General features: G+C 42.3%; 103 protein-coding genes, 1 tRNA gene and 1 pseudogene (2 of these 105 cut by a window edge). 57 read left to right on the forward strand and 48 right to left on the reverse strand.

Features of this window, described 5'->3' with window-relative positions; genetic code table 11:
- Both ES754_RS09415 and ES754_RS09420 read left to right on the forward strand, forming a co-directional pair.
- Positions 1-245, forward strand: the final stretch of a protein-coding gene (locus ES754_RS09415) for a valine--tRNA ligase (protein WP_147223945.1). It extends 2722 nt beyond the left edge of the window; only the last 245 of its 2967 coding nucleotides appear in the window; the start codon falls outside the window, past its left edge; its stop codon occupies positions 243-245.
- Positions 246-375: 130 nt separating this feature from the next.
- Positions 376-1368 (forward strand): hypothetical protein, encoded by a 993-nt coding sequence (locus tag ES754_RS09420; protein WP_147223946.1) that lies wholly within the window; start codon positions 376-378, stop codon positions 1366-1368.
- A 292-nt stretch (positions 1369-1660) separates the two neighbouring features.
- Here ES754_RS09420 and ES754_RS09425 read toward each other — a convergent pair whose 3' ends face one another.
- Complete coding sequence (locus tag ES754_RS09425; RefSeq protein WP_147223947.1) at positions 1661-2128, reverse strand: PIN domain-containing protein; 468 nt, start codon at positions 2126-2128, stop codon at positions 1661-1663.
- 5 nt (positions 2129-2133) lie between these two features.
- Positions 2134-2895 carry a hypothetical protein gene (locus ES754_RS09430; RefSeq protein WP_147223948.1) on the reverse strand — a complete coding sequence of 254 codons (762 nt, stop codon included), beginning with the start codon at positions 2893-2895 and terminating at the stop codon, positions 2134-2136.
- A gap of 158 nt (positions 2896-3053) precedes the next feature.
- Here ES754_RS09430 and ES754_RS12095 point away from each other — a divergent pair, with 158 nt between their 5' ends.
- From ES754_RS12095 to ES754_RS09450, 5 genes are all read left to right on the forward strand, one after another.
- The gene (locus tag ES754_RS12095) at positions 3054-3218 is read left to right on the forward strand and encodes a hypothetical protein (RefSeq protein ID WP_170231103.1); all 165 of its coding nucleotides are present in this window, start codon (positions 3054-3056) and stop codon (positions 3216-3218) included.
- Positions 3202-3591 carry a hypothetical protein gene (locus ES754_RS09435; protein WP_227677830.1) on the forward strand — a complete coding sequence of 130 codons (390 nt, stop codon included), beginning with the start codon at positions 3202-3204 and terminating at the stop codon, positions 3589-3591. Before ES754_RS12095 ends, ES754_RS09435 begins: the two co-directional genes overlap by 17 nt.
- A 446-nt stretch (positions 3592-4037) precedes the next feature.
- The gene (locus ES754_RS09440; protein WP_147223950.1) at positions 4038-4433 is read left to right on the forward strand and encodes a hypothetical protein; all 396 of its coding nucleotides are present in this window, start codon (positions 4038-4040) and stop codon (positions 4431-4433) included.
- A gap of 440 nt (positions 4434-4873) precedes the next feature.
- Entirely contained in the window at positions 4874-5296 is a 423-nt protein-coding gene (locus tag ES754_RS09445; RefSeq protein ID WP_147223951.1) for a YbaN family protein, read from the forward strand.
- Between the two features lie 395 nt (positions 5297-5691).
- Positions 5692-5901, forward strand: a complete 210-nt coding sequence (locus ES754_RS09450; protein WP_062533834.1) for a cold-shock protein — start codon at positions 5692-5694, stop codon at positions 5899-5901.
- A gap of 265 nt (positions 5902-6166) precedes the next feature.
- On the opposite strand, the gene ES754_RS09455 is transcribed toward ES754_RS09450, so the two are convergent.
- Positions 6167-7249 (reverse strand): YeiH family protein, encoded by a 1083-nt coding sequence (locus tag ES754_RS09455; RefSeq protein WP_147223952.1) that lies wholly within the window; start codon positions 7247-7249, stop codon positions 6167-6169.
- A 257-nt stretch (positions 7250-7506) separates the two neighbouring features.
- Here ES754_RS09455 and ES754_RS09460 point away from each other — a divergent pair, with 257 nt between their 5' ends.
- A complete protein-coding gene (locus ES754_RS09460) occupies positions 7507-8454 on the forward strand; it encodes a LysR substrate-binding domain-containing protein (RefSeq protein WP_147223953.1) in 948 nt (315 codons plus the stop codon).
- Positions 8455-8560: 106 nt separating this feature from the next.
- On the opposite strand, the gene ES754_RS09465 is transcribed toward ES754_RS09460, so the two are convergent.
- On the reverse strand, positions 8561-9028 hold the full coding sequence (locus tag ES754_RS09465; protein WP_147223954.1) for a universal stress protein: 468 nt from the start codon (positions 9026-9028) through the stop codon (positions 8561-8563).
- A gap of 327 nt (positions 9029-9355) precedes the next feature.
- Here ES754_RS09465 and ES754_RS09470 point away from each other — a divergent pair, with 327 nt between their 5' ends.
- The gene (locus ES754_RS09470; RefSeq protein ID WP_147223955.1) at positions 9356-12433 is read left to right on the forward strand and encodes an insulinase family protein; all 3078 of its coding nucleotides are present in this window, start codon (positions 9356-9358) and stop codon (positions 12431-12433) included.
- A 128-nt stretch (positions 12434-12561) separates the two neighbouring features.
- Here the strand turns inward: ES754_RS09470 and ES754_RS09475 are convergent, their stop codons facing one another.
- The 3 genes from ES754_RS09475 to ES754_RS12290 all read right to left on the reverse strand — a co-directional run bounded on the left by ES754_RS09475 (position 12562) and on the right by ES754_RS12290 (position 15050).
- Complete coding sequence (locus ES754_RS09475; RefSeq protein ID WP_147223956.1) at positions 12562-13884, reverse strand: serine hydrolase domain-containing protein; 1323 nt, start codon at positions 13882-13884, stop codon at positions 12562-12564.
- A gap of 158 nt (positions 13885-14042) precedes the next feature.
- Entirely contained in the window at positions 14043-14606 is a 564-nt protein-coding gene (locus ES754_RS09480; protein ID WP_147223957.1) for an NUDIX hydrolase, read from the reverse strand.
- A gap of 267 nt (positions 14607-14873) precedes the next feature.
- Positions 14874-15050: a hypothetical protein gene (locus ES754_RS12290; RefSeq protein ID WP_227677828.1), complete on the reverse strand. Its 177-nt coding sequence runs from the start codon at positions 15048-15050 to the stop codon at positions 14874-14876.
- Positions 15051-15431: 381 nt separating this feature from the next.
- Here ES754_RS12290 and ES754_RS09490 point away from each other — a divergent pair, with 381 nt between their 5' ends.
- A complete protein-coding gene (locus tag ES754_RS09490) occupies positions 15432-16196 on the forward strand; it encodes an NUDIX hydrolase (protein ID WP_147223958.1) in 765 nt (254 codons plus the stop codon).
- Positions 16197-16364: 168 nt separating this feature from the next.
- On the opposite strand, the gene ES754_RS09495 is transcribed toward ES754_RS09490, so the two are convergent.
- Entirely contained in the window at positions 16365-17660 is a 1296-nt protein-coding gene (locus tag ES754_RS09495; RefSeq protein WP_147223959.1) for an oxygenase MpaB family protein, read from the reverse strand.
- A 34-nt stretch (positions 17661-17694) separates the two neighbouring features.
- The gene (gene nhaA, locus ES754_RS09500) at positions 17695-18894 is read right to left on the reverse strand and encodes a Na+/H+ antiporter NhaA (protein WP_147223960.1); all 1200 of its coding nucleotides are present in this window, start codon (positions 18892-18894) and stop codon (positions 17695-17697) included.
- Positions 18895-19346: 452 nt separating this feature from the next.
- Between nhaA and ES754_RS09505 the strand changes: the two genes are divergently transcribed.
- Entirely contained in the window at positions 19347-20102 is a 756-nt protein-coding gene (locus ES754_RS09505) for a TSUP family transporter (protein WP_147223961.1), read from the forward strand.
- Positions 20103-20246: 144 nt separating this feature from the next.
- Here ES754_RS09505 and ES754_RS09510 read toward each other — a convergent pair whose 3' ends face one another.
- The 3 genes from ES754_RS09510 to radC form a co-directional block, all read right to left on the reverse strand.
- Positions 20247-21623 (reverse strand): dicarboxylate/amino acid:cation symporter, encoded by a 1377-nt coding sequence (locus ES754_RS09510; protein WP_147223962.1) that lies wholly within the window; start codon positions 21621-21623, stop codon positions 20247-20249.
- A gap of 384 nt (positions 21624-22007) precedes the next feature.
- Positions 22008-24848 (reverse strand): acyl-CoA dehydrogenase, encoded by a 2841-nt coding sequence (locus ES754_RS09515; RefSeq protein WP_147223963.1) that lies wholly within the window; start codon positions 24846-24848, stop codon positions 22008-22010.
- Positions 24849-25298: 450 nt separating this feature from the next.
- A complete protein-coding gene (gene radC / locus ES754_RS09520; protein WP_147223964.1) occupies positions 25299-25982 on the reverse strand; it encodes a RadC family protein in 684 nt (227 codons plus the stop codon).
- 135 nt (positions 25983-26117) lie between these two features.
- Here radC and coaBC point away from each other — a divergent pair, with 135 nt between their 5' ends.
- On the forward strand, positions 26118-27476 hold the full coding sequence (gene coaBC, locus ES754_RS09525; protein WP_147223965.1) for a bifunctional phosphopantothenoylcysteine decarboxylase/phosphopantothenate--cysteine ligase CoaBC: 1359 nt from the start codon (positions 26118-26120) through the stop codon (positions 27474-27476).
- 70 nt (positions 27477-27546) lie between these two features.
- Positions 27547-28323, forward strand: coding sequence for a sulfite exporter TauE/SafE family protein (locus ES754_RS09530; protein WP_147223966.1), 777 nt, complete (start codon positions 27547-27549; stop codon positions 28321-28323).
- 53 nt (positions 28324-28376) lie between these two features.
- On the opposite strand, the gene ES754_RS09535 is transcribed toward ES754_RS09530, so the two are convergent.
- From ES754_RS09535 to ES754_RS09545, 3 genes are all read right to left on the reverse strand, one after another.
- A complete protein-coding gene (locus tag ES754_RS09535) occupies positions 28377-29303 on the reverse strand; it encodes a histone deacetylase family protein (protein WP_147223967.1) in 927 nt (308 codons plus the stop codon).
- A gap of 85 nt (positions 29304-29388) precedes the next feature.
- On the reverse strand, positions 29389-30213 hold the full coding sequence (locus ES754_RS09540) for a type III secretion system chaperone family protein (RefSeq protein ID WP_147223968.1): 825 nt from the start codon (positions 30211-30213) through the stop codon (positions 29389-29391).
- Positions 30214-30295: 82 nt separating this feature from the next.
- A complete protein-coding gene (locus tag ES754_RS09545) occupies positions 30296-31360 on the reverse strand; it encodes a hypothetical protein (protein ID WP_147223969.1) in 1065 nt (354 codons plus the stop codon).
- Positions 31361-31599: 239 nt separating this feature from the next.
- Here ES754_RS09545 and ccmA point away from each other — a divergent pair, with 239 nt between their 5' ends.
- From ccmA to ccmE, 5 genes are all read left to right on the forward strand, one after another.
- Complete coding sequence (gene ccmA, locus ES754_RS09550) at positions 31600-32229, forward strand: heme ABC exporter ATP-binding protein CcmA (protein WP_147223970.1); 630 nt, start codon at positions 31600-31602, stop codon at positions 32227-32229.
- 79 nt (positions 32230-32308) lie between these two features.
- Positions 32309-32998 carry a heme exporter protein CcmB gene (locus ES754_RS09555; protein WP_147224187.1) on the forward strand — a complete coding sequence of 230 codons (690 nt, stop codon included), beginning with the start codon at positions 32309-32311 and terminating at the stop codon, positions 32996-32998.
- 216 nt (positions 32999-33214) lie between these two features.
- Positions 33215-34003, forward strand: a complete 789-nt coding sequence (locus ES754_RS09560) for a heme ABC transporter permease (protein ID WP_147223971.1) — start codon at positions 33215-33217, stop codon at positions 34001-34003.
- A 36-nt stretch (positions 34004-34039) separates the two neighbouring features.
- On the forward strand, positions 34040-34252 hold the full coding sequence (gene ccmD, locus ES754_RS09565) for a heme exporter protein CcmD (protein ID WP_147223972.1): 213 nt from the start codon (positions 34040-34042) through the stop codon (positions 34250-34252).
- Positions 34253-34474: 222 nt separating this feature from the next.
- Positions 34475-34975: a cytochrome c maturation protein CcmE gene (gene ccmE, locus ES754_RS09570; protein ID WP_147223973.1), complete on the forward strand. Its 501-nt coding sequence runs from the start codon at positions 34475-34477 to the stop codon at positions 34973-34975.
- Positions 34976-35158: 183 nt separating this feature from the next.
- Here the strand turns inward: ccmE and ES754_RS09575 are convergent, their stop codons facing one another.
- The 7 genes from ES754_RS09575 to ES754_RS09605 form a co-directional block, all read right to left on the reverse strand.
- Positions 35159-36007, reverse strand: a complete 849-nt coding sequence (locus tag ES754_RS09575) for an aldo/keto reductase (protein WP_147223974.1) — start codon at positions 36005-36007, stop codon at positions 35159-35161.
- A 291-nt stretch (positions 36008-36298) separates the two neighbouring features.
- On the reverse strand, positions 36299-37285 hold the full coding sequence (locus ES754_RS09580) for a MetQ/NlpA family ABC transporter substrate-binding protein (protein ID WP_147223975.1): 987 nt from the start codon (positions 37283-37285) through the stop codon (positions 36299-36301).
- Positions 37286-37451: 166 nt separating this feature from the next.
- Complete coding sequence (locus ES754_RS09585) at positions 37452-38138, reverse strand: methionine ABC transporter permease (protein ID WP_147223976.1); 687 nt, start codon at positions 38136-38138, stop codon at positions 37452-37454.
- Between the two features lie 19 nt (positions 38139-38157).
- Complete coding sequence (locus ES754_RS09590; protein ID WP_147223977.1) at positions 38158-38928, reverse strand: methionine ABC transporter ATP-binding protein; 771 nt, start codon at positions 38926-38928, stop codon at positions 38158-38160.
- Between the two features lie 319 nt (positions 38929-39247).
- Positions 39248-41431: a sensor histidine kinase gene (locus tag ES754_RS09595; protein ID WP_147223978.1), complete on the reverse strand. Its 2184-nt coding sequence runs from the start codon at positions 41429-41431 to the stop codon at positions 39248-39250.
- 87 nt (positions 41432-41518) lie between these two features.
- A complete protein-coding gene (locus ES754_RS09600; RefSeq protein ID WP_147223979.1) occupies positions 41519-42241 on the reverse strand; it encodes a response regulator transcription factor in 723 nt (240 codons plus the stop codon).
- A gap of 222 nt (positions 42242-42463) precedes the next feature.
- A complete protein-coding gene (locus ES754_RS09605; RefSeq protein WP_227677826.1) occupies positions 42464-43633 on the reverse strand; it encodes an efflux RND transporter periplasmic adaptor subunit in 1170 nt (389 codons plus the stop codon).
- 752 nt (positions 43634-44385) lie between these two features.
- Here ES754_RS09605 and pilG point away from each other — a divergent pair.
- From pilG to ES754_RS09650, 9 genes and pseudogenes are all read left to right on the forward strand, one after another.
- Positions 44386-44766 carry a twitching motility response regulator PilG gene (pilG, locus tag ES754_RS09610; protein ID WP_147223980.1) on the forward strand — a complete coding sequence of 127 codons (381 nt, stop codon included), beginning with the start codon at positions 44386-44388 and terminating at the stop codon, positions 44764-44766.
- 164 nt (positions 44767-44930) lie between these two features.
- Entirely contained in the window at positions 44931-45293 is a 363-nt protein-coding gene (locus ES754_RS09615) for a response regulator (RefSeq protein WP_147223981.1), read from the forward strand.
- A gap of 3 nt (positions 45294-45296) precedes the next feature.
- Entirely contained in the window at positions 45297-45827 is a 531-nt protein-coding gene (locus tag ES754_RS09620; protein WP_147223982.1) for a chemotaxis protein CheW, read from the forward strand.
- A gap of 1223 nt (positions 45828-47050) precedes the next feature.
- A pseudogene (locus ES754_RS12505) lies at positions 47051-48136 on the forward strand (methyl-accepting chemotaxis protein); the annotation flags it as partial.
- Between the two features lie 76 nt (positions 48137-48212).
- Entirely contained in the window at positions 48213-49181 is a 969-nt protein-coding gene (locus ES754_RS09630) for a CheR family methyltransferase (RefSeq protein WP_227677822.1), read from the forward strand.
- 217 nt (positions 49182-49398) lie between these two features.
- The gene (locus ES754_RS09635; RefSeq protein ID WP_147223984.1) at positions 49399-56616 is read left to right on the forward strand and encodes an Hpt domain-containing protein; all 7218 of its coding nucleotides are present in this window, start codon (positions 49399-49401) and stop codon (positions 56614-56616) included.
- Entirely contained in the window at positions 56606-57598 is a 993-nt protein-coding gene (locus tag ES754_RS09640; protein ID WP_147223985.1) for a chemotaxis protein CheB, read from the forward strand. The genes ES754_RS09635 and ES754_RS09640 overlap by 11 nt, the downstream gene beginning before the upstream one ends.
- 62 nt (positions 57599-57660) lie before the next feature.
- A complete protein-coding gene (locus tag ES754_RS09645; protein WP_147223986.1) occupies positions 57661-58251 on the forward strand; it encodes a hypothetical protein in 591 nt (196 codons plus the stop codon).
- A gap of 136 nt (positions 58252-58387) precedes the next feature.
- The gene (locus ES754_RS09650) at positions 58388-58912 is read left to right on the forward strand and encodes a cytochrome b (RefSeq protein WP_147223987.1); all 525 of its coding nucleotides are present in this window, start codon (positions 58388-58390) and stop codon (positions 58910-58912) included.
- Between the two features lie 132 nt (positions 58913-59044).
- Here the strand turns inward: ES754_RS09650 and minE are convergent, their stop codons facing one another.
- The 5 genes from minE to ES754_RS09675 form a co-directional block, all read right to left on the reverse strand.
- The gene (gene minE / locus ES754_RS09655) at positions 59045-59335 is read right to left on the reverse strand and encodes a cell division topological specificity factor MinE (protein ID WP_147223988.1); all 291 of its coding nucleotides are present in this window, start codon (positions 59333-59335) and stop codon (positions 59045-59047) included.
- A 2-nt stretch (positions 59336-59337) separates the two neighbouring features.
- Positions 59338-60150 carry a septum site-determining protein MinD gene (gene minD, locus ES754_RS09660; RefSeq protein ID WP_147223989.1) on the reverse strand — a complete coding sequence of 271 codons (813 nt, stop codon included), beginning with the start codon at positions 60148-60150 and terminating at the stop codon, positions 59338-59340.
- A 223-nt stretch (positions 60151-60373) separates the two neighbouring features.
- Complete coding sequence (gene minC, locus ES754_RS09665) at positions 60374-61201, reverse strand: septum site-determining protein MinC (protein WP_147223990.1); 828 nt, start codon at positions 61199-61201, stop codon at positions 60374-60376.
- A gap of 327 nt (positions 61202-61528) precedes the next feature.
- Positions 61529-62635 carry a hypothetical protein gene (locus ES754_RS09670; protein ID WP_147223991.1) on the reverse strand — a complete coding sequence of 369 codons (1107 nt, stop codon included), beginning with the start codon at positions 62633-62635 and terminating at the stop codon, positions 61529-61531.
- 238 nt (positions 62636-62873) lie between these two features.
- On the reverse strand, positions 62874-63815 hold the full coding sequence (locus tag ES754_RS09675; protein ID WP_147223992.1) for an acyltransferase: 942 nt from the start codon (positions 63813-63815) through the stop codon (positions 62874-62876).
- A gap of 450 nt (positions 63816-64265) precedes the next feature.
- Between ES754_RS09675 and ES754_RS09680 the strand changes: the two genes are divergently transcribed.
- From ES754_RS09680 to ES754_RS09710, 7 genes are all read left to right on the forward strand, one after another.
- Positions 64266-64919 (forward strand): YiaD family glycine zipper/OmpA-like lipoprotein, encoded by a 654-nt coding sequence (locus tag ES754_RS09680; RefSeq protein WP_147223993.1) that lies wholly within the window; start codon positions 64266-64268, stop codon positions 64917-64919.
- Between the two features lie 280 nt (positions 64920-65199).
- Positions 65200-66651, forward strand: a complete 1452-nt coding sequence (locus tag ES754_RS09685) for an imelysin family protein (protein WP_147223994.1) — start codon at positions 65200-65202, stop codon at positions 66649-66651.
- 313 nt (positions 66652-66964) lie between these two features.
- Positions 66965-68629: a di-heme oxidoreductase family protein gene (locus ES754_RS09690; protein ID WP_147223995.1), complete on the forward strand. Its 1665-nt coding sequence runs from the start codon at positions 66965-66967 to the stop codon at positions 68627-68629.
- Between the two features lie 77 nt (positions 68630-68706).
- Positions 68707-69873, forward strand: a complete 1167-nt coding sequence (locus ES754_RS09695) for an imelysin family protein (RefSeq protein WP_147223996.1) — start codon at positions 68707-68709, stop codon at positions 69871-69873.
- Positions 69874-69979: 106 nt separating this feature from the next.
- Positions 69980-71503: a DUF1513 domain-containing protein gene (locus tag ES754_RS09700; RefSeq protein ID WP_147223997.1), complete on the forward strand. Its 1524-nt coding sequence runs from the start codon at positions 69980-69982 to the stop codon at positions 71501-71503.
- A gap of 21 nt (positions 71504-71524) precedes the next feature.
- Positions 71525-72205 carry a M48 family metallopeptidase gene (locus tag ES754_RS09705; protein ID WP_147223998.1) on the forward strand — a complete coding sequence of 227 codons (681 nt, stop codon included), beginning with the start codon at positions 71525-71527 and terminating at the stop codon, positions 72203-72205.
- A 135-nt stretch (positions 72206-72340) separates the two neighbouring features.
- Positions 72341-72946 (forward strand): methyltransferase domain-containing protein, encoded by a 606-nt coding sequence (locus tag ES754_RS09710; RefSeq protein WP_147223999.1) that lies wholly within the window; start codon positions 72341-72343, stop codon positions 72944-72946.
- A gap of 74 nt (positions 72947-73020) precedes the next feature.
- On the opposite strand, the gene ES754_RS09715 is transcribed toward ES754_RS09710, so the two are convergent.
- Positions 73021-73932 carry a hydrogen peroxide-inducible genes activator gene (locus ES754_RS09715; protein ID WP_147224000.1) on the reverse strand — a complete coding sequence of 304 codons (912 nt, stop codon included), beginning with the start codon at positions 73930-73932 and terminating at the stop codon, positions 73021-73023.
- Positions 73933-74287: 355 nt separating this feature from the next.
- Here ES754_RS09715 and ahpC point away from each other — a divergent pair, with 355 nt between their 5' ends.
- Complete coding sequence (gene ahpC, locus ES754_RS09720; protein WP_147224001.1) at positions 74288-74854, forward strand: alkyl hydroperoxide reductase subunit C; 567 nt, start codon at positions 74288-74290, stop codon at positions 74852-74854.
- Between the two features lie 150 nt (positions 74855-75004).
- On the opposite strand, the gene ES754_RS09725 is transcribed toward ahpC, so the two are convergent.
- Complete coding sequence (locus ES754_RS09725) at positions 75005-75253, reverse strand: HP1242/YdcH family protein (protein WP_147224002.1); 249 nt, start codon at positions 75251-75253, stop codon at positions 75005-75007.
- 489 nt (positions 75254-75742) lie between these two features.
- Here ES754_RS09725 and ahpF point away from each other — a divergent pair, with 489 nt between their 5' ends.
- Positions 75743-77323 (forward strand): alkyl hydroperoxide reductase subunit F, encoded by a 1581-nt coding sequence (ahpF, locus tag ES754_RS09730; RefSeq protein WP_147224003.1) that lies wholly within the window; start codon positions 75743-75745, stop codon positions 77321-77323.
- Positions 77324-77441: 118 nt separating this feature from the next.
- Here ahpF and ES754_RS09735 read toward each other — a convergent pair whose 3' ends face one another.
- From ES754_RS09735 to ES754_RS12510, 4 genes are all read right to left on the reverse strand, one after another.
- Positions 77442-77774 carry a protein tyrosine phosphatase family protein gene (locus tag ES754_RS09735; RefSeq protein WP_147224004.1) on the reverse strand — a complete coding sequence of 111 codons (333 nt, stop codon included), beginning with the start codon at positions 77772-77774 and terminating at the stop codon, positions 77442-77444.
- A 130-nt stretch (positions 77775-77904) separates the two neighbouring features.
- Positions 77905-78231, reverse strand: coding sequence for a protein tyrosine phosphatase family protein (locus ES754_RS09740; protein WP_147224005.1), 327 nt, complete (start codon positions 78229-78231; stop codon positions 77905-77907).
- 188 nt (positions 78232-78419) lie between these two features.
- Positions 78420-80129: a SulP family inorganic anion transporter gene (locus tag ES754_RS09745; RefSeq protein WP_147224006.1), complete on the reverse strand. Its 1710-nt coding sequence runs from the start codon at positions 80127-80129 to the stop codon at positions 78420-78422.
- Positions 80130-80202: 73 nt separating this feature from the next.
- Positions 80203-80649, reverse strand: a complete 447-nt coding sequence (locus ES754_RS12510) for an ArsR/SmtB family transcription factor (protein ID WP_420825332.1) — start codon at positions 80647-80649, stop codon at positions 80203-80205.
- A 239-nt stretch (positions 80650-80888) separates the two neighbouring features.
- Here ES754_RS12510 and ES754_RS09755 point away from each other — a divergent pair, with 239 nt between their 5' ends.
- From ES754_RS09755 to trxC, 3 genes are all read left to right on the forward strand, one after another.
- Entirely contained in the window at positions 80889-81761 is an 873-nt protein-coding gene (locus tag ES754_RS09755) for an MBL fold metallo-hydrolase (RefSeq protein WP_147224007.1), read from the forward strand.
- A gap of 250 nt (positions 81762-82011) precedes the next feature.
- Positions 82012-82194 carry a YgaP family membrane protein gene (locus ES754_RS09760; protein ID WP_147224008.1) on the forward strand — a complete coding sequence of 61 codons (183 nt, stop codon included), beginning with the start codon at positions 82012-82014 and terminating at the stop codon, positions 82192-82194.
- 63 nt (positions 82195-82257) lie between these two features.
- Positions 82258-82695 carry a thioredoxin TrxC gene (gene trxC, locus ES754_RS09765; protein WP_147224009.1) on the forward strand — a complete coding sequence of 146 codons (438 nt, stop codon included), beginning with the start codon at positions 82258-82260 and terminating at the stop codon, positions 82693-82695.
- Positions 82696-82831: 136 nt separating this feature from the next.
- Here trxC and ES754_RS09770 read toward each other — a convergent pair whose 3' ends face one another.
- The 4 genes from ES754_RS09770 to ES754_RS09785 form a co-directional block, all read right to left on the reverse strand.
- The gene (locus tag ES754_RS09770; protein ID WP_147224010.1) at positions 82832-83233 is read right to left on the reverse strand and encodes a hypothetical protein; all 402 of its coding nucleotides are present in this window, start codon (positions 83231-83233) and stop codon (positions 82832-82834) included.
- An 80-nt stretch (positions 83234-83313) separates the two neighbouring features.
- Positions 83314-83673, reverse strand: a complete 360-nt coding sequence (locus ES754_RS09775; RefSeq protein WP_147224011.1) for a SirB2 family protein — start codon at positions 83671-83673, stop codon at positions 83314-83316.
- Positions 83674-83740: 67 nt separating this feature from the next.
- Positions 83741-84097 carry a BolA family protein gene (locus ES754_RS09780; protein WP_147224012.1) on the reverse strand — a complete coding sequence of 119 codons (357 nt, stop codon included), beginning with the start codon at positions 84095-84097 and terminating at the stop codon, positions 83741-83743.
- A 169-nt stretch (positions 84098-84266) separates the two neighbouring features.
- Entirely contained in the window at positions 84267-85079 is an 813-nt protein-coding gene (locus ES754_RS09785; protein WP_147224013.1) for a M48 family metallopeptidase, read from the reverse strand.
- A gap of 598 nt (positions 85080-85677) precedes the next feature.
- On the opposite strand from ES754_RS09785, the gene ES754_RS09790 reads away from it, so the two are divergent.
- Positions 85678-85752, forward strand: a tRNA-Gly gene (locus tag ES754_RS09790).
- Positions 85753-86180: 428 nt separating this feature from the next.
- Complete coding sequence (locus ES754_RS09795) at positions 86181-86975, forward strand: glucose 1-dehydrogenase (protein ID WP_147224014.1); 795 nt, start codon at positions 86181-86183, stop codon at positions 86973-86975.
- A 167-nt stretch (positions 86976-87142) separates the two neighbouring features.
- Here ES754_RS09795 and ES754_RS09800 read toward each other — a convergent pair whose 3' ends face one another.
- From ES754_RS09800 to nadR, 3 genes are all read right to left on the reverse strand, one after another.
- Positions 87143-87595: an Mpo1 family 2-hydroxy fatty acid dioxygenase gene (locus ES754_RS09800; protein WP_147224015.1), complete on the reverse strand. Its 453-nt coding sequence runs from the start codon at positions 87593-87595 to the stop codon at positions 87143-87145.
- Positions 87596-87720: 125 nt separating this feature from the next.
- Positions 87721-88473, reverse strand: coding sequence for a nicotinamide riboside transporter PnuC (pnuC, locus tag ES754_RS09805; RefSeq protein WP_147224016.1), 753 nt, complete (start codon positions 88471-88473; stop codon positions 87721-87723).
- 156 nt (positions 88474-88629) lie between these two features.
- Positions 88630-89697: a multifunctional transcriptional regulator/nicotinamide-nucleotide adenylyltransferase/ribosylnicotinamide kinase NadR gene (nadR, locus tag ES754_RS09810; protein WP_265090718.1), complete on the reverse strand. Its 1068-nt coding sequence runs from the start codon at positions 89695-89697 to the stop codon at positions 88630-88632.
- 371 nt (positions 89698-90068) lie between these two features.
- On the opposite strand from nadR, the gene ES754_RS09815 reads away from it, so the two are divergent.
- The 4 genes from ES754_RS09815 (at position 90069) to ES754_RS09830 (ending at position 94363) form a co-directional block, all read left to right on the forward strand.
- Entirely contained in the window at positions 90069-90281 is a 213-nt protein-coding gene (locus tag ES754_RS09815) for a PspC domain-containing protein (RefSeq protein ID WP_147224018.1), read from the forward strand.
- Between the two features lie 332 nt (positions 90282-90613).
- Positions 90614-91618 carry a glycine--tRNA ligase subunit alpha gene (gene glyQ / locus ES754_RS09820; protein WP_170231104.1) on the forward strand — a complete coding sequence of 335 codons (1005 nt, stop codon included), beginning with the start codon at positions 90614-90616 and terminating at the stop codon, positions 91616-91618.
- Positions 91619-91627: 9 nt separating this feature from the next.
- Positions 91628-93721, forward strand: a complete 2094-nt coding sequence (gene glyS / locus ES754_RS09825) for a glycine--tRNA ligase subunit beta (protein ID WP_147224019.1) — start codon at positions 91628-91630, stop codon at positions 93719-93721.
- Between the two features lie 312 nt (positions 93722-94033).
- Complete coding sequence (locus ES754_RS09830) at positions 94034-94363, forward strand: hypothetical protein (RefSeq protein ID WP_227677819.1); 330 nt, start codon at positions 94034-94036, stop codon at positions 94361-94363.
- Positions 94364-94387: 24 nt separating this feature from the next.
- On the opposite strand, the gene ES754_RS09835 is transcribed toward ES754_RS09830, so the two are convergent.
- Both ES754_RS09835 and ES754_RS09840 read right to left on the reverse strand, forming a co-directional pair.
- The gene (locus tag ES754_RS09835; protein ID WP_147224020.1) at positions 94388-94846 is read right to left on the reverse strand and encodes a cell division protein ZapA; all 459 of its coding nucleotides are present in this window, start codon (positions 94844-94846) and stop codon (positions 94388-94390) included.
- 133 nt (positions 94847-94979) lie between these two features.
- Positions 94980-95399, reverse strand: coding sequence for a hypothetical protein (locus ES754_RS09840; RefSeq protein WP_147224021.1), 420 nt, complete (start codon positions 95397-95399; stop codon positions 94980-94982).
- Between the two features lie 229 nt (positions 95400-95628).
- Here ES754_RS09840 and ES754_RS09845 point away from each other — a divergent pair, with 229 nt between their 5' ends.
- The 6 genes from ES754_RS09845 (at position 95629) to ES754_RS09870 (ending at position 101579) form a co-directional block, all read left to right on the forward strand.
- Positions 95629-96282, forward strand: coding sequence for a UPF0149 family protein (locus ES754_RS09845; protein ID WP_147224022.1), 654 nt, complete (start codon positions 95629-95631; stop codon positions 96280-96282).
- Between the two features lie 281 nt (positions 96283-96563).
- A complete protein-coding gene (locus ES754_RS09850; protein WP_147224023.1) occupies positions 96564-97046 on the forward strand; it encodes a nucleoside deaminase in 483 nt (160 codons plus the stop codon).
- 101 nt (positions 97047-97147) lie between these two features.
- The gene (gene argE / locus ES754_RS09855; RefSeq protein ID WP_147224193.1) at positions 97148-98374 is read left to right on the forward strand and encodes an acetylornithine deacetylase; all 1227 of its coding nucleotides are present in this window, start codon (positions 97148-97150) and stop codon (positions 98372-98374) included.
- A 194-nt stretch (positions 98375-98568) separates the two neighbouring features.
- The gene (locus ES754_RS09860) at positions 98569-99303 is read left to right on the forward strand and encodes a LysE family translocator (RefSeq protein WP_147224024.1); all 735 of its coding nucleotides are present in this window, start codon (positions 98569-98571) and stop codon (positions 99301-99303) included.
- A 701-nt stretch (positions 99304-100004) separates the two neighbouring features.
- On the forward strand, positions 100005-101219 hold the full coding sequence (locus ES754_RS09865; RefSeq protein ID WP_147224025.1) for an RtcB family protein: 1215 nt from the start codon (positions 100005-100007) through the stop codon (positions 101217-101219).
- Positions 101220-101363: 144 nt separating this feature from the next.
- Positions 101364-101579 carry a hypothetical protein gene (locus tag ES754_RS09870; protein ID WP_147224026.1) on the forward strand — a complete coding sequence of 72 codons (216 nt, stop codon included), beginning with the start codon at positions 101364-101366 and terminating at the stop codon, positions 101577-101579.
- A 108-nt stretch (positions 101580-101687) separates the two neighbouring features.
- Here the strand turns inward: ES754_RS09870 and miaB are convergent, their stop codons facing one another.
- The gene (gene miaB / locus ES754_RS09875) at positions 101688-103169 is read right to left on the reverse strand and encodes a tRNA (N6-isopentenyl adenosine(37)-C2)-methylthiotransferase MiaB (protein ID WP_147224027.1); all 1482 of its coding nucleotides are present in this window, start codon (positions 103167-103169) and stop codon (positions 101688-101690) included.
- 545 nt (positions 103170-103714) lie between these two features.
- Here miaB and ES754_RS09880 point away from each other — a divergent pair.
- The 4 genes from ES754_RS09880 to ES754_RS09895 all read left to right on the forward strand — a co-directional run bounded on the left by ES754_RS09880 (position 103715) and on the right by ES754_RS09895 (position 108562).
- Complete coding sequence (locus ES754_RS09880; RefSeq protein WP_170231108.1) at positions 103715-105745, forward strand: lytic transglycosylase domain-containing protein; 2031 nt, start codon at positions 103715-103717, stop codon at positions 105743-105745.
- Between the two features lie 419 nt (positions 105746-106164).
- Positions 106165-106920, forward strand: a complete 756-nt coding sequence (locus ES754_RS09885) for a T2 family ribonuclease (RefSeq protein WP_227677817.1) — start codon at positions 106165-106167, stop codon at positions 106918-106920.
- 201 nt (positions 106921-107121) lie between these two features.
- Positions 107122-108105, forward strand: a complete 984-nt coding sequence (locus ES754_RS09890) for a malate dehydrogenase (RefSeq protein WP_147224028.1) — start codon at positions 107122-107124, stop codon at positions 108103-108105.
- Positions 108106-108322: 217 nt separating this feature from the next.
- A complete protein-coding gene (locus ES754_RS09895; protein WP_147224029.1) occupies positions 108323-108562 on the forward strand; it encodes a DUF2789 domain-containing protein in 240 nt (79 codons plus the stop codon).
- A gap of 103 nt (positions 108563-108665) precedes the next feature.
- Here ES754_RS09895 and ribF read toward each other — a convergent pair whose 3' ends face one another.
- Positions 108666-109739: a riboflavin biosynthesis protein RibF gene (gene ribF, locus ES754_RS09900; RefSeq protein ID WP_147224030.1), complete on the reverse strand. Its 1074-nt coding sequence runs from the start codon at positions 109737-109739 to the stop codon at positions 108666-108668.
- A gap of 195 nt (positions 109740-109934) precedes the next feature.
- On the opposite strand from ribF, the gene ES754_RS09905 reads away from it, so the two are divergent.
- Positions 109935-110558 (forward strand): GNAT family N-acetyltransferase, encoded by a 624-nt coding sequence (locus ES754_RS09905; RefSeq protein WP_147224031.1) that lies wholly within the window; start codon positions 109935-109937, stop codon positions 110556-110558.
- 33 nt (positions 110559-110591) lie between these two features.
- Here the strand turns inward: ES754_RS09905 and ES754_RS09910 are convergent, their stop codons facing one another.
- From ES754_RS09910 to ampD, 4 genes are all read right to left on the reverse strand, one after another.
- Complete coding sequence (locus ES754_RS09910) at positions 110592-111227, reverse strand: hypothetical protein (protein WP_147224032.1); 636 nt, start codon at positions 111225-111227, stop codon at positions 110592-110594.
- A 126-nt stretch (positions 111228-111353) separates the two neighbouring features.
- On the reverse strand, positions 111354-112904 hold the full coding sequence (gene murJ, locus ES754_RS09915) for a murein biosynthesis integral membrane protein MurJ (RefSeq protein ID WP_147224033.1): 1551 nt from the start codon (positions 112902-112904) through the stop codon (positions 111354-111356).
- 117 nt (positions 112905-113021) lie between these two features.
- On the reverse strand, positions 113022-113540 hold the full coding sequence (locus ES754_RS09920; protein WP_147224034.1) for a hypothetical protein: 519 nt from the start codon (positions 113538-113540) through the stop codon (positions 113022-113024).
- Positions 113541-113569: 29 nt separating this feature from the next.
- On the reverse strand, positions 113570-114199 hold the full coding sequence (gene ampD / locus ES754_RS09925) for a 1,6-anhydro-N-acetylmuramyl-L-alanine amidase AmpD (protein ID WP_420825331.1): 630 nt from the start codon (positions 114197-114199) through the stop codon (positions 113570-113572).
- 228 nt (positions 114200-114427) lie between these two features.
- On the opposite strand from ampD, the gene ES754_RS09930 reads away from it, so the two are divergent.
- Positions 114428-115343, forward strand: partial view of an Lnb N-terminal periplasmic domain-containing protein gene (locus ES754_RS09930; protein ID WP_227677815.1) — the 5' portion only. It continues 1340 nt past the right edge of the window; only the first 916 of its 2256 coding nucleotides appear in the window; it begins with the start codon at positions 114428-114430; its stop codon lies beyond the right edge, outside the window.

A 115343-nucleotide genomic window follows, 5' to 3' on the forward strand; every position in this document is an offset into this window, starting at 1 on the left:
GACAGCTGCGCGTACTCGTCCCGATGAAAGGGCTCATTGATCCGACTGCTGAATTAACTCGTTTGGGTAAAGCCCATGAGAAGCTACAAAAACAAGCCGAAGGTATCGCCCGTAAATTAGGCAATGAAGGCTTTGTTAGTAAAGCGCCTGCGGAAGTAGTAGAGGCTGAAAAAGCAAAACTGACTGAGTTAGAAGGGCAGTTGACCGCAATGACAGCGCAGATGGATCAGTTAAAAGCGCTGTAACAGGGTAAAGCGGTAAGCATTACTAACTATCTATAAAAACATGGCTTATGATGAGCGTTATCATAAGCCATGTTTTTTAGTAGTGACCTATAAACGTTATTTATAAATTTATTAAAACTGGAATACGCTTATGGATAACATCTTTTTTAAGCTTATGATTGTAGTTTTGCTACTGGCTATTCCTATATTTTTCTTATATCGAAAAACACAACAAGACGCTCCAAAGTATAGACAGTTAAAAACTTACTCTAATATATCCTTCGCTAGAGAAGAGCATTATGAAAGCCAGTTTAAAAGCACGGTTCTGTTGTTATTGACTTGTGGTAGTCATGAACAGTCAATAAAAAGCAGAAGCTCCTATGATAATACCTATGAGCAATACAGCTTTATCTTTAATAAAGTTACTGAATTACAAGAGCAGGTCAACGCCAGCATTGCGAAGCTAGAAGTTAATATCTCACTTATTATAAAAGAGCTCAAAACGAGCAGCCGCTTAGTAGAATATACTGAAAATATAAGAATATTAATAGAAGAAATAAAGTCTACCGACAAGATAGATATTGAAGTCGAGATGATCGATAGTCTTGGCTTTACTAAAATAGATAGATTGAGGGAGTGGCTGCCGTCTATCTCGATATTTCACATCATTATGGCAGGGCTACTAACGATATTGGTCATTTGGTTCTTAATACTAGCCTTGGGCGGTGCGGGTACAACACTCCTGACTTACTTGATGAGTATCGTCATGCTAATGATACCTATAGTTACCCTCTCTGCATTGCAATCTCGCGCTAATAACAGAACCTTTGAAGGACAAGACAAGTTGATAATAGAGAATATAAAATCTATCTTAGATAATTCGCAAAAACTAGAAGATATAACCGTATCTCTTACTGCTAGCAATCATAAATTGGAGTCTTACCTTAATAAGATAGCTGTTATCAATAAAGAGCTTACTGAGATTCTATATAAAAACAGTGCTTATATTAAGGCTGCTAGGAAGTCGAAGGCTTTGTTTAAAAAAGAGGCTTATACGGAGATAGAGCAGCAATTATCAAAAAGGATAAGTGTGTTGGTATATGATTTAAGAGGAGAGGTGGCGGCTAGTTCTTTGTTGGGTTGAGCGCAACTCATTGTTAGACAGCTCTTACTATTCAAGTTAGTTTAATGTTAGTTATGAAGTCTAAATTAAATTTAAATTCACATATACAAATTGAATGTAATTAAATATTTATATGATGTTATAAGGAAAGGTTCTTAGATTTTATGAGGCGAACTTATTTCTTGTCGTGTAGGTAACAAAATAACTTGACTGAGTAGGGCTAGTGGTAATTGTCTTAGCGTTGGTTGGATTTAGATGATTTTTTTATACATTAAAAGTCAGCTTAGTGAGAATTTAAGAAATAAGGTATGTACTAAGCGTCTAAATCTTGAAAAAGAGGTAAACCAAAAAATTCATTATCTCTTTCAATATTAACGACTTCTATTGGCAGTTTTAAAAGAGTAATAATGTCATTGATTTCTTTATCACCTGTGAATATCTTAGGTATTTGGTTGGCTAAAGTCATACCTATAATTTGTATATCAACTTTCACCTTTTGTCTATTATCTTTATTTTGCTTAAAAAATCCATCTTTTAATAAGTCACTAAATATTCTAGCAGCTACTCGAGCTGACTTTATATCAAAATTAAAAGTTCGACAGAAGTTATTGGAGATTGTTAAAAAGTCTGAACGTTGGTAGTTATCATCCATTACTAAAAACTCTGTAATAGCAGGGGTAGGTAAAGCTAAAACTGAGGTATGCTTTTCAAAATATTGAGAAAATATTCGATAGTCTCTTTTATTTTCAACTAGATTAATGAGTAAATTAGCATCTGCCATAATAATCATAAATGACGTTCCTCAAGCCAAATTCTGATAGGCTCTTCCTCTTTTTGCCAACCACTCTCACCCATAGCTATAAACTCTTTCATCCATAAGTTTGCTGTTGTAGTATTTGGAATTACTCTAAAAGATAATGCATTAAAACCATTTAGTTTCACCTGATAATTATCTTGATATTCGTACTTCGCGATACCTGAAAACTCTATTAAACTTTCATGTCGCCATAACGCTTCCAAAAATGGAGCAATCTGAAAAGATAAGTTTTTATCTAGTTCTACAGAAATTTTATTTTCATTTGCTAATAGAATCGTAAAATGATCAGTTTCATCGTTACCTTGTGCTGGTTTTAGCAATTTACCAATAAATGTCTCATTCTGTTCAAAAGTATGCGATATAGCTTTTTGATAATCAATGTTATAAACCTGTTCAAGTTCATCATCATTAACTGCTGTTCTGCTCGCTAAAATATTAGCCTCGATTTGAGAAAAGTTTTTTGCGTAACGACGTATGACAGATTGTATGCCATTTAGGGCTGAATGATTATTTGCAATATTTTTATTTAGTTTCTCGAGCTTTGGTATATAAAGATCTCTATCTGTATATATTTTCGTGACAGCAGAACCTGAGTAAATACTGTCTAAATATAGCTCATCGTTACCCAATAGTTTACAGAAGTCGGATAGCATACGCGCCATATCACCTGCTGTAACATCGCTAAGATCTATACCAGATAACTTTAGGACGAATGTCGATTTATCAGTCATATCGCCCTCCTGTTATTAAGCGAAATAGGTTTATACTGGTATAAATGCGTACCAATATATAAGTGTATCTATATTATCAAAAAATACTGCCTAGTAGGTAAAATTATGCATTATGCATAGAATATTCGTTCATCGAGCAAGACACATTAAGGAACATCATGAACCAACTTGCTATCGGACAACGCCTACCACTAAGCAATCTCGACATTGATGAGACTTCGCCAATAACCTTAAAATTTACTCGTCAAAGTCCGATTGAGATGAGTATCAGCTGCTTCGCGTTAAATAACAATGGACACGATGCCCATGACTGCAAACATTAAAGTCTTTATTATAAGTATGCTATTTATTGGCTTAAATGCTTGCGTCAGTCCACCCACCAATGAAGATACCATGACAGACGCTGATCTCATTCGAGCTGCTGAACAAATAGAGCCGGCACCAGCAGAAGGCGACCAACAATGGGTCATTGGCTATCATCATGGTACTGAGGTGATCAAATCGTTTCAGTGCTCAGACTTGTGTCCTGAGAATACCTTACGAATTATTTATTATAATGTTCCGACAGATACGACATGTGAGAGTATCGGCGGCGTGACCAAATCCATATTAGTACCAATCGCCATTACCGTCATGCCAAAAGACTATTGCTTCCCTAAAGCGATTGCGAAGTACTGGGGCAGTGATTCACGATAGCGAAGGTGTTAATAGCCTATAAGTTACCTTGAGTGTTTACGTTTCAGTTTTTAGATTTATAATAAAAAACCGCTCTGGCCTAGATTGTAAGCGGTTTTTTTATGCCAAAAACTAAATATTAAGTGCAAAAAATCATTAGATACAGTAGCAGCATGTCCAGTATGGCCAAAGCCGCTACAATAAAGTGGTAGATTAGAGTAATTTCTTACAAATCAAAATTATATGACTGGTAATATAAGTATAAGAAAGTTGACTATTACAGAAGTTGAGATTAGACAGAAAAAGTATTATGTTTTAATTTATTGGTACACAAAATATTTTTAAATCATGTTTCCATAGATTTAGGAGTAATTATTATCGTAAATATACATGTAGTCTTTTGGGTCGCCCTGACGTTTTTTATATTTCTTATTACTAGGAGTAATATAAAGGGTCATAAATTAATCATGGATAGAGAGACTGTTCCAAGAGCACTGACTAGTGATAAGCTCAATATTGAGCATAGCTTCTATAAAGCGGATGCCACGCTGCACGATATTATCTTTTTTCATGCCTCTGCGTCAGGTGTGGCGGTCGTTCTACTGGTTTTAATTATTAAAGGTGAAATTTTATTCCCTGGGACTGTTGTATTTTTTGGTGTCGTTTCTTCTGTTGCGATATTTGCTATTAGGACAGTTCTTCTCTTATTTGCATTTTACTTTTATACCATCTCGATTTTAAAACTTGGCGATACGTTAGCTAGAATGAAGATTAATGGTAAAGGCATTAAGACTGCGTACGCTATTTTAGCTGTCTTCGGTTATTTTTTGATATTTCCAATACTGGCATTGATACTGGTTTAAAGCAGGTCAATCGAAAGTGCTTTATACCGTAAGCAAAAACCGCTTATAGCCTAGACTGTGAGCGGTTTTTTATACACTTAAATTTATCAAACAATAAATTTGCTCTGAATCAATATACTCTTTATTTAGCATATAAAGGATCAAGCACTTCTAGTAGGGTATAGCGGTTATCGACTGGGATCTTAAAAGCATTGCCTTTTATAGCAGCTTATTTGACCCATTCAGTCTGATTGGCCTCTAAATTGTTTAGACTATTTGAGTTGTTTTTTTAACGATTTCCTATAATTATCTCGTGTAATCAAAGTGCTCATAGCGTTAAGGATAATGAAACAAAGACGCAAAACTCATCTTGTACCTATTTATTGCTTATTGCATGATTAGCCTTCTATATAGGTAACGCTCGTTACTTAGCTTTTATCTACAGATAATGACATCACCTCATGATTGACAAGAAAAACGCTTTTTACTATCGTCCTAAGACCAACCAATCGACTAATCCTACAGTGCGCTGGACGTTTCTAATTTTAGGATGGTTGTTTTTTACACTGGGAATTATTGGCGCAGTGTTACCAGTGATGCCAACGGCACCTTTTATTTTGCTTGCGGCAGGATGCTGGGCACGAAGTTCACGGCGTTTTCATTTTTGGCTGATTAATCATCGGTTTTTTGGTAAGTTTGTACGGGATTGGGAAGATCGTCATGCGGTGCCGCGTTATGCTAAATGGCTAGCGATGGTGATGATGACCCTATCGACCAGTATGTTATTCTATCGGCTACCAGCTGATACGTTGTGGGCAGCGTGGGTAGTGGCCGCACTATGTAGTGCAGCGGTAGTGGTTTTATTTCGCTTGCCTAATGCTTAATGTCTGGCAAACGAAGGCTCAATAGTTAAGAATAAGTATCCAGTGCTTAATCATAAATGCTTAATGATAAAGGCTAATTAATGAAAGAATTAATACTTATTCGTTCCCTACGCATTGAGTGCTATTATAGATTATTGGATAAAAACAAGAACAAACGCTTAAAAAACAAGCAATTAGCACTATATTTGTATCTAGTTACGCTAAATGTTAGATAAAGCTTGCGATAGTGCAATAGGCCACTTATAATACACCCAAGCTTAAGAGCAGTTCTGCACCAAATCATTACCTCGTAGTATTATTATAATCCTTCGTTTTAATATTTATCGTTCAGTAGCTATTTGCAAGCGTTGCCGGTCATTAGACCATTAATAAATTAGAAAATTAGGATTATCAATATGTCAGATACTATGAAAGGTACAGTTAAGTGGTTTAACGAAGCTAAAGGCTTTGGTTTTATCGCTCCAGAAAGCGGCGCAGACGTTTTTGCTCATTACAGCGAAATCACTGGTTCAGGCTTCAAAACTTTAGCTGAAGGCCAAGAAGTTGAGTTCACTGTAACTCAAGGTCAAAAAGGTCCACAAGCTCATAACATCGTTGCTATCTAATTAGTACATCATTGTTATCACTTACTTTAACAAGTAAACAATAACAATACGATGAATAAAGAACGAACCTTCGGGTTCGTTTTTTTTCGTCTGCCGTTTTTGGTTTAGAATATGTTGTTAAATAAATAATTCAAAACAGGGTTTTAAAACCTAATATAAGCTTTTAAAAATAATCAATTCTTAATCCAAAACGCCTACGTTATCATCGAGATAGACGTAGGCGTTTTCTTGAGAGGTACTAATGAAAAGATTGAACGCACACAGATTAAATAAAACTAATCCCGATATTAATAAGACCGCCACCAATGATGAGCCAACCAAACATAATTGCACCTAAGATGAGTGGTTTTACTCCAGCTTGTTTGATCGCGCTTAGGTGGGTGGTTAAACCTAAAGCGAACATGGCCATGGTCAATAAAACATCGTCTATCATAATCATAGTCTGCTCAAAACCCTCAGACATTGTCAGCCACGTGTGTAGTACTACGATGAGAATAAATATAAAGGCAAACCAAGGTACTTTAACTTGTTGAACTCGATTCATGAATGATGGTTTCTCACCGTTCTCGCTATCGCCTTTGGTCAAAGCAAACGATAACACTAATAAGAAGGGCGCGAGCATCATCACTCGAATCATTTTAGTAACTACTGCGGTATCACCCACCTCAGGACTAATAGTATTACCAGCGACCACCACTTGCGCGACTTCGTGAATGGTTGAGCCTGTATAGATGCCATAGTCCTGCGCACTCAGCCACGGTTGCAGCCAGCCCAGATGATATAAGAAGGGATAAAGTATCATAGATATCGTACCGAATACCACGACAGTTGCCACTGCAATAGTGACTTTATGCGCTTCCGCTTTGACGATTGGGTCAGCCGCTATAACCGCTGCTGCACCGCAAATACTTGCCCCTGAGCCAATCAAAATAGTCGTTTGTTTATCAACTTTCAGCCATTTAGTGCCCAGCCAATAGGTTAATAAAAACGTCGAGGTTAATACTAGAGCATCACTCATAACTGCAGGCAGGCCGACACTGGCAACTTCCGTTAATGTCAATTTAAAGCCGTAGAACATAATGGCTAAGCGTAAAATTTGACCTTTAGCGAAGTCAACCCCATCCCCTAAAGGCTCAGAAAATTTTGGATAAATTGTATTGCCGAGTACCATACCAATTAAAATAGCTAGCGTTAATGAGGACAGCCCAACGATACGCCCATTCGACCAGATATCTAAACTGCTATTTAGCCATAAACAAAATAAGCTTCCGATAAATACGACGATAAGTCCGGTAAGGTGGCGCGCGCGCGGGATATAACTGGCGACTGATTGGGTAAAGGCATTCATGACTCACGATCCTATTGATGCGTCTATTTATTATTAGTTGCTTATGCTTGAGGTTGCCGCACTAAAAGAAGCAATGGCTGACAACTCATGCCTTTTTTTTAATCCAAATCAGCATAAGCTTATGATTAGACATTATAAAGCAAGCTATTCTATAATAAAAACAGATTGATAAGATATAAACTATCGGTTTTTTAGGTTAATGTGTACTTTAAAGTTTGATATTGCACACGAACAGAAAAGAGGAAGCCACATAGATAATGAAAAAAGCCGTCCAGAACCTACCCAAGATTACTCTGAAACAGCTGGCGGTATTTGTCAGTATTTATCAAACGGGAAGCACCAGTCGTGCGAGTGAACAGCTGCATTTATCACAATCAGCGGTTAGTAGTGCACTTACGGAGCTTGAGTCGCGCCTGCAAATGCTACTGTTTGAAAGGATTGGGCGCAGGCTGAACCATCACCCTAATGCGCATCCTGTCTACGTGCAGGCGCAAGCAATCTTGGGGCAGTCATTAGCGCTTGAGCATTATCATAAGAATCAAGCAGGGCAGATACATATTGGTGCCAGTACGACCATTGGCAATTATGTGTTGCCACCGCTGCTGGCTAAGTTGTATGACAAGCTCCCTGACGGCATTATTGGGGTAAATGTTGATATGTATATCGCCAATACCCAAGAGGTGGTAATGGAGGTTGAGCAACTGAATATTGATATTGCGCTAGTGGAGGGCATGCCGCGCCCGATAGATATGAAAGTCATTGAACAGCGAGCGTGGCGGACGGATACCTTGATGGTATTTGCGAAGTGTGATAGTAAATGGTTGGTGGGTTTGGCTGATTATAACGAAGAGGAGAATTGCTATCGGTTAACCACAGCGCAGTTGGCAACCCTACCGTTGTTAGTACGTGAGGCCGGTTCGGGTACAAGGCAAATTATTGATGAACAATTACTACAGCATATGCCTGATGCCGAGGTTATTATGGCTATTCAACAGTCAGAGGCCATCAAAAATATGGTCAGCGCCGACATTGGGCTAGGTTGTCTATCGCAACATGTTATTCAGGCAGAACTGGCAACAAGGAGCTTGGTACAGGTAAAAGTAGCGGGAATTGATTTGTCGCGTACCTGGTGGCTGGTGTGGCATAAAGCGCGCCATCAAAGCCCAATTTGGCAAACCTTTATTGATATTATTCAAGAAAGTTAAGTTTAAAAGTCGCATTAAAAAATAACCTGCATTAGTCGCATCAAAAAAGCGCTCTGTAATGAAAATATACAGAGCGCTTTTTATCAGTTTTAAATAAGTAAAAAAACTAACTGTTTTTTGACACGGGTTTATCGAGTCTAACGACGAGACTGTCACAGGGTACGTTGGGTAAGATATTATCCGCAGTAGCACCGCTCAGCCAAGCTGCAATACCGTGGCGCTCATGACGTCCAATCACTAGTAAGTCAACATTGTTTTTTTCACAATAATTGACGATACCTTCACTATTAGAGATAGCGGTAGTCACCTCAGAATTTACCACATTTAATTCATTACGTTCCAAAAACTGTGCCAGCTTTGCACGTGCTTCTTGGCAGCGTTCATCATCAATCTCATCATACAAGCTGGACGCAGGCACCAACTCATAGCCAAAGCCGACCATCGTATCTTTGACAATATGTAATACCGATAATTTAGACTCAGGGCGGTTCGAGACGATATGTTTGGCTTTTTGAGCGACTATATCGGCGTCGGATAATAAGTCCGTCACTAATAAAACATGTTGGTAAATCATGAGCGTAATCCTCGTAGCAGATAGTCTAACTATAACACTTCTTATCTTTAACCACTACCTTGACTTCTCAACATAAAAGCCCCATCTATTCTCGTTAGGTAAATTCCTTTTAGATGCTCTTTTTCAGAAATCGAACTTGCTATTAAATATGAAGATTACCCACGATTACAAAGACTGGCGATAAAGACCAAGACTACTCAAAATGCTTTTATATAAAAGCAATTCATATAAAAACTTAAGTGAATTTGATATAAAAACGCTTTGAGTCCCATTTTAATATTTAACTGTTGTTTACCCCGATACTAAGGGTGAATTATAAGGATAATTATGACTGACACGCTATTTACCGCTGATTTAACCCTGCATCCTGCCTTTGAGCTCATTGAACATCGCCATATTGAAGCCTTATCCATGGATGTGCTCATCAGTCAGCATGTGCAAACGGGCGCAATGCATTATCACTTGGCACACGCCAGTGATGAAAATGCCTTTTTGGTGGGCTTTCGCACCCAACCAATGGATTCAAAGGGTGAGGCGCATATCTTAGAGCATGTTGCCTTATGTGGCTCTAAGAAGTTTCCGGTACGGGATCCGTTCTTTTCGATGATTAAGCGTTCGCTTAATACCTTTATGAATGCGATGACTGCTGCCGATTGGACAGCATATCCGTATGCCACCCAAAATAAAAATGACTACTTTAATTTATTGGCCGTTTATCTTGACGCATCATTCTTTCCGAATATTCATCCGCTCGATTTTGCCCAAGAAGGCATTCGGGTTGAGTTAGATACTGACGATAAGCCGCAGTTTAAAGGCATCGTGTTTAATGAGATGAAAGGCGCGATGAGCGGTGAGATTGATCAGCTATATCATGCGGTTGCCCATCATTTATTTCCGACCACTACTTATCATTATAATTCAGGTGGCGATCCTGCCGACATTCCAGATTTGACCCATACGGAACTGGTTGAATTCCATCAAAGCCATTACCATCCATCGAACAGTGTGATTATGAGCTTTGGTAATATTCCAGTCGCTGAAATCCAAGCAAAAATCCATGACGATGCACTGATACAGTTTGAAACGGGCAAAAAACACGTCTCGCGTCCTGAGGTGCGCCTTGCCGCGCCTATTAGTGCAACGGATACTTATACTGCTGATGAAGAAGGTCCGGATCAAACTCATCACGTCGTTGCTTGGTTATTGCCAACGATTACCGATCCAAAACAACGCTTGGCACTGCGTCTACTTGAAGGCGTATTAATTGAACATGCTGGCTCGCCATTACGCGCGTATTTAGACAGCCATCCGCTAGGCAAAGCGCCAAGCCCATTATTGGGACTCGATGACAGCCACTATGAGATGGTGTTTTATACCGGTCTGCGCGGCTCAAATCCTGAACATGCTGAAGCCGTTGAACAAGGTATTATGGATTTATTGGCTCAAGTTGCAAGCCAACCAATAAATGAAGAAACGATCGAAACGATTTTGCATCAAATCGAAGTGGATCAACGTCATATTGGTGGCGATAGTATGCCTTACGGTCTTAACTTAATGTTAGAAGGTTTTAGTACCGCGATTCATGATGGCAATCCAATTGATATTTGGGAAGTTGATGAACATTTATTATGGCTCCGTGAACAGGTAAAAGATGAGCAATGGTTGCCTAATTTAATTAAGCATCATCTGCTCGAGAATCAGCACCGTGTACGGTTAACACTCACCCCCGATAGCGAAAAATCAGCCCGCATTGCCGCCGCTGAACAGACGCGCCTTGATACGATTGCAATGGATCTCACCGTCCATGATAAAGGTATTTTAAAACAACAAGCACTAGATTTGGCAGCGCGCCAAGCTGCCCCTGATGATTTAAGCTTATTACCAAAAGTTGGCTTAGAAGATGTGCCGACTGATATCAGCTTTAAGCAAGGTACGCAAAAACAAGTACAGTTAAGTGGCAAAGAAAGTACTTTGTTTGAATATGAAGCGGGCACTAATGGCTTATATTATTATCAAGTTATTGTCCCGTTAACGGATGCAATTGGTGATACAAGCTCAAGTGATCTACCAGCCAATGAGGTGATTAATCATCCGCTATTGCCAATTTATTTAAGCTTATTATCAGAATTGGGTACGGATTCAATGGATGCCTACCAGCTGCAAGCCAAGCAGGCTGCGCATTCATCAGGGGTGACCGCACGGGTTAGCCAACGCACGAATATTGATGATAGCCAATCGATAAGCAGCTATTTTGTGATGGCAACGCGCGCGCTCAATCGTAAGCCTGAAGCCATTGATTTGGTCAAAGAAGTGATGGAGCACAGCGTCTTTACGGAACACGCCCGTATCAAAGAAATCTTGCAGCAGCGTCAGTCGGGATGGCAGTCCAATCTTGCAGGCTCAGGTCATGCTTATGCGATGCAAACCGCCAGTCGCGGTATGAGCCGCCAGTCGCAGTTAGAATATGTGCGTAGTGGTTTGCCAGCGCTGAATGCCCTCAAAGACTTCTTAACGCACGCCTCAGCGGATGATGCCCTCTGGGATCAATTGGCAACCAGTTTGATGGCTTTACATCAACGCATTATCAGCTTACCTAAGCATACCCTTATTATTTGTGAGGCTGAGCAAACGGAACGCTTGAGTGACTTGATTGTGAACAGCTGGAAAGACAGTCGTGCAGAAGAGTTAGCAGAAAAAGATATTAATACTGAGAGTAATGTCCCAAGCGAGTTTGCTAACTTAACTCTAAATCCTGCCTTAGACGGTGAACAGAATACGGCTAAAGTTATTGAAGGTAGTGTGCCGGTTAACGTTGAAGACGACTTTAAAGATTTGGCATGGTTGGTTGCGACCAACGTTTATCATAATGCCAGTGCTTACACCGTACCCGCTGCTGACCATCCTGACACGGCAGCATTGATGGTGTTAGCGCCTTATTTACGTAATGGCTACTTGCATAGTGCGATTCGTGAGCGTGGCGGAGCGTATGGTGGTGGAGCAGGCTACGATGCCAATGCCTGCGCCTTTAAATTCTTCAGTTACCGCGATCCGCATTGTGCCGAGACTTATGCCCATTTTGATGCCAGCATTGAATGGCTATTAAATGAACCACAAACGGCTGAGCAGCTAGAGGAAGCTATCTTGGGTATCATCTCAGGGATGGACAAACCAGGCTCTCCAGCAGGCGAGGCAGTCAAAGCGTGCTTTGCCGATCTGCATCATCGTGGCATAGATTGGCAACGTAAAATGCGCGCGGAAATTTTAGAAGTGACGGTTCCTGATTTGCAGCGCGTAGCCAAGCAGTACTTGCAAGGTCAGAAGCATGTACGGGCAGTACTCGCGCCGTATGATAAAGAAGAGAACGTTAAAAACTTAGGCTTTACAGTGTGTAAAGTGAAAAGCTAAGTTTAAGCTTTATTGAAACAACTTAAATAATTAGCATTGTTTTCCATATACAAAAAACCACCGCTTTGACTCAAAGTGGTGGTTTTTATTGCTTATAGATAAATTGCGAACAGTTACGTTTTACACCGCTACTTTCGAATTAAATAATTTGCAAGGGCACTATAGGCAGGAAGTGAGGTCGGGTCAATTTTAGGATTGGATGACTCAGGATGCGAGGCAAAGCGCACGATAACCATATCGGCTGCTGGATCGACATAAATAGTCTGACCATGAACCCCGCGCGCTGCATAGACTGGCGTTGGATTATTAAACAACCACCAGAAGCTTTTATAATCGCCATTTTTTAGCTCGTCATATCCTGATTTGGCAAATATATCTTTAATACCGCCCGCTTGAATATGATCGACGACGGCAGATGGGAATAAACGTTTGCCGTTAATTTGTCCTTTATTCAGCATCAAGTCACCAATACGCGCCATGTCGTGCAGACCAGCACTCACACCGCCACCAGCGAAAGGCGTACCTTTACTATCAACTGTCATATACGCGCTTTGTTCAGCGCCCATTTTTTGCCAGATGCGCTCTGAGAGTAATTCATCAACCGATTTACCAGTGGTACGCGCGATAACCCAGCCGATAGCATCACTATTAATAGTGCGATAGTTAAATTCTGCACCATGGGTGCCTTTCTTTTTTACCGTTTGTAGATATTCGAAATAACCCTCTGGACCGTCGTAATCATCAGGCTTTGGCAACGGGTTAGACGCTTTGGCATACTTCCAGATATCGGAATCAGGGTCATCATACTCTTCGCTATAATCTAGCGCAGTCGTCATATCCATTACTTGCCGTACCGTTGCATCACCGAAGCCACTGTCTTTTAGCTCAGGAATAATGGAGCCGACCAGTGCGCTATCATCCAGCTTGCCTTCAGTAACTAACGTTTCAGCAAGTAGGCCCGTTAAGGACTTGGTCATTGACATCGCTGCATGATTGCCCAACTCATTCAGGCAACCGTTTTGACGCTCATACACGACTTTACCATGATGCATGACCATAATCCCATCGGTGTAATTAGCATCTAATGACTGCTGCCACGTCATTGATTTTTTGCTGCCTGTTGGGATAAAGGTTAAAGCATCGATATTTTTATCAAGGGCATAGTCAAGGCTTGACGGTGCACCGATACCGCGACTGACCTCAGTAGTGGGCAGTAATTCTCGCATATGGCATACCGACCAGCGCAGTTTTGGGAAGCTAAAAAAGTCAGACGACGGTTGAGATATCAGCTTGTCATCAGATGGTGGAAAGCCCTGCATCCAGCCCATCACTTGCGGATCGGATTCTTTAGCTGTTGAAGGGGTGTCGTCAGCGTGAGCACTCATACCTGATAGTCCAATAGCTAAGGTTAGCGGCAGTAAAATAAATGAGCGTTGTAGTAAGGTCAGCATATTATCCTTGAAAACTGGATGAGTGGATTAAATGATATCGTTCAATGAGCTTTTTAAATTATTGACAATAAAAAGCCGCTTATGAGAATTTAGAATAATTCTTATAAACGGCGGTTACCATCTGTTTTTGTAAGGTGCTTGCCCTAAACAGTTTGTATTTAGTAACGCTTAATACTTTGATCTTTACTGATATAGTCCTGATGAACCGGGAAGTCAGCATGATTATCGAACTGTTTACGGTCAGCGAAAAAATTGGTCAAGGTACGGCGTACCGCCTCAAACGCAATCTTATCCCACGGAATGTCTTCTTCAGTAAATAAGGCACAATCTAGGCTTTCAGAGCCAATACCATATGCGCCGTCTTTGAGGTCATTGAGGTAAATCATATAAATTTGACCAATATCTGGTAGGTCGTAAATACAGTATAAATGTGGATTGGTCACGACCGCATCCGCTTCCTCAAAGCTCTCACGTGCTGCACCTTCAGCGATGGTTTCGCCATTTTCCATAAAGCCTGCAGGCACCGTCCATAAACCATATTGTGGCTCAATTGCCCGTCTACATAGCAGCACTCTACCTTTATGTACCACCAATGAGCCGCAAATTACTTTTGGATTTTCATAATGAATATAATGACAATTTGGGCATACCAAACGCGGTATATTATCAGTGGGGGGAATTTTTTTTTCCGCTTCATGACCGCATTCTAAACAATAGCGCATATTAACTGCCTTTTATTAATGAGAGGAGGTATAAAATATTTTTAGACATTTTTGAATATTATTTTTATTATGTTATGACCATATTCGATGAAAGTAATTTTAGTTATCAGCCGTTATAAGATAGCACAAATTTTCCCAGCGCTTAGTAGTGATAATGAGTGGTGACAATCGGAAGGTGTTATTTGTAAGTGAGAAAGCAGCTATCATTACTATTGAAAAATGTCGGCACGAGCATCATTAAAATAGTTAATGCTTCATTGCTAAATTTTAATTAGCACTATCTAGAATAGTGCCTGCCTCTACCGATATTGTATAAATTAAAACGATGACAATCAAGCCACTGGCGCCGACGAGCGTCGGGATAATTAAAAAACTCCGTGGCGCGCCACCGAGTATGACATGAGCAAGCAACTTGTTATCAAATGAGCCTAGAATCATCGCCACATTTTGCCAATTAATAATAAGTGCCAGTCCTACTGTTGTTAATGTACCGCCAATTCAAGCAACTAAAATGATTAATAACGGCAGTCTTTCGGGGTAAGTATCGATTTTTCCTTGCATGTTGTTTGATGAAATAATCTTATTCTCTATCGATTTCTAACTATTAATTCCTAACTATACTATTAGTTTTAAATATTGTTTCTTAAATCTTATAATAGTGACAGTGCTAAAGGTTCGATTCATGCTAACTGTCTTTTTATATTGATAGTATTCTTTACTAATAGCTGATCGTAACAACGTTGAATACTTACTAAAATACAGAGTTAATAGAAATATAGAATTGAGTAAAAACAGTTCTGGCCATAATATAGGACGAACATTGTAATGATTATACCGCAGTATTCGGCACGTTTTGATGATTTAGCAGTTGCTCTGCCGGCTTATATTCGTCAGCCAGTTCTCAGGCAGCTGGCAGAACGCATGCAGGGTGAGTTATTAGGCACGGCAATTCCATCGCCACTGCGATTTGATGTGACCGATGCGAACAATATGATTGCTCATAGTACGCGTATTTTAGATAAACTATATCAGACCCCAATCGCAGACGCCTCGGTATTGGTAGCGATTACTCATGAAGCGCGCCCCAAATTATTATTGACGCGCCGTGCCATACACATGACCAGTCATGCCGGTGAAGTATCTTGTGCGGGCGGTAAATATGAACATGGCGACGGCAATAATGTGGTTACAGCTTTACGTGAAGCCTGTGAGGAAATCGCGCTACCACCAAATAAGGTTCAGCTACTGGGCCAGTTGCCCATTCAAACCTCAAAAAGCGGCATGAGCGTGCGCCCAATTGTGGCGCTAATTGCGCCAGATTTAGTATTAGTACCTGAGCTTGGGGAGATATCCCGTATCTTTTGGGCGGACTTTGAGTTACTCATCGACCAACCTACCGTAGAGTATTCGGTGGAGTATGCTATGCAGAGCCATTTACCACAGCAGACCGCTACTTTACTGACTCCCAGTTGGCAAATTGACGGCGAAACCGTTTGGGGGTTAACTGGAAAAGTCATTGCCAGCTTACTTGAAACTGGCTTTGATCGGCAGCTAGAATGGTACTATCATATAAAAAACGCGCGGGGATAAAACTTGGCGCGTTAATAATGAATATAAGCAAACCGCTTGTATAGCTTTTATTATAAAGATTTCTAGCTTTTTTTATCTCCTACAATATTCCATTTGTTACTTATGGCAGTCGTTATTCATCACTTTATAATAATCGATACTTATTACGAGCGTGACTGATAACAGCGACTACTTATAATAATCATCGTTTTTCTTTAGCCACCAGTTCATATTATCTTGACGCTTGGCGCGAAATTGCTCTAACTTATCAGCGACAGTGCTATTGTGCTGGCGTGCCGTATCGAGGGCAAATAAAATTGGTACGGAAGATAATACCCCAAAGCGGATTTTTGACTTAGGCAACTCTAACCCATCACCGATATCATCGCCGACTAAGGTGCGGGTGACACTGGCATTGACCATCTCAACAAAGCGTCCACGGCGATTGTCCTCACCCATCAGCTGGCGTGGCAAGTCGTGTAACGCTTTTGCCAATGGTTGTCCCATCTTAAAATCGAGCTGCTGAATGGATAAATAAGTATACAGCCACTCCCAACAAGCCGTCTCATCTTTGGGTAAGCGCTGCAAATCTACGCCCATCCAATAGCTGGCTAGATTCCATAAATGCAAGATACCTTCGGCTTCCTCGCGACTGATACGCGCGCCTAACAGTCGCAGCCCGCGCATAATCAATAATGAAAACTGCAAGTGAGTGGCGACCATGTCTGTCTGATTAATGGGTACACCCCAATAGTCGGTATTCCAGCTGCCATCGGCATTATGATGCTGTGCGGTATCGTCTATCACGCCATTCGCCGCATTCAGTTTGCCTTTCAGTAAGTTTTGGCGAACAAGAGTATGAATTTGGCGTACTTTAATAGATTGCTTCCAGCCTTCAGAACCAATCTCTAGCACTTGGGCACTGCTGTTATTAACACTTGTTAAAGGCGCATGCTCAGATACCGCCAAAATATAAGCGTAAGTACGCATCAAACGCGGTAGAGCATCGTGCATCAATGCACCGGTTTGGATCAGCGGTAAAGATAGGGCAGGAATACTATAGCCAGCCATTAGTGCGACATTACGTAATAACCAAATCAGCATTAACGGATAACGGCGATAGGCAATAGCACCAATTTGCGCAAGCTTAGGATCGAACCAATCTGGATGGCTGCTAAATTGTGACGTTAATGCCATAAATTCAGCATTATTGCTAAGCTCAGGATTTATATCATCATCAAGAATAGCTTGTTGCAACGGCTTAGCAAAGCGCACGCCATCCAGTGCCAGTCTATCGGCTAGCGGATCACCAATGTCATAGCCTGCGACCATCTCTTTTAATAAAATAGGAGAAATGGTAAAGTCTTTTGGTAGCAAGTAACGTTTAATACGCTTTAAAACTTGTAAATCACTGTGGTCAGAGATGTCAGTCGTGCGTCCGTGACGCTGATAACTTGCAGTATCATTATTAATGTCCATAGCCATTATGCAACCTCTACTCAATCTACTATGAATAAGTTTAGTGACGGGTTAAATCTACTGACTGGCCACTAACATTGTCTTTTAGCGCGACTTTCAACATGAGATAACCGGCAATACCTGACACGATAGAACCCATAATGATACCCAGACGCTCATCAAACAGTGGGGTTGCGCCACCAAATGCTAAGCCACCGATAAATAAGCTCATGGTGAAGCCGACACCACATAATAAGGCAGCACCGTAGATTTGTTTAAAATTCATACCCTTTGGCATCGTTGAGATACCAAGCTTAAAGATAATCCAGCACATAATCATCACGCCCAATTGCTTACCGATAAATAGACCGGCAGCAATGCCAAGGGGTACGGAATGGAACAGCTCAGTAATGCCTGCACCTTTGAGCGAAATACCAGCATTGGCAAAAGCAAATAGAGGCAGAATACCATAGGAGACAGTATTTTGTAGGTCGTGTTCCAATTCTTCTAATGGCGAATGCTCAGGGTCAGTGCGGTCGAACAGGGGAATAAACAACGCCAATACAACCCCTGCTAACGTCGCATGAATGCCAGATTTCAGCACGAAAATCCACATGATGACACCGATAAGCAAATACGGCGTAATGCTCGTTACGTTTCGGCGGTTAAGTAGATATAAAAACGGTAAACATAAGCCAGCGAGGGCAAGTGAGCCTAAAGATAAGTCACTAGTATAAAATAAAGCAATAATTAAAATGGCGCCAATATCATCAAAAATGGCAATCGATACCAAGAATACTTTTAAGGAATTTGGGACACGGTTGCCGAGTAAGCTTAAAATACCCAGCGCGAAGGCAATATCGGTTGCGGTGGGAATCGCCCACCCTTTTAAAAACTCAGGTTCGTGATAGTTAAAAGCCACATAGACGATGGCAGGGAAAATCATCCCACCCAATGCTGCCCCAGCGGGTAAAACAATCTGCTTGAGATTAGACAGCTCACCGATGAGTACTTCGCGTTTGAGCTCAAGTCCTACCAAGAAAAAGAAAACAGCCATGAGACCATCGTTAATCCAATGATGCGCGTCTTTAGCAATGGCAAAACTACCAACTTGAATGGCAACGGGTGCATGAATAAAGGATTCATACCACGTATTGAGAGAAGTGTTGGCAATAATCATCGCAGCAATAGCAGCCAGTGCTAGTACAATGCCGCCCGATGCGTCGAGATCAAAAAACGCTTTAATTCTTCTTATTGCCATGTCGTCCTCATTGGTTAAATAGATACCGTAAACTCAGGTAATCCTTGGCTGGCGTCTTACCGCGTCACCGAAGATTTGCCTTAGTCTCTCATAGTTTTATCATTATAAACAACAAAATGCGTTAAACAATCCATAGTTGCGCCATTACTGTCAGTTATGAGTCATTATTATAGGTGAGCAGTTGTCATATGCTTGACTACTCACTGTGATGACATAGTGCCATATGTTGATAATATCAGACGCAGTAACGCTTACACTTCTCACAAATATAGAAAAATTTATGACGTTTCAGCTTTTTTTACGCTTTTAACCTTATAATAAGTCGCTTTTATCTTACTCTGACTATAACTTTCTAGTCCCACCAATAAATTTATCACATCAGCCGTATTCTTAACCCTAACGTTTAGAGTTAGTCTCTCTTCGTATTACAAATTTTTGCTAAGGTCAGTTTTATGGACGTCTCGCTCACTCTAGAAGTTATTCTCATGCTTACAGCAGTAGCAGCGCTCGCCGGATTTATTGACGCGATTGCGGGCGGCGGTGGTCTGCTAACCATTCCTGCGATGCTGCTTGCTAATATTCCGCCTATATTGACCTTGGGAACGAATAAACTGCAAGCCGCATCGGGAGCGTTGGCGGCGTCTATCACTATGATTAGAAATCGTGTGGTTCAGCCGAGACAAATCAAGACGGCTATAATTGCCGCGTTTCTTGGATCAATTATTGGGTCGATTGCGGTACAGTTATCGCCACCTGACATATTAGAAAAGCTGATTCCATTTCTGATTGCGGCGATTGGTATTTATACTTTATTTGCGCCAAAACTGGGGGCGGTAGAGACTAAGCCGCGTATCAGTGAAGGTAAGTGGCAAAAAGTAGCTGCGCCAATAATAGGTTTTTATGATGGCTATATGGGACCGGGAACGGGGATGTTTTTTGCACTGGGCAATGTGGCATTGCGTGGTCGGCGCATTGTTGAAGCTACCGGTGCGGCAAAGGTGTTAAATTTATCTACCAATATTGGCTCGTTGATATTCTTTATATTGGGCGGCAACGTGTTGTGGAAAGTAGGATTAGCGATGATGGTTGGCCAAACCATTGGCGCGTATTTTGGCTCACATATGGTAATGAAAGGCGGTAGCAAACTGATTCGTCCGATGATTGTCTTAGTATGCCTTGCGATGGTGACCAAATATGTCTTGGGCTAATCGGATAAATGTCTTATCTTTTAAATAAAAATGCACTAAATAAAATAAACCGTTATCAGCAATAATAAAAACCCCAGTCATATCAGCTGGAGTTTTTTATTTAGCAAATGAATCATGAATACTGAATCAACCATTGATAAACAATTATGAACGGCGTTTGATATCGTCGTATTCACTACCCATAATCCCATCGCTAAACACCTCGGAGAGTTCACGCTCGCTGTCTGCATCGATATGACCGTCGAACATCTCTTTTGCACCCGCATCAGGATCATTGTATATTGCTAAGTCCATCTCACCCTCTGATTTTGCAACGATGACCGTGACCGCGGCATCGCCACCGACGTTCACTGCCGTGCGCAACATATCGAGAATACGGTCAACGCCTAAAATCAGACCAATACCTTCAACAGGTAGCCCGACTTGGGCAAATACCATTGATAGCATAATCAGACCTACACCCGGAACACCTGCGGTACCGATAGAGGCTAGCACTGACATCAAGATGACGGTTAGATATCCTGTGATTCCTAATTGAACGCCATACAGATTGGCGATAAAGATAGTCGCCGTTCCTTGCATGATTGCCGTGCCATCCATATTGATGGTCGCGCCAAATGGAATGGTAAAGGAAGCCACTGAGTTATTAACGCCCATACGCTTGGTGACCGTGCGTAAAGTAATAGGAATCGTCGCATTTGAGCTTGAGGTACTAAAGGCAAAGATTTGTACTTCGCGCATTTTTGCCAAAAAAGTTCTAATCGATAAACCTGAAGTCAGTTTGAGTATCACCATCATTGTCACAAAAAAGTGGAAGAAAAGTGCACCGACTAATACCGCGACATAACCCAATAACGACCAAATAAGATCAAAGCCAAGCTCAGCCATTGCTTTTGTAAGCAGTGCAAACACACCGTACGGCGCGAGATTCATAATGATAGTCACCATTTTTAGAATGACTTCATTAATCAGCTCTAAGCTTTGTACCAAACCTTTTGCAGGTTTACCCACCATTAAAATACTGATACCGATTAACATCGCAAAAAAGATAATCGACAGCATATCGCCATTTGCCATCGCGCTGATGGGGTTGGAGGGGATAATGTTAGAGAAAACATCAAGGAGTGGTGGCGCTGACTCGGCTTCGAATACCGCTTTGGTTTCGATTTGCATGCCTTTACCAATACCAAATAGTGAACCAAGCCCAATAGCGGTGGTAATCGCCAGCGCTGTGGTTACCATATAGATAAAAAATGTCTTGCCACCAATACGTCCTAATAGACGAATATCACCAATACCGCACACCCCACAAATTAGCGAAATAAGTACTAAGGGCACGACCAGCATTTTCAGAGAGTTGACAAATAACTTACCTACGATGGCAAAAAAACCATTGGTCACATAGGTATTAACAAAGCTGCCTTCACCATTTAACCTCAAATAGTTGATGAGTAAACCCAGTAAGATGCCAAGTATCATGGCAACGATAATCTTGCCAGTCAATCCCATATTTTTCCACATAACCCTATCCTTTGTGTCCGTAATACGTGGCAGTCGATACCAGCATGACACCAATGCGATGATCATGATTACCGTTACTGCACTCGTTATTACGTCTATAAATGTATTGTCAGTCGTCCGCTTACAGACTTTCGGGAGACAATATAAAATAATAGTTAGGGGTACTGCAAGATTTTTTTATGAGTCGGCAAATTTTGTGCTCTAATTGTACAGTCTAAATAAGACAAAATAATCGTTAAAAAAAATATTGAGGAAAATGAGCCATAAAAAAGCAAGGCTGCCTACTATAGGCAGCCTTGCTTTTTATCTTTAACTTGTCATATGTATATTAATGGAATACTAACAGGTGAGGGTTTGATAAAAGGGTAAGCTCAATATAGAGCCTTATGCTTTATCATCGTTTTCGCGGTGCAGACCGTCTTTCCATTTGGTATTGTCACTGCTGTGATTGTCACTCATACGGTGGCTTAGCGTTGCCTCAGCATCACGGCTACGATGACTGAGCGCTTCTGCTTTAGGATGCGCTTTATTAAAGTTAGTTTGCCCCTTAATCTCTTGAGCAGTGTTTTGCTCATTTATCGTTTTAACATCACCGTCAGACTCGTAACCATGGTCTGGATTGGTATCTCCAGTTTGCGAATCGTTAGTTTCCTTGGTGCTATCCATTGCTGAGTCATTATTTACCTGCGTACCGTTTTTTAATTGTGCCGCGTTTTTTATTTGCGCATAGTCAGTAAGCTTGTCTACCGCATTTTCTAAACTGTGCGGATTGGTACGCACGTGTACTTGCTCTAGATGGGCATCAAAGGTGTCGGTTAAGAGGGAGTCAAAACGTAGCGCGTTATAGTTGATGAGTGTTTCTGCTTCTTCTTCGCTAATATCACCATTTTGACTGGCATACACCACATAATCTTCAAAGGTTAAGCCTTCAAAGCTGCCCTTATGTTCGGCTTTTTTAAACTTTTGCCATAACGGTTCAATCTCAAGCAAGGTCTGATAGGCGTGTTCCATACGACCGGTAACATCATCTGGCTCGGTATTGTAATATACCATCGTTTTTAAATAATCACGGAACGGGTTGGCTTCGAAATCATCCATAAAAATGTCGCCAAGTTGCCTTTTTAGCTCGTCACTGGCAGGCGTAAAGATGCGTCCGCTTGGAAAGGTGACAAAGCTGACCACGCCCGCTGCCAACTGATTGGGGAAGTTGGCAAAGAAGGAGACAAAGGCTTCTTGAATGGTGTATAGGCTGTCCTGTAACGCCACTTCAGCATGCAAGCGTTCAGCTTCTGATTGGCTGCCATTTTGATAAAACTGCAATATGGCACTAGCAATAAATAAATGACCATGAATGTCTGCTAAGCGACCAGAAAGCATCTCTTTACGCTTCAAATCGCCCGCAAGTAAGCCCAATGCCATATCTGCGGTAAGCGCAAAGCTAGCACTTAAGCGGTTAATATGTTTGTAATAAGGACGGGTAAAGCTATCGGCAAAAAGGGGTGCATCATTACTGCCACCCATGTAACCAGCAACAAAAGCCTTAGCACCGCGATTAAAGGTATAGCCTAAATGCTTGAAGAATAATTTATCAAAGGGCTTAAGGGCAGCTTTTTTATCGTCACTTTGTAAAAGCTGTAGCTCATCGAATAGATAAGGATGGCAGCGCATCGCTCCTTGACCAAATATCATCAGTGAGCGCGTCAAAATATTTGCGCCCTCAACGGTTATAGAGACTGGAATGGCTTGATAAGGAATGGCTAAAAAGTTACGCGGGCCCATTTGAATGGCACGGCCACCGACCACATCCATACCGTCATTGACGACGCCACGCATGGTTTCGGTGGCGTAATATTTCGCCATAGCCGTCATAACCGAGGGTGTGCCCCCTTCGTTAAGCCCGCAAGTGACGAGATGACGAAAGGCCTCTAACATATAGGTTTGGCTCGCAATACGGCTGGTAGCATCTTGCACGCCTTCGAACTTGCCGACTGAGATTTTGAACTGTTCACGTACTTTGGCAAATGCGCCAACTGATAAATAAGTCATGCCACCCGCTGAGGTCGACAAAGCAGGTAGTGAGATGCCGCGACCAACGCCCAGACATTCCATCAGCATCCGCCAACCACGTCCCGCATTTTCGACGCCGCCAATAATATAATCGAGTGGAATAAAGACATCGGTGCCATCAACCGTACCATTCATAAATGGCGAGCCGCTCGGATAGTGACGCGGACCGATAATAACGCCTTCATGGTTGGCAGGCACTAGAGCACAAGTAATACCATAATCGGTCTTATTAATATCCCCTAATAACGCTTCAGGGTCATACATTTTAAAGGCGAGTCCGACTACTGTAGCAATTGGCGCCAGCGTGATCCAGCGCTTAGAGAAGTTCATCCGTAGACCTAGCGTATGCTCGCCGTCATGCATACCATAACAAACTACCCCTGTATCAGGAATCGCACCCGCATCGGAGCCTGCTTCAGGGCCCGTGAGACCAAAGCACGGAATCTCATCGCCTTTAGCTAAGCCCGGTAGCCAGCGCCGTTTTTGTGCTTCCGTACCATAATGCATCAGTAATTCACCAGGCCCCAGAGAATTGGGCACCATGCAGCTAACGGCTGCCGTCGGTGAGCGTGAGGCAATTTTACTCATTACGCGGCTTTGGGCGTAAGAGGTAAATGCCAAGCCACCATATTTTTTAGGGATAATCAGACCTAAAAAGCCATTGTCTTTAATAAATTGCCACGCTTCGGGCGACAACTCTTTATCTTCATGTTGAATTTTCCATTCATCAAGCATCGCGCACAGCACTTCAACTTCATTATCAATAAAACTTTGTTCTTCAGTTGATAATTGCGGATAAGGGTAATTGGCAAACGTTCTCCAGTTTGGCTTCCCCATAAACAGCTCTTTTTCCCACCAGCTGGTACCCGCATCAAGCGCCTCACGTTCAGTATCGCTCATACTCGGCATTGCACCGCCCAAAGCTTTATACACCGGTTTTGTAATCAGTATTTTTCGGATTGGTGGAATGAGTAATACTAAGCATAATAGTGCGATTGGCGCGCCCAAAATCAGGGACCACGGACTGATAAAAGCGGTCACCAATACCGTGATAATGGCAACGATACTGCCCGTGATGCGCGACAATGACTGTAAAAAGATGGCCAAAACGACGGCTAACTGTATGAGTACTGCCAAAATAAATAAGCCAATCGCCATGACTGTCTCCTTAGCAAAGAGTGAATGAACAATATGAAGGTTTTCAAATAATACAATTTGATTAATAAAGATGAGTTAATAATAAGGTTTAAAGCCCAGTTAATAGTAAGTTTTTATTAACAATAGCAGTCAACTACTCATAAGTGTCAATGATAACGCTTAATAAAACATAAAGAACGCTATTCGCTCAAAAAACAGTAAGAAAAAGTAAATATATTTTAACCCATGCTATAGATGACGGACACAAATTTAGGCATCAATATGAAATGCCTCTTGCCTCTTGCCTCTTGCCTCTTGCCTCTTGCCTCTTGGTTCTTGCCAATTATCAATAAAGAAACAGCAGTGCTGTGTCAATTATCTATAGCAGTAGTCACAGCACAGGTTCAGATGAAAAATGATTATTAATTAACTTAGCCTTCCAATAGGAATAGCTAACTGAAAAGCTACTTGCTAGCTGAAAGGTGCCAAGCCGTTTTCAGCATAAGATAGCGTATCATTGCGCCCGACAATAATATGATCAATGAGAGATAAGTCTATTAAGTCACAAGCTTTTTTTAGCTCATAAGTTAAAAGGTTATCTGCTGTTGAAGGCTTGGCATCGGTATGAGGGTGATTATGCGCGACAATTAATTGGCTGGCAGCGTGGGTCAACGCATGACGGAGTACGTGCTTGATACAGACCGAGCAGGATGAGATACCGCCCGTAAATAGGATCTCATAGTTGAGTAAGTTGAGCGCATTGTCCAAGCACAGTACTGCAAAAACCTCGCGGTGCTCTCCACGCAATTGGGTGCTGATATAGTCTTTGACCACTTGTGAGCGCCCAAGCGCTTGCCCGGTTTTCAGCTGACTGTCTAGATAGCGGGTACCCATCTCAAGCGAAGCAAGGATTTGCGCATATTTGGCAGGGCCGATACCATGGCAGGCAAGCACCTCTTCTTTTGGTGCGGATAGTAGTTCGGCAAGACTGCCAAAATGGGTAATCAGATACCGCGCAAGCTCAATAGCGGATTGCGCTTGGGTGCCTGTGCGTAAAAATATGGCTAATATTTCGGCATCAGATAAGTGTGCTGCCCCAAACTTTAATAGCTTTTCACGTGGTCGGTCGTCTTCGTGCCAATCTTTGATAGCCATTAATATTCCTTGAGAATGAGGTGCTTACGGAACGAGTAGAGATAAGCATGGAAAATATTACCCAATTTAACGCATAATTGTTACTATAAGCGCAATCATATCCTTCAACCTCATTCTGTTAAAAATGCCACGCTTATGACAAACGTTCTGCTTGCTATTACTGGCGGTATCGCCGCTTATAAATCTGCTGTATTTGCTCGTCTTTTAATGAAAGCGGGATATGAGGTGCGCGTCATTATGACGGTGGGCGCGCAAGCTTTTATTACCCCGCTGACTTTACAAGCCTTAACAGGTAATGAGGTACATACCTCCTTACTTGATGAACATGCTGAAGCAGGTATGGGTCATATCGAGCTAGCAAAATGGGCTGATCTCGTTATCATTGCGCCTGCTTCAGCCAACACCTTAGCAAGGCTCGCGATGGGTATGGCTGATGACTTATTGACCACCGTATGTTTAGCAACCACGGCACCCGTCATCATTGCGCCTGCCATGAATCAGCAAATGTGGGCGCATCCGGCGGTCACTCTTAATGTCATGACGCTACGCGATATGAATTATCATATCATTATGCCAGAAAGTGGTGAGCAAGCGTGTGGCGATGTGGGCGCGGGGCGGTTACCTGAGCCTGAGCAGTTATTGGCTGAGATACGCATGTTTAGCGCCCAACAAATTATTCCGCAACGTCTGTTAGGTAAAACGGTGGTTATTACCGCGGGACCTACGGTCGAAGCTATTGATCCGGTACGCTATTTATCCAATCACTCTTCAGGAAAGATGGGCTTTGCTTTAGCGCGCGCTTGCGTTGAAGCAGGCGCTGAGGTAATTTTAATCGCTGGCGGTAAAGTCGCATTGCCAACACCGCTTGGCGTTACGCGTATCGATGTGTTGTCAGCGCAAGAAATGCTCATTGTTGCCCAGCAATGTGTTGCCGGAACGCACAACGTACTTCAGTTTAAAGAAGAAGCGCACGATCATAATCACCATCATGAGCACGACCATGGCGACTGCGGTTGTAATGACGACAACCATGATGACCACGCTAAAGTCTCTACGGAAGATGGTAGCCTAGTCGCAGATATATTCATCTCGACCGCCGCCGTTGCTGATTACCGTACTGAAGAGGCCGCGCCGCAAAAGATTAAAAAAACCCAAGATATAATGACGCTTAATCTGATCAAAAATCCTGATATATTAGCAACTATTTCTCATGCGCATCCAGAATTATTTGTGGTGGGCTTCGCCGCCGAAACTCAAGACGTGGAACACTATGCCCGTGGTAAACTGGTCGCTAAAGACTTAGACATGATTGCCTGTAATGATGTCTCACGCGCGGATATTGGTTTTGCAAGTGACAACAATGCGATGCAAGTATTTTTCGCTGAGTATTATCAGCAAGATATGGTCACTCTTGATAAAGCCAGTAAAGATGATATTGCCAAGCAACTGACCGCTATTATTGGTGAAACTCTGTTGCAGCGTCAACATGGTTAATAGCATTAGTCATTCTAACAGTAAAAAATAGTATGTATGAAGCATCCAATATTAAGCTGCAAATAACATAATGGACAGTGATCCTATTCAGACGCTGATGCTTATAGCAATCTTCGCACTGGCATCAATACTGCATGGCATTAGCGGTATTGGTTTAACCTTAATAGCGACCACTGCTTTAGCAAGCCTATATCCATTACCTCATGCTATTGTGCTAGTCATTTTTCCGTCTTTATTACTCAATGCGATGACGTGGCTCATCGGCGGCGGACGTAGTATCTGGCAAAACTTCATCCATTATGGCAGGCGCTATTGGTTATTGGCCCTAACCAGTTTGCTTGGTAGCCTGTTAGGTGCCCAGTTATTACTATGGGTCAACAGCGCTTATATTTTGCTGATACTTGCGGCTGTGATTGGCTTTTATGTCTTAAGTACGCTACTTGGCAAACAAATTCGGCTGCCAAATACCAAGCCAGTACTAATCATCGTTGGCTTAAGCGCAGGTATTATTGGCGGTGCGACCAATGCCATGTCAACAATCTTGATGATGTATTTGCTTTCAGCGAGTGAAGATAAAAACACCATCGCTAAAGTCGGTAATATGTGTTATTTTTTAGGAAAAGTAGCACAAATTATCGTTCTGCGGGAGCCTATTTTGGCACTTAGTAGTAACGAATGGCAGTTGATTGCTTTACTCAGTATACTTTCTCTTGGCGCATTATTCATCGGCATTCGACTGCGTCGCCACGTACCGCAAGCGCGTTTTCGTCAACTTATTCTATTGATTTTAACGGTACTTGGGGTACGTATTGGTTGGCAAGGAATGTCGGCATTGTTGACGTTATAAATTGTGCAACACTAAATATAAAGCATTAGTTATAGAGAGCTAATGATAAAGAGTTAGTTGCTGTTAGAACTTGCTTCATCAAAAAAAATCTGTTGGGCCAAGCGAAAGGTATTACAGTGCGCCTCAACCACATCTTCAATATCTTCTGAATAGCCGCCGCCCATTACGATGGCGACCGGTATGTTTGCCGCTTTTGCATGCCGTAAGACATATTCATCGCGCGCTTTGCAGCCTTCCTGCGACAATGCTAGTTTGCCTAATTTATCCGTGGCAAGCACGTCTACCGCAGACTGATAAAAAATTATATCCGGCGCAAATTCTGTGATTAAACGCGGCAAAGTATCCGCCAAAATCTGTAAGTATTCAGTGTCTTCCATATCCGTTGCCAGCTCAATATCAAGGTCAGAGATTTGCTTACGAAATGGATAGTTTTTGGCGCCATGCATACTAAACACAAAGACGCGCGGCTCATCCGCCATAATACTGGCGTTGCCGTTGCCTTGGTGTACATCTAAATCGACGACCAAAATTTTCTTTGCCTGTCCACGTGCGAGTAATAAATTACTAGCGATACAAACATCATTGAAAACACAAAACCCTTCGCCATGATCGGCAAAGGCATGGTGTGTCCCACCCGCGACATTCATGGCCACGCCATATTGTTGCGCATACAAGGCACACTCATAAGTGGCATGCGCGATATATCGTCCGCGATCGACCAAGGTGGGTGTCATCTCAAAACCAATCGGGCGCGCCTCTTTAGCGGTCAAGGTTTGGGTCTTGAGTTTATGCCAATATTCAGTTGTATGTGTGGTTAAAATCTCCTCTTCACTTAGTTTTTTTGGCGCAAAAAAGTTAGCTTGAGTAATAATCCCTTCTGCCAATAGCCGCTCAGGAATCATAGTGTATTTTTGCATCGGAAAACGATGTTTTTCAGGGACTGAATAACGAAAAATCTCAGAATAGGCAATTTTTAGCATAAGAATAACTGTCTTAAAAATGATGTTTGTTAAAAATATAGATAATGAGTAAAAGTTAAAATTTACTTATATTTGGATATGATGCTTACTGAACGAATTGTGTTGGTAAAAAGAACGTCCGTGCATCCGCCTGCTGACGTAACTCGCCGAGTAAAACCGACAACTCTTCAGCAGGATCTTGAGTGTTGACTAAATCACTAAACATCTCATAGGCGACGGTGGTCATCGCAATCACACTTTGTAATAAATGCTCAATAATATAATCATCAATACCTACTACTTCGACATCAATGGCATTCTTATAACGTATCTCACCATCATTAACATCCATCTCTAGATTACCGATGAGCATGTCATAGTTGATTTGAGTAATAAGCAGCATCGCCGCGCTTTGATGGCTTTCAGGTATCAAAAAAGGCAAAATGCCATAGACTGCCAGTAAACTATTATTTTCTTGCACTCTAAATAGGTAGCCACAGTCTATTTGCTTATTGTTCATGCGCAGAGACAAATGGTGTGACTGCTGGCTATCAGAAGACTTTGGACGATAATACGTATAGTGCCATTCTTTTTCATATAGGTATTGTTTGAGATAATCGACAATGGGCATCTCATTACTGACATTAGAGTCTGAACTTTTAGAGTCACTGCTTCCAACATCATTGTCATTGCTTTTAAAATCGTGTTTCTGAGTATTGCTAGAAACAGGCAAATTACTGTCGTCAGGGTTTGTACTTTTGTTGTTCTCATTAATATCAGTATTGAGTTCGCTCTTTAAGTCATTACTACTACTATCTGCTTGCGGCGAGCTATGAGGCACTTCTGTTTCATCAACAACAGACTGCGGTGCTGCAGTAGTCAATAGTCGTTTGATTCTTTGCCATAAGCTACGTTTATTGGTATGACTCATAACTATTGCTTTTATTAATAGATGAAGAAAATTAGATAAATGTCGCTAACTAGGTACTGCTAAATAAACGAATAGTGGCTGGTTAAGAAATACCAAACCCTAAGCTGTTTTTAATATCGGCCTGCGCATAAAATGCTTGTAGCATCTCACGAATATGGTCAGTGAACCATTCACTATCAATGGCATCATGAGCAAGTGGCAATAGAGATGTGCTCAAACCTTCCATAGCTTTGGTGTCAACATTTAAACCCAATGCTAAGGTAGCAATGGAGTCAGACTGATGGGTGTTATACCAAGTCTCGACCGCTGCTGCGACTAAGCTATGCAAATAGGGTGAGATACGCAGACGATTAAAGCTTTGCTGTACACTGGCTTCGATATGGTCAATGCTATTGTTCTCAGGCTTATCACTTAAATATTTTTGCAGCTGACTGACCGGCTGGTCTTTGATACGTGCCCAACCAGTAATAAGCAAGCGCGTGACTTCTTCATTTGATAAATGCTCTTGTGCATTGGTTTCGGCGCGGCGAGTCAAATCTTTAATATTGCGATGCAAATATGCTTGCAACTTTTCATCAAGATTGCGGTTAGTGGCTTTTTCAAATGAGCTGCGTCCGAGCTTCATTAATTTACCCACGCCGCCCGCTTTATCAAGTGTGGTTTCCATAAAGTCATTGATCGCGTGATATAGCGTCTGAGTCAACAGGTCGGCAAAGGTATCATTACCAATGAGGCTATGAATCAGGATATTACGCTGCTGCTCATGACTGCCGATATACGTCGTGAGCGTGTCAATCTGGGTGTCATCGACCAGCTCGGATAAGGGTACGTTATCGTTGACTGGATGATAAATAGTTGTGTGTAAGATATCGCGGATGTCAGCGCGCATGACCTCACTCATCGGCTGGCTTAATAACCAGTCATTAAGTAAATGCTGCAAGTCTGCGCAGCTCACATAGTTACGCATCGGCTGCGCGCCAAGCCAGTGCCATGCGCCCATAGCTAGTGGTTCAGCTTGTGTGCGTAACCACTGTTGCATAAAGGCAACTTGTGCCTCAATTAAGCTGTCTATTGTTAAAGTAGCCGTTTTAGTACCAACAGTATCTGACTGATTATCTAGATTTTGAATATCTTTTGAGGTCTGCATATGTTTCGGAGTCTGCTTCTGTTTTAAGGCCAACTGATGTTTTTAGAACTGTCTATGTTATCAAGATTTGCCTATGTTTTAAAATAATACCAATCGACAATTTGTTATACTGTAGCGTGGTCATGAGCATAGCGTATTATGCCATGAACGCAATAGTTGTTTTTGGTGAATATTTAACGTTTGTATAACAGATATCTTGCCTAAAAATAGACAGATAAGCCAGATAATAAGAGGTTTTAATGACCGAACTGCATGCGCCCTTGCTTGCCCTTGATAAGCTAACCGTTCAGCGCGGTGAGATTCCGCTATGCGAAGGGGTAAAGCTTGAATTATCAGCGGGTCATATTTGCCATTTGATTGGTGCTAACGGTACCGGTAAAACCACCTTGTTGATGCAGCTTGCAGGATTGTTGCCAGTAATAACCGGCTCAATTTATTATCAAGGGTTACAGACGTTACCGATTCAGCCGCTGTATGTGTCGCATCAGTTGGGTATTCACCCCAGTTTAACGGTGGCACAAAATTTGACGTTTTTGCTGAATTTATACGGTATCACGCCAAATGTTATTGATATTGATGAGGCACTGGCTTGGGTCGGCTTGCAAGGGTTTGAGACTATCAGCTCAAGTCATTTATCCGCTGGGCAAACCCGCCGAATTACGCTTGCACGGCTTTATTTATTGACGCCGCCGGTGACCCCGCTATGGCTACTTGATGAGCCGTTTACAGCGCTTGATGTGGACATGGTAGCGCGGATGGAGACACGATTGCGTGAGTTTACAGATGCAGGCGGCGCAATTATAATGACCAGCCATCAGCCAGTCGGCGTTGCCAATCAAGTGCTCGATTTGTCAGATTATATGGTATAAGGGGCGAGTAATGACGGACAGCCAAATGCAAGCAGCCGATGACATCAATGACAGTATGAATAGTATCAACGTCAAGCGTATGAATAATGCTGCCTCGCGTGGTATCAGCTTTGGACAATTATGGCGACGCGAATGGCAAGTCAAGCAACAAGGGGCGGTTCAATGGCTATACCCTTTAGTATTGTTCTTAGTTATTATTACGTTATTTCCATTAGCGGTGGGTAGTGAGCCTCAGTTATTACAGCGTTTGGGTGTCGCCGCAGTCTGGATTGCCGCTTTATTATCCTTGGTAATGGGTGTTGAGGGCTTATTCAAACCCGCACTTGATAATGGTACTTTGGCACAACTGGTCGTCGCAAAGGCTTCGCTGCCGCTGTGGGTGCTGATTCGTTTGGTAATCCACTGGATATTTAGTAGTGGTATTGTGGCAGTGCTAAGCTTACTTGCTGTGCCTTTATTTCAGCTAAGTTGGTTTGAGACCGGTATTTTGATGGTCTCTATTATTGCGGGTAGCCCCATGCTACTGATGCTATCTGCTGTTGCAAGCAGCCTGACACTGTCACTAAAAAATGGGGCAGTATTGGTGCCACTGATTGCGCTACCAATGCAGCTGCCCGTATTGATTTTTGCGACCGGCGCAGTTGATTTATTTGCTACAGGTTTGAACGGGTTACCCATTTTAGCTTTATTATTGGCCGGTAGTATTATCTCCGTATTAGTGATGCCGTGGGTTATTGCGCAAACTTTAAAAATGGCATGGCTCAATTAAAACGCTAATTTACAACATTGTATTTATTTTTATTTATCCATCAAGTCGTCAAGTTTAAACTCTTCGCATTAACATCGTGGAGAAAACTGGCAATTTTGCTATAATGATGACTTATAGATTCTGTCCAGTGTTTAACGCCGGCAGGTTTGCAGATAATGAGGTCAACGATGACCCATATCAGCCATAATTAACATGCTGTGTAATAGGTTTATCCCCATGCCCAACCCAAATAACGTCTCATCTCCTAGCCTATGGCAGCGCATTTGGCAAGGCTTCTTGACCACTGTCGGTACCAAACAGTTCTTTCGACTCTTTGCGCCGTGGGTCAAGTGGTTAGCTATCTTAGCCGGGCTTTGCCTTCTGATTGGTAGCGTTTGGGGCTTAGCATTTGCGCCGCCCGATTATCTACAAGGCAACAGCTACCGCATTATTTTTATCCATGTACCAGCGGCGAGCCTTGCCATCTCGATATATTTTGCGCTTGCCGTATTGGGAGTGATTTATTTAGTGTGGAAGATTAAGACTGCCAATTTAGTGGCCCAAGCCCTTGCTCCAATGGGGTTTTTATTGTGCGTGATTAGTCTACTGACGGGTTCTATTTGGGCAAAACCAACATGGGGTACGTATTGGGTTTGGGATGCGCGTTTAACGTCCATGCTAATTTTGGCATTTTTATATGCTGGCGTCATGGCGTTATTTGCCGCCTTCGAGCATACGGCCAATCGCGGTAAAGCCGCTGCTATTTTATGTATTGTTGGGGCGGTGAACTTGCCTATTATTAAGTATTCCGTCCAGTGGTGGAATACTCTACATCAAGGCTCAACCTTTACGTTGACCGAAGCCCCAAAAATGTCTGCTGATATGTGGATGCCGTTATTACTAATGATTATCGGCAGTTATTTACTGGTGGCAACCTTAGCCATTTATCGTACCAACACGCTCATTTTATACCGCGACCAAGGTAAAGCTTGGGTAAAAGAATATGTCCGTGGTCAAAACAAATAACGGTTTATAGCAACTAATATCAATTTGGAGTACACCATGCAGCCTTATTTTTATAGCGTATCTGAGTTTATCGCCATGGGTACTCATGGCGTTTTTGTGTGGTCGTGCTGGGCGATTACGGTTGGTATGATGCTGATTTTCATCTGGTATAGCCGCAAACAAAGACAAGCTTTGATAAAGCAGCTAACCATCCAACAAGCTCGGCAAGCTCAACGCAGCAGCGCCGCCAATAAATCCTCCGCTGTATAAAATTAGATTAGTATCATAGTCTTAGCTCATCAATATACAATCTGCAGTCATTAAATATATTTACTAATCAATACGCTCAAATCACAAAGGGCTTATTGATTTGTGCAAAAAATGTTACTATATAGGTATCTTAAGGACAACCTGTCTCATGCAGTATAAAAAGGGCATCCTTAGTCTCTTTTTCTGTTTTGTACAGTAGTTAGTCATCAATGAGGTAGTGGTATGAATGCAGTTCGACGCAAAAAGCTTATGTGGGTCATGTTTACCCTGGCGGGTGCGGCAGTAGCAGTAGTGTTGGTTATCTACGCTATTGGGCAGCAGACCGACTACTATTTTGACCCCACTGCCATCTCGCAAGGTGAAGCGCCACAAGACAAGCGTATTCGCGCAGGTGGTATGGTGGTTGCGGGTAGTGTCCAGCGCGCACCAGACAATCCATTAAATGTTGAGTTTGCGATTACGGATTTTAAATCCACAGTACCTGTTACCTATCAAGGGATTTTGCCGGACTTGTTTGCTGAAAACTCAGGTATTGTCGCCACAGGTAAAATGCAGGGTAATACCTTTGTTGCGGGTGAAGTATTAGCCAAGCATGATGAAAATTACATGCCACCAGAAGTTGCCAAGTCATTAAAAGAAAACAATCGACAGGGCCTCACTCCAGCTTCTGAACAATACAATCCAGCGGAACCTATTCGTGAGACGCAAACGCTGCAGCAGTAATTATCAATACGTTAAAGCAGTAATGGTTAGGTCATAAATTTTTAGCTATTAATGATTAGCAGCTAGTTTCAAGCAGGAAAAAGCCACCGATATGCTCAGTGGCTTTTTTTTTGTTCAAAATCTGCTAGGTGACTTTTAATGATTTAATAATTGTATTATTTGATAAAAGGTCAGAACACTATTTTAATCATCCCACTTAGGCGTATAGTCAGGATGCTCAATTTTGCGTCCATCAGTACGGGCGAGGCTACCAATTTTTTCCAATTCCTCAGCACTTAACTGAATATTAATAGCATCTAAATTCCCTTGTAAGTGTTTGGGATTTGAAGTCTTTGGGATAGCAACGCGATTTTTATCTGACAAAATCCAAGCCAATGAGACTTGTGCTGGGGTGATATTATGTTTCTCAGCAATTTCTTTAATAAGCTCATTTTCAAACACATCACCGCGTGCTAATGGTGAATAAGCTTCCAGTAAAATATGGTGATTGTTTAAAAAGGTTTGTAAAGTATTTTGCTTAATAAACGGATGAAACTCAACCTGATTCACGGCAATGGGTACATCCGCATATTTTTCAGCTTCGGTTATATGCGCAATATTAAAGTTAGAAACCCCAATATGGCGTGTTAGCCCTTGTTTTTGCAACTCGCATAACGCAGGAATTGTTTCCGATAGCGGTACACGGTCATCAGGCCAATGCAATAATAATAAATCGACGTAATCAGTATCTAGATTCTCTAAAGAGCGTTTGGCTGCTGCTATTAACTTTTCTGGTTGAAACTTTAAGTCATCAGGAAAAATTTTCGTGGTTAAAAAGAATTTATCACGAGCAATACCTGATTGTTTAATACCTTGTCCGACTTCCTTCTCGTTCTCATAGGCTTGAGCAGTATCGATGTGCTCATAGCCCATTTGTAAGCCTTGGCTGACGACATCGATACAATCTTGCCCTGTAGATTGCCATGTACCTAGACCGAGTACCGGAATATTGGCTTGTCCAGCCGTACGAATGTTATAGGTTTTAGTGTTCATATTATTACCCTTATGGTTCACTTATCATATGAAATCATATTTTTATCATAGTTAATTTCTATGCAACCTGACTACTATAAAAAAAAGTGGCAATAAGTGAAAGGGCAGGTGACGCTTTCCTACAAAGGGCACACAGGCTGTAACGTCAATTTTGATCGCTCTTAACTCTTTATAACCAAAAAAAACGCCCATTACTCGTTAGCAATGGACGTTATAATAACTTATGTTTTTGCTAGTGATAGCCTGTAATTTGCTAGCATTTATCGTTTTTTTAAATGTTTGTTGTATCAACTATTTAGCAGGCGTATCTACTACCGTACCTTGAGCAGAGGCAGTACCAGCTGTTGTTGTTGTAACAGCAGCTTGGTCACCCGTCCAAATTTTTGGATATTTATAACCAGGGAAAGTATCATGCGCATACTTTTTGAAAGTGTCTGAGTTATAAGCTTCGGTGACGTCTTTGACCCATTTTTTATTAAGATCAGCAGATTTAATCGCTGACCAGTTAACATAAGCAAAGCTTGGTTCTTGGAATAGCGCTTCGATTAACTTGATGCCAGCATCGGTCGCATAGTTGCCATTAATAATAGCAAAGTCCACCTCATCACGCGCGCGCGGTAACTGGGCAGCTTCTAATTCAACGATTTTAATGTCGTATTTACTATTGTCGGCAATGTCAGATTTTGAAGCGGTTAGGGGGTCGATATTATCTTTTAGCGTAATCCAGCCAAGCTCATTCATCATGACCAAGGCGCGGGCAAAGTTACTAGGGTCGTTAGGAGCTGATACACTCATACCTTTGTAGACTTCTTCAATCTTAGTCTTTTTGCCAGAATAAACGCCAAGTGGGGCAGTAGGTACTTGGAAGATTTCTACCAAATCAAGGTTATTTTCTTTTTTGAAGGTATCAAGATACGGCTTATGCTGAAAGATATTAATATCTAAATCACCATCAGCCAACGCGATATTAGGGCGTACATAGTCGGTAAAGGTCACTAACTCAACTTCATATCCTTGGGCCTCAAGCGAGCCTTTGACTTGGTTGCGTACCATATCCGCAAAATCACCTTCGGTCGTACCGATGACAATTTTAGTATGCTCAGGGTCGATATCATTGGCTGCTGTGGTTTCAGCTGTACCCGTCGCTGTACCTTCAGTTACAGGCTCTTTGGTGGCTTCGGGTGCTGATGAGTTGTTACAGCCGACTAAGACTAAGCTTGATACGCCAACCGCAGCAAATGCAGTAGCCAATTGACGGCTGATATCTGTTAATTTCATGAAATGTCCTCAATAATAAAAGTTTTAGGAGTAAATAAGAGTAGCTATTAAAAAAGCAGCATTATGACCCATATTATAAGTCGTAATGCTGCTAGATAAAATGTCATTAGAATGATAACAGAGTTGAATGGTCTCAGTTATAAAATCAAAGGTGCTTTAAAGCTATTTAGCGTTTATCTAGACGAGTGGCGATCCAGTTACCCAACGCCTGAATAGAGACAACCATTATTGATAGCATAATAACGATAAATACCATGACTTCTGTTTGATAACGATAATAACCATAACGAATGGCCAAATCACCAAGACCGCCGCCACCAATCATACCTGCGGCCGCTGAGAATGACAGTAAGCTGATACATAAAATAGTGACCGATAATACTAGCCCTGAACGCGCCTCATTAAGCAGTACTTTAATAATAGTCAACGGACGCGCGCCCATCGATTCAGTTGCCTCAATAATACCGCGCGGTACTTCACGTAGATTTTGTTCGACCAATCGCGCAAAATAAAAGGAACCGGCAATCGCAAGCACTAAAGAGGCCGCGATAGGGCCAATGCCTGTACCAACGATGGCTTTAGTAAAGGGACTCATCGCAATCATCAAAATCACGAATGGGAAAGCGCGCATAAAGTTAGTAATACCGCCGAGCAAACCATACAAGGTTTTATTTTGCAAAAACTGCCGATCGCTGGATAAGAATAAGAATATCCCAAACAGACCACCGATGACAATCGCTACCGTGGTGGAAATACCCAGCATTAAAAAGGTATCCACAAAGGCTTGCCAAATCTCTTTGCGCAGTATAAGCAGTTTATCTATCGAGGCGGATAATTCAGCACCAGTTAACATCTCTCTTTCTCCTGCCTCATTAGTCTTCGTGTACTAAACCTTGGCCAATCGGGGTCTTGGCTTGAATCAGTCCATCGCGAATATCTGCGACTTCTAACAACTGCCCTTGATGCAACAAAGCTGCGCGGTGACAAAGACGGCGAATTACGCTCATCTCATGAGTCACAATCACAATAGTCACGCCAAGTTGTTCATTAATATCGCGCAGACAGGTCAGCAGACTACGAGTAGTAGCCGGATCGAGGGCACTGGTTGGCTCATCAGCCAGTAAAACTTTAGGGCTTGGGGCTATGGCACGAGCAATACCGACACGCTGCTTTTGACCGCCTGACAGCTGCGCAGGATAATGGCCAGCGCGGTCAATCAAATCAACAATTTCAAGACAGTCCATCACCCGCTTGTGAACGTCACGGCTAGGATAGCCTGAAACGGTCAGATTAAAAGCCACATTCTCAAATACCGTACGATTCGACATTAGGTTAAATTGCTGAAAAATCATGCCCATATTATGACGTGCGATACGCAATTCACTAGCCGATAGTTGGGTCAAATCAACCCCATCGATAATCACTTGGCCGCTATCAGGACGCTCAAGTAAATTTATCAATCGTAGCAAGGTGGATTTTCCTGCGCCCGAATAGCCCATTAAGCCAAAGATTTCACCTTGCTTGACAGATAACGAGGTTGGCTCAACTGCGGTAAACCAATGCGGCTTACCGTCTTTACCTTTTACCGACCTATCACTTAAAAAGCGTTTGGTCACATCATTTAGAACGATCATGTCACTCATAGAATGCTCGACATTTAATAAATATTTTAACGGTTATAAAAGTGCGGCAAACCCAGCGCATTTGTTCACAGCGATCGGCCGGCAACACTATAATAAGGGGCGGTAATATAGCATATTATGCAGCATTTTGGATATGCACATGAATGACTAAGGAAAGTCATTCATGTGCATGAGAGATATGATTTTGCTTAGAAGGTAGTGAGAGGGTTTAAAAAAGGCCTAAAATAGTATGGCGTGAAGAATAAATTAGACATGAAAGGATGGTGTAAGAAAAGAATAGCATTGAGGAAAGCGATTCTCTGTCAAGCGTATTTGGAACTTAGCCCCGTCTTTTATGGTCACGATAATTATAATGCGGGTCATGTTTTACCGGTAACACTATTAAAAAGCGCGTGTGCCCGTTGATGGTATCGGTCGTAATATGACCTTGATGGGCGGTCACAATTTGTGTTACTAAGGATAAGCCAAGCCCTGACCCTTTTTTCTTTTGTTGCAAACGGACAAAAGGGCTGAAAATCTCTTCACGCTTGTCTTCTGGAATACCGCAGCCTTCATCAATCACAGCTAGAACTGCATAGTTTGGTAGCGGACGTGTAGGTTCAGGTTTGGCTCTTTTTAGATGCTTTTTAAATAAGCTTTCTTTGCGCTGCGCAGCGGGTGTCTCATTATTATTAATACTGGGATCACTGTTATTTTTCATATTGGTCTTAGTTTGAGTATGGATAGATTTATTTTTATGGCTCACAGCTGTCTGTTTTGCTTGCCTTTGTCCTGCGACAGGTTCTTCAATATTAGGTACTGCCCGCCAGCTGACCTTTTTAATTTTATCGATTAAGTCAGTCGTGAATTTATTATAATTAGAAAATAAAGCGTTGGTATTAATAAAAGATGTTGCCGTTGAGAAAGTTTTATCGAGCGCACCATCCAATGAGTTCTGTGGGGCATGTGATAGCTCTTGATTTGTATCCATTGCTGATAGATCTATCGTCATCGGACTATCAGTAGCCTCATTAGGATTAATTTCATCACTATCATTAGCAAGTAAATCGTCAGTAGTTAAATTATCAACAATAAACGTCTCACCATTTTTATAAAGGGGCGGAGCGGGTAATAGTAATGCTGTTGATAACTCTGTAGTGTCTGATTTGGATTTATTAACGCTTTGAGCGTCATTGTTAGACGTTAAATTATCAGACAATATAGAGATTCGCTGACCTTGTTCATTAATCTCGTAGTGCTCACCTTCAATGAGCGACTCGTCATAATGGTTATAATCTGCGCTATTATAATCCGTCAAACTGCTACCGACTACCGACTGTAATAAATAGTCCGGTATCGTATCCGCTTCGGCCTTATTTTGTACGCCATAAAGCAATAGAGTAACTGGAGGCTCACCGTGTAAGACGGCATTGTTTAATAAATTACGAATTAAATGAGTCAACATCAGCGGCTGACCCTCAATCACGATATGTTCACCGATTAAGGTCGCTTCAGGGTAATGTTGACGCTCTTGATTGACCAAATCGTATAGATCCATGCGCTCAATTTGCTGTAGCACGTGTCCGGCATCTAAACGACTGACGAGTAAAATGCTTTCAACCAAATCATTTAACCCTGATAAATCACGGTTTATGGCTTGGGCACGTTTATCAAATTTAGCCTTAGTATCTGTTGTCATGCTACTTGCCAGCATATCCATCATTTCAATCTGCAAACGAATGCGGGTAATAGGCGTTCGCAGTTCATGAGAAGCGTGAGCTAGCAGTAAATTATTGGCTTCAATAAGATGTTCTATTTTTTGAGCGGCTTGGTTAAATCCGCGCGCCAATAACGCAATTTCGTCATTGCCGCGAGCGTTGACCCGGACTGTAAAGTCACCGTCACCCAGCTGAGTCATTTGTCGGCTCATCTGATTGATACGCCATGTCATGGAGCGTGCAATCCACCACAGCACGCCTGCCATAATAAGCAGTAACAGTAGCGTACCCGTAAATAAATTTAATGCGGCAGACAGTACCGGTTTTTTAGGCGCCAAGCGTGATTCATATAGCAGCGTATAGCCAGTGCTACTATAAACCTGTGCTTGTTGGGTAGGCGTGGTATCAGCAAAAGAAGGGAAGACCCGAGATAATAAAGAGGGCATAGCAGGCAACTCAGGCGGCATATCACTATTGTCTGTCTGCATAACCAGATGGCCATCATGGTCATATAAGCCCATCTTTGCCTGTAAAGACTCATCAAAAATATCAAAACTTTTTTTGACCACCGCTAACATGAAGCGTGACTGTAGACGGTTATTTTTACTGACAGAAACATTAAGTTCTTGCAAAAAGGGATCTATTTGTCCCAAAATTTGCGTTGCCACAACCTCCGAGCGAATGCCCGCATCTTTGTCATGCACAAGCTGCGTTAACAGCACCATTGCGACTGCAAATAAGATTAATGCCAGCATGACGCTGGCAAATAATCTAGCAAAGACAGAGTGAAAGCCGAGATGCTGCATTATAAGGACTCTATTATCATAGGCTACTATTAGATTATATTGTTAGCAATAATACTAAATTATATTTTTTTGCAGGATTAGCACCTATTAAACTTGATCAGTTGCAAATTGATAACCCACACCGCGCACGGTAATAATACGTTTGGGCTGACGCGGATTGTCTTCAATTAATGCCCGTAAACGTGAAATATGGACATCAATGGCGCGGTCAATATTGTCTGAGCTGTCATCATTTGGCATCGCTTGCCACAGCTGCTCACGATTGAGAACCTTACCAGAATGGGTAGCGAAGTAATGCAACAGTTGAAACTGATGGGTGGTCAGGCGCACAGACTGCTCATCAATAGTTACCTCGTGGCTGTCAGGAAATACACTCAGGCGTCCAAAGGTTAAACTATCTGACTGGCTATCAGCTTGATTCGGCTGCTCATGGCGACGAATGACTGAGCGTATACGGGCTAATAATTCACGCGGCTCAAAAGGTTTAGAGATATAATCGTCAGCACCCATCTCAAGGCCTAAAACGCGGTCGGTGGTATCGCCCTTAGCAGTCAGCATGATAATGGGAACTTTATTGGTGATATTGTTTTTATTGCCCCGAATCTTTTGGCAGACTTGCATACCGTCCATATCTGGCAGCATCAAATCAAGAATGACCAAATCAATATCACGTTCCTTGGTATCCAAAATCTCTAGCCCTTCTTGACCAAGACCAGCATGATGTACATCATAATAATTCATGGTCAGATAGTCGGTAATCAACTCGGCTAAATCAGGATCATCTTCAATCAATAAAATCTGCTTACTCATGGGGTGTCCTTTATCTAATATTAAATTTTAGTTAAATATTTTAGTTATCGTTATTGATCATTTAAAGGTTATCGATAGTATTGTTAATTATGATTTTTTAAGATGCTTAGAACTTTAAATTATTGATAATTTGATACTGCTTCTATTTTGCCTAATGTTAGTGGTCGCAAACAAGACACCCTTTGTTAATATTTCTACACAATGTAACGCTTGCTGTTGTCACTACGAAATCACTACTTTTTTACCAGCAGACTCAGGGGGCAGATTAACCAAGCAAATCAAGCTGTCATTACTAACGCCAGCTATCAGATATTGTCCGGTACTCGGGTCATATTCGATAACCTCAACTGGCTGGCGGGTAAGACGCTGGTCTTGTTTGATAATCCAGACGTTGGCGGTAAGTGGCGACAAGGGACGATAAGGAGGTTTTTGAATTTCGGTCAAATCAACATCATGAATGCCGTGTTTGGGTACAATAGTACCAACTTCTATTTGCCCATAATCAACGCGACCAGTAACAATGACATTAGGTTTGAGGGTGCCGCGACTGGCCTCGTTTTTCACGACGTGGACGTAGACCAACAGTTGCTCGATTTGTCTATTAATGGTCAGCTTACTGACTTGTCCGGTGAATTTATCGGTCATACCAGGGGCTGTAAAATTAACATTTTGTCCTACGGATAACTGGGATTCAGCTTGAATAGGCAATGTAGCAACAAAGCGCAAATCAGTATCATCACTTAAATGCAAGAGACGCTCGCGTGCACCAACGTGTTGTCCACTCTCAACATAGACATTATCTACTCGCCCTGAGAAGCTTGCGCGTATGGTTATTGGTTGAGTGGTATTTTTAGAATTGACCACTTCTTGGAGGGTCGATTCTTGGTCATTACTATTGTCTGTTTGTGTGTCAGCTGATGGTTTGGAAGAGACTAAAGCGGCGCTATCTGTTTCTGTTGTAGGGTTACTACTAGCCGTATCTGCGACAATGCTATCATCAAGCTTTTGACGCTGAACAATTAATAATGGGGTGTCTTTTTCTACCCATTGACCTTTCGTGACCAGTACCTTTTGGATTTGTAAATCCTGTGCGGCGGTCATTTGCGCTTGCTGGATAGGCTCAATCTTACCTTGCAAACCAAGGCTTGGTTGATAGCGCGATGGCTTGACATCTAAAATGTATTCTGGCGTCATAGTGACACTATCAGCGTCAATAATAATAGGTGTCTTTTTTGCGCCATTAACTTCGTTATTGGCTGATGAAGCTGGCGGTTGGCAAGCTGTCACTAGCCCTGACATAAGCACCGTGCTAATTGAACAAAAAAGTACCCAAGCACGCAACAAATTGTTTGATACCAACCAACGTAAAATACGGCTCTTGTCATTTGCCAAAGACGTTATCCTTATCATTCCCAATTACTCTCGTAAACCGACATTTTATTATATAGGTAAAGTACGCGCGGTGCGATAATAATGCGTTTGGTGTCAACTTATCGAATAGAAAAGCACTAAATATATGTGCAGTAAATACAGAACTATTAAATAATTGCATGACAATAATTCAGTGTCATATAGCGATTTTTGACAAACAATAAGTTTAATAAAATTAAATATGTGGATAACTGTTGCAGAGTGTGTTAAAACGGGCACACTAGATAACTCTGATACATAAGTGTTACAAAAGAATGGTTATTGACGGATGGCAAAAAGATAAAACCAGTAAATATCAGATGTTAACTTGAAAGTATATGAGACATAACTTAAGAGTGGTTAATTAAAATATTTTTAATGAATCAGTTAATAATATGATATTTAAAGGTTAAAAGCTGCATCCATTAAGTGTTTTTTATTATTAATCGTTTGTCATTGTTGTCAACTGGTTTGAATTAACTATTGGTAATCTATAGTTCGGTTATAGAGTGTTCTTGCGCTGTGATTATTAATTAAACGTAAAGATTTGGAAGATATTGCTCCTATTGACATCCATCAAATTTTCGATTTGAAGTCTAGAATAAAGTCTAAAAAAAGCGACGGATAAGTGATGCGAGGTATCAGTTAAGTGCGTATAGTGACTGATAGGTGATGGCTTGGCCGATAAAAGTAAATTATATTAAGAATAAACAGTCGTTCATAGGATAATGAGAATGGAAAATAGTTTTGATGGATTAAAGGTTATGGTTATTGATGACTCAAAGACCATTCGCCGTACGGCTGAGACCTTATTGCAAAAAGCAGGCTGTGAGGTGGTAACCGCCATTGATGGTTTTGATGCATTATCAAAGATCGTTGATAACAATCCAGACATTATTTTTGTTGATATTATGATGCCGCGTTTAGATGGATACCAGACTTGTGCCTTGATTAAAAATAACCCTGATTATGCGAGTAAACCAGTGATTATGCTGTCCTCAAAAGATGGTTTGTTTGATAAGGCACGCGGGCGCATTGTAGGATCTGATGAGTACCTAACTAAGCCATTTAGTAAAGATGAGCTGTTTGATGCAATCAAAAAATATTGTTCATAGTTGCCAGTTAGGTTGTGTGCAGGGGTACGACAAGAAGGTTTGCTTTTTGTCGACAGCTTGCTTGAATGTCAATTTTTACTGTTAAAACACGTAACCTAAAATGCCATTTTAGGTGTTAACAATCCTATATTCTGATAGATATAACGAAAACCGAGGAAATATCCATGACAACTGTGTTAGTCATTGACGACTCGCCATCTGAGATGGCGAAATTTCGTGACATGCTTGCAAAGAATAACTTTCAAGTGTTGGAAGCGGCCAATGGTGAAGAAGGCTGCGCGATGGCTATTGAGCATCTGCCAGATGTGATATTGATGGACGTGGTTATGCCTGAGATGAATGGCTTTCAAGCCACACGCAAGATTACTCGTGGTAAAACGACTTCTCATATACCGGTGGTGATTATCAGCACTAAAAATCAGGAGACGGATCGGGTTTGGGGTAAGCGTCAAGGCGCGAAAGAGTACTTGACTAAGCCTGTGGATGAGGCTGAGCTGATGCGCATTATTCGTAGCGTTACGGAGTAACTGGTGGCTTCAAGAGGATTCATAGAGCTATTACGCTTAGCCGATTTAGCTAAAGCGCGCAAAGTCGGTAGGCAAGGTGGTCAAGAGGCAGATTGGCGTGGGGTGGTGTTCGAGGTTGGGGGTCAACGTTTGGTAGCCCCGCTAGGTGAGGTATCTGAAGTACTTATGATGCCTGAATATACCAGCATGCCCATGGTGCAGCCTTGGTTAATTGGCATTGCTAATGTGCGTGGACGTTTGCTACCACTGACCGATTTAGCAAAGTTTCTGCATATTCCTAGTCGAGCTCGGCAGATGAGCCAGCGTAAAATTATTGTCATTGACCATCAGTCAATATTTGTTGGATTGCTGGTTGACCAAGTGCTGGGTATCGAGCAGTTCACGCGCAGAGAGTACCGCGCTGAAGCGATTAATATTGATTCTCCCTTTGCGCCTTATAATCATGGTAAGTTTTTGAAAAACGAACAGGACTGGTTTATTTTCATGCCCAGTTTGTTGGCACAAGATCCACGCTATATTGACGCTGCCATATAAAGATTACAATAAAACTTTGTCTCGTTCTGAGTGCAAAGTAGCGATAAGCAACCATCAATAGCTAACAATGAATTAATAATGACTGGCATGCCATGATGATATGTCGGCAATCATATTGACTTTAATACCACTTTTTTTAGCGATAGCTAATGAATAACGTTGATTAAAGTCAGTCACGATAAGCCTTAGACGACTGTTTGGAAGGAATAAGCACGATGAGTGATGTTATAAAAAGTCTTGTCACTGGCACTCAAAGAAAAACGCCAGCCATCAAGGATGCCAGTAATAAAGGAAAAATATTGTTAGGGCTATTTACCTTAGTGAGTGTCATCAGTTTGGTTTGGCTGATTAATTCGTTATTGTCGGTAAGTTCCTATTTAAACAATATCAACCAGTTAGAAGTCAGCTCTAATAATATCGTAAGACATGTCAACGATGCGACATTCTCGCGTGATACGGCGCTGAGTGCTAGCGCTTATGATGCCCTACAAACAGACGTCCAGAAGTATGAAGCTGCCTTAGCGTTAGCCCAGAAAAATGCCACTGACAATCAAGCCGTTTTTGCAACACTTGCAGAACAATGGCAAGCTAATAAAGAAAAAATTGATTATGTTCTAACGCATCGTAATGAAGTCAATGCGCTACAACAATCAAGAGACAGTGTCGCAAATGCCAACAAACAACTGCAAAGCGATTATGGTCAAGCGATAGAGCAAGCCGTTAGCGCTAAACTGCCAACCGCTGCCATCAGTACAATGCAGACCCAAACCTTACGCGCTGAGCGTCTGTCTACTGAAATGGACAAATTAACGCGTGGTCTTGATGGTACGCCTGCGGGCTTTAAACAAGAAGCAGATGCGTTTGCTCAAACACTAAGTACGCAGCAGCAAAACTATGGTGCGACAGTGCCTGCCCTACAGAATATCGCTGAGACTTATAACCAAGCTATCGCTCCTATGGTAGAACAACTGGTGTCATTGAATAATCCTGCTATTGAGTCGCGCGAAAATGCGCGCGCGTTAGGTGAGCTTGCTACTGAGACTCAAGCGCAGTTGGCTGATATTAATCGCGATATCTTGAAGCGTAGTAGTGTGACTTTACCTGCATTTCTATTCTTATTAGGCTTGTTAGGTCTATTGTATGCGCTCTCGCAGCTGCTACAGCATCGCGGTGGTTCTGAGCGCTTAATGATTGAAAAAGAAACCCTACGTCGCCGTCAGGAGTCAGAAACTGATTCAGAGCGCGCGCGCCAAATCCAAGAAGAAAATGAGCGTAATCAGATTGCTATTTTGCGCCTACTTGATGAGCTTGGTGACTTAGCAGAAGGGGATTTAACGGTCAATGCCACGGTATCCGAAGACTTTACTGGGGCGATTGCAGACTCAGTGAACTTTGCTATTGACCAATTACGCCAGCTGGTATTGGTCATTAACAGCACAGCAGATCGCGTCTCGCAGTCCTCTGAAAAAACGCAGATGAATGCGGTTGAGCTTGCTGAGGCCTCTGAACATCAAGCCCAAGAAATCGCTGGGGTGTCCGCAGCGATCAACGAGATGGCTGTATCAATTGATCAGGTATCAACCAACGCTACTGAATCGGCGACGGTTGCTCAACGCTCGGTTGCCATCGCCTATAACGGTGCTGATGTGGTACAGCGCTCAATCGAAGGCATGAACGTGATTCGTAACCAGATTCAAGACACCTCAAAACGTATCAAACGTTTGGGTGAGTCGTCACAAGAGATTGGTGATATCGTCAGCTTAATTAATGACATTGCGGATCAAACCAACGTCTTGGCACTGAACGCCGCTATTCAGGCATCAATGGCAGGAGAAGCAGGGCGTGGTTTTGCAGTGGTTGCCGATGAAGTTCAACGTTTGGCCGAGCGTTCAGCCAATGCGACCAAACAGATTGAAACGTTGGTAAAGACCATTCAGGCTGATACTAACGAAGCGGTTATGTCGATGGAATCAACCACCTCTGAGGTGGTACGCGGTGCTCGCTTAGCAAAAGATGCAGGTGAAGCGTTGGAAGAAGTGCAAAGTGTTTCAAACACGCTGGCTGATTTGATTCAAAACATCTCTAACGCCGCCCAACAACAGGCAGAATCTGCCGGTCATATCTCTAATACCATGAATATTATTCAAGACATTACCTCACAAACGTCATCTGGTACGCTGGCGACCGCGCGTTCGGTTGGTGAGCTGAGCGAGATGGCAGTGGCGTTACAAGAGTCAGTTACGGGCTTTAAGTTGTCTAATGATGATGAGCACTTGCATGACAACTTTAACGGTTTTCAAATTGTGTAATGCTTAGCAATGATTTTAGGCATCTATTTTTGGGTGTCTATTTCTTAGTCCGTTAATAATGACCATAGTAGGCTATGTGAATAATTCTATTCAAACACACCCTGTGCTATGCCCTAGTAGTACAAATGATAAGGTTCACCAACCATTAAAAACGCTTAAACCCTCAGCATGGCTTAGTGTCTCTAATGCCCCGCAGTGGCGGCATTTTGTTGAACAAGAGATTGGCTTTGTACTGCCCGATGAACAGCTGCAATGGTTGTTGAACGCCGTTGATAATACCGCTAGAGTTAAGGGACTGTCACTAGACGAGCTGTGGACAGCCGTGCAGATAAACAGCGTGATACGTCAAAGATTAATCGATACGGTACTGATTTCTGAAAGTCGTTTTTTTCGGCATTTGCCATCGATAGAGTTCGTGGCTGAACTGGCAGAGTTGACAAATCAGCAGCCCACGCCGCTATCAACACACGTTGATAAAGACACAGCCACACCATTTACACCCTTTAATATTTGGAGCGTGGGCTGCTCAACAGGGCAAGAGGTGTGGTCATTAGTAATGAGCTTAGCGGCAAAGCAACTGAATGATTTTACGGTTTTGGGGACAGATGTCAGTGCGCAAGGATTGGCGCAGGCCCGCGCCGGACAATACGGATTTCGGCAATGCCGCCCTATCCCGCAATCTTGTCAGCAGTTTATAAAACCGATAACGGGAACTGATAACTTAATAAACTCTTCTTTGCACACAGTTAGTGAATCAACTTGGCAAGTAGATTTGGCGTTGCGGCAATACGTAAATTTTGCATGGCATAATATTTTTACTCAAGAGATGCCGACTTTAGATTTGCAACAGGTCATTATCTGCCAAAATGTGCTGATATACTTTCGTCAGTTTGACCAGCGTGATATTTTAGCCAGATTGGCAGCACAATGTGCAGTAGGGGGTCATATTATCTTAGCGCCAGGGGAGGCGTTTTGGTGGCGCCCGCATAATATGCGCCGTATTAACCATTCGAAGGTGAACGTTTGGCAAAAGATAAGTGCATAAACTTAGTAACCCGTTCTAATAAGTAAGTAAAACGTTTTGATAAGAATAAGCTGTCTCCAAATGAAGTAAAAATATGAGAACCAGCAAAACGAAACAATAGTAGAAAAACACCCTAGTATACTGAATATAGTTACATGTTAGACGCTGACAACCACTAATCACGATAGCAATTTGACATGACCGCGTGGATTAACGATAAACGAGTTAGGATAATCCTATGAAGAACCAGCCCAATGAAATGGTGACGCTTGAGTGGTTGTTGCCACTATTCAATGAGCAATTATCGCAGTTGTCTGATGGCTGGCAAGTAGACGCTGATTCTATCGACGCCCCTGTTGATTTTGAAGTAATGAGCCAGCAGTATCATCAACTTAACGGCGCTTTAGTCATAGCTAACTTACCGCGTTTGGCCGATTTAGCTGCCAAACTAAGCTTATTAGCAGAAGTCGGCTATCGCGATGTGCTGAGCAGTGACCACTATCAAAAAGCTCAATTTGCCCATCAGCTGTTACAATTTGAGCTGACACAATATGTGCAGACCGGCAGTTACCGCGGCTCTTTAGTCATCAAAACCATTGACGTTCTCGCGCAAATCATTACAAAAATTACAATAACACCTGAGCAAATGAGCGCTTTAGACAGCCAAGATTCGCGTGTCTCTCACTCATCCAATGTCACGGTTCATCACTCTATTATATCCAACCAAGAAGTGTCAGTAGCCGTTCCTACGGTATCGTCAGTCATGACGCTACAAGCGCCACAATATCAGCAATTACTGACCGTTTGGCGGCAACAAGTACAGAAACTACTGATTGAAAATAATAATAAGCCGTCAATATTGTCACAACTTGAAAAAGTCAGTCATTATTTATGGCACAGTACCCGTCATATATTGCAACAGAAACTGTGGTATGTGACCGAGCTGTGGCTGAATAACTTGGCACAAAATGCGCATCCATTGCCTATATATTATGTTTCTTTATTAGCGAGATTAGAGCAAGTTATCGATGTTTATCGCTCGCAAGCTGAGCAAGATACGAGCTTACAAGCTCAACAAGATACGAGCTTACAAGCTCAACAAGATAGCAGTCAACCTGCTTCGATCTCAGAATTAGCAGACTTTAAATTTCTATCTTATACCATTTTAGCACCGCATTTACTTGAAGATCTGGTCGCAGATATTTACATTCAGTTGAGCGGACTGACGCATATCAGTGCGCAAGCGCAGGCATTGTTAAGCCATTTACCGCAGTCTACTGATGTGACATTGCTTTTTTTACCGCGTATTTTAAGCGAGATTGAGGCGGTCATTTTTGCCTTAGATAAGCCCGCCACTTTATTAGAACCGCTACAACAGATAAAAAGCCAGCTAAGTAGGCGTGGTTGGACGCTGTATGAGGCACAAGTCAGCCAAATTTTATCTGACTTAACCGATAGTGCGGACTCAGAGGTCGTTTTTGATCAAATGCAGTGGCAGATTGAGCGCCAACTGCAAGAATTATATAGTGCAATATATGATACTGAGCAGTCTATCCGTAACAAAATCGGTGAAGCGTCCTCTTTTGCGTCGAACAATACCGTTCCTACTTCTAAGCAAAATTCATCGCAAACAATAACCATCAAGCCGGCTAATGATGATTTACGTCAGCTGCGTATTGCTGTCGAAGATGTCAAACATCAGTTCAATGACTATGTGCAGCGTCAACAACCGTATTTGTTACCTCCCGCTGAAGCATTCGCTGAGATTGGCGGTGCTTTTGAGGATATGGGACTGTCCGATGTGCGGCACGTTACCGACAAGATTGGATCACTATTCGTTCAGCTTGAGACTAATGATATTAAAGGGCTAAGCTGGAATTTGACCCAAGCATTGGCGGATGGACTGTCCTCAATTGAGTTGTTATTAGATCATTTGGCGCAGCAGGTCTTTGACCAGCCGCTATTGGCGCAAGCCGATGTGCACATTAATAATGCAGAACAATTATTAATAGCGCTTATAAGTAACCCTTTTGATGACCGTAGCACTGACAAACCTGATATGGAGGTATCTTCTGATAGTGTGGTACGTTACGATGATGATGGTGAAATTGCTCCTGATATTGTAATCGACTCTACGGTCTTAACTACTAATGCTGTCGGCTCTGCTGTTATAGACACCGCGCTTGATAATAAAGATTCGTATAGCGACGATTTGCATAGTGACAAAGGTATATTAGATAACGTATCTATCGAAAGCTCGCTGCTCAAAGCAGCGCGAGCTCAAATACAGCCTGATAACTTTGAGGTCGATGAGGAAATACGCGACATCTTTATCGAAGAGGCCACCGAAGTTATTGGCGATATAGAAGATTTTTTGTCAATATGGGCACAAGATTCGCAAGACTTAACACCTTTAATGGAAGTACGTCGCGGCTTTCATACGCTTAAGCGTTCAGGGCGCATGGTTGGGGCCTTTAGCATCAGTGAGATGGCAGGGGCGATCGAGAATTTGTTAAATCGTATGCTAGATAAGACTTTATCCATTACGGATGAGGGGGTTGATCTTGTATTAAAAACGACCCAACACCTATCAGTTTTAATAGCAGATTTTACTGCCCAGCGGCTGCCCAGCAGTGATCCTGCCTTCACAGTTTTACAAAGCAACAATCTATTATTAGATCAACCGCTTAATTACGACATGAGCGCACCTGCATTGATGGTTATCGATGAAGCGCAACCTTCTGTAGAGGGTAGCGACAATAACCTTGATCACAATGTCCATGCTAATGTTAACGCTAATAGCACTTTTGAACATGACGCTCTTGCAGAAAACACTGCTAAGAATGATAGTGTGGAAAATATAACAAGTCAGGAAGACGGTAGTGGTACTCACGAACATAATATTGCCTCAATACAACCTGTAGATATACTCTTGTCAGAACTACAAGTACCCGCAGTACTTGCCCCCTTTATAGCAGCAGCTAATCCGTTGCCTGCTGATGCGCAAGATGCCGATCCTGATATCAAAGAGATATTTATTGAAGAAGCAAAAGAGGTATTAGCAGAAATTATCCCGCTATACTCACAGTGGAGGCAATCACCAGACACCTTAACTGTCCTACCAGATATCCGTCGTGGCTTTCACACGCTCAAAGGGTCAGGTCGTATGGTTGGCGCTTATTATACCGGCGAGCTGGCATGGGCAATCGAGGAAATGTTCAATCGTATTTTGGACCATTCTATCAAGGCAACAGCAGATATAATTCAGCTGCTTGGCGATGTATTCGCCGCCTATCCAGACTTGATAGATACGTTTGCAGATGATGAGGGTGACGCTACCCACAACAAAAACTATCCTACCATTGTAGTGTTGTGGGTTGCCTGTGCACAGGCCTATAGCAAGCAGCTTGGTGCTGAGTTTGACTATCCCAGTATACGTGCACAGTGGTTAGAACATGCGTCGTCCGAGCATATAAATAACCCTTCTGAGATGGCGGTAATAACAGTAGATGAGACTGCTACTGATAGCCATATAGATAGCACGCTACAAATCTTTCAAGCTGTCAATGAAGTGATGGCAGATGCCCCTACGGTGATAGCTATCCAAAGCCGTGAGGAGCAAGAGTTTTGCAAAATCTTTATTGATGAAGCGTATACATTATTACAAAACATCAATAATTTCGTGAGCGCCCATAAAGATGTCTCTCAAGTTGAAGTGAGCGATGAGATTGTCCGTGCATTTCATACCTTGCGTGCAGCCTCAGGGTACAGCGCCCTTAGCGTTATAAGTGATATTAGTGCCACGATAGAACAAAGCTTAGAGCAACTTCAGCAACAGGATATCCTGATGAGTTCTCAGCATCTGCAGGCACTCACGCAGTCGGCGGCGCTAATAGAGGACTATTTGGTGACTTATGAACAAAGCGTCCAGCAGCAAAGTCTAGCGGTAGATAATAAAAAAATAGAAGAGACGGATACAAAAAGTCAGCGAGATTTAGTATTACTACAAGCGATGCTAGGTGAGTTAGCGGGATCGGCCGTTACCGTTAATACTAAATTTAGTGTGGCGCAGCTCCTTGATGCCAATATTGATGGACTATTGGATGCAGATTGCAGATTACGAGCGACTTTAAGTCATTCTAATCTGGAGCAAACCCAAGCTTATTTACAAGAACAACGCGCACAGATTGCACGACTCTTAACACACACGTCAGTCTCTCCCAAATTTACCTTAATACTCAATATTCTAGATGATGCTTATCGCTATCTTGCTAAGTATCCTACTAGTGCTCATGATGAGCTTATACAAACGCGTTTGCTTGCTGGTCACGCGCAGCTAGTCGGCTTGTTTGATGCTTTAGCTGGCAGTATGTCCTTAAAAATCGATGCCCAAGTGATTGCTGACTTACAGGCACTGTCCACTCGTGATGCTGATACGAATAGTGATAATGTTGAAGTACACGATTCCATATCGACGAGTTCTGTCGAGACAATACAAGCTGACGAGCTACAACTTGAAGCCATTAATACCGATATTGAGCTGCTAGAGATTTTCTTAGAAGAGGCGCAAGAGTTGGACAGCGTTATAGCGCAAACATTCAGTAAGTGGCGCGCCGATATTAATAATACAGCGATATTGAAGATATTGCAGCGGCATCTGCACACCATTAAAGGTGGCGCGCGCATGGCGGGCATTCGCAGTATCGGCAATTTAACCCATGAAGCAGAAAACATTTATGAGGCTTTTGTTGAAGGGCGACTGCAGCCAACTCCCCAGTGGCTGACAGTCATGCAAATGGTGCAAGATACGTTGTCTTTGCAGATAGATTATGTCGTGCGCTATCAAGAGTCATTTTTTGCTCATGAGCTCATTGCTCAGCTACAGGAGTTTGAACAAGTTGATGCGCTGCCAGCGGTCATTACGCTAATATTACCCGCGCTACAAAACCATATGGTCGCTAATGGTGAGGAGACGGCAGCAGACGGTAATAACGCGATAGAGGCTGCTTCTGAGATTGTCAGTCTTGATAATCTCATAGCTCAATCATGGGCTGGTAGCTTACCTGATCCCGATATTTTAGAGGTGTTTTTAGAAGAGGCAGACGAGCTGATTGCTAATAGTAATAAGTATTTGCAGTTATTTTTGAGTAACATCAGTGATATTGTTGCTCTGCAAGCATTACAGCGTGATTTGCATACCCTCAAAGGTGGCGCACGCATGGTTGTTGCCAATGGCATCGCAGATTTGGCGCATGAAATGGAAACCGTCTACGAGGAGTTGGCTGTTCGCCGCCGGCCTGCGACTAAAATGATTGCGCAACTATTGACAGCTTGCCACGATTGGTTAGCAGACGCGGTGTTTGTTCTAAAACAACAACTTAACCCGCCGATTCCATCCGCACTAGTGAGTGCTTTACAGCAGTTTATTAAAAACCCAGACAGTTTAAAAAGCGTGCCTATTGAGTCATTACAAACGCAGCTTAATGCCATTTTTGCCGCGAAAACCAAACGCGAATCGGTGCGTGGGGTTGACAGTATTGCAGTGATGCCGCCAATGGCTGGTAGCTTTGCTGAGAAAGAACAAAATAGCAGCAACAATGAAATGATGCGTATTTCAGGTGGCTTAATTGAGCGCATGATTAACCTGTCAGGCGAGTCGGCTATTAACCGTGCACGTATTGATATGGGTATGAGCAGCCTGACTATGAGCATTGAGGAGATGGGCACGACAGTACAGCGTCTAGCAGACCAGCTGCGACGGATGGAGAACGAGCTTGAGCAGCAAATTTTATCGCAAATTGATGAAGAGTTGATTGCTAATGAAGACTTCGATCCGTTGGAGATGGATCAATACTCCTCATTAAATCAGCTGTCTAAATCTTTAACGGAATCGGCTTCTGACTTAATTGATATCAATAGTACCTTGTTAGAAAAAACCCGCGATAGCGAAAACTTATTGTTACAGCTGGCACGCACGCAGACTGAATTACAAGATGGGCTGATGAATTCGCGGATGGTGCCTTTTGCGCGTTTGGCCCCGCGTCTGGAGCGTATTGTACGGCAGACTGCCAATGAGCTTAATAAATCTGTAGAGCTTACGATTGTGAATGCCGATGATGAGATGGACAGAACCATTCTCGAGCGCATTACCTCACCGCTTGAGCACATGCTGCGAAATGCGGTAGATCACGGTATTGAAAGCCCGCAAATTCGTATGAATGCTGGCAAGAATCGCAGTGGTAATATTACCTTAGAGATTTTACGTGAGGGTAGTGAAGTGGTCATTAATTTGACTGATGATGGCCGTGGGATTGATGTCGACGCCGTCCGTCGTAAAGCTATCTCTCAGGGGTTGATTGATGCTAATGACAATAGTTTGTCTGAGCTTGATGTCATGCAATATATCTTTAGTGCCGGTCTGACCACCACCAAGCAAGTCACGCAAATCTCAGGCCGCGGAGTTGGGATGGATGTGGTCATCAGTGAAGTGCGGCAGTTAGGCGGTGTGGTATCAGTGACGTCTGAGGCCGGACAAGGATCGCGCTTTACGATGCGTGTGCCACTTACCGTTGCGGTATCCGATGCCTTAGTGGTGCGCGCCGCCGATCGCTACTATGCCATACCGTTGGTACAAATTGAGCGGGTAGTGCGTATTAACCCCGAAAAACTCTACGACTATTATCAGTCGGGTGAGGCCACGATGCGTATCGAAGAAGTAGATTATCGTGTTCGTTATTTGAATGATGTTTTAACGGGCAATAAGCTGAATGAACTCATGGTCAGCACTAACACTAGCTTACCGGTCATTATTGTTAAAAACCGCGCAGGACAAAGTCTAGCGTTACAGGTCGATCAAATTGCCGGCTCACGTATTGAAGTGGTAGTCAAACCGCTTGGCAAACAGCTGTCGCATCTAGCAGGTATTTCAGCGGCAACTATTATGGGCGATGGCTCAGTCATGCTGATTTTAGATTTGATTGCTTTATTGCGTAACGCACCTCTAGTGAAACAAATCCCTCAAATGGCGGGGCCTAAAGCTCGCGTTAATGCGCTGCAACTGGGTCAACACTCAACCGTATTGGTCGTTGATGACTCAGTAACCGTTCGCAAAGTGACCTCGCGTTTCTTAGAGCGGCAAGGTATCACTGCGGTAGTGGCAAAAGATGGCACAGATGCGCTTGAAATTTTACAAGAGCTCACACCTGACTTGATCCTATTGGATATTGAGATGCCGCGCATGGATGGGTTTGAAGTTGCGACCCAAGTCCGATTTGATAAGCGTTTACAGCAGATACCTATTATCATGATTACCTCAAGGACAGGCGAGAAGCATCGTGAGCGTGCGTTTGAGATTGGGGTGAATGATTATATGGGTAAACCTTTCCAAGAGAAGGAGTTGCTACGTAAAATTCAAGACTTACTTGGCACGAAAGTAAGCAGTACTCATGACGGATAATACCCGCCTCGCTCTATTACAAGATAAAGACAGTCGCGACATTACGGTGCTGGTCGTAGCAGAAAGCCAGCATCAGCGTTTGGCATTCAGTGAGACGGTGCGCAGTTGCGGCTTTACCTTAGTGGACAGTGTGTCACGTGCTCAGCTACAGCATCAGCGCCAGCAACCTCAGGTGGATATCTGGCTGGTCGATAGTGATTATGATGATCATGTTGCGACGGCCATTGCAGCCTCATATTCTAGTGCTGTATTAGTAGGTTTTAGCCAAGCGCCCTATCTTAATGAAGCACAGCATTATGGTAAATGGCAGCGCAAGCTCAAGCGCAAATTAGCCCATATTCTATCGATGCCGGCGTTAATGGCGTCACCCACTTATCATCGTCGCGCTGAACCTTGGCGCTTAGTAGTACTGTTGGGCGCTTCTATGGGCGGGCCTAGTGCGGTAAAAGCATTTTTGGATAACTTATCGCCTACGCTACCGATTTGTATTCTATTGGCGCATCATTTCAATCAAAGCATGTTAGAGACTTTACCGCGCATCCTCAACCGTCATAATGAATGGGGCTGTCAAGTCATCAGTACCACTCAAAGCTTACAATCAGGACACTGCTTGATTGTGCCCATTGACCGGCAGATTGTTTGTGACTCCGAAGGGCGGGTCATCCTATTAGAAAACGCGTGGACTGGGGATTATAAGCCAGCAATTGGACAATTACTCAAAAACGCTAGTGACGTCTACGGCAGTGAGCTTGTGAGTATCATATTTTCTGGGATGGGCTGTGATGGTTCACAATACTTAGGGACCATCCAAGATAATCACAGCCAGTTATGGGCACAAGATCCAAGTATAAGTACGTGTCCGAGTCAACCGCAAGCCATCATTGACTCAGGTTATTGCAATTTTATTGGCAGTCCCGAAGCCTTAGCCCAAAAGCTTACCGACTATGTTAATAAGATGAGCACTGATTTCTCTGAACCTTAATGTTTTATACTTCAATGTCTTAGACTTTAATATTTTTTGTTTTACTCTATGATGAGCGACCTATGAACCAAATTCGTAAACATACGTTTGAAGCAGTAAGCCTGCTCACCGCTGAAAATGGGATGCTTGATGTGACCCTCATTCCAGCCGTGAATCAGCCTGATTGGATTATCCCCAGCGGCCTGATTCTCAGCGTTGACAGTTATGATGAGCGTATTTGGACTTATTTATGGCAGCAACAAGAAGTTGCCGTATTTCATCTACTACCGCGTAATCAAACTCCTGATAAGCTTATTGTGTTAGAGGGCAATACTGCGGTGCATCGGCTGGCGTTACAGACTACAGGCGAGCTACGCCATTTAAAGGTTCGAATCTCTGATGTGAAAGATGCAGAATTACCCGAGCGTTATGTCAGTGTGGCTAGGAGCAATAGCGAGGACAATATGGTTAAAGATGACGGCTTTGACTTGTATCAACAAAACACCAGCGATGAGGTAGGTGCTGAAAATATTAAACAAAACATGGCTGAAGAGCACTTTAGAGAAAATGTCATCATCTCCTATTTATTTCAAACGATTACTATTGACGATATCCCTTATTTAGTGCCTGATTTAGATAAAATTGCCCATCAATTGGTAGATTTGGACAGTTAACGCAAAGTGTATTATTAGCAGTAATGAACAACGATAAAAAAGTAGCAGTAACAATTTGTTTATAAGTATTTTGTTAATACGTATTGTATCGAGATACAATACGGCGTTTAAATAGGCATCGCTAAGAAGGGGATTTATGAATAAAGGTAATGTCAGCGTGCAAAAATGGCCAGCTAGCAGCCGAGTGTTCCACTGGATTAGCGCATTATTATTACTAGTGACGTGGCTACTCATGCTAATGTATAGTTATGATGAGAGTAAGGTATATCTCGGTTTGCATAAAGCCTTTGGTATCAGTGTGTTGTTTTGGATGATTGCGCGAGTGATTAATCGGGTGTTTGTTAAAGCACCACCCTCAGTACCGATGCCTAAATGGCAGACCATAATAGCCCATCTAACCCACTTTGCTTTGTATGCTCTGCTGATTGCAATGCCAATCGCTGGACTGTTGATGTCGGTTTATGGCGGTCGTCCGGTAGATATGTTTGGCCTATTCCAAATACCAGTATTTGTGACCCCAGATCGCGGTATGGCACGTTTTTACAATGATGTTCATACTGAAATTATTTGGCCAATGATTATCGCCTTTACCGTGGCCCATATTGGTGCGGCGTTATACCATCAATTTATCAAAAAAGACAATTTAATGAAACGTATGTAAAAGTTGTTTATTAATATTAATTTTTTGAAAAAAACCGCTGATAAAAATACTGTTTTTGGCAAGATTTTGAATAATAAAAAAGCCCTACGTATCTTACGTAGGGCTTTTTTATTAAGAAGCTTATTTATAAACTTATTTTTTATGCTCAGGTAAGCTAATGTTCATCTCAAGCACATCAAGGGTATCTTCATGACGGTGGTTGATATTAACATCATCAATCTGGACACCATTGACGTATTTGTTAACCACTTCAAGTATTTCTCGTTTCATTTTTTCGATACGATCAGCCGTTAAACGATTGTTTAACCGGTTTTCAGTCGCTACAATAACTTTTAAACGTTCGGTTGCCATATTAGCACTACCAGCGCTACCAGCATCATCTGCACCGAATAAGTTGCTCCAAAACCCTTTTTTCTTGCTCATTATTAACCCCCAAACCAGCGCTGTAATAGACTCTTTTTCTTCACATCAATATGACGTAGTGGTCGCTCTTCCCCTAAGAAGCGGGCGACGATGTCGTCATAGCATTGACCAGCGACTGAGTCAGTATAATGAATAACTGGCTCACCATGGTTAGAAGCTTCAAGCACAGAATGACTCTCAGGAATAACGCCTAATAATGGTACTTTTAAGATATCGTTAGAGATGGTTTCAATACTCATCATCTCATTGGCTGCTGCACGTTCCGCATTGTAGCGAGTGATAATCAAATGCTCACGAATCGAGCCTTTGTCTTCTTCAACTTTTTTGGTGCGGCTTTGTAGAATACCAATGATACGATCAGAGTCACGTACTGATGAGATCTCAGGGTTAGTAACGATAATGGCCTCATCCGCATGATACATGGCAAGCTGCGCACCGCGCTCAATACCGGCTGGCGAATCACAGATGATATAGTCAAACTGCTTAGACAGCTCCTCCATAACCTCAGCAACGCCTTCGTCAGTTAACGCATCTTTATCACGTGTTTGGCTGGCAGGTAGGATGAATAGGTTCTCCAGCTGTTTGTCTTTAACCAAAGCTTGTGATAAGCGGGCATTACCGTTAATAACGTCAACGAAGTCGTAAACAATACGATTTTCACAGCCCATAATCAAATCTAGATTACGGAGGCCCACATCAAAATCGATAACCACTGTTTTATAGCCACGCAATGCCAAACCGGCGGCAAAAGAAGCACTGGTCGTGGTTTTGCCCACACCGCCTTTACCTGAAGTGATTACAACAATCTTTGCCACAATGGCACGCTCCTATTAATCAATGGGATGTCTGTTCAATAAAACAGCACGTTTGCTTATGAGATAACTACACTCTACGAGTGCAAGCCTAGCATATATATTCAAAAATTTATAGCAAGTCTGCATGAAACGATAAAAACTGATTAAAACAACCATTACATTATCGCGCTACTTATATTACTTCTTAGTTTCGCTGTTTTCATAAAAAAATGACCACATTGCTTTATGCTTGATCAATGACTCTAAATACTAAACCTTGACCTTCGACATAGGTTACTTGTACAGGCTTGTCAATCACCTCTTTCGGTAAGTTATCGCGTAAGCAATAAGTGCCAGCGACTGATACTAATGAAGGGTTAAAAATTTGGCAGAAGATACGCGCGTCTTTGTCGCCTGTTGCGCCTGCCACCAAACGACCTTGCGCACGCCCGTAGACATGCAGGTTATTATCGGTGATGGCTTCCGCACCACTATTGACGCTATTAGTTAATATTAAATCACCACCAACATGATTGATACTTTGACCAGAGCGCAGCATCTGATCATAAATCATACTCGTAATATGCTCAGCACTAATCAAAGTTTCTGCAGGCAGGGCGGTTGCGTCAATAGAGTCGTTGGCATTCAACGGCTCGACAGTATCATCAAGCGGTACTTCAGGGGCCGCACTAACCTCTGTTTGGGTGATCTGGGTGGCCGGTTTTTTACTGGGTAAAATGCGCTCAATACGCTTGCCATCCGCTGGGAATATTGCCAATCGTTGCGCCCGCGCTTGTTCCTCAAGTTCTCCTTTGAGCACACCGATCGGTTGCAGCCCCCAAGACCATAGCAAGTCTACTAATGCGGATAAATCTTGCATAATATCACTGTCAATAATGACTGGAATATTGCTGGTTTTATTACTGAGCATGCCTGCAAGTTGGGCATCAATGGCGGCGAGGTCGTCCGTATTGATTTGCAAGCGTGAAAAGGTCAGCATTTTGCCATAAAAGGTCATGGCAGAGGCAGTAGTTGGGGTCAATATATGGGTGTCTGTATCCAAAATCGTCATAATGTGAATCCTTAAAAGTCAGCTCTTAAAAGATAGCTATATCGCTGCAATCACGGCGTAATAAGTCACAGTCGTTATTATTAGTTGTGGGACTGTTGGTCGAGAAACTAGTCAGTTAAACAGTTTTTAGGCAAATATATTAGTGATGATCAATGTGCATACTGCCGCTTATATCTATTGATGAGCAGTGTACTATATCCATCCACGCTGTACTACTCAGTGTAATCCTACTACCTAACATTCCACCAACTATAATACTACTAACTATAAAGGGTACTGAATGTTGGCATGAAATTTAGGTACTATGAATTTCAGTTATTGCTGCCATTAAAACTTCAGTAGGTCTTGATTCTTCCATTGTTGGACTTTTATTTGTGCCTCAAATTCTGACAGACTGTCGGAGATAATAGTCGCTATCAGAGTTTCAAGCGCACTGTTATTGGTCTCGATATGAGAGATACCATGGGCAATAGCAATCATTAAGCTATCAATACGCTCAGAATCTAGCAAACGCTTATTAATTGAATGCACCACATTTTCACCAACATTGTGACCGATATGCAGCAATTGTGATTCAATCAAGCTGCCGGCAATCGGTATCATGCGCAAATAACGGCGCAGCTCAGGTGTATTCGCTAGCCCCTCTTGGATGGCGTTACCCACTTCACTGGCCAATAAATTCCCCGCCTCTGATTGTCCGTTGAACTTATGCAATTGCGGTGCGAGCTCTTGACGTAATAGCGATAGTAAGGTGGCCTCAATTTCATCGCGGTTGCGCGCGATAGTCGACTCAATTAAAGACTGTTGCGTTTTAGGGTCAGTAAGTTGCTGCCGATAGTTATGAATGGTGGTCAAAATAACGCGGTCTGACAGCTCTTCTAACAGCAAGTTAATATAAAACTTGATGCGATTCAGCCACGGCTGCGGTAATACTTGGTAGCCAAGTTGATACAAGCGCCGCCCAATGACCACTGCCCGAAATAAGCGTAAGGCGCGGAGTTGCGGAAAACAGCCTAATACTTCATACCAATGGATAAAGGGAAAGAAAAACCAGCGATAATAAATTTGCTGCTTAATGGCTACTGCCCAGCGTATTAATAGCTCAACAATTAATAGGATGGTAAAAAATCCACCCGCAGTACGTAATGGATCATGGATGACGGCTTGATACCAATTAAGCCCATCACTAATGGTCAACCAGCCTGCCACATTAGTACTAAAATTACTCATCAAAATGGCATCGATACTGATTAATAATAAATCAATACTAATCGCAATCATCATGACTATGTCATAGGTTAGCTTAAAGCGACTAGGTTGTGGACGATTGGTTTTTTGGTGGGAGTGAGGTGATGATTTCGTGGGCGGTGCATTGGATTGATTCGGTAATGGCTTGCGGTCTACAGGTGGCTTGGCAGCAGAAGAGGCGGACACAGTCATACCTTATGTTGAGTAGTGATATTGAGTAATAATATTAGATATTGAGTGAAATAAACCCAAGGCTTAAATAAAGAATAAGATTTGAAGGTCAGCATCACCATTATTATAAATGAAAAATAGTGAAGTGCGATGCTAGCGTTATCTTACGTGAACATCGCATTTGTGAGGCGTACCATTTATCGAAAAAGCCAATCGGAAAAATCATTTAATAAGTCGGCAATCTAATAAACTATTAAGCATCAAACTCAGCAAGTAGGGACTCAATAAGTTTATCCTTTTGCTGCCACGCCTGATCCAACCACTCAAACGTCTGCGCTTTGATGTCTTCACTTTCTTCATATTCGCCATTTTGAATAGCCGTAAATAGCGCTTTAGGCATCTCAATATAACGCACATCAACGCCTAAACGTTTGATATTACCTTTCCATAAATCGCTATAAGTGGGCACGCCGTCTGGATAGACAATCGTCATGTCCAAAATACCGTCAATCTCTGCCCCTAACGCATTAATAGCCAGCGCTAAGCCGCCTGCGCGTGGTTTAAGTAAATGGGGATAGGGAGATTTTTGCTTATCATGTTTGGCTTGGGTAAAGCGCGTGCCCTCTAAATAGTTTAGTAGGGTAAATGGCTTATCTTTCAGCAAGGCACAAGCACGTTTGGCCTCTTCAATATCCTTGCCTTTTAGCGCCGGATTTTTGGCGACGGCTTCTTTAGAATGGCGGCGCATCATAGGAAAATCTAAAAAATAAAAGGCTTGACCAATTACAGGAATATAAATCAGCTCAAACTTAGTAAAAAATCGGGTTAGTGGCAAGCGCTTTTCACTAATATATTGCACAATACTGGTATCAACCCACGATTGATGATTGCTAATGAGCAAGTATTTACCATCGGGATGTACATTATCCGGTAAGTTAATCCGCCAGTCTTTTTGTGGCAAAATATTATCAATCAACGCATTGTTGCTACTAATCCAACGATTGGTGACTTTAATCACGGTATCGTCTGCGACTTTTGAGCCAGTGACAGTTTTGGCTGCGCCCATCAGCCATATAGGGATACTAGCGACCACACTATTAGTCGCGATGACACCGGTCGCAGTAGCTAACGAGACAGCTTTACCCAATTTGGGCGCACGCTGATGCAGTTTTTGAATGGAAGAGGCCAGTCGCATATTAAATCCTTGTATATTAGTCCAAGTTATATCAATCCAAGCCGACAATTTTCAGCGGTATTTCAATGAGTGTTGAGCAAGATTTTTTTAAGCTGAAAATTCCTTTTATTCTTTTACTTTAAGACTTCTTTTGTATTAAAGTTACGGCTAAAAATTTACTCAGCTAATTTTAACAGAAATAAGGGAGAGTGTACGACTGTAACGTGACTGCCAATAGCAATATCTGAACACGTTTATATGCCTCGAAATATTACAGACTTGGTGCTTAGTAGAGAAGGTAAGTTTTTCGAAGGTATAAGGTGTAAGGTATCACGTACATATTATACATAGATGTGACAAAATATTACACAGAGATAGGTTGTGCTTGCGATAATAATGAAGAGCACAAACAATACCTAATAAGATATTTAAAAAGCACAATTTTCAATGTTAATTTAAGAGGAATATATTATGCGTAATCAATTAATGGTTTTAGCAGTGGCATCAGGTCTAGCACTTACTGGTTGTGCAACTGATCCAAATACCGGACAACAACGTTTGAATAAAACAGGTATCGGTGCATTAGCCGGTGCAGCTGGCGGGGCGGCCATCTCTAAAGCAACTGGCGGTAGCAAAACTGGTCGTGACGCTGCTATTGGTGCAGCATTAGGTACTGGCGTTGGTCTATATATGGAACGTCAAGCCAGACAGTTAGAGCAACAAATGGCTGGTAGTGGTGTAATCGTTACGCCAAATGCTAATGGTAATATTGACTTGGTTATGCCAGGTAACATTACCTTCTCGTTTGATAGCGCTAACTTAAGCTCAAACTTTAAGCCAACGCTTGATAAGCTTGCCTCTACGATGAATCAGTATAACCAAAACACAATTACTATCGCAGGTCATACGGACAGTAAAGGAACGGCGTCTTACAACCAGACTTTATCACGTGACCGTGCGTATTCAGTAGCCAATTACTTGACCCAACGTGGCGTAGCCTCTAACCGTATAAATGTTGTCGCTTATGGTCAATCACGTCCAATTGCCACCAATGATACTGAATATGGTCGTCAGCAAAATCGTCGTGTTGAGTTAACGGTTAATGCACCGAACAGCGTGCGTTAATTAGCGAATGAGCTTGTAGCTTAAAATTAGTATAAAAGTTTAGTTATAAAAAAGGTCGACGCTAAGTCGGCCTTTTTTTATTTGAAACTGTATTAGATCATTTAGTCCTTTTATAACTGATATTTTCATTAGAGTTTGAAGGTGTAAATTATCTTGTTATCATTAATTTAAGTTTGATAATCGTTATCAATAACATTATAATTTGCAACATTCCAAATACTGCTTCAATATTAAGCAATTTGTCGTCTTTTTACTTCAATAAATCCCATCGAGGACGTGTATGACTATCCCTACAGTGACGAACCGTAAGTTTTTACCAACTACAGTAGCGGCTGCATTGGCCGCGATGTTGATGGTAACGGGTTGCAGTAAGCAGGCCGATGATACCGCCACTGCTACCGATACGCAGACAGAAACAGCTGAAGTAAGTAATAAGCCCAAAACGTCAGCCGCTGAACAAGCACATATCGACCGCTTACTTCTCAGTTATTCAGATATGGCGCACGCGGCTTATAAAGATTCATTAGATACGGCCAAATTGCTACAAACGGCAGTGAATACTTATGTAGATATGCCAAACCAAGCCAATCTTGATGCCGCAAAAGCTGCTTATAAAGCAGCCCGTCAACCGTATGCTCAAACGGAGATTTTCCGTTTTGATGAAGGTTTTGTGACTACTAATGAGCAGCGTGCTATTGGTAGCATTGATGGCTGGGAAGCGCAGGTAAACGCATGGCCACTTGATGAGGCATTAATAGATTATGTCAGTGACAGCTATGAGGGCGAATATAATAGTAAAGACAATATCATCAATAGCGATAGTATTTCGGTCGGTAGTATAAAACAAGATACCAGTACCATCACGCCTGAGCTACTGGCTGAGATGAATGAGATTGGCGGTAGTGAAGCTAATGTCACCACCGGCTATCACGCCATCGAGTTTTTATTATGGGGTCAGGATACCAACGGTGTCGGTGAAGGTGCAGGCAATCGCCCGTTCAGTGATTATGTGGTGACAGATGGGCAATGTACCAGTGGTGAGACCGTCAATACTGATGCCAGTATTTGTACCCGCCGTGGTCAGTACCTAAAAGCGGTCACCCAACTATTGGTTGATGACTTAACCGCCATGGAAGCTGAATGGCAGCCGGACAGTGAAAACACACTTCGTAGTGATATGATGGCGCGTAAAGACAATAATGGTCTGCGCCAAATTTTATACCAAATGGGCAGCTTAGCGCTTGGCGAACTAGCCTCTGAGCGTATGCAGGTGGCATTCGTGACCGGTTCTACTGAAGACGAGCATGAGTGCTTTAGTGATTTGACTCATCTAAGCTATGCCAACAATGCTCGCGGCATCCAAAACGTCTTTAATGGCAGCTATAAAACAGTCGACGGTAAGTCAGTTGGCGGTTATGGTATCAAAAACTACTTAATAGATACTGACCATAAAGATGCGGCCGATAAACTCGCGGCTGACTTTAAAAAGGTAGAAGATGCTTTTAATGTTATCGTGGCTAAAGGCGAAAAAGAAGGTATCAAAGTGGATCAAATGATTGCCACCGTTGGTCAAGCAAGCAAGCATGGCATTTCTGCTGAAGAGCAAAATAAGCGCCGCGGCTGGATTGAAAGCGGTATCAATAGCTTGCAAGAGCTAACAGGTGGTATTGAAAATGCTGCCAGTGCAGTGGGTATTGATAATTTAGATGCTGATGCCGGTTCACAGTTTTAGGCTGATTTTGGCTACATATTTTTTAAATACAGTATGTTAGCGGCTATCTGAGACTTTTGTTTTTATTATCCATTGGCGCAAGCTTATCAGTAACTAATACTTGATGAGTTACCATTAGATAATGAGAACCATTTTCATAGTAATAAAATTTAGGTATAATATACACGTTGTCAATTTTGATTGGCAGCGTGTTTTTTTATGCCGTATTAAAATAGCCAGATAGACCAGTGCAAAGCTTGGATATGTCGACTAAACATGAATAACTTTGTAGCACGCGATTTTAATAGTTCTACATCAGAGCTAAGGTAATTTTATGAACGCTATGAACAACAAAAAATCGATGCTATCTGCGTCTCTTGGCACCCCTTCAATGCCACATTTGCATATTGCACCGTTCAAGCTTGCACTTAGTCTTCTGTGTGTGTTGTCAGTTAGTGCTTGTCAGCCGACCGATAGCGTGTCCGATGATGAAAGCAAAGCTGATAGTCGGTCGCAAGCAGTATCTGCCGAGCGTACGCAAATGATAGAGGCGCTAGCGGGCGTGTCTATGCAGCAGCTGGTTACTTTTGATCCGCAAGAAATTAAGCAAGGCGGCGATACCGGTATTACCATTACCAGTAGCGAGAGTTATTCTAAACCGTCATCGAATTTGCCCGCCTCTCGTAAAGGCAGTTTTTTTATTGGCAATGCTTTTTTTAAGCAGCCGTGGGTGGTCGCATCTGCCAGTACCGATAGCCGTGATGGGCTTGGGGCACTGTTTAATGTGGCAGCGTGCCAATCGTGTCACGTCAAAGATGGTCGCGGTCATGCGCCTATGACTAGTGATTCTGATGCTGATAGTTTATTAATCCGTCTCGCGATGCCAGCGACGACTGACGAGCAACGTCAGCATCTACAAGACTCTTTAATTGAAAAAGTAGCCCATCCAATTTATGGTGGTCAGTTGCAAGACCGTGGTATCCAAGGTGTCCCTGCTGAAGCACGTATCGCGGTACAGTGGGCGGACAAGGTTGTCACCTTTGCTGATGGTCATATTGAGACGTTACGTGCGCCAACCTTTAACCTAACCAAACCTGGCTATGGCCCGTTCGATGATGAGTTAATGGTGTCACCGCGTATTGCATTGTCAATGATTGGGCTGGGCTTACTCGAGCAAATTCCTGATGCCGATATCAAAAAACAAGCCGTTAGTAATAATAAAAATGCGGATAAGAATGGCGGGCTTGTCCGTGGTAAATTTAACTTGGCGATGGACCCGCAAACGGGAAAAGTTGGGCTAGGTCGCTTTGGCTGGAAAGCGGGTCAAACCAAGCTTGTCACTCAAAATCAAAGTGCCTTTAACGAAGATATGGGGCTGACCTCAAATATTCGTCCTCATGAATCTTGTACTCCTGCGCAAACCGCTTGTCTAAAAGCCACAACCGGCGCTGATGAGCAAGGTAATGGTAAGCCGCCTGTTGAAGTCAGCGATGAGGTGGCTAAGTTTGTAGAGTTTTACACTCGTAATCTGTCCGTACCGCATAGACGTGATGCGGATAGTGTAGAAGTATTGGCGGGCAAAAAACGCTTTTATGATATGGGTTGCCAAAGTTGCCATACGCCAAGGTATCAGCTACCAACAACCGATGATGATCATCTTGAGCAGCATGGGCAAGTGATTTATCCATATACTGATTTACTGCTGCATGATATGGGTGATGACTTAGCGGATCGTACTATCGCTGGCAAGTTACCATCAAAAGCGGCGCAAGTTGAGTTTTTGGCCAACTCTTATGAGTGGCGTACGCCCGCGTTATGGGGGATTGGTCTGGCACAAACCGTTGATCCACAAGCGACATTTTTACATGATGGACGCGCTCGCACCCTAATGGAAGCGGTACTGTGGCATGGTGGCGAAGCAGGTAGGCAGAAGCAACAAGTATTGCAGCTTGATAAGCAAGGCCGCGCTGAGCTCAATGCCTTTTTAAAATCATTGTAATTGTAAGATAAAAGTTATTAATGCTAGCGACTGCAACTATCAATTGATATAAATATAAAGACCATACCGAGAGAATTATGAAGATAAATCATGCCTTAGCGATGGCATTATCCGCACTTAGTGCCGGACTGCTCATCAGTTGTGTGAAACCTGCGGATGATAATAAAGTCGCAGATAGTGACAGCCAAGCCGTTACTCAAGAGTCTGCTGCGTCAAATACCAGTAGTGATAGCGCTGCTAGCAGTGATAATACGGAACAAAATAGTGTTATTACCCCAGTCGATATTAGTGCCGAGACTGAAAAAACTTATCTAACCCATGTCGCCAATGACATCGTCATTCCTGCTTATGCAGACGTGGCTAAACAAAGTGATGTGCTGCATGATTTAGCGCAAAAGCATTGTCAGAAAGCCCCTGTCAGCGGTGCTGAACTAGACGCTCTACGCGCCCAGTGGTTGATACTCGCCCAAGCGTGGGCCGGTGCTGAGATGATTAATTTTGGCCCTGCCACTGAAAGTATGAGCAATTTATATATCAACTATTATCCTGATGAGCGCGGTTTGGTACATAGCGGCGTCGCTGACCTTATCGCTGCCAATCCTAATTTGACGCCGACCCAATTGGCGAATGAGAGTGCTATTGTGCAAGGTGTTCCAGGCTTAGAAGAAGCCCTATATGCCAATGAAAGCTTGGATGCAGGCCAGTGCGCTTATGTGTTAAGCGCTAGCAGTGCATTGAGCACCCGCCTAAAAGCTATTGAGAAAAATTGGCAGGATAATGCCACTACTTTGTTAGCTATTGATAAAACGGCAGATAGCGACCAAGGCTTAAACCAGTGGTTTAATTCTTTGTTATCATTGGTTGAGACCATGAAGTCTACCGCTATTGATCAACCGCTAGGACTGACTGGCAAAACCAAAGGTCATCTGCCAGCAGCCACCGCCGGTCAAAGCCGAGCGATGATCAATGCTAAGTTAGCAACCCTTAATACAGCGCTTACTGATCCCGTTTTGACGGCTATTTTGAGCAGCAATAACGAAAGTACGGTTGGTAATAACTTATCAACGGCATTGGCTGAGACCACCACTTTGCTTGCGCAAATGCCAGAAGATTTGGCCACGGCGGATAAAGCCAGCCAACAAGCATTGTATGATCACTTAACGAGTGTAACCCGCTTGATTAAGCGTCAGCTGATTCCGACTTTAGGTATTCGCGTGGGCTTCAATAGCACCGATGGCGATTAGATCGCGTTTATTAGGTGAGAGTTATTTAAGTGACAGTTCTTTAAGTGATAGTTATTAAAAGATAAATAGGCAGACAGCAGTTCTAGCAACGAGAGGTTTTAATACCATGAATAAGCGAGCTATAAATGAGCTGCTGTCTACCTCAGCGTTAACGGCGCTTGCCACCACAGTGGGCACAGCCGCATTGGTTGGTCTGCACCATTACTATCGTAAGCAGCGGCAACCAGACGCACGCCTGCAAGACTATTTAATGGGTATTAATATTCAGTTAACGTCGCTTGCATCCGCGCCGTTTATATCACACCAGTCAATATCTGCTACGCAGTTTGAGCGTCTACAATATGCTTATCAGCAAGCAACATCTGCATGGCAGCAGGCTTATCATGACGGTGCTAGAAATGCTGAATATAATGAGGGTCATATAGCTGATTTTTCTGCCTTACATACCACCACTATGCTGGCACGTCCGGTCTGCTGGGTGAGCGGGGTGGCGTCGATGCCGCACGTTGCTTCTTTGATTAATGGTGAAGAAAGCGCTAATGGCTTTGGTGTCGTTGGTATTGATGCCGATCGTCAAATCGTTTGGCAGACCACGATGCCTGAGCGCGTCCATGATATCGTGGTGCAACCGCTTAATAATGGTTTAAATAGTAGTCAAAGTGGCGAAGTTAATAAAGCTAATAAACACAGCCGCCGTGATGTCGTGGTGATGGGTCGGCGTCCAAGCGCTGATTTTTGGGTGTTAGATACCGCCACAGGACAGGTTCAGTTCGCTATCAAAGCGGCTACTGATCGGCATTTTTATGGTCATGCTTGTTATAGTTTAGATGGCAAACGGTTGTATGTGACTGAAAATGATACCGTCAGCTTGGCGGGTAAAATTGGTATTTATGAGGTTAATAACCGCTATCAAAAGGTAGCAGAATTTGACTCCCAAGGTATCGGTCCACATGAGCTCATTATGCATCCAGATGGTGAAACCCTCATCATCGCTAATGGTGGTATCAAAACGGAACAAGCCTCCCGCGAGGAGTTAAACTTAGACAGTATGCGTCCATCACTAGCGTATCTAAACCGTCATGATGGCACATTATTAGAACAAGTTACCCCTGAACACAATCAAATGAGCATTCGTCATCTGGCGATGCATGATGATGGTACAGTGATGATTGGCATTCAATTCCAAGGCGAGAAGCATATTAATGTGCCTTTGGTGTTGACCCATCAGCGCGGTGATAATGAGTTTAAACCCTTAATTATGCCCAACAATCAATGGCAGCGTTTCCATCAGTATATTGCCAGTGTTGCGGTAGATAGTCAGCATAATCTGTTATGCGTCACTACACCGATTGGGGGCTGCGCGGCACTGTATGATTTGAATACCCGTGAGCTGATTGGGCAGGTGCAATTGCCTGATTGTGCAGGGGCATCAGTGCTGGCCAGTAACAGTAGCAGTATCGCGCACGCAGGTTTTATCGTCAGTGACGGTCAAGGTCAATTGACCACTTTATGGCCAGGCTTATTAGAGACAGGCCTATTAGCGCTAGACAATGACAAGCAAGCTGAGCCTATTGTTAAAAACAGTTATCTGCATAGCCTGTCTTTTGACAATCATTTACAAGCGCTTTAATGATAAATAGTATGGACATAGATGATAATGCCACAAGGTTTTGCCCCGTCTTTATTAGAGTCTATAATCCAGCGGTTAGCAGCGGCAGGTATTGAGCTGCAAGTCACTAAAAAGCGTGTGAAGAATATTAACTTTCGCCTTAAACCTTATACCTTAATGGTCTCAGTGCCACTGTCTATTAGTACCAAAGAAATGGCACAAGTACTTGATAAGCGAGTCGCTTGGGCAATAGACAGTCATCCGCAAGTATTGGCTCAGTATGAGCGCAGACAGCAACACGGACAACTATCAACGCTTAATCCATCTTCAGTATTAGCGCCGGTTATGTTATGGGGCGAGCGACAATCTTTGACTTTAAATAATGATGAAACACTGATTTATTACCGCCAGCAGTTGTCTAAAGTCACGCCTGCTTTGTTTGATAAATGGCAACCTATCGTTGGGGCTGATGCCAATGAAGTGCGCATCAAAAAGATGCACAGTCGTTGGGGCAGCTGCAATACTCGCGCACGCCGAATTTGGCTGTCCGTCTATCTTCCGGCTTACCCGATTGAATGCACAGAATATGTGATTGTTCATGAGCTATGTCATCTGCATCATGCCAATCACAGTCGCGCATTTTGGCAAACGGTGGCAACTGCTATGCCAGAGTATCAGCAGTGGCACGATAGGCTGGTAGGTAAAACGGGACAATTGGATTAGAGTAAACCAATAACCGTTGCCAAGGGTCTCTCTAAGACTAATATGATAGAAATTATGCTATAACTGTGCGGTCGAAACAGTTTGTATTGTAAAGTTTATATCTATTATAGAGCCTCTATCATAAAAGGATATCATATGAGTAATGAGCAGCAAGCTGATTTTTGGCAGCAATGTTATGAGCAAGAAATCACTGGTTGGGATATGGGTACAGTATCGCCCGTACTAAAGGCTTATATTGACCAATTGCCTGAGTCTGCTAAACAGCAAGCAATTCTGGTGGCAGGCGCTGGTAATGCTTACGAAGTAGGTTATCTATATGAGCAAGGCTTTAGCAATGTAACTTTAGTTGATATTGCCCCAGCACCTATTCAAGCTTTTGCTAAACGCTATCCAAGCTTTCCAGCTGAGCATCTTATTTGCGCTGATTTTTTCACTTTATCAGCTGAGCAATATCAATTTGATTTAATACTAGAGCAGACCTTTTTTTGTGCAATAAATCCTGCGCGCCGTGATGATTACGTCAAACAAATGGCAAATTTGCTTAAGCCTACAGGAAAGTTAGTCGGGCTATTATTTGATACAGAGTTTCAGCGTGAAGGGCCACCATTTGGGGGTAGTGCAGACGAGTACCGTCAGCGTTTTGCACCGTATTTTGATATTGAAACCATGGAAGCTTGTAATAACTCAAATCCAGCACGTCAGGGTAGTGAGCTATTTATTAAGATGCAAAAACAAGGTTAGTATTAAATAGTTGAGATTAAATAATCAGGCTTCAATAAAAAAATAGTATTGAGCTGGTTGACCATCTTCAATAGCTAGTCATTGACCTTAGTAGCTTGTTCTAAAGCTTGTTTAAAGAGGTCACCCAATAAATTAACATCATCAACACGGGCATAATTCAAGCGGGTCACAAAAGCAATATGTCGATGCGGTCCTGCTTCTGCTAACGGAATCGCTACTGCGTTTTGGTTCTGCAAGTGCAGCTGATTGAGCGCCATCTCAGGTACTAAAGTTGTGCCCATATTGGCCAATGCCATTTGGATTAAAGTGTTTAAGCTGGCATCAGAAAAGCTCGATTTCATCTGCTCACGGTCAAAATGACAGACTGATAGCGTCTGGTCTGTTAGACAGTGCCCTTCACCCAGCAACATCAGATTAGCAGTCGCTAGCTCATCAGAGTTAATAGTTTTTAGCGTGGCATGGACATCGTCTTGCGGGAATACCGCAAAGAAGTCTTCCGCCCAAAACTCAAAGCTATGTAGACCATCTACTGCATAAGGTAGCGCAATAATAGCCGTATCAATATGACCGTAACGTACCTGTTCGAGCAGACGCTCGGTTTGTTGCTCAACGATGGTCATACGAAATTCTGGATAATGCTGTCTGAGTGCTGGCAGTACTTTAGGGAGCAGATAGGGCGCGATAGTGGGAATAATACCGACCGTCATTGGGTAGGCAAGCGGCGTTTGATGGCTCTGAGCACGGGTTGTCAAATCATTAATTTCGGAAAATACGCGCTGGGCACGAGTTAGAATATCTTGTCCAATCGGGGTGATAAGTACTTGCTTGTTATTACGCTCAAAAATTTGGGTATCCAGCTGTTTCTCAAGTTCCGCAATACCTAAACTGAGCGCTGATTGGGAGATATTACAGTCTTCGGCAGCACGTTTAAAATGACGATGTTTAGCAACGGCTAAGGCAAATTCGAGTTGACGTAAAGTAATCATAATAGCTCTCTTATTATAAGGTTTTGGCAGAATTTGATAGTTTTTATTTGTTGATTTTTAATAATTTTTATTGACACTTTATCGGTACTTTATTAAATTTTTAGTCACATATTACCGCGCTGCGTATCAATAGTTAAGATGACTTACCTCTGGTAATATATTCACTTATGGCTGATAGATTAGTTTAACAAGATTAATAAAACAAAACATCAAATTAGAATCTTTTAATTGGATTAACCATAGAATTCACGTATAGTTTGCAATGTAGTCTGATTCAGCGTGAGCCGCTTAGATAAAATAACCCGTAAGCTGATCAGATAAATCGTCCAATCCACTCATAATAAAGGAGCCACTCATGGCGTCTATTATCAATCAAGAAATCCCAGAATTCTCAGCACAAGCTTTCGTTAACGGCGAATTCAAAACCATCACCTCTGATGACGTCAAAGGCAGCTGGGCAATCTTTCTATTTTATCCAGCCGACTTTACCTTTGTTTGCCCAACTGAGTTGGAAGACATGGCTGCTCATTATGAAGAGCTTAAAGGCCTAGGCGTAGAAGTCTATTCAGTGTCTACTGACACGCATTTCACTCATAAAGCATGGCACGATTCTTCAGACGCTATTGGTAAAGTACAGTATCCAATGATTGGTGATCCTACTGGTAAAATCACTCGTGGCTTTAATGTCATGATTGAAGAAGCGGGTCTTGCAGAGCGCGGTACTTTCTTAATCGATCCTGATGGTTTGGTTCAAGTTGCTGAGATTCATGCTGGTGGTATTGGCCGTAGTGCAAAAGATATGGTTCGTAAAACAAAAGCGGCACAATATGTACGTGATAACGATGGCGAAGTTTGCCCAGCAGCATGGGAAGCCGGTCAAGCCACTCTAAAACCAAGTCTTGATCTTGTTGGTAAAATTTAGGTTGGCAAAATCTAAGCAGCTGCTTGTTATATAAAGTCAGTAATTAGATGCGTTAAGGTTAAAAAAGACCCCATCAGCGATAGTTGATGGGGTCTTTTTATATGCAGGTTTATAAGTTTTTATAGTTTTTATTTATATTGTGGCTGTGTATTATGCACTGTTTTTGACTTTATTTTTATCAATGGTTTTATAGATTTCATCTTTGAGGTGCAGTTTTCGCCGCTTCATTTTTTCAATTTCTTCATCACGACTGGCGTGTGTCACCAAATCTTTCTCAAGCTGATTAATTTGCTGATCGAGCTGAGTATGCTCATCAAAAATAGTCGCAAAGTGGCTGTCTTTCTGTTTGAGTTCAGCAATAATCTCTCTGTTATCTTGCCATGTGTCAGTCTTTCTCATGTTGTCATCCTTGTTATTTAGCGCAAGCTTAAAGTAAGTAATTAAGCACTAGCGCGTGGGAGTTAAGACGGTTTATGATTACGAGACCTGTTTGTTGTAAGGCTTAGTATCGGAAAAAGTATAACTAAAAAATATTACTAATCGTACCTCACGAACTTATTTTTTACTAGAAAAATAGGCTGTCAAACCTATAGCTCTCTCTCGATTGTAGCGAAATATTTATACTGATACCATGTCTATTATTTGCTATTAGGTTTAAAATACTAATAAATTATTGAAATATGATTTGTTTTATAAAACGTTGAATTTGAATTTCTGAGCTTGCCCAAAGTACCATAACCTCCGATAATAGGGCTATCAAAGGTTATGAGCTGAACCTGATCAACACTCTAAGTTTACCAGCTTCATTATCTTAATCACTTTTACACTTGCAGCCTGAGTTCAAATATAGCGCTGACGTTACATATTCAATAAAAATGAGGAACACTTATGATAGACCAAGGCTTATTAGATGCAGTAAAGAGCTACAGTGAAAACATGACTCGCCCAATTAGCTTTATATTAGGGGTAGGTGAGCATAGCAAGCGTGCAGAATTGATAGATTTTTTGACTAGCATTGCCGGCACGACTGATAAGATTAATTTTGACGTTGATACAAATGATGCCAGCTTACCAAGCCCAATTAGCTTTGCTGTGCGTAGCCATGTTGATGGGAAGTTGACGGATACGGGCATCGTGTTCAGCGGTATTCCTGGTGGTCACGAGTTTACCTCGCTCATCTTGGCGATTTTGCAAGCTGGCGGTCATACTTTAAAACTTGATGAAGGCATCCAAAAACTGGTCAAGCGTTTTAATAAACCCTTAAAGTTCCAAACTTACGTGTCATTATCTTGCCACAGTTGCCCAGAAGTGGTGCAAGCGCTCAATCAATTTGCATTATTAAATGATGATATCAGCAATGAGATGATTGACGGTGCATTATTCCAAGAACAAGTAGATGCCAACAATATCCAAGGCGTACCTGCGGTATTCTTGAATGGCAAACCGTTTGCCAATGGTCTAATAGACACCGCTAAACTGATTGGAAAATTGCAGGAGCAGTTTCCTGACTTATTGAGCGAAGGCAGTGCAGACGACGCTGAGCAGTTAGAGCAGCAAGATGTGACTATTATCGGTGCAGGTCCTGCTGGCATTGCAGCGGCTATTTACACCGCTCGTAAAGGCTTGAAAGTAACGATGGTTGCTGATCGAATCGGTGGTCAAGTAAAAGATACGCAAGATATCGAAAACTTGATTTCTGTGCCTTTAACGACAGGTACTGAGCTATCAACCAACTTTGAAAAACATTTGCACGAATATAATATCACTTTAAAACAGCATGTTAGTGTTAAAGAGATTGGCGAAACTGAAGAAGAGAACTATAGCATCCATCTGAATACTGGTGAGATATTTGAAACTCGTAGCATTATTTTAGCGACAGGTGCTCAATGGCGTAAACTGGGTGTTCCAGGTGAAGAAGAAAATATTGGTAAAGGCGTCGCTTACTGCGCCCATTGCGACGGTCCTTTCTTTAAAGGTAAAGACGTCTCTGTCGTCGGCGGTGGTAACTCAGGTATCGAAGCTGCAATTGATTTGGCTGGTATCGTAAAAAACGTCACTGTATTCGAGTTTGCTGATGAGCTAAAAGCAGATCAAGTATTGATCAATAAAGCCAAAGAAAAAGCCAACATCAATATTATTACGAGTGCTGCGACCAAAGAAATCAAAGCGACTGATAATAAAGTAAGCTCTATCGTCTATGAAGACCGTCATTCAGGTGAGACCAAAGAAATTGATTTATCCGCTGTATTTGTACAAATTGGTTTGATACCGAACACTGGATTCGTCAAAGGTTTTATTGATATGAACCGTTTCGGTGAGATTGAAATTGATGAGCGCTGCCGTACGGATCGCAAAGGCATCTTTGCTTGTGGTGACGTGACCACTGTTCCCTTTAAGCAGATTAATATTGCGATGGGTGAGGGCAGCAAAGCAGCATTGTCAGCGTTTGAATACTTAGTGATGCAGTAAAGATTAAGCCGAGTTTCTGTCAGCTTAAACAAAAAAGCCCAAATAAAAATCCCGATGCGAAGGCGTCGGGATTTTTTTGTTTACTGGTTAGCTTAAACTTTAAGCTAAAATGATATTATTAGTCATCAAGCAAATCCATGCGCTTCGCAGCTTCATAAATACCTGTTGAGCGATTACCAGTACGGCAGAATATCAATACGGGTTGCTGAGCTTGATTAAAGAAGTCTGCAAATTCTTCTACGTGATTTTGGTTTAACTCATTACCCGCAAAAGACACTTCTTTATAAGCAAGACCTGCTTTTTTAGCAGCAGCAGCAATTTCAGCACTGGTCGGTTGTCCGGCTTCTTCACCATCAGGACGGTTATTGATGATGGTTTTAAAACCGTTTTCGGCAAGCATTGGGATTTGATCAGGGGTGATTTGACCGGTAATGCTAATTTCATGGCTCATAGGAGCTCCTTTTTTATTATCAATATAAAGAGTTAGGTACTAAGATATAGCGACTTAAATCTAGCGGTTTAGATATACGAGCTAAGCCTAGGCCGATTGGGTCTATTTTTAAAGGTAAGGTATGTAAGTATTAGAGTAAGCCTTGCATTAGGGCACTTTGGTATAATAATTTGGCCCGTGCGCCGGTGCCGCAAAACATTAATATTGGCTTAGGTACTGCATGATAAAATTCTGCAAACTGTTCAACAGTCGTCATGCTCAGGCGCTCATCGTCGAATGGAAGATGATGATAAGCTAAGTTTACCTGCTTGGTTGCTACTGCCAAATCGTCGCTGCTAGGCTGCGTTTCTGCTTCAGAATCTGGGCGAATATTGATTACAGAGCGGTAGCCAAGCTTAGCTATCTTGCTACATTGGATAGGATAAATTTGCTTATAAATCGTTAGATTGTCGGTCATAGATAATGTCTGATGCTTTCGTTAGAGAAATTAAGAGGGATAAGTTGTACTGGCATAGTCAAAAGTATGACTTATTATGACTACCCTGTAGCACAACAACAACCTATCATAACGGTATTTTATGGCAGACAGCAAGTATCAATTTAGAATATAAGACCTGCATTAATTAAACTCTAATTAACACTCTATTAAATGCCCTTTAAAGCATCCACCGCATCTATGGTACTTAGATAAACCTGCCCTGTTAACTCATTCATCAATGGTGTCTCTCCGATAATATCCATGACAGGGCCTTTAATAAAGCTAAAGTGTAAGTGCTTGTTTTTGATAGCCAGCTCTTTATTTAGGGTGCTTAGCATCTCTTGTGCAGTCAAATCAATATGATTGACAGCTGCCATGATGAGAATGATTTCGTGCGCTTCGGGATACTGCTGCGTGGCTTGTAAGACGCGGCGATGGACCGCTTCACTATTGCCAAAAAATAAGCTTTCATCAATACGTATTATCAATAGATTGTGATAAGTGATTACGTCATGGCGATTGATATTACGAAAGTGTCCGCTATCTGCAAGTTGTCCAACGATGGCAACATGCGGCTGGCTAGACTGCCAGATAAGGCTAGCAAAGGATACCATGAGGCCAATGATTAAGCCGGTATTTAGCCCAAATACTAATACGCCGATAAAAGCGGCTATAAAGCTAGCAGCATCCAAGCGATCGCGCTGCCATGCTGACTTTAAGGTCGTAACATCAATCAGTCCAATGATAGCCGCCATGATAGTTGCACCCAAAATAGCATAAGGTAGGGGTGCAAGCGCATTGCCAAATGCTATCAAGGCAATCACCATCACTAGTACGGTCACAAGGCTGGCAAGTGGCGTCTTTGCGCCAGAATCGACATTGATGGCGGTACGTGAAAAGCCACCAGCGATAGGAAAGCTTTGAAATAAGCCACCTGCAAGGTTAGCAAGACCTAGTCCTGTTAGCTCACGGTTGGCATCGAAGGTTTCACCACGCAGGCGTGCGTAAGCGCTAGCGACTGAGCTGCTTGAAACAAAAGCAATAAGCGCCATTAGACCCGCGGTAGGTAGCAAGTTTAGCGCTTCACGAAAGTCTGGTAAATAGGGTAGCGTAAATGTTGGCAATCCTTGCGGAATACTGCCGATAGTCGCGACCCCCTTCGTCGTCCAATGCAAGCTCATACTCAGGATGATAGCAATGCCAAGGAGTATGAGTGGAAATAGTCTTTCTGCCCATTTAGCATAAGTGGGTGATAGCCAAGACTGCCATACCCATTGCTTGCCGTAGCGGTTCATCACCATCAGCGTAAAGGCGCTTACACCGATAAGTAAGGTAAGTGGATGTAATTGACGAGCATACATCAGCATGCTGGATAAATAACCGACTAAGCCATTACCAGCGATAGGTATACCAGTCAGATACTTAAGCTGACTGATAAAGATGAGCACCGCCGCACCGCTGACGAAGCCCGCCGACACGCCGCGACTGATAAATTGCATAATCCAGCCCAGCTTTAGCTGTCCTGCAAGCCACAATAGTGCACCGACCATTAACGCAAGCAGACCCGCCATTAGCACATACTGCTCAGCACCTTGATCCGCATAAGGGTGCAAGGCGCTGGCAGTCATAATAGCAGTAACGGCAGCGGGTCCAACCGCTTGAACATTACTCGAGCCAATCCATGCATACACAATAACCGGAACAATTGCTGCATACAGCCCATAAACGGGCGGCAGACCTGCTAGCACCGCGTAGCCCAAGCTTTGTGGGATGACCAACACACCTACCACTAACCCCGCGACCACATCGGTTGGCAGTATAGAAAATTGGTATTGTCGCAGCCAACGAGGAATCAGACGAGCAGCAATCGTAGCCATATTAATTTATCATTATATTAAATAAATACCACACTATCTTACCATCATATTAAAAAATACGACCAATCCAGCATTAAGTAGTTTTTCCACAAAAGCGTTGATATAACAGCTGTAGTACGGCTAAGGCATCGTCACTGGCGATACTATAATAAATCTGTTTGCCCTCACGGCGGGTGGTCACCAGCTCATCTTTACGTAAGATACCCAGCTGCTGCGATAGACTTGGTTGTCCGACACCCACTAAGCTCTCAAGCTCGCCAACGCAGTACTCGCCTTGCGTCAGCTGACACAGTAATAACAAGCGATCAGGATGTGATAACGATTTTAATAGCTGGCTGGCTTGCATCGATGCTTGTTGCATTTGCGCAGCAAGATCGCTTGGAATAAGCTCACTAGGGGCAAAGCCAGTTGGAGCAACATCAGTAACGTCTAATTCTTGGGTCAAAGTTCTCAGGAGAATCTCCTTATCTGAAACAGAGCCAGGGGTTACGGTGGTTTTAGGCTTATTAATTACGGTCATTTTAACATCCAATGTCATGATAAACGGTGACTATATGCCACCTGCTTGCTCATAAAAATATTTAAAATTATAAAGTGGTTTAATATACAGAAGGTAATGAATTATTAATGATATTGCTGATTATATCAAGTTATCTTCATTTACATTATATAAATTGATAAAGTGTTTGGTTGCTGCTATATTAATATCAGTAACAAGTATTAATCTATTCTAAAAATAAAGTTAACAGTGAGGTAGCCATGCAAGTTCATTCCTTCTTACATAGCGACACAGAGACTTATACCCATGTACTAGCGGACGTTCAGCAGCAGTTATGCGCAGTAATCGATCCAGTGCTAGACTTTGACCCTAAATCAGGAAGAACTAGCACGGCTGATATTGATGAAGTGATTGCGTTTGTACGCGGTCAAAACTGGCAGCTGGTTTATATTATTGAGACTCATGCCCACGCTGACCATCTCTCAGGTGCTATTCACCTACAAGAGACGTTGGGCGGGGAGCTGGTGATGGGACGCCACATAACCCAAGTACAAAAAATATTTAAGCAAATTTTTAACTTTGATACCAGCTTTCGTACCGATGCCAGCCAGTTTGATATTCTAACCGATGAAGGCGATAGCTTAGCGCTGGGTGCAATTACTATTACAGCGATGCATGTACCGGGACATACACCCGCTGATATGGCTTATATTGCCACAGACGATGAAAAAACCGTCGTTTTTGTTGGGGATACGATGTTTGCACCCGATGTCGGCACAGCGCGTTGTGACTTTCCTGGCGGCGATGCTAAGACATTATACCAATCAATCAAAAGACTATTGGCACTTAATGACGATACGGTTATGTATTTATGTCATGACTATCCGAGCCAAGGTCGCAAGCATTGTCCTACTACCACCGTTGCCGCGCAGAAATTAGGCAATATTCATGTTAAAAATGGCATTAATGAAGCCGAGTTTGTAGAGATGCGTGAGCGCCGTGATGCCACTCTAGACATGCCACGGCTGATTATACCCTCAGTACAAGTCAATATTGATGCCGGCAATTTACCGGAACCAGAAGCCAATGGCACAAGATATCTAAAAGTACCAATTAATGTGCTGGGTCAGTAGCTGCCTAACGAAGAAGTGTTAATAAAATAAGTATTAAGTTTTAATAAGAAAATAAGTAGCTATTTATAAGCTAGTCATTTCTAAGAGAATAAGTAACAGTCTGCAATAAAGCGTAAGCAGCTACGATATTAAGTAAGTACAGAACGAACATGATTCGTTGTTATGCTAGTCTAAGCGTTAACGTCATGACTGGCTCAAATCTATGACCTTTGTTTATAACAATTTTTTTATATCTTTTAAGGAGTCAGTCATGAAAATTAATATTGGCAGTACCGAGCGCATGATTCGTATTATTGCAGGTATTGTTATTATCGGTATTGGCGTTTACTATCAAAGCTGGTGGGGTGTGATTGGTTTGGTACCATTATTAACGGGACTATTTCGTTTTTGCCCACTGTACGCGATGTTGGGTATGAATACCGGTAAAAGCTAGCATGCAATGAATAACTGTTAAAGGTATTACCAAAATAGAGACGAGTAGAATAGGAGTTATAATATGAGTGAACAGGACTTGCATATCGTTTGCACCGACTGTCAAGCGACCAACCGTGTGCCTACCGCCAAGTTGGATAGTGCACCCAATTGTGGTAAATGTGGCGAGCCGTTATTGACGGCAAACCCGCATGAGTTAACGGCGCAGACTATAAATAAAGTCATTCAAAAAAATGATATCTTAACGATCGTAGATTTTTGGGCGAGTTGGTGCCAGCCTTGTTTGATGATGGCACCGCAATTTAAGGCAGCGGCCAGTCAGCTACCAAAAGTGGTATTCGCTAAGGTACAGACGGATAAGTATGAGCAAGCGTCTGCGCCTTATAATATCCGTAGCTTACCGACGATGGTGGCATTTAGGAATGGCAAGGAAGTTGCTCGTCAGTCAGGGGCATTGCCTACGGTTCAAATTGTGCAATGGGTACAGAGCTTGCAGTCGTAAGGTTTATTCCATTATAAGTTTATTGTTTTAAGCGTAAAAAAGCCAATACACTATTTTAAGTATTGGCTTTTTTTTGAGTCGTTTTTATAGGTATATATTGTGGCAATAAAAATTTCGTTAGAGCGTTTACGCAATCTTATTCACCGTAAATTTTTACGCCATTGGCAAAGCTGCAACGCTGAATACGCGCTGATTGGATAATGGCGTCACGCTCCCCGTAAAGACGTGATAACTTAGCATCACGTGCTTTGTTATCGTTACTTTTACCTACGCCAAAGCTAATATTAGGGGAGATGCCCCAGCGTCCAGCGGACACCCCAACCCCTACGCCTGAGGCAGATAGGGATGATTGTTGCTTACGAGTGCCGTCAACATAGCGATTGACACGCATATATTCTTGGCTAAGTGCTTGGCAATCGTAGCCTTGATAAGCGCTTGGTGCGACATATTGCGGTGCGATATTGCCAGTTGAAGCGCAGCCTGTTAGACCAAAAATGCCGGCTGTTGCGAGCAATGTCGCTGCAGTAAGAGTTTTCATAGTGGCTCCATAGGGCTAAAGTATTGTTTTAATATAGCAAAATAAATCTAGGATAAGTTTAAAACGTACTTAAAACCAATTTAAAATAAGTTTTCAGGTTTCACATACGCCAATATGACAATACCGACATAAGCAACGGCAGCGATAAGAATACCAACTTTGCTCTGGGTAGGAGTAGCGCGAGGATTGAAGGCCTTGATACTCGCACTAATAGCGGCCACAAATAAGACCATCTTAGCAATAACCCATTGTACCGGTGCATTAACCTGTAATAGCTGAAACAGCATCCATGCGCCTGAGAGTAACACCAAGGCATAGACAATATGGTTGGATATTTTAATCACGCGCGGTGTCTGCTTATTAGCGCTTAAAACCAAATAGCTTTGGTACAAAAACAGACCAATGACCACGACTGCCATCAGCATATGTAGATGTTTCATTAAACGTTATTCCTTTTACCGTTATAGCTTATAAGATTAAAGAGAAGATTAATAATAAAAATGATAACTAGCTTGCATTTTGTCCGGCACAGTTTGGACTGTCAGGGCTTTGACCTTGCCACTCGTCTGGCGTATAAGCATGAATGGCAAGTGCATGGACATTACCGCCTTGTGACGTTAGTAAATCTGCTACCAAATCATAAATCAATTGATGGCGTGCGACCAAACGCTTGCCAATAAAGGCATCGCTTACAATGGTCAGCTTAAAGTGACTTTCTTTACCTTCAAAATAACCAGCATGGTTCATGGACTCATTAATCAATTCGATATGCTGAGGCTGTAAGGTTTGTACTACCTCTTTAATGGCAGTAGCGGTAGGAGCAGATCTAGGGGAAGTATTATTAGGGGCAGAAGAGGTGCTCATAGCGTTCCTTTATCGAGTGATGGCAAGCAATGTATGAATGAGTTATCAAGCCATTATAGCAGACGCTGATATGAGCGTAGTGGGCTTATCATTTAAGCACAAAAAAGCAGAGCGCAATATATCGTTTGCGCTCTGCTTTGTTTTAGCACTTATGATATATCAAAAATGCTTAACGGCGTGCTTTTTGATATAGCGGTGTCACCTTAGGCATCAAAGATTGCAGTTGAGCAATGCGGTTGCTGCTCGTTGGGTGAGTACTTAAAAATTGTGGTGGCTCGCCTTGGCTGGCACGTTGCATTTTTTGCCATAAGCTAATGGCTGCTTGTGGATTGTAGCCGGCACGTGCCATTAACTCTAGACCAATTTGATCCGCTTCGCTTTCTTGGGTACGACTGTGAGGACGGCTCAGACCAAAGTCACCCGCTAAATTAGCTAATTGTGCCTGATTTTGAGAAAGGCCAAAGACGCTAGCAGCAACACCGATACCGGTTTGGGTTGCGTATTCACGTGATAGACGTTCGCGTGAGTGCTCACGCAACGCGTGCGCCATCTCGTGACCCATAATTGCTGCAATCTCATCGTCCGTTAAGGTCAAGCGATCAATAATACCGGTATAAAACATAATTTTCCCACCCGGCATTACAAACGCATTCAGCTCATTAGACTTAATAGTATGCACTTCCCAGTTCCATTTTGCTGCATCAGGACGATAGACGCCCACTTGACCCACCAAACGATCGGCAATACCTTTTAAGCGATTGAGTTGTGCTTTATTGGTATCTAATACCCCTTTCTTGCGCGCTTCTTGGATGCTTTTATTATAACTTTGTGCTGAGAGCTCTAGAACTTGCTCACTTGAGACTAATAGTAACTGCTGACGGTCAACGCCAACCGCGCCAGTACTCGTCGTGGTACTACAACCAGTTAGAGTGAGGGCTGATAATGATGCCGCCATCACTGTGGTAGTCAATAATTTCTTCATAATAAACATCCTCGCTGTAAAATATAAAGTTGAACAAAAAGTAGGGAAAACCTAGGTTTACTATTAGATAATACCAATAGAGATATTACTGAATATAAACTCATAAATAGAGCTTAATGGACTATTGAATCATTAAACAAAGATAAATGCTTAAATTTAGGATGCTAACATCAAGAATGTTAGACTCTAGAGAGCTCATTTGATAATAAGGTTTTATCTAAAGGCAGGGATTAAATTGGAGTCAGTATAATAATGATACGCAAATAATACCAGTGCAGTAAAAGTAACAATATAACGCGTCATTGTAAGTAAACTTGTTACGTGTCGATGATGTGTAACTAAAAGTAAATATAGTTGATGAGTATAAACGGTGCTGAACTAAGGTGACATGCCCTTTAATAAAAAAATATTGTAATAATTGACATCATGAAAATAGCTATAAAATCAATAATATGCAAGTAACATATCGATAATTCTTATAGTTCCTTCTTCCAATCCTAACAGTAAAGTTAAAAAATAGATTGACAGCGTCACAATATTTGATAGAATAGCCAGCCTATCGAGACAACGTTGTTATTAGTTCTCTACGATAGATTAAGCGGGAATAGCTCAGTGGTAGAGCATAACCTTGCCAAGGTTGGGGTCGAGAGTTCGAATCTCTTTTCCCGCTCCAAATATGGCTTGAAAAAGCACTAAAGCTTCACTTCATTGTGAGGCTTTTTTTATGTCTGAACGTTTTTGGCTCTATGCTAATAAATAATAAGTAATAACTAAACAACTTAAAGTCTACTTAAGTTAGTAGTCGCAGCTAAGCACAATTAACTTAGCGTCAGTTGTTGCAAATAATAATTACAAAAAAGTCATGAAGGTAGCACAGTATACTGCGATGAGACGCCCATACTAGTGAGGCTTTCAAATATTAAGCACATACATATATAAGTTTGCAGACAAAAATGGTATTTATAAATATTGTATTGGTTGAGGTGATATAGCGTCCAATGTCACAAGCTATAGTGATTGACTATAATTATAAAACCAACATTGATAACTATCATATTTGGTCTGCAGATTTAATAATAAATAACTATAAGAGGTACTAAGATGCAAGAATTTAAACATAAAGAATTTAACGAGTTATTCGATTTATCTGGCAAAACAGCCATCGTTACTGGCGGTGCTAATGGTATCGGTAAAGCAACGGCGCTACGTTTAGCACAAGCTGGCGCTAATATTGCGATTGCTGATTTAAAACTGGATGATGCCAAAGCAGCTATCAAAGATATCGAAGCATTAGGCGTTAAAGGTCTCGCAGTAGAATGTAATATTCTAAAAGACGATGACTTAGTCGCCATGGTTGATAAAGTGATGTCAGAATTTGGCAGTATTAATATTTTGATTAATAACGCTGGTGGCGGTGGCGGTGGTCGTGAAAACCCCTCTAAGATATCTGTTGATGATATCCGTCGCGATTTTGAATTAAACGTCTTTAGTGGCTGGCGTCTCAGCCAATTATGTGTACCACACATGAAAGAGTCAGGCTACGGCTCTATCGTGTTTACCACATCAATGTCGAGTGTCAATAAAGATCCAAACATGAGCGGTTATGCAGGCTCAAAAGCAGCAGTCAATCATATGGTCGCGAATTTAGCCCATGACTTTGGTCCTGAAGTGCGTATTAATGCGGTTGGTCCAGGTGCCACTCGTACTGACGCGCTAAAAACAGTGTTAACCCCAGAGATTGAAAAGAGTATGCTTGCTCATACGCCTATCCATCGTTTGGGTGAAGCGGATGATATCGCTGGTGCTATGCTGTATTTTGCATCTCCGATTTCTCAGTGGGTAAGTGGTCAGACTATCTTTGTGAATGGTGGCGGCGTACAAACGCTTGACCAGTAAATATTAGATAAATATATAATTGCTTAATTTTAAGTAAATAGTCTTTTCTTAAATGATGTTTTAGCAAATAAAAAGCGCCACCCCGCTCCTGTTATAACAAGAGCAGGGTGGCGCTTTTTTACTGCCTAACTTTTAGTTTATTCTTAAGTTATCGGTCTCTAAATTGCTTACTCTTTACGTCCTGTAGCTTTCATCAAGCTATTAGCAACCCACGCTGGACCAATTAACAAAAACTGTAGATCTTCAAAAAATGACGGTTTTTTACCTTCAATTTTATGTCCAACGAACTGCCCAATCCAAGCGACAATAAAAACAGCTGCCCAAACTTTGAAGCCCACTGGTAGAAATGCCATTACCGACAGGCAAATCAAGATAAATATTCCCATTGCCATAAATAGCGGTGTAGAGAGTTGCATATAAAATAGCAGTACTAAGGCACTCAGCACTAAAGTGAACCAGACTGATAGTGACATGCCCATACCTAAAATACTAATAAAAATAGTAGGCACACATAACCAATGAATTTTTTTATTAATCAGGTTTTGGTGACTGACAGCGTATTCGGACAACCATTGTTCCAATGATCGTTTTGACATCCGATGTTGACGAGTACGAGACATACTAACCTCCTTGTTAGTGAATGAATCATTAAAAATTAACAATTAGGAAGCAATTATTTAAAAGCTCTATTAACCTTTGTAGCACTATTCAGGCCAGTTCGCCACTGTATGTTTTATTCTTATCTTTATACCTGTGCCGCTTTTAAAGCATTCTGCTCGCTACGGTGCCACTCATACAATCCAACAAATGAATTGACTTGGTACACCATAGTTTGAATGGCAAAGATATAATTTCCTGACATTAAGTTGACCGTTAACCATACGAAGTTTGAAATAATCCATAGCCACCAGTTAAAGGAATAGCGCAAAATCATCGCTGCTTGTGCCGTAATCGATAATATAAAAGCGATGACGTTAATCCAAAAGAAAGAGATAAAGCCCAAAAATAGGCTGCTGTCATCTTCTACTACTGCAAAACCATAGCTGGCAAGCAAGTTATTGACAGTCGGAAACAGTGCCAGACCAATAACCATAAAGGTACCCGTAATCAGCCAAACCCATTTATTGGCCGATTTGGGTATCATGTCGCCATCAGCATCCGTATTCTTTGACCAATAAAACAGCCCGTAGACGTGGGTAAAAAAGTTAAATAGCGGCGCGAGCATTAAGCCCACTGAACCTGCCGTCGCCTGTACCACGACTTCGCCTGAAGTCGCTGCCATACCGAAACCATTACCCAGTATATTTTTGCGGAAGGACAGCGATACCACACAGATTAGGCCGATAAAGGACACGCCTAAATAAAACATGTCTAAAGTGGTGTGCTCAGTGGTTAACCAAAATCCTGCAGATAAGGCGGCTACTCCGCAAAGGAACCACGTGACAATCCATTGCATCGACCATTTTCCGGCGATGTTATCGAGTAGCTGAATGCGCATAACTCTATTGTCCTCAAAATTGTACTTAAAAAATTGCTATCAGATCTACCTATATTAAGATGCTGACAGCAAAGTTATTATTATAAATTTAGTGTGACTCAGTTTTTTTAGATGTTTTTTAAGTATATATCTTTAAAGTCAGAAAGGATGAGTATTTTATTTTTTACCATAAATATATTGGTCAATAAAGCTAACCGCTTGTTGATAACGCGCATCGTAATCTGGCTTATCAATCAGATACGGTTCAATATTATGACGAGTAAAAATAGCCAATAACCGCTGCTCAAAACGTCCACGTGCATCCGGATTACCCAAGGAGCGCATGCCATCAGCAACCCATGGCGTATTGTTATCGAGCATAATAGTATGGTCCAAACGGAACTCATCAACACAGGCGGTAACGAATGGATGCGTACGACCCTCATATTCCTCACAAAATGCTTGTGTGGTTACAAAGTCAGTATCAATGATAGTTACTGGCGCGGTAGCATTAGCGGCTGCCTCGCGTATCGCTTGAGCATGATTGAGGGCAATGGGGCCATAGTCGCTGTATTGCAGCCCAATCTCACTACCGCCCAAATCTGTGCCTACATACAGCCGCCCCATCTCTAATACAAAGCTGGCACCATAATAGTTGGCAAGCTTATGCACTAACGTGGTTTTACCTGAGCTTTCACCGCCGACAATAGCCACGGTCTTAGTATAGTCACCACGCGCTTGCGGATGAATCGCTGACCAATAGCCAATAGGGTCACAAGCGATAGCATAAGAATCGAACTCTAGTTGCAATGGGGTAGTGATGACCGTCATTGCTAATTGCTCACGCGTACCGTCTTGCGCCAATGGGTGGTTTTCAGCAATGAATAATACGGCGTCAGTTGGCAAACTCAAATCATCAATAACGCGCTGCAGCTTAGCATTACTGGCAGGAATATCTATTGACACATCATCGAAGTTTTCATGTAAAGGTAGCGCGATTTCATCAGTGGTATGAATTTGGATAAATGGCAGCTCAGCACAAGCCATCTGTAGCCAACGCGCTTTATCTTGCAAAGTAATATTAAAGTTAGGATGTGGTGCAGGATGTGTGGTGATAATAATGTGTAGGATTTTTGCCTGACCAGCAGCAGCCAAAATACTGCGCATCTCTCCCAAATGCAGTGGTTCAAAATGACCGATTATAATACCTGTATTGACCATGATAGACCTTATATTATGAGTTATAAATTTTATCGTATGTGAATGGACGGCCGACTTAGCCTATAAATAAACTATGAGCATGGTATAAAGGTTTGCGAGCTGATACAGGTAGGTTATTGTAAAAAGTGACAAGATTATAATAAGTAGATGTAAAAAGGGCGGGTTGCTAGCAATCATATAGCAGCGTCACCGTAATAATAGAGCAATAAGCCTACTTCTGAAACATTTTGAAATAATTATTTAAAATCAGGGGGTTATAGACTATTAATGAGAGCTAAAAGCAAGTTTGGTTAGCATAAAGTCACAAAGTACACCTACTTTGCCAACAGTCAATCAATATATGCTTGCTATACTTATTCTTAAGTTAAACAGACTAATTAAAAGAGGTATGAGTCTTGGCTAAATTAGCAAAGTTACATCGCTCAAATAATAATAAGATGATTGCTGGTGTCATGGGTGGTATCGCAGAATATGTAGGCTGGTCTCCAATGTGGGTGCGGTTGCTATTCGTTATCGTATCTTCCCTAAGCGCAGCAGTGCCGGGTATTTTAATTTATATTGTTCTATGGATTATTATGCCAAAAGCTACTGGTCAATCTTATCAATAACTAAGCACTAGCTACTAAAACTAAGCACTAGCTACTAAAAAATTTAAGTAAAATGAAGAAATATTAGCTCATAAAAAACAAAAGCCTGACTAACAGGATACCGGTAATACACTTTTCCTCCTACCCAGATGTTCATTCATCTGGGTATTTTTTTTGTACGTGATAAAAAGAGCAGACGATATAAATTTAATTACTGTAAATATGGATAAAATAGCCGTTTTTTAGTAAGGTAAGCAGGTTAATAGACAGGTAGCCGCATAGGCTGCACAAACTTGTCGCTTGAACGCGGCTTAAGTTTGGTCTAACCCTTTTCATTCCACAGTGACTTTCCTATGACATCGCAACCGCTGACTTTCCAAGACTTAATTTTAACCCTACAAAATTACTGGGCAGATAGGGGCTGCGTAATACTGCAACCTTACGATATGGAAGTAGGTGCCGGTACTTTTCATACCGCTACTTTCTTGCGCTCGTTAGGGCCTGAGCGCTGGAACGCCGCTTATGTGCAGCCGTCCCGCCGTCCAACTGATGGGCGCTATGGTGATAACCCCAATCGTCTGCAACACTATTATCAGTTCCAAGTGGTGCTCAAGCCCAATCCGCCCAATATGCAAGAGCTATATTTAGGCTCGCTAAAAGCCATTGGTATTGATCCGCTAGTGCATGACGTACGTTTTGTTGAAGACAACTGGGAATCACCAACGTTAGGCGCGTGGGGTCTGGGTTGGGAGATTTGGCTCAACGGCATGGAAGTCACCCAGTTTACTTACTTCCAGCAAGTCGGCGGTATTGAGTGCTTCCCAGTTACTGGTGAGATTACTTATGGTCTTGAGCGCTTGGCAATGTATGTGCAAGGCGTTGATAGCGTTTATGATTTGGTATGGGCGGACGGTGAATTTGGCCGCGTCACTTATGGCGATGTCTTTCATCAAAACGAAGTAGAGCAGTCCACTTATAACTTTGAGCATGCCGATGTGCCAAAAATGGGCGAGCTCTTTGACTTCTATGAGCAGCAAGCGGATAAGTTGGTGGAAGCAGGTTTGCCGTTACCGGCCTATGAGATGGTGCTAAAAGCCTCACATGCTTTTAATTTACTAGATGCTCGTGGCGCTATTTCAGTCACTGAGCGTCAGCGCTTTATTCTACGTGTACGTACGTTATCGCGGAAGGTTGCTTTGGGTTATGTTGAAGCCCGAGCGAAATTAGGTTTCCCATTGGCTGATGAGGCGCATCGCCAAGCTGCTTTGGATAAGTATTTGCCTAAAGAGGCGCATGCTGAAGTTAGTGAAGATAAGCAAGCTGCTAAAAATAAATCTACCCAAAAAAATAATAAATAGGAGCATCCCATGACTACCATTTTGTTTGAACTGGGGTGTGAAGAACTACCGCCAAAAAGTCTGAAGAATCTACGTGATGCGCTACAAGCTAGCGTTAGAGCTCAGCTAAACGAGGCTGATATTAGCTTTGACAGCATGAAAGCCTTTGCGGCACCACGCCGTTTGGCCTTACAGATTCAAGGTATTTCTGATAAGCAACCAGACCGTAGCGAGCAAAAGCGTGGCCCTGCTATCAAAGCGGCCTTTGATACCGATGGTAATCCGACACGTGCGGCAATGGGCTTTGCTAAAGGTTTGGGTATTGAGGCCAGTGAGTTGATTACCATCAATACCGATAAAGGTGACTATGTGGGCTTCGAGCAAGTCCTGCATGGCAAAGCGACTGCTGAACTATTACCGCAAATATTCCAAACCGCACTTGATAACTTGCCCATTGCCAAGCGTATGCGTTCAGGTACTAGCCGCGATGAGTTTGTGCGTCCGGTACAGTGGGCGGTACTGATGCAAGATGACAGTGTGATTAATAGCACTATTCAAGGCCATCAGACTGGACAGCAGACACGCGGCCATCGCTTCCACAGTCCTGATTATCATACGATTAACCATGCCAATGACTATGAGTCATTGCTAGATAGCTTAAAAGTAATTGCTGATTTTGATAAGCGTCAAAACCTGATTAGTCATCAAGTTAAAGCACTGGCAGACGAGATTAATGCCAAGGCGATTGTACCGCAGGATTTATTGGATGAAGTGACCGCTTTGGTCGATTTCCCCATTGCTTTGCGTGCCAGCTTTGAGGCGCGCTTTTTACAAGTACCGCAAGAAGCGCTTATTTCAACCATGCAGGCCGATCAAAAGTATTTTTGTCTGACTGATAAAGAAGGCACTTTGCAGCCTTATTTTATCTTTATCACTAATATCGAATCAAAAGATGCCAGTCAAATCATCGAAGGCAATGAAAAAGTGGTGCGTCCACGTTTGGCTGATGCTGAGTTCTTTTTCTTGCAAGACCAAAAGCAGCCGTTATTTGCATTGACCGAAAGTCTAAAAACGCGCGTATTCCAAGATCAGCTAGGCACTATTTGGGAGAAGTCTGAGCGCATTGCCAAGCTTGCCGCCTTTATTGCGGCTTTATTGCAGCAGCAAGGCAAGCAAATTGATATTGATGACACAGTACGCGCTGCTATATTGTCAAAAGCTGATTTGGCCAGCTCGCTAGTGGGTGAATATCCTGATTTGCAAGGCATTGCGGGTACGTATTATGCGCGCCTTAATGGTGAGCCTGAGGCCGTGGCTGCCAGCTTAGAAGAGCAGTATTTACCGAAGTTTAGCGGCGATGCGCTCCCGCAAACGCCTATCGGAATCTGCTTAGCTTTGGCCGATCGCTTGGATACGCTAGTCGGTATCTTTGGGATTGGCCAAGCGCCGACAGGTTCAAAAGACCCGTTTAGTTTGCGCCGTTCAGCTATTGGAATTTTGCGTATTTTGATTGAAAAGCAGTTGCCAATTAATCTAGTGGCTTTAGTGGAACAAGCCATTAAGAACTACGCTGATACCGATGGCAGTAAAATAGCGAAGATGGGCGATACTTTTACCCAAGTGATGGCCTTCCTAAACTCTCGCTATCGGGCGATGTATACTGAGCAAGGTGTCAGCGTTGATACTATTCAGGCCGTGCAAGCGATTAATCCGCATATGCCACTTGATTTTGATCAGCGTATTCGTGCAGTGCAAGCCTTTAGTGAGTTACCAGAAGCGGAACCACTCGCCGATTCTAATAAGCGTGTAGCTAACATTTTAGCTAAGTCGGAAGTAGCAGTTGCTGATAAAGTTGATGAGGCTCTACTATCTGAGCCTGCTGAACAAGCTTTGTATAGTGCGGTACATCAAGCACAAACGGCTGTGCAACCACTATTAGCGCAAGCTAATTACACGCAAGTATTGCAAACTTTGGCCAGCTTAGATCAGCCGTTAACCCAGTTCTTCGATGGGGTGATGGTTAATAGTGACGATGCCGCCCTTAAAAATAACCGCTTAGCGTTATTGAAACAAGTACGGGCATTGTTTCTGACTGTCGCAGATATCAGTGAGCTACAGTTATGAGTTGGTAATCATAGAATTGTCGTTATAGGGTATTCATTCTTATTTTATCTGCATAAAAAACTGGCTACATGAAAGCCAGTTTTTTTATGCAAATGCGCTTATTAAATAATAACAGCTGTTAAGCTTGCTAGTAATTAAACTGCGCAATGATTGTGCTATAGGCGCAATTTACAGTAAACTTTATCCTATATTCTCAGCTTATTAACTCTAGTTTATTAAACATAGCTCGTTAATATAAGTTCATTAACCTAAGTTTATTAATTTTAGTTTATTAATTTTAGTTCATTAACCACTATTCCAAGGAGCACTGCCGTGTTTGCCATTATTATAATTATCATTATAGTTTGGATTTCAATGTGGATTTTTTATAAGGTCATGTATCCGCGCCCGCCAAAGAGCATGATGCCGCAAGAAGGCGATATCACTGAGCCGCGCAATTGTAACTTTTGTGGGCATAGCTTAGCTGAGTATCGCGGTGTCCTTGAGACTCCTCCTGTTAATCTTGATACTAGCAATATAGTCGATGATATTGACGCTACTACCAAAGCTAGCGTCATAAAAGCCAATAACGAGCTTTTCTTTTGCAATTATGAACACCAAGCCGACTTCCATGCTGGTAAAACTTATTCCTCGCGAAACTAAGTCTTTATTCAGTAGCTAAACAACTTATAAAATAGACTGAGCATCGAGCATGATTTTACTCAATAGCGCTACTGACTTTTCGGTCTCATACCGCTGGTCTTCATCGATTTTACTCTGCGAATGAATTTTTTCGTATAAGTTTAAGCAGCACAGTACTAAGAGGTTTTCTTGCGGTAAGTTTGGTGCGTCTTTTTTAATATCTAAGACGAAATTGTTAATGTAATACACCGCTGAGCGCAACTCTTCCTCCTCATTAACAGGGCAGTATATTTGATACGTAACCCCAGCAATAACGATATCAACTTTCTTCATTTGCGGCTTTTCGGCTTCAGTTGTTTCGGGGCTAACATCTGATATTTTTGGTTCGGCGACTAAGTCAGGAGTTGCCGTTTGTATTTGTCCAGTTTGGACATTGGTATTGTGTTCAGATGTTTTATTATCTTCAGTCTGAGCGTTCTTTGTGTCAGTGCGGTCATTGGTCATAAGAAATCCTACAAAGTATTAGAATATGTATAAAATAATAGGCCTATGAAATACAGTGAATGTAATCGTTAGTATTTAAAAGCTATTTTTCATTAATAGAGTTTTTTAAGTAACAGATGTTAGGCAAAAAATATTAGCCGTTCACTTGATCAATACGCGTTAGACGATTTAAAACGACTTGAGTACGTTCGGATGCCAGCCGATTTTTTTCTTGTAACTCACTGTTTTGCTTTTTGAGCTCGTTATTCTGCTGCTGTAGCGACTTACTTTGCTGCTGCAAATCGTTCAATTGTTTTTGCAGTTTGTCTTGATCTTCACCTATCATATGATGGGCTTCTGCAAGGCTTTGATAACGCTTGTCAAGCTCACTAAATTGCTTTTTGACGGTATCGCGTTCGGCATAGCTACTATCGAGCTTGGATTTGAGCGCTGCTAACTCTTTGGGGTCAGTATTCGGTTGCTGTTTGTGACTATTGAGTTCAGCACTGACCAGCTGATATTTTTTTTTGATGTCGAGTATCGTTTTTTCTAGGTTTTCGAGTTGATCATACATAGTCAGTGTTTACCCTTAAGTAAGTGCGTGAATGAATTTTGGCAGATACGTTTAATAATGCCATAGGTGACCGCATTATATCTATATCAACAAAGTAATTGCAGTTATTGCGCTTTGTTTTTCACTTTTATGAGTCGCCGCCCTAATAATATTGTAAGGCTGCGACTCATGCTAATGAATAAGCGCCTATTAATACAATATACGCTAATTAACTATTAGGATGAGCTTTATGAATGACAATATTTCTGGCTGGAACACTTGGTGTAAAGCGTTTGATGAATGGACTGATGTGTCTGTCAGTGAGATACACGGGTTTATGACTGGCCTGATGACAGCTTGCGAGGCACCTGATGAGCAAGGTTGGGCTACAGTACTTAATGAGCTGAGCTTTTCGCCACTACCGGATGAGGCGCTAACTTTGCTTACTGAAGAGGCTGAAGACACGGTCTTTCAGCTCAAAGATAAAGACGACGCCTATTCTTATACCCCGTTAGTTCCGGATGATGAACATGACTTATACGAGCGAGTAATGGCATTGAAGCAGTGGTCTAATGGTTTTATGACTGGCTTTGGTATTACTGATTGTCGTTTGACGGCTGAAGAAAACGAGATGCTCACAGATTTGGCAAAAATCGGTGGTATTCGTTTAGAAGACGATGAAGAATACGAGGGCGGCGAAGAGTCTTATCTTTATATTTACGAGTTTGCACGTATGGTGCCGGTTAGTTTTGCTACGCGTCAGCGTAAAACGGTGAAAGACTTGGCATTGATTGCAGGACTCTCGATGGATGCTAAAACTACTAAAGAGCTGCAAGCAGAAGGTAAATTACCAAAACCTATACCGCCAGTGGTTAATGTGATGAACCAAAACAATCCTTCTTAATTAGTGTCACTTTTTTTAAAAAACAACTGATCATAAATATAATCTTAAAAGCTTGGCTATATTTAGTAAGTTTCATTAGTAATACGGCGACTGGTTTATTTATGAATATCACTAATTAATTTATATGCTAGTGATTGGCTTATCCACTAATAGCATAGCGAGTCGCCGTATTAATGTCTACAGTAGTGAGTGCTATACATAAATGTTATAAATGAAAAAACACCGTTGATAATATAACTAGCCTCAAAGCTATAAAAATAAAATAATAGGGAAAATAAATTATGATAAATAACAATGATAAACAATATTTGCGCCGCTGTATTGAGCTGGCAACTGAAGCTTTAGAGGCAGGTGACGAGCCTTTTGGTAGCGTACTGGTTGATAGTAAAGGTACTGTGCTGAACGAAGACCGTAACCGCGCCAATACGGTTGATGCCACTTATCATCCTGAGATTGCAGTCGCGCGCTGGGCAGCAAAAAACATGACTGCTGAAGAGCGCGCCAAAGCCGTGGTTTATACTTCAGGAGAGCATTGCGCGATGTGTTCAGCGGCTCATGCTTGGGCAGGCTTAGGACGCATTGTTTATATCAGCTCATCCAAGCAATTGGGTGAGTGGATGGCTGAGATGGGCGTAGAATCTACCTCACCGATTAAGGCGCTAGCCATTCAAGAAGTGGCTCCTAATGTACCCGTTGAAGGCCCCATTACTGGCTTTGATGAGGAAGTAAAAGAGTTGCAACGCCGTGCCCAGCAACAAGCCTAAAGATTATAGCTAATGTCGTTACAGTGACTTTTAATATCGTTTTTATACGATAAGGATATCCAATGCCTCCATATAATAGCAAGCATAGTTATAATAACTATATGCTTAACGATAGCAGCCATAACGATAATGAGCCTAGTATTGTTACTTCTTATCCTGAGCAAAGTATTGATTGGCTAACGCGGTTGATTGCTTTTGATACGGTCAGTCGTCATTCCAACTTAGCGCTGATTAAAGATGTGAAGACTTATTGTGAGCAGCTGGGCTTGCTGGTAGATTTGACCTTTAATGAGGCGCAAGACAAAGCCAATTTATTTGTCACTGTACCAGCGGGCAAAGCGGGCGGTATAGTTAATAATGGTTTAGTGCTGTCAGGTCATACCGATGTGGTGCCTGTTGATGGGCAAGATTGGACGTCTGAGCCGTTTACCGCCACTATTCGGGGCTCGCGTCTGTATGGGCGCGGAGCTTGCGATATGAAAGGCTTTATTGCCTGCGCATTAACGCTATTACCTCGTGCCGCTGAGTTGTCTAAAAGTGGCCAATTAAAGCGTCCATTACATTTAGCATTATCGTTTGATGAAGAAGTCGGCTGCTTAGGAGCACCATTAATCTTGGCAGATTTAAAGGCGCGAGGTATCACCCCTGATTATTGTATCGTTGGTGAGCCTACTAATATGACCATGGTTGTCGCGCATAAAGGCATTGCGGTTTATCGCTGCCGCGTCCATGGCAAATCTGCGCATTCGTCACTGACCACGCAAGGCGTCAATGCCATCAGCTATGCCAGCCGGATGGTAGATTTTGTTGATGATTTGGCTCAAGAATTAAGTGTCCGTCACGATGGTGATGCGCTGTTTGATGTGCCTTATTCAACGCTATCCATAGGAACCATTCAAGGCGGTACGGCGACTAATATCGTTCCTAATCTGTGTGAGTTTACTTTTGATTATCGTAATCTTCCGCATATGACTCAAGAGGATATTCTCGCGCCTATTCAAGCAAAAGTAGCTGAGCTTAGCGCCCAGATGCAAGCGCGTGCGCCAGAGACTGGTATTGAGTTACTGCAAGAAGTTGGTGTGCCAGCAATGACCGATAGTGATAGCGCCGAGCTCCAACAACTGATAGCCGCGCTCACCAGTGATAATAAACGCCATAAAGTTGCCTACGCTACTGAAGGCGGGCAGTTTACCAATGCTGGTATCCCTACCATAATTTGCGGTCCCGGTAGTATTGAGCAAGCGCACAAAGCCGATGAGTATGTGGAGCTGAATGAGCTTGAACGTTGCGATAGTTTTTTACAGCGTCTGCTAGACAGTTGCTGTTAGGCGGCTGTTGTTAAAGCGCTGCTATTGTAGAGTACCGATTAATGCTGTGAGCTTGGCAATCGTAAAATATTTTTAATCTTAATTAGTATAAAATACACCGTCTTTATGGCGGTGTTCTTTATTTAAAGAAAAGAGTTTTAGAATCGCAATATTTTAACTTAAACATTTTTAAACGATAATTTAGGGGTTGGTTGATGTCTTGGCATCTGTTTGCGGTATTTTTTGCAAGTACGTTTTTTATATCGGCCACCCCAGGCCCCAACATGCTGCTGGCATTTCAGTATGGTCTTAATTATGGCGTAAAGCGCACGCTATGGACGCTGGCAGGTCTCAGCGTCGGGTTATTTATTTTGCTGCTATCAACATTGCTGGGACTAGACGTTATTAGTCGCCAGTCCCCGTGGTTGTTAACTTTAATTAAGGCAGTTGGCGGCTTATATTTACTTTATTTAGGGGTCAGCTCATGGCGTAATGCGGGTGATAGCGGCAGCTTGATGACCGATGCCCAAGCGATGAGCGCAGAAATTGACTCCAGCTATCCGGATATGAAAGCTATTAATAACACACCAGCACCGCGCTCGTTATCTAGTGCCGCAGTTAAGGCCGTCCCTAATGATTTTATCCTATTTCGTACAGGTGTTTGGGTCGCTTTATCAAATCCAAAAGCGATTTTATTTTTTGCCGCTTTCTTCCCAAAATTTATTAATTTTAATCTACCGTTATGGCCGCAATATATCGCTTTAACTTTAGGACTGTATTTAAGTGAAACCATTTGGCAGCTCATTTATACTCTTGGTGGCAAAAAACTATCGGGCTGGCTAGATGTTGGTGAGCGCTTAGCTTGGCTTAATCGTGGTTGTGGGGTTATTTTTATACTTATTGCAGCAGCGTTACTAATTGAAGTTTCTAGTAGTGTTATGAGTTTATAAGAATAGTTTAAAAATAATTAATTTAATATTAAAAAATAAATTACGATAGAGTGTTAATAAGAAATATTTATCTAAAAATAATATTGATTAAATAAAAAATATTGACATTGTGTTTTAAACCGTTATTATAATCACATATTATCAATTAACGTTAAATGGTTTTAGTCATTTAGCATATCCTATTAAATCTGCTATCGTCAATCATTGGTGATGAGCCACAACCTATGGAGAAATTATTATGTCACACCCAAATACTAAGACGTTGTTAAAGATTGAGACCGTGAATACGATGACAGCAGTAATGACCTCGAACAGGTTGGGCTAAGCACTTATAGCAGCTATGAGTCAATACTTCAGTACTAACCTCTATACCTATCCGCTTTACTATACCCTATTAAGTCAACTGCACTACATTATATCTCCGGTAGTACTAGAAACTACTGCGTGGATATTATTTATCTATCGCATCATGCTCATAATCTCTCAACTCCTTATAACGTCCAAAAAATAGTGATACATTATTATTGATTTCTTTGAATAGATTTTAATAATGATAACGGTATTCTATTGCCTTTTTTTATTAATATTAATTTTTAATCTTATTAAATTAGTATAGATAAATATTGTCTAAAATTGGTAATTATAAATTAAATATATAGTCATAAAATATATATAAAGAATTAAAATTGGAAAAATAATTAATGAGTATTCAATTAACTTTAAATGAAAATGGCAAACATGGTGTGCCAATTAAGATTTATACCACTGATATAGACCAAGGGGCGTTGCAACAACTGCGCAATTTGGCGCAGTTGGAGTTTGTGCACTCTCATATTGCCGTGATGCCTGACGTACATGTTGGCATTGGCGCGACAGTAGGCAGCGTGATTCCTACTAAATCAGCCATTATTCCAGCGGCAGTCGGGGTCGATATTGGTTGCGGTATGAATGCAGTTCGCCTGTCATTAACGGCTAGCGATTTGCCCGATAGCTTACGGACTATAAGGCAAGTAGTCGAGCAGCAAGTTCCCGTTGGTTTTAATATGCATAAGCAAATTAAAGTTAAAATGTCGACCCTGGACCCGCTGGCCAAACGTTTACAGCCCATCACTGATAAGCATCCAGGTCTATTAAAGATGCTGAAAGGTTTTGAGCGTACTTGGGCGAAGCAATTAGGCACGCTGGGCGGTGGTAATCACTTTATCGAGCTATGTTTAGATGAGAATAATGATGTCTGGGTGATGCTGCATTCAGGCAGTCGCGGCATTGGCAATTGTATTGGCCGCTACTTTATTAGTTTGGCTAAAAAGGAGCGTCAATCGCGCTTTGGCCATGTGCCTGACCGTGATTTGGCTTATTTTGCTGAAGGCTCGGCTAGCTTTGCTGACTATATTGAGGCGGTCGAATGGGCGCAAGACTATGCGCTAGAGAACCGCCGCGAGATGATGCGTTTGGTTATCCAAGCGTTACAGTCGCCACAAGCAGGGTTGCCCACTTTTCAGCTGACCAAAGAAGCGATTAATTGTCATCATAACTATGTGAATGAAGAAGTGCATTTTGGTGAACAGGTTTATGTCACCCGCAAAGGCGCGATTAGTGCTTATGTCGATGAGCTAGGGATTATCCCCGGTTCTATGGGTGCAAAGTCCTTTATTGTGCGCGGCCTTGGAGACAGCCAATCGTTTTGCTCGTGCTCCCATGGGGCAGGGCGACGCATGAGCCGCAGTAAAGCGGGGCGCACCTTTACCGTTGATGAGCTAAAAGCGCAGACTGAGGGCGTTGAATGTCGCAAAGACAAAAGTGTTCTTGATGAGATTCCGGGTGCGTATAAAGACATTGATGAAGTAATGGCCAATCAAGCTGACTTAGTAGAAGTGGTGCATACGCTGAAGCAAGTCATGTGTGTTAAAGGCTAATAGCAAACCTGCAAATCACCTTAGCGCTGTCAGACTGGTTTAATGTACTAGCGGTACAATTTGTACTCGTCTTTCTCGCTAAGGTGATTTTTGCAAGCAGTAACATTATAAATTAGATAAAATATTAGAAGTATAGGTAAAATCATGAGCTTAAAAGAAACCCTTAAGCAAGCCAAACAGATTGAACGCCAGTTAGAGCAGCAATCACTAGGCGCAGTCAAACCGCGCAATTATTTGGCACTGAATCCATTACTGAGAAAAGGTGGTATTCATGAAAAAGAAGATATCGATATTGTGCGTAAACAACGTCGCCGTGAGACTAAGCAAAATTTGCGGCAGACAGATTGGTTGTCAGAGTAACGGTAAACATTAGATATTAAGTATTAAATATTCACCCATAAAAAAGCCGTTCACTGCTATAGATAGTGAACGGCTTTTCTTATTTACTCAAAATCATTTCTGGAAATGTCAAGCAAGCACTTCGATTAGCTCACCTTTTACCATATGCGGGCTGACAAAATCAGTGATACGGACATTGACGATTTTGCCCAGTAGCTCGTCCATTTTATCTTCATCATAAGGGAACATCACCGTGCGGGTATTGTCCGCCGTACCAATTAAACAATCTAGATGGCGATTGGCAATTTGCTCAACCAACACACGGGCGGTAGTGCCAACCATGTCATGCGACTTTTGTAGTGTTGAGTCGATAATCACCTGTTGGAATTCTGCCAAGCGTGCTTTTTTGGTGGCAAAGCTCACATCATCGGGCAGTTCTGAGGCCGGCGTACCCGGACGTTTAGAATAGATAAAGCTATAAGAATGATCAAAGTTTAAGTCTTTTGCCAAGTTTAATGTGTCTTGAAAATCAGCATCGGTCTCACCGGGGAAGCCAATAATAAAGTCGCTAGATAAATGAATGTCTGGGCGTACTGCTTTTAGCTTTTCGATTTGAGTGGTATAGACATCAATGGTATGGTTACGTTTCATCGCCGCCAATATCGCATTGGAGCCACTTTGTACCGGCAGATGTAGATGCGAGACCAGCTCTGGCAATTGCGCATAAGCATCGATAATATCATCGGTAAATTCTAGCGGATGGCTGGTAGTGTAGCGAATACGCTCAACACCATCGACGTGCGAGACGTAATGTAATAGCTCAGCAAAGCGGCAAATACTGCCGTCATCTTTTTCGCCGCGATAGCCGTTGACGTTTTGACCCAATAGATTAATCTCACGTACCCCTTGCGCTGCTAAACTGTCAATCTCGGCTAATACATCATCAAGTGGACGCGATAACTCTTCGCCGCGGGTATAAGGCACCACGCAGAATGAGCAATATTTTGAGCAGCCTTCCATAATCGAGACAAAAGCTTTAAACCCATCGACTTTTGGCTCTGGCAAGAAATCGAACTTTTCGATACTAGGGAAAGAGATATCAATGGTACCAATACGATTCTTGGGTGCGATATCACGTTGCTGATTTGATTGGTCGTACAGCTCTGGCAAACGGTGCAAGGTCTGAGGACCGAAGACCATGTCGACATAAGGGGCGCGCTTTTGAATATTATCGCCTTCTTGCGAGGCCACACAGCCACCGACACCTATTACTAAGTCGGGACGTTTCTCTTTTAGTTTGCGCCAGCGACCCAGCTCTGAAAATACTTTTTCTTGTGCTTTTTCGCGAATAGAGCAAGTATTCATGAGCAGTACATCAGCTTCGTCGATATTATGCGTCACTTGCATACCGTGCGAATCACCGAGCACATCGAGCATTTTGTCAGAGTCGTAGACATTCATCTGACAACCTTGAGTGGCGATAAATACTTTTTTTATTGTGGATGTTGATGCCTCTGTTGGTGCTTGGGCAGACGGTGGTGCTACGAGTACATTGACAGCAGACGTGTTGGTAGCCGTCTCAATACGGGGGTCAAATACGGTAACACTCATAAGCAAAATCCATGATTTTAAAATAAGGCAATAAATTATAATGGCGCAAGCGCATTAATGGTGGTGTATTTTATCATAATCAATAGCTAATGTGAAAAGTAACGATACAGGGTTGGCTGTAATTGTGAAAGATATCTATAATATTATCAATTACTTATCTTGCTTATTTAAGACGCTTCATCTATTACGAACCATTTATAGCTATCATAAGAGGATAATAGGATTAAATTTTAGTCAGATTGTTTGTTATATCACTATTGTGTTACACCGCACTGTCATCTTTATTGATAAATGGTAAGGGCAGTAGTTGATAGCTAACCGAATATAGTATGATGAACATCACATAGTGCGTAAGAATATATTAATATTAAAAGACTGTTAAAAAGCACGAATATTCAATAAACATTGAGATAATAAAGAGAGTAAGTATGACAAAGCAGCCTGCTGCCGCCCGCAACCCTCATTCTAGTAGCGCCATTCACGAGAACCTCACCGGTACACTTAAATATATAAGCCAGCCACCAAAGCATTGTAATGGTATGAACATGGCCCGCGGCAAAGGACACTCACTACGAGTCGGTGCCTTTAGTGTAGTGGCAGCAATGAGTGCCCTTGGGGTATCGCAGGTGGCCTGTGCGCAACCTGCTCCTTATGGTGGTTATCAGCAGGATAGTAGCATTAACTCCTTTAACGCTGCAGCGCAAGCCGCGAGTCGTGGTGATGTCAATGCCTTATATGGCTATGAGCAGCAAATGAGTGGCGGCTTATTTGCCATGTATCCGACTTATTGGCGGATGAATCTAGATTTAAATACGCAAAGCGCAGCAGCCGTATCGCAGTTTGTCCGTCAATATCCAAAGTCAGTGATGACTGAAAAGCTAGTGGCTGATTTTGCGGAAACTAAAGCGGCATCGGGCGACTATGCATCGGTGCGTCAGGTTGCAAACTTAGTTACCAATCCCGATCGTAGTGAAAGCTGTGCCATTGCGCTTGGGTTCAATCATGGTGGCGATACCATGCGTGCGCTGGCACAAAAGACAGACGTTTGGCTCAATACCACGAAGCAACCTGCATTGTGCGACCAACTCGCAACTGAGATGAATAATAATCCGCTGATTAGTAATCAGGATCGGACAGCGCGTCTTAAGCGTATGCTACGTAAAGGTAATACCGGCGATATTATGGCACTGTCATCACGCCTTGGCACGCCCATTGCTTATTCGGCACTTAGTGAGATTCAGCTTAATCCAAACGCCTTTATCAGTCGTTTTGGCAACCAACCCGCAAGCCAAGCCAATCAATATCTATATTTGTACGCTATCGGTCGTATTGCTGATAAGTCCTACCGTGAGGCGGGGCAGCAAGTAGAGTATGATATTAAACAAGACAATCAGCGCGCCAGACCATTATTGAATGAGGACACGCGCCGTTATGCTTATCGCATTCTTGGGATCAAGAGGATGGGTTTTAACACGGATGATGGCTTTGATATCGAAGCTGTTAACTGGTTCCGTAACAGCCTAGATAATGATTTTAATCAAGAAGAAGCCGAAGAGTATGCCAAAGCTGCGATTCGATTTAGTCGTTGGGATGATGTGGTTGAAGCCATCTCTAGAATGGATGACGAGATTCAAAGGTCGAAGCAGTGGCAATATTGGTTAGCGCGTGCTTATGAGCAATCAAACGATAGTAGTAAGCGTAATACTGCCAAAAAAATGTATCAGTATCTGGCTAACAGTAACGAATACTATGGGTTAATGGCAAAAGATAAAATCGGTCAAAGGTTTGATGCCAGTCGTTTGGGCACCAATTTACCAAATGTCAGTAACGCTGATCGCGCTCGCGTCATGCAAAACCCGCATTTTTCTCGTGCCTTCGCGCTATATAATGCCGACGCCAACCGCAATGATGCCAACCGTGAGTGGAACTGGGCGGTGAAGCAGGCACGTGATAATCGTGATGATAATTTAATCATTGCCGCCGCTCGTCAAGCACATGATATGGGTTGGCTTGATCGCGCAGTTTATGCTGCTGACAATACTGATAAAGCGACTGTTTTGTCGTTATCACACCCAATGCCACATCAAAGTGAGGTTGTACGTTATAGTCAAACCGCCGGTATTGATCCTGCGTGGGCGTATGGCATTATGCGTCAAGAAAGCCGATTTGTGACCTCAGCCCGCTCTAATGTGGGTGCTAGCGGTTTGATGCAGATTATGCCCGATACTGCAAAATATATCGCCCGTAATTTAGGCGAGTCATATAGCGCAACGCGCGCCAATAGCGGCGATACCAATATCCGTTATGGCACATGGTATATGAGTGACATCTTAGCCAAGCTAAACTATCAGCCCGTACTCGCAACTGCTGGTTATAACGCAGGCCCTAATAAAGCCAAGCGCTGGCAGCCTACTTATGGCTCACTGGCCGCTGATCAATATGTTGAATCGATTGCCTACGGTGAAACTCGCAATTATGTTAAGCATGTGATGGAAAATGCGACTATTTATAGCAGCTTACTCGGTCGCCCTCAATCTATCAGTCAGCGTATGGGTACGATTCCGGCAGCGTTTTAACAGTCTTCACTAATAGATGTTTTTATCAAACCATCATCCTTAGTGATGATGCTATAGAATACTAAGCAAGAAGAACAAAAAATAAGTCATTAGCCGTAACCTACTCATGGCTTATTTTTTTATACCTCATTCAACGGCGTTTACTAATCATTATTTAAGACAATTGAAATCACTTTAACATCCTTAACATCGTCATAAACACAGCAATACTTATGCTAAGTTTACGATTTTGCTATAGATTAAAAAAACAGTATTGTTACCATAACCTAAGGTGGTATCCAGCACTTATCCTAAGTTCTGAGCAACTTGCTATTCCACTCTATTTATAAGCTATTTAGTCTGTTTATTTTATTCTACTTTTAAACACTATATTCTTAACCTATTCTCACTTTTAATAACTGCTAGATACCTTGTTACTTATGATAAAAAAATATCTCAGCTCGTCCTTACCTGCGCGTTCTAAACGTGAGCTAGCTGTGCAGCCGCATGCGCCAGAATTCCTGCTATCAGAGAGTCTGAGTGTCAAAAGCCATAGTAATAATCGACGTTTAGCTTGTAACCTTGCCGGTGTATTATTAGCTCAAGGGGTTATGATATTACCCACGCAAGCAGCAAGTATAGCGCGAGTGGGTCAGCAGGTGCTGATGATCGAGATGACGCCAGCATTATGTAACTTACAGCCTTCGCGTGCGCGTATGCGTCAATGTTTAGAGGGCTATTCGCTAACCGTATCAGGCTTGGATTTAGGGTATGGCGCGCGTTGCGGGCGTGGTAGTGAGCCACGACTGACACCCCTGCAACTTAAAGTCGTTAACCGTATTATGCCGGACACGACCGTCCGCTCCCAAGTATGGCAACGTTATGGGGCATGTAGTCCACTTAGTGCCAGCAGTTATTTCCGTCAGATTGTCAATCATGCCGGTCAATTAAAGCTGCCTAATGAGTTGAATACTGGTAATAGCTACACCGTTTCTAAGTCACGTTTTATTGGTCAAATGACCCGATTGAATAGTGGCATGACCCCAGCAAGTATTGACTTGATATGCCAAGCTGGCAGTCGTCGGCAGTCTATTTTGACCGACGTGCACGTTTGTTATGAGGGCGGTCAATTTAGTAACTGTAATAATGTGGTCAATAATTGTGGCAAAAACTTTATTATTTCAGGTGGTAAATGACTTACTTGAGACAGACTGTATCGGTATAAAATGTAACAATATCGGATAGAGCCAGCGCTGTATTGACTGGATTGAGTCTAGACGGTTTACCAAACGAAGTGCTACACTAACTATCGGTTCATGACTGCTATTCTTCATCTAGCAAGTCGATATCTACAATGATAATCATGAATTATCTAATAATCAATTAGGGAATATTCTATGAAACAGCCTGTACGTGTTGCCGTGACTGGTGCCGCTGGTAATATCAGCTATGCAATGTTATTTCGTATTGCATCTGGTGAGATGCTAGGTAAAGATCAGCCAGTTATTTTGAATTTACTTGAAATTACCCCAGCACTTGACGCCCTAAAGGGTGTGGTTATGGAATTACAAGACTGTGCATTTCCTTTGTTAACAGATATCGTCCAAACTGATGATGCTACAGTTGCCTTTAAAGACGTTGATTATGCCTTATTAGTAGGTTCACGACCGCGTGGCCCAGGTATGGAGCGTAAAGACTTGCTAGAGGCCAACGCGGCGATTTTCTCAGCGCAAGGTAAAGCATTGAATGACGTTGCAAGCCGTGATGTTAAAGTATTAGTTGTCGGTAACCCTGCTAATACCAACGCGGTTATTGCTCAGCGTAATGCACCAGATCTAGATCCACGTAACTTTACAGCAATGACTCGTTTAGATCACAACCGCGGTATCGCGCAGTTGGCAGAAAAAACAGAAAGTACTGTCAATGATGTGAAAAAAATGATCATCTGGGGCAACCATTCGTCCACTCAGTATCCTGATTTGACGGCTTGTACGGTTAATGGCAAGCCAGCTCTAGATTTAGTCGATCGTGATTGGTACGAAAACACGTATATTCCAGAAGTACAAAAACGTGGTGCGGCTATCATTAAAGCACGTGGCGCCTCTTCTGCAGCCTCTGCTGCGAATGCCGCTATTGCACATGTACGTACGTGGGTCATGGGTACTGAAGATAACGATTGGGTTTCTATGGGTGTTTACTCTAATGGCGAATACGGCATCTCTAAAGGTTTAATTTACTCATTCCCATGTACTTGTAAAGATGGCGATTGGGCAATTGTTGATGGCGTTGATGTGTCATCGGACTTCTCAAAAGAGAAGATGGCAGCGACTGAGCAAGAGCTTAATGAAGAGCGTGATGCGGTATCACATCTACTGCCATAACTAGATAAGTTGCTCAACGTCTAGTATAAAAAAGCTCTCTTTAATTGGAGAGCTTTTTTTATCTTAAATTTTATCTTTTTGCTGTTAACATAACTGGTAACGTTGCATAACAGCTTTTAAGAATTGACTTGCTACAATGAAGGTGTACTTAAAATGTCAGATATAAAACATCAAATAGATAGCTGACACGACAACCAAACTCTCAAGGAGAACAATAATGTTAGGCGAACCTGAATATAATATGAACGAATTATTTGCGCAGTTAGGCTTAGATAGTTCAGACGAAGCTATTGACGAATTTGTTGAGAAAAACCAACTGACCAAAGAAGAAAAATTAATAGAGTCTGATATCTGGAATGACAATCAGCGCATGTTCTTACAAGAAGAATGGGAAAAAGATGCTGCTTGGGTCGAAGTGATTGACGACTTAAACGTGCGTTTGCATCCACAGGCTTAGTTGTCGATTTAATATTTAAAAACAATAAAGCTACTAAACAAAAAACCCACAGCATTTGTGCTTGTGGGTTCTTTGTTTAGTAAATCAACGATCCATATCAGACCTAATATTTTATATCAGACTGTTGTAAGCGCCAATCAAGCAAGTCCTGTACATCTTTATGGATGCCAGTTTTTAACGCCTCTAAGCTGTCATAGTGACGCTCACCATGTAAGAAATGCAAAAAGCGCACTTGTAAAGTCTGACCATATAAATCAGCTTTGAAGCAAGGGAAGTGTACCTCTAAGCGCCAGTCATGACCTTTATCCACTGAGGGTCTGGTACCAATATTAGCCGTACCGAATAAGCTGTGCGGCCGCAGACCTGCAACGCCAATCGCGTCTTCGGTTGCAAGCTCTATGAGACCATTAGGTATAACTTGTCCTTGCTCATCCAAAAGCACAACATCGACAGCAAAAATTCCGTGCAGAGCAGGTTTTAGACGTGCTAAATCAATATTAGCCGTTGGAAAGTCCATCGTACGACCAATTTTATCACCACCAACTACTAGGCCAGTATTGGCATAATGGCGCCCGAGCAATTGATTTGCCGCATTAATATCCCCTGCTAATAGCAAGTTACGAATACGTGTTGAGCTAATACGCTCATCATTTGCGCTGTGGTCAGTGACGGTATGCAGATTGGTGACATGCAAGCCATAATCACGCAAAAATTGACTGTCACCGGTACGATCGTGACCAAAGCGAAAATCATCACCCAGTACTAATGCTTGGACGTTTAAGCGCTGCGCCAGCAGGTCAGCGAAGGCTTGGGCTGACAATGTACGAAAGTCGCTATCAAAGCTTGCTACGATTAAAGTCTCAACACCATACTCTGCAAGCAACGCTTTTTTTTCTGCAAAATTAGTCAGGCGCGCAGGAGCCGTCGCTGGCGCAAAAAATTCGCGCGGCTGGGGTTCAAATATCATGACTGCCGAACTTATTTTATGCACATTGGCTAGCTGCCGGACTTGTTCGAGCATCGCTTGATGACCTAAATGCACCCCGTCAAAGTTGCCAATCGTGAGCACGCAAGGGGTCAGCTCAATTGCACTTGGAGTGCCACTGGCATCGTTAGATGACGCGTTAGCTAATACGTTCGACGGCGCAATCAGGTGCTCGAGAAAATAGGTTTTCATAGATTTGTATACGACACGACCAAATGAGAAACGAAAAAACACGTCAATAGTGAAGGTTGAGGTGTATAAAGCCAGTCATTATAAAGTAAAATAGCACTGCTAACATCATTAAAGACTCGTTATTAGGACGCAACATTAACGACTAACCATTAATAATGAATCACTACCCATACAACTCTAATCATGAGAGCAGCTATGTCTAATGTCAATTGTGCTTCTGCTATTAATACAGTGCTTGATGAGGTTAAAGTTGAGTATACGAAGCTTACTGACCAGTTTATGGTTCAGTGTGCAGGTAGTAATGATTTGTCAGAAATTTTAAGCATTTATAATCAAAGTGTTGCTGGTAAGCAAGCGACTGCTAATTTAGAAGCAGTGACTATTGATGAGCGTGCCGCTTGGTTTGCTGAGCATCTAGATAGCTTAACGCGGCCCATTTATGTGGTCAAAGCGCTTAAAAATAAGGATTCTACTGCTGATAAAAACCATGCGACATCAGTAATCGTCGCATGGGGCAGTTTTAGCGATTTATATGCGCGTACGGCTTATCATATTAGTAGTGAAATTAGTATTTATCTGCATCATGACTATCGTGGCCAAGGGCTGGGTAGCTTATTATCACGCTGGATGCTAACGCAAGCCCCAAGCCTAGGTATTCGTAATGTTGTCGCGCTAATTTTTGCGCACAATAAGCCCAGTTTAGGTTTATTTACGAAGCTTGGTTTTGAGCAGTGGGGATATATGCCGCAAGTTTGTGACATGCAAGGTTTCACGGCAGATGTGATCATGTTGGGTAAAGCTGTTGCAGCTACCAGTTAAAAAAGAGCGAAGCTGGTTTTTAGCCTTATCTGTTTACCCTAAAATCTTCCATTTACCCGCTATCTTTTGGAGCTCATACGTTAAAGGTGCCGGCTGGTCTTGGCCTTTGAGCATTAGCTCGCCAGTAACTGTAGCGCGAGTTTTATCACTATTGTATTTAGTATTGGTAATAGTGACTGCCTCAACGGTTTGCTGGAAAGCAAATTGAGTATTTTTTAACTCTTCAGCGAAGTCTTCCATATCTACTTGGTAATAGGTCGCTGCTTTTTCGATGTCGCCATAATATAAAGTATCCAAAGCCAACTTGACGGTATCTTCTGCGCTGCCCGCTTGCGTCGGGTTGGTGAGCAAACTTGGCTGCTTAGTCGCTGCTGCGATAGGGCTGATAGTCTTACTTACGGTCTCGCCATCGGTCGCTACTTTAGTATCATCCTCGTTGTTCTTAGCAATGACCAAATCAGTAGCAGTGTCTGACTCTAAATTTTGAGTCTCATCAACCTTGCTGCTGTCTTCAGTCGTAACTTTGGTTGCAGGAGTGTCGTCATTAGTACTGTTATTGGCTTCGTTATTATCGCTATTACTGCAACCACTTAACAGTAAACCTGCGCTCAATACGCCAGTAGCGATTACCATCGGTAGTTTTTGCAAACTCAACTGTCTAGCTTTCATAGTAAACCTCAAAATTTTTATAGTCATCGATGTTCAATTATGGCTATTTTTAATGCCATTCATAGTCCGTCATTCATTCAGGCTTGTGTCTGTTTAGTAATGATTAACTAATTTAATATAATACGCTTAACCATGCTTAAGCTGATGTGGACGGAAGCCACTGGCTAATAATACCGCACCATATACGGCTGCGCCAACGCCACACATAATCAATAGTGCAATCAAGCGTTGCCACTGTGCCTCGTTGGTAGGAAAATAGGGCAGCATGACATAAAGGACAGCAACCATAGCACTGGTAGCAATACCAAACTGGGCAAACAGCTTTTTCCAGTGGCTACCAAAGCGGAAAATATCGCGTTTGTGTAAAAAATAATACAATAAGCCGGCATTGACAAAGGAGGCGCCGGTAGTGGCAAGCGCCAAACCACCATGCAAGGGAATATCAAAAAAGTAAAAGATACCAATAAAGATTACGCTAAACACCATATTGGCAAAGACGGAGATAATCCCGATTTTTACCGGGGTTCTGATATCTTGACGGGCAAAAAAAGCAGGGGCAAATACTTTAATCAGCATAAAACCTAAGATACCGCCTGCCATACTGCGTAGCGCCAGCGAGCTCATTTGCGCGTCCCTTAAAGTAAACTCACCGCGTAAGAATAATGCTTGCATCAGTACGTCAGAGAGCATAAATAATGCGGCAGCGGCGGGCAGTCCGACCACCACAATCAGTCTGGTTGCCCAATCAATCGTTTTTCTAAAGGTGATATCGTCTTGTTGGGCTTGGCTTTTTGATAGGCTTGGTAAAATAACCGTACCAATGGCCACACCAATTAATCCTAGTGGCAGCTCACTCATCCGCTCAGCAGCATATAACCAAGAGACCGAGCCGCCAATCATGAGTGAGGCAAATATAGTATTCAGCAACAAGTTAATCTGCGTAACCGACACCCCAAAGATAGCCGGCAACATCAGTTTTAAAATACGTCTAACGCCTTCATGCTGAAAGTCGATTCTGGGTAGAACCAGTAGTTTTTGTTTGGACAACTGCGGTAGTTGAATTAATAATTGTAATAATCCAGCGATAGCGACTGCATAGCCGAGCGCCATAATAGGCGTCTCGAACATCGGTGCAAAAACTAGTGCTGCGCCAATCATACATAGGTTTAATAATACTGGCGCAAAGGCAGGCGCGGCGAATCGTCCGTAACTTTGCAGGATGCCACTGGCAAAGGCGGTCATGGAAATAAACAATAAATAAGGAAAAGTGAGTCGTAATAATTCTGCGGTAATGGCAAATTTATCGGGCTGATTAGCAAAGCCCGGGGCAAATAAAGTCACCACCCACGGCGCCATGAGAATAACGACTACCGTTAGCATCGATAGAATGAGTAGTAATGCGCCTGAAGTACGACTGACTAAAATTTGTACTTCTTGCAAACTATATTTTTCTTTGTACTCTGATAAAACGGGTACAAACGCTTGACTAAATGCCCCCTCAGCAAACAATCTGCGCAAAAAGTTGGGGATTTTAAAGGCGACCAAAAAGGCATCCATCAATCCACCTGCGCCAAACACCCCTAACAATACGATGTCACGCACCAGCCCCAAAATACGGGACAACATGGTCATGCTACTGACCACCATCGTTGAACGAAATAACCGACTTTTTGCCATGAGAACCTATTTTGCTAATTTGTCTATTAATGTACTGGGTCAAAAAAACTGTCGGATTATAGCATTTTCACAGCACATATAAATGGATTGGATGTGGAAATGATGAGCGTACTGATTTTAAATAGTCTTATAAATTTCATTCAATAAAATAAAAAGTTCGGAGCGTTTGTCAATCATAGACTTTCTATAGTTAGCTGCGTCAATGCTATTGAAGGGTATATCTATATTCTTAACTCGGTTATAAAAATCTATAATCGATTCACCATAATCTCTCACTTTAAGTGATGCATTGCTATATCCAAAAAGAAGTAATAAGGATTCTGCTTTAGTGAGTTCCTTAAAACTATCAAAAAATTCGTTTTGAGCTATAGATAACTCGCTAGGCTTTTCCATAGAGGAGTCAATCGCTAATCTTCGTCTCCAGTCAGAAGAAAGTGACCAATATTTCAAAGCGGTTTGATTAAAGCTTTCAGCTTTCTCTGCGACTTCTTTTAGCATTCCAAACTCACGTTCTACTTTCACTTTTTGAAGCTCATTACGGTGTTGTGTTGAAGATAATAAAAAAGCAATAACGCCCGCTATCAACGCACCCAAACCTATCTTTACTGCTGAATCGACTACATCAATCCAAGTCATGGCTTTCCTAATTTATACAAATTGAATGATTAATCTTGTTTTCGAATTTTAGCAATATCTGCTCGCAATCTTGCCCATTCAAAATAATCTCCCGGATCAGTCTTGCGATTTGGTGCAATATCGCTATGACCGGTTAAATGCCGGCGAGTTTTAGGATAAGCCTGATAGATTGCAGTAATCACTTGCGCCAACGTTTCATACTGGCTAGCGGTAAAAGGGGTAAAATCTGAGCCTTCAAGCTCGATGCCAATGCTATAATCATTACATTCAGTGCGACCAAGGTAGCTGGACCTGCCAGCATGCCATGCTCGCTCGTTGAAATTTACAAACTGAGTAATCGCGCCATCCCGTTCAATAAACAGGTGGGCGGACACTTCTGCGCCCTCAATCGTTTGAAAATAGGGATGCGCCTGCCAATCTAACTGATTGGTAAATAAAGCTTTAACGTAATGCAGTCCATCCGCGCCGCACGCACCAAATTCATTGGGTGGTAGGCTGATATTATGAATGACGATAGCGTCAATATTTATCCATGCGGGACGCACATTGCTATTCGGCGAGCATAACCACGTGGCGGCCGATAAGCATCCATCGCTAATAATCATCGATGGAGCCGGACATGATAACGGTGATAATGAGTTTAACGCTGCAATAGACATAATATTCTCTGTCATAATAGTGAGTATAAGTTTGGACAGAATACTGGTGATGATGAAATTTTATAACAAAACATAGTATTAAACATGAGTTATAAATCTTTATGAGTGAGCAGACAGTCAGTATTTAAGTATAAGCCCCACGTTAATAGCGATGAGCCATATCCAGCGCTGCCATAACATTAATGCCGCCCAATAGGGTATGTGTCAAAAAATAAGAGAACTTACCTTATGTCTAAAAACCTCAAGCCGATAGCCGTAAATGGCACGTTCCATATCATAAGCCCACGCGCTCGTTTACCGCTTGCTATCGCAGGATTGCTATTAAGCGCGCAGGCTCAAGCATTTTTACCGACGCCATTATCACTTATGACCACTGGCGAGTTAGCGGATACGGCCACTCCAGCGTTGACTAATAATCTGACTGTTAAGCGTAGCATATCTAGTGTTAATACTGACAATACTGAGAGCAATCAGAACACCCGAGACACCCAAACTGTCGTAAACGCACAAAATATCAAAAATACTCGAAATGTCCAAAACGCTCAAGGCAATGCAAACACTGCAAACACTCAAAGCGCTCAAGCAACTAACGCTGAACAGTTATTAAGCACGTGGCGTGAACACGTTAAAACAGATAACTTGTCTCAGCATACGACATGGCGACGCTTATTGTATTTTATTGATGATGAAAAAAGCATTTTTAGCAAAGGTAAAACCAAAAGTCTGGTTGCTGACTCATCATTTTTTTTAAGTGCGACGGGTCAGCAAGACTCAGGTGCCGAGCTGGATGCGATGCTAGTGGCACTGTCTGAACAATTAACGCGCGCTGGTAATGGTAATAAAGCTATTAGTAATAAAGGCAGTGCTCAAGCAAATAATAATTCTGCATTATGCCGTTTTCCTGCCCGAGTACAGTGGCTCACGGACACGTTGAATATTGACGATGCGCGCTTACAACTGGCCTGTCCAGAGCTTGATGACTGGATGGCAACGCTAGCACCCGAGCAGCTGTCAGTGATGTTTGCTCAAGAGTATTTGGACAATCCAATATCTGCCTTTGGCCATACTTTATTACGGATTGATTCGCAAGCCAGTGCCGCAGATTTTAACCAGATTCATCATGCCTATGCGCTGAATGATACCG

It is taken from the genome of Psychrobacter frigidicola (genome assembly GCF_007997305.1).
Taxonomy (GTDB): domain Bacteria; phylum Pseudomonadota; class Gammaproteobacteria; order Pseudomonadales; family Moraxellaceae; genus Psychrobacter; species Psychrobacter frigidicola.

Bases quoted from the DNA above. Each gene is read 5' to 3' on its own strand.
- ES754_RS09420 (WP_147223946.1), top strand. From the start codon at position 376: ATGGATAACATCTTTTTTAAGCTTATGATTGTAGTTTTGCTACTGGCT.
- ES754_RS09425 (WP_147223947.1), bottom strand. From the start codon at position 2,128: ATGGCAGATGCTAATTTACTCATTAATCTAGTTGAAAATAAAAGAGAC.
- ES754_RS09430 (WP_147223948.1), bottom strand. From the start codon at position 2,895: ATGACTGATAAATCGACATTCGTCCTAAAGTTATCTGGTATAGATCTT.
- ES754_RS12095 (WP_170231103.1), top strand. From the start codon at position 3,054: ATGAACCAACTTGCTATCGGACAACGCCTACCACTAAGCAATCTCGAC.
- ES754_RS09435 (WP_227677830.1), top strand. From the start codon at position 3,202: ATGACTGCAAACATTAAAGTCTTTATTATAAGTATGCTATTTATTGGC.
- ES754_RS09440 (WP_147223950.1), top strand. From the start codon at position 4,038: ATGGATAGAGAGACTGTTCCAAGAGCACTGACTAGTGATAAGCTCAAT.
- ES754_RS09445 (WP_147223951.1), top strand. From the start codon at position 4,874: ATGATTGACAAGAAAAACGCTTTTTACTATCGTCCTAAGACCAACCAA.
- ES754_RS09450 (WP_062533834.1), top strand. From the start codon at position 5,692: ATGTCAGATACTATGAAAGGTACAGTTAAGTGGTTTAACGAAGCTAAA.
- ES754_RS09455 (WP_147223952.1), bottom strand. From the start codon at position 7,249: ATGAATGCCTTTACCCAATCAGTCGCCAGTTATATCCCGCGCGCGCGC.
- ES754_RS09460 (WP_147223953.1), top strand. From the start codon at position 7,507: ATGAAAAAAGCCGTCCAGAACCTACCCAAGATTACTCTGAAACAGCTG.
- ES754_RS09465 (WP_147223954.1), bottom strand. From the start codon at position 9,028: ATGATTTACCAACATGTTTTATTAGTGACGGACTTATTATCCGACGCC.
- ES754_RS09470 (WP_147223955.1), top strand. From the start codon at position 9,356: ATGACTGACACGCTATTTACCGCTGATTTAACCCTGCATCCTGCCTTT.
- ES754_RS09475 (WP_147223956.1), bottom strand. From the start codon at position 13,884: ATGCTGACCTTACTACAACGCTCATTTATTTTACTGCCGCTAACCTTA.
- ES754_RS09480 (WP_147223957.1), bottom strand. From the start codon at position 14,606: ATGCGCTATTGTTTAGAATGCGGTCATGAAGCGGAAAAAAAAATTCCC.
- ES754_RS09490 (WP_147223958.1), top strand. From the start codon at position 15,432: ATGATTATACCGCAGTATTCGGCACGTTTTGATGATTTAGCAGTTGCT.
- ES754_RS09495 (WP_147223959.1), bottom strand. From the start codon at position 17,660: ATGGCTATGGACATTAATAATGATACTGCAAGTTATCAGCGTCACGGA.
- nhaA (WP_147223960.1), bottom strand. From the start codon at position 18,894: ATGGCAATAAGAAGAATTAAAGCGTTTTTTGATCTCGACGCATCGGGC.
- ES754_RS09505 (WP_147223961.1), top strand. From the start codon at position 19,347: ATGGACGTCTCGCTCACTCTAGAAGTTATTCTCATGCTTACAGCAGTA.
- ES754_RS09510 (WP_147223962.1), bottom strand. From the start codon at position 21,623: ATGTGGAAAAATATGGGATTGACTGGCAAGATTATCGTTGCCATGATA.
- ES754_RS09515 (WP_147223963.1), bottom strand. From the start codon at position 24,848: ATGGCGATTGGCTTATTTATTTTGGCAGTACTCATACAGTTAGCCGTC.
- radC (WP_147223964.1), bottom strand. From the start codon at position 25,982: ATGGCTATCAAAGATTGGCACGAAGACGACCGACCACGTGAAAAGCTA.
- coaBC (WP_147223965.1), top strand. From the start codon at position 26,118: ATGACAAACGTTCTGCTTGCTATTACTGGCGGTATCGCCGCTTATAAA.
- ES754_RS09530 (WP_147223966.1), top strand. From the start codon at position 27,547: ATGGACAGTGATCCTATTCAGACGCTGATGCTTATAGCAATCTTCGCA.
- ES754_RS09535 (WP_147223967.1), bottom strand. From the start codon at position 29,303: ATGCTAAAAATTGCCTATTCTGAGATTTTTCGTTATTCAGTCCCTGAA.
- ES754_RS09540 (WP_147223968.1), bottom strand. From the start codon at position 30,213: ATGAGTCATACCAATAAACGTAGCTTATGGCAAAGAATCAAACGACTA.
- ES754_RS09545 (WP_147223969.1), bottom strand. From the start codon at position 31,360: ATGCAGACCTCAAAAGATATTCAAAATCTAGATAATCAGTCAGATACT.
- ccmA (WP_147223970.1), top strand. From the start codon at position 31,600: ATGACCGAACTGCATGCGCCCTTGCTTGCCCTTGATAAGCTAACCGTT.
- ES754_RS09555 (WP_147224187.1), top strand. From the start codon at position 32,309: ATGAATAATGCTGCCTCGCGTGGTATCAGCTTTGGACAATTATGGCGA.
- ES754_RS09560 (WP_147223971.1), top strand. From the start codon at position 33,215: ATGCCCAACCCAAATAACGTCTCATCTCCTAGCCTATGGCAGCGCATT.
- ccmD (WP_147223972.1), top strand. From the start codon at position 34,040: ATGCAGCCTTATTTTTATAGCGTATCTGAGTTTATCGCCATGGGTACT.
- ccmE (WP_147223973.1), top strand. From the start codon at position 34,475: ATGAATGCAGTTCGACGCAAAAAGCTTATGTGGGTCATGTTTACCCTG.
- ES754_RS09575 (WP_147223974.1), bottom strand. From the start codon at position 36,007: ATGAACACTAAAACCTATAACATTCGTACGGCTGGACAAGCCAATATT.
- ES754_RS09580 (WP_147223975.1), bottom strand. From the start codon at position 37,285: ATGAAATTAACAGATATCAGCCGTCAATTGGCTACTGCATTTGCTGCG.
- ES754_RS09585 (WP_147223976.1), bottom strand. From the start codon at position 38,138: ATGTTAACTGGTGCTGAATTATCCGCCTCGATAGATAAACTGCTTATA.
- ES754_RS09590 (WP_147223977.1), bottom strand. From the start codon at position 38,928: ATGAGTGACATGATCGTTCTAAATGATGTGACCAAACGCTTTTTAAGT.
- ES754_RS09595 (WP_147223978.1), bottom strand. From the start codon at position 41,431: ATGCAGCATCTCGGCTTTCACTCTGTCTTTGCTAGATTATTTGCCAGC.
- ES754_RS09600 (WP_147223979.1), bottom strand. From the start codon at position 42,241: ATGAGTAAGCAGATTTTATTGATTGAAGATGATCCTGATTTAGCCGAG.
- pilG (WP_147223980.1), top strand. From the start codon at position 44,386: ATGGAAAATAGTTTTGATGGATTAAAGGTTATGGTTATTGATGACTCA.
- ES754_RS09615 (WP_147223981.1), top strand. From the start codon at position 44,931: ATGACAACTGTGTTAGTCATTGACGACTCGCCATCTGAGATGGCGAAA.
- ES754_RS09635 (WP_147223984.1), top strand. From the start codon at position 49,399: ATGAAGAACCAGCCCAATGAAATGGTGACGCTTGAGTGGTTGTTGCCA.
- ES754_RS09640 (WP_147223985.1), top strand. From the start codon at position 56,606: ATGACGGATAATACCCGCCTCGCTCTATTACAAGATAAAGACAGTCGC.
- ES754_RS09645 (WP_147223986.1), top strand. From the start codon at position 57,661: ATGAACCAAATTCGTAAACATACGTTTGAAGCAGTAAGCCTGCTCACC.
- ES754_RS09650 (WP_147223987.1), top strand. From the start codon at position 58,388: ATGAATAAAGGTAATGTCAGCGTGCAAAAATGGCCAGCTAGCAGCCGA.
- minE (WP_147223988.1), bottom strand. From the start codon at position 59,335: ATGAGCAAGAAAAAAGGGTTTTGGAGCAACTTATTCGGTGCAGATGAT.
- minC (WP_147223990.1), bottom strand. From the start codon at position 61,201: ATGACGATTTTGGATACAGACACCCATATATTGACCCCAACTACTGCC.
- ES754_RS09675 (WP_147223992.1), bottom strand. From the start codon at position 63,815: ATGCGACTGGCCTCTTCCATTCAAAAACTGCATCAGCGTGCGCCCAAA.
- ES754_RS09680 (WP_147223993.1), top strand. From the start codon at position 64,266: ATGCGTAATCAATTAATGGTTTTAGCAGTGGCATCAGGTCTAGCACTT.
- ES754_RS09685 (WP_147223994.1), top strand. From the start codon at position 65,200: ATGACTATCCCTACAGTGACGAACCGTAAGTTTTTACCAACTACAGTA.
- ES754_RS09690 (WP_147223995.1), top strand. From the start codon at position 66,965: ATGAACGCTATGAACAACAAAAAATCGATGCTATCTGCGTCTCTTGGC.
- ES754_RS09695 (WP_147223996.1), top strand. From the start codon at position 68,707: ATGAAGATAAATCATGCCTTAGCGATGGCATTATCCGCACTTAGTGCC.
- ES754_RS09700 (WP_147223997.1), top strand. From the start codon at position 69,980: ATGAATAAGCGAGCTATAAATGAGCTGCTGTCTACCTCAGCGTTAACG.
- ES754_RS09705 (WP_147223998.1), top strand. From the start codon at position 71,525: ATGATAATGCCACAAGGTTTTGCCCCGTCTTTATTAGAGTCTATAATC.
- ES754_RS09710 (WP_147223999.1), top strand. From the start codon at position 72,341: ATGAGTAATGAGCAGCAAGCTGATTTTTGGCAGCAATGTTATGAGCAA.
- ES754_RS09715 (WP_147224000.1), bottom strand. From the start codon at position 73,932: ATGATTACTTTACGTCAACTCGAATTTGCCTTAGCCGTTGCTAAACAT.
- ahpC (WP_147224001.1), top strand. From the start codon at position 74,288: ATGGCGTCTATTATCAATCAAGAAATCCCAGAATTCTCAGCACAAGCT.
- ES754_RS09725 (WP_147224002.1), bottom strand. From the start codon at position 75,253: ATGAGAAAGACTGACACATGGCAAGATAACAGAGAGATTATTGCTGAA.
- ahpF (WP_147224003.1), top strand. From the start codon at position 75,743: ATGATAGACCAAGGCTTATTAGATGCAGTAAAGAGCTACAGTGAAAAC.
- ES754_RS09735 (WP_147224004.1), bottom strand. From the start codon at position 77,774: ATGAGCCATGAAATTAGCATTACCGGTCAAATCACCCCTGATCAAATC.
- ES754_RS09740 (WP_147224005.1), bottom strand. From the start codon at position 78,231: ATGACCGACAATCTAACGATTTATAAGCAAATTTATCCTATCCAATGT.
- ES754_RS09745 (WP_147224006.1), bottom strand. From the start codon at position 80,129: ATGGCTACGATTGCTGCTCGTCTGATTCCTCGTTGGCTGCGACAATAC.
- ES754_RS12510 (WP_420825332.1), bottom strand. From the start codon at position 80,649: ATGACCGTAATTAATAAGCCTAAAACCACCGTAACCCCTGGCTCTGTT.
- ES754_RS09755 (WP_147224007.1), top strand. From the start codon at position 80,889: ATGCAAGTTCATTCCTTCTTACATAGCGACACAGAGACTTATACCCAT.
- ES754_RS09760 (WP_147224008.1), top strand. From the start codon at position 82,012: ATGAAAATTAATATTGGCAGTACCGAGCGCATGATTCGTATTATTGCA.
- trxC (WP_147224009.1), top strand. From the start codon at position 82,258: ATGAGTGAACAGGACTTGCATATCGTTTGCACCGACTGTCAAGCGACC.
- ES754_RS09770 (WP_147224010.1), bottom strand. From the start codon at position 83,233: ATGAAAACTCTTACTGCAGCGACATTGCTCGCAACAGCCGGCATTTTT.
- ES754_RS09775 (WP_147224011.1), bottom strand. From the start codon at position 83,673: ATGAAACATCTACATATGCTGATGGCAGTCGTGGTCATTGGTCTGTTT.
- ES754_RS09780 (WP_147224012.1), bottom strand. From the start codon at position 84,097: ATGAGCACCTCTTCTGCCCCTAATAATACTTCCCCTAGATCTGCTCCT.
- ES754_RS09785 (WP_147224013.1), bottom strand. From the start codon at position 85,079: ATGAAGAAATTATTGACTACCACAGTGATGGCGGCATCATTATCAGCC.
- ES754_RS09795 (WP_147224014.1), top strand. From the start codon at position 86,181: ATGCAAGAATTTAAACATAAAGAATTTAACGAGTTATTCGATTTATCT.
- ES754_RS09800 (WP_147224015.1), bottom strand. From the start codon at position 87,595: ATGTCTCGTACTCGTCAACATCGGATGTCAAAACGATCATTGGAACAA.
- pnuC (WP_147224016.1), bottom strand. From the start codon at position 88,473: ATGCGCATTCAGCTACTCGATAACATCGCCGGAAAATGGTCGATGCAA.
- glyQ (WP_170231104.1), top strand. From the start codon at position 90,614: ATGACATCGCAACCGCTGACTTTCCAAGACTTAATTTTAACCCTACAA.
- glyS (WP_147224019.1), top strand. From the start codon at position 91,628: ATGACTACCATTTTGTTTGAACTGGGGTGTGAAGAACTACCGCCAAAA.
- ES754_RS09835 (WP_147224020.1), bottom strand. From the start codon at position 94,846: ATGACCAATGACCGCACTGACACAAAGAACGCTCAGACTGAAGATAAT.
- ES754_RS09840 (WP_147224021.1), bottom strand. From the start codon at position 95,399: ATGTATGATCAACTCGAAAACCTAGAAAAAACGATACTCGACATCAAA.
- ES754_RS09845 (WP_147224022.1), top strand. From the start codon at position 95,629: ATGAATGACAATATTTCTGGCTGGAACACTTGGTGTAAAGCGTTTGAT.
- ES754_RS09850 (WP_147224023.1), top strand. From the start codon at position 96,564: ATGATAAATAACAATGATAAACAATATTTGCGCCGCTGTATTGAGCTG.
- argE (WP_147224193.1), top strand. From the start codon at position 97,148: ATGCTTAACGATAGCAGCCATAACGATAATGAGCCTAGTATTGTTACT.
- ES754_RS09860 (WP_147224024.1), top strand. From the start codon at position 98,569: ATGTCTTGGCATCTGTTTGCGGTATTTTTTGCAAGTACGTTTTTTATA.
- ES754_RS09865 (WP_147224025.1), top strand. From the start codon at position 100,005: ATGAGTATTCAATTAACTTTAAATGAAAATGGCAAACATGGTGTGCCA.
- ES754_RS09870 (WP_147224026.1), top strand. From the start codon at position 101,364: ATGAGCTTAAAAGAAACCCTTAAGCAAGCCAAACAGATTGAACGCCAG.
- miaB (WP_147224027.1), bottom strand. From the start codon at position 103,169: ATGAGTGTTACCGTATTTGACCCCCGTATTGAGACGGCTACCAACACG.
- ES754_RS09880 (WP_170231108.1), top strand. From the start codon at position 103,715: ATGGCCCGCGGCAAAGGACACTCACTACGAGTCGGTGCCTTTAGTGTA.
- ES754_RS09885 (WP_227677817.1), top strand. From the start codon at position 106,165: ATGATAAAAAAATATCTCAGCTCGTCCTTACCTGCGCGTTCTAAACGT.
- ES754_RS09890 (WP_147224028.1), top strand. From the start codon at position 107,122: ATGAAACAGCCTGTACGTGTTGCCGTGACTGGTGCCGCTGGTAATATC.
- ES754_RS09895 (WP_147224029.1), top strand. From the start codon at position 108,323: ATGTTAGGCGAACCTGAATATAATATGAACGAATTATTTGCGCAGTTA.
- ribF (WP_147224030.1), bottom strand. From the start codon at position 109,739: ATGAAAACCTATTTTCTCGAGCACCTGATTGCGCCGTCGAACGTATTA.
- ES754_RS09905 (WP_147224031.1), top strand. From the start codon at position 109,935: ATGTCTAATGTCAATTGTGCTTCTGCTATTAATACAGTGCTTGATGAG.
- ES754_RS09910 (WP_147224032.1), bottom strand. From the start codon at position 111,227: ATGAAAGCTAGACAGTTGAGTTTGCAAAAACTACCGATGGTAATCGCT.
- murJ (WP_147224033.1), bottom strand. From the start codon at position 112,904: ATGGCAAAAAGTCGGTTATTTCGTTCAACGATGGTGGTCAGTAGCATG.
- ES754_RS09920 (WP_147224034.1), bottom strand. From the start codon at position 113,540: ATGACTTGGATTGATGTAGTCGATTCAGCAGTAAAGATAGGTTTGGGT.
- ampD (WP_420825331.1), bottom strand. From the start codon at position 114,199: ATGTCTATTGCAGCGTTAAACTCATTATCACCGTTATCATGTCCGGCT.